This window comes from Peribacillus aracenensis, assembly GCF_025175645.1.
Lineage (GTDB): Bacteria > Bacillota > Bacilli > Bacillales > DSM-1321 > Peribacillus > Peribacillus aracenensis.
The window spans coordinates 115,343-229,938 of the sequence record NZ_JANZMJ010000005.1; the positions used below are offsets into that span (position 1 = coordinate 115,343).

Here is a 114,596-nt window from a genome sequence, read left to right on the forward strand (position 1 = left end):
ACACCGCTTTGAATGCTTGTCAGTCCTTGCTTAAGCTGACTCATCTGTTCTTCTGCGGGCAATTGGCCATCCATTTTTTTCAGGCCGTCATTTAACGCTTGGCTTCCTTCTGCCAGTTTATTGATTCCCTCATTTAAACTTTGCTGACCTGATGCCAATTTTGGAATTCCTGTCGATTGGTCCGTCAGCTGGCTTGCATTTTGTGATAATTGATTCAACCCATCATTCAAATTCGCACTGCCTGTTTGCGCTTGTGCCAATCCCGTATTTAAAGTTTGCGCTCCTGGAACCACTTTGGCGAGCCCAGTGGAAAGTTGGGATGAACCTTGTAAAAGTGCTTCACTATTATTAGTTAATTCCCCTGTGCCTGATGCAAGTTCGTCCGCACCCTTTTGCAACTGGCCGACACCGGAAGTATATTGTGATATCCCCTTATTTAAATCCGACGCGCCACTTTCAAGCTTGTTGGCTCCTTCCATAAACTCGCCGACGCCGATTTGAAGTTTATTCGCTCCATCTTTAAAAGTTAATGTGCTTGAAGCTAATTTATTCAGATTTGCCGTCACTTCTTTGTTTCCATCATGCAGTTCTTTTGCGCCATCATCCAGTTTTGATGCCCCATCTGCTGCATCATTGAATCCCTCTCCGATTTCATCAAGCTGGGAGAAAATCGCTTCTGCATATTCTTTTGTGACACTTTCGGCAATTTCCGTTTTCAAATTATTCGCTGCCTGTTTTCCGACCGTTTCAGAAACGAAACTGCGTCCTGGATTCACGTCATACGTCAAATTCATTTTTTTTGGCTTATCATCCATGACGGTTGCAGCATTTTTCGAAAAGTCCTCCGGAATGGTAACGACCATATAATATGTACCATCATCAAATCCTTTTTTCGCCGCTTTTTCCGTTACGAAATGCCATTCTAAATCATCATTGTCCTTTAAGTTCTCGATTAGCTCATTACCGACTGTTAAGGTTTTACCCTCATATTCCGCCTTCACATCCTTATTCACGACTGCAACAGGCAACTTGCCTGTATTTCCGTATGGATTCCAAGCGGAACTAAGAAATAACCCCCCATAAATAATCGGGACGAACAGTAAAACGATCGCGACACCGACCAGTTTTCGATTTGTTAGGAAAAGCTTCCATTCTTGTTTAAGCATGTTCACTTCTTTTCACCTTTCTTTTCACGCAGTACATCACTCAATGACGTTGAATTCCAATTAAGAGTCGGTATGTCCGTGGTGCCAAAGCTTTCTTTCAGCAAATCTGCCACTGTTTGGCTGGAAAAGAACTCTATCAAAAGTTGATCCGCCCGGGAAAACATCCGACGAAGGACATCCATCCCCTTCTCTGCATACTCTCCATCTTTAAACGCTTTTTCTATAAGTCCCGTATCCGGAAACATCGAAATCGGGCCTTCCATCGCCTCAATAATTTCAAGGTTTTTAATCTTATCTACACTTTTGGCAAGAGTAAGGCCGCCATTATTACCAGGAACGGAAGTGATTATCTGCTTAACGACCAGTTTCCTTATGATTTTTTTCAAATAAGAAGGAGACACCTCCAATCGCCTGCTGATCTCATTAGACGAAAGCGGTACATTTTTATCCTGGGTGGAGAGGATAACAATGATGCATATAGCTTGCTCGACCCCTTTTGTTAATTGCAAATCAGTTCACCTCTTTCAGCATTTATGTGGATGTTCGATATCCATAATGGATATTCGGTATCTATAATTAAAACCCGTTTCATCTAAGAAATCAAGTTAATTTTAGAAAAAATTTCTAAAAAAAGGTGAACCCCTTATGACAGCATGATAAGGGGTTCACCTTTCAAGGCTTTTATAGGTCATTTAGAAATTCATTGACCGCTTCTGGAGTTTTAGCATTTGCACTGTGCAGATGTGCAACCTTTTCCCCATTCTTAAATACTAATAGTGATGGAATTCCCATTACCGTTTGCTCTTCAGAAATCTCGGGGAACTCGTCACGATCGATTGTAAACCACTGTTTATCTTGATGTTCTTGTGTGATTTCATCGATGAACATGTCTAAACGTTTGCAGTCTGGACACCATGTTGTCGTAAAAACCCCGACCGTCAGTCCCTCTTGATTGATTTGTTCACGGTATTCTTGTTCAGTATTGATATTTTTCATGATCTTCTCCTCCGGGCTTTCTTATCATCATACATTAATCCATGAATTAATGTACCCAAGGATTAATATATAATTAATTCCTTTACAGCACAAACGGTTTATCCTGGATCCATCCAACTCTTGCCCGGTTCATGTACCTTTTCTATGCTTTGGGCAAAGCCGCATTTTCCTGGAGTCCCAATCTCTCGTTTATGAAAGAGGAAATCCTTGAAATGAACTCCTTATTTTCATCAATGAAGAGATAATGACAGCTTTTTTCAAAAATGATCAATTCACTGTCAGGAATCTTTTCGGCGATGAGAATGGATGCCTCAACAGGAGTGATCCAATCATGACGGCCGCCTGCCACTAATGTTGGACACGGTATTTGATCCAGCTGGTCCACTAAATCAAATGTTTTCAAAAACTTGGCCCCTTCATTAGCCGCTTCCCAATTAAAATTCGATTTCTTCTTTCTCATCATCTCTTTTTCCGCTTCAGTTCTTACTTTTCCCCTTGATGAGTAAAAATAGAGCGGTTCCATGACTATACTGAATTCAGCCATAAGCTGTTTTTCCATAGCCCCCTCAAATAGAAGTTTTGCCATCCTTTTTTGATCATCCGTCCCGGTTTCCTCTATTTTCACCAGCGCCTCTTCTCCAAAGATGTGGCTTGGTGAAGTTGCGATCAGAAGAAGGGCAGCCACACTGTCCGGATACCGAATGGCGTACTTTTGTGCAACCATCCCCCCGTAAGAATGGCCCAATGCAATAACCTTTCCCAACCCTAAATAGTTCCGGATCGCCTCTAGATCCTCCACGTTATTCTCCAGGTTATATGTCGATTTCGGACCGCGTTCAGAACGGCCGCAACCGCGCTGATCAATGTAAACCAACTGCATCGATGCCGAAAGCGGCGTCAGGAATGGTTTAAATCCAATATGCTCGCCCCCAGGTCCTCCATGAATGACGAAACAGACTGGCTTCTTTCTCCATGAATTCCCTTCAGGCACCAATTCCGCCCCTTCCACATCGAAATATATCCTTGTTCCGTTAACTTTAGCAAACATCATGGCCCTCCTCTTTTACAACATCTTTTTACTATCAAGCAGCTTCCCATTCACCTTTATTATCCTTGGAAAATTTCCTTGTAATAAGACTGATGCCAATCATTACAATCACATTTATGAGGAGAGCGACAAGACCAATGTTCAAATCTTTAATGGCTTGCGGCAATGCCGGGAAAAGTGTCCCAATTGTAGCGCTTGTTATGGTTGTATACCCAACAGTGGCTAAACCGGCAATGATGCCTGCTGACGCACCCTCTTTCGTCACGAAGTTACTTTGCAGGAGACTGGCGATGAAAGATGGGAATAATTGAGTCACCATGCTGTATCCCATCAATAAAAGGGCCACGATCGTATTTCCTCCAGTCAAAGTAAAATACACGGCAATGAGAGCAAGAACAGGTACAAGCAACTTGGCAATCGTCGTGATTTGTTTATCCGAGGCGGAAGGAGAAAAATGCTGATACACGTTTTTGGAGAGCAAAGTCGCTGAACTCATTAAAATCATCGAGCCAGGAACAAGGGCGGTCAATAGGCCTGCTGCCCCGATAACCCCCACAAACCAAGGATCGAAGGTATTGATCGAAAGCTTCAATAACGCAAGATCCATATCCGACCCTTGCAACCCAGGAACTTTAATGATGGCGGCATAGCCGACAAAGATCGCACCGACGGATAATGCTCCGTAAAGCGGAAGGATGAATGCATTTTTACGGAATGTCTTGGCACTTTTAGCTGTATATGCAGAACCGAATGTTTGCGGCCACATATAGAAACCTAACGTCGTCAAGATGATCGTGGATATAAACCATGAAGCACTCATCCCCATATCGGGCAGTGTCAGGAAATCAGGCTTGACGGCATCGACTGCTTCGAACATCGGCTGGATTCCGCCAAAATAATGAAGCGGAATGTAAATCCCTAAAAATAACGCGACCAAGGCGATCATGATGTCTTTGAGAACAGCTGTCCAAACCGATCCATGGATACCCGAAATCATCACATAAGCCGTAACTGAAACAGCTCCGATCCAAACGGCAACCGTCGGGGAAATCGAGCCATATGAAGTAGTCGAAACGATGATGCCCAGACCCTTTAATTGCAGAACCAAAAACGGTACCAGGGCCAAAACACCAACGATTGAAACAAGTACCCCCAATAACGGGCTTTTGTACTTTTTAACATAAAAGTCTGCTTGTGAAATGAGCTTGTGTTTATTTCCGTAGCTCCAAATGGCAGGATAAATCCAATAAGAAAACAGGTAGCCCAATGCTGCGAACGCCGTTCCGTACAATGCCGGACCGCCTATACCATATGCCCATCCGCTGGAGCCCAGGAAAGTGGAGGTAGAATAGATTTCTCCCGCCAGTAAAATCATGATGATGAAAGGGCCGAATCCGCGTCCGCCGACTGTCCATTGTTCAAGGTCCATGTCCTTGCCTTTTCTTGCCCTAATCCCTAAATAGAGTGACAGCAACAGGAAACTGAAAATAATGATGATCGCTATATTCATTTCTCTTCCCTCTCTTTATTCTTGGGATCTAGCATATAAATGATAAAAACGACTAAAGCGGTAAAGATCAGCCACGAAAAGTTCCAGAAAAAGAATAGCGGCATGCCAAGAATGTACGGCTCGATACGATTAGCCCAAAAAGGTCCGCCAAGTATGGCGATTACAGGAATTAAAGAAAGAAAATAAATTGGTTTCATGAGATTCTCCTTGTCTAATGATATGAACTGAATGTGGTGACACGAACATTGATAACTTTGATTCATCACCTGCACAGCAATCGTGATGAAGTGCGGAGCCGCCGCAGTTTCATAGTCCCCCTTTCTGCCGTCGTCAATATGTGATATTACTTTTAATCTAGCAATCCGCATGCCAATGTTGGAATTTTCAGAAATAACAGGAGTGTATGGGGAATATATCAAGGAAATTAGTTGCACAAAACTTATGATTGAGGATAAATCAACGTGCTGTTGATGGGGGTATCCTTTTTAATGAGTAAAAAATTTTTTACAAGTAAAATTTTTTTTCATCCCTTAAAGGGAATTAGAGTCTCTACCATTTTTTATTTATAATCGTTCCAGGTGATTTCAGAAATCGCTTCCTTTCCGCCGACTGTCTGGAGTGGAAATCAACGACCCAGTCATTATCATCGTCGGAATGAGACCATCCTGAGCTCCCTTTTTAGAAAAAAGGGGTTCAATCTAAAGTTTTAAACAAAGTTGATTGGAGCGGGTGTGCGAGACTCCTGCGGGAAATGCGAGTCAATGGGAGACCCCACAGGAGCAAAGCGCCGAGGAGGCTCCCGGACCGCCCGCGGAAAGCGAATGCCTGGAGTGGAAATCAACGACCCAGTCATTATCATCGTCGGAATGAGACCATCCTGCTCCCTTTTTAGACAAAAGGGGTTCAATCTAAAGTTTTAAACAAAGTGGATTGGAGCGGGTGTGCGAGACTCCTGCGGGAAATGCGAGTCAATGGGCACAGGCGCAAAGCGCCGAGGAGGCTCCCGGACCGCCCGCGGAAAGCGAGTGCCTGGAGTGGAAATCAACGACCCAGTCATAATCATCGTCGGAATGAGACCATCCTGAGCCCCCTTTTTAGACAAAAGGGGTTCAATCTAAAGTTTAAACAAGGTTGATTGGAGCGGGTGAGCGAGACTCCTGCGAGAAATGCGAGTCAATGGGAGACCCCACAGGCGCAAAGCGCCGAGGAGGCTCCCGGACCGCCCGTGGAAAGCGAATGCCTGGAGTGGAAATCATGTAGTACCACAAGGCCTCGTTTAAAAATCATGGTTTGCAATTTTTCGACCGTCCGGCCTCATATATAACTTTTAGATAAAAAGGGGTACGAGAAAATGTTAGTTGGATATGCAAGGGTATCGACAGTTGGACAGTCGCTTGAAAACCAAGTTGAACAATTAAAAGAATATGGTTGCGAAAAAATATATATGGAAAAAGAAAGTGGAAAGAAAACAGATCGGCAGGAATTAGAAAATGCAAGAAGAGCTTTAAGAAAAGGTGATAAATTAGTTATTACTAAAATCGACCGCCTAGCTCGTTCTGTTAGGGATCTACATAAAATTGCTATTGAATTGGAAACTGAAGAAATTGGCCTGGTATTTTTAAAGGAGCAAATAGATTTTAGTACCGCAGCTGGGAAGCTCATGTTTACCATGTTAGGGGCGATTGGAGAATTTGAAAGGGATTTAATTGTAAGCCGCACTTCTGAAGGCAGAGAGCGGGCAAAGAAGCAAGGGAAACACCTGGGAAGGAAAGGCCAGGACGAAAAGGAAGTAAAAAAAGCCTTGCAGCTTTATGAGACTAGAGAATCAAACGGAATGAGCGTTTCAGATATTTCAAAATTAACTGGTGTTCCCCGTTCTACGATTTATGCAAAAGCAAAGGAAATAAAAAATAAATAAGAGTCTGGATGTCTACAAATAATAAAGATGATTAAAAACCCGAACTAATTCAAACCCTGGCTTCAACGTCTATTTGGACACTAAAACAAGCTAAAAAATACAAAGCTATACTCGACGGAAAGTCTGCTGAATAAGCAGGCTTTTTTTATTACACCATGGTTATTTTCTAAGCGATTTTATTTTTAATGGGGTCCCACCAACAAAACGCGGAAAACATACGCTAAGAGAAATTTCTGGATAATAAATCCGATTTTTCCTATGCTAAGGAGTAACATCAGGAAAATACGGATTTACAATGGTAGTGGAAATCCAAATATAAAACAGCCTAATTTCTCGCTTTTAGCACCGAGAAAAGGCCGCAGCTTAAAATACTCTTTTTTTATTGTCTACTTGACAGGGTTATGTGCACGTAGTAGCCTCTTTTTTTAAAATACAGTACAATAGTGGAGCAAAACTGAAACAAACCAGGAGGAACATTAATGTCCAACACAACAACAGAACCATGGAGACAACTAGTAGAAGTATTAAGAACTTATGAAAATGAAACATTACAATTCCAAATAGAATCAAAAGATAAATCCCTATACATGCTGCAAACAATCCCAAGTATGTGTCTCGGAGAAAATGAAGAATTCGAAGAAATAAGTCATCTCATCGCTATATCAAGTGACGATATTAAATTTGCTCAAGTAAATATAACACTACAGAAAAAAGATATACTTAACGTTGAAAGTATCTATACTCCAGATGAAGTTGAATGGAGAAAAGATGGTTTCAAAATAGAATACAAAAACGATGTCACATTTACTTTCAATGTATTATTAGACTAAAAAATATTATCTTGAAGAGCACCCTGATTATCACTTCCATGGGCTTTATAAAAACGATAAAGACCATCGAAATACTGCTTGTCCTGGCTGCCTGCCATGATTGCCGTTATCATCATCCCATAACCGTGTGCTTCAGAGACGGTCACTGCATTCTTGGGCTCTGCATATCCTTTATCATTGTAAAAAATATAATATTGATCACTTTCAGCAGCTGGCTGCTTAAGATATTCATTTTTCCAGGCTTTATAAAAATTCGCTACGCCAGCATCCAACTCCTCCTGTGAAACATTGTCAGGCTTTATCGTACCCGCTTGATAGACTGTATGCTGAGGAAATGCTTTTTTGCCGACATGCTCTTTCTGTTTGGTTTGAGGTACCCATGCTATCGAGGCAATGACCCCGAGAACGATCACGCCCAATGCTATCAATAAACTTCTTTTTTTCATGGCTGGCTCCTTGAGTTATCCTGCAGTATTCACTGCTATTGTATGTTCGGCTAGGAACATTTCATCGTATTGTTACATTCTTTTAGACTGCTAAACTTGCTGTATCTATTCTTCCTGTTAGCAGCAGGACTTTCCTTATGTAATGGCAATATATCATAAGTGATTTTGGATAATTATGTTATGATAAAGTTCGAATTCTGAGTGTTTCTATTTAAGTATTTAAAAAAAGGAGTGTATTAATGAAAAGAGTCTGCAATCAGTGCCAAACTGAAATGATAAATGAATGCAAAGTAAATGTTCAAGGCGGAATGAATGGGATAAAGATTAGTCAAAAGAAAGGGATTTTCAGCAGTGTTTCTGCAAACCCTAAAGCATCTGTATGCCCAAATTGCGGTTATGTTGCTTTCTATATTGATGAGTTTAGAGAATTCACTAAGTGAAAATACAAATATATACAGCTAACTGACGTTTGTGAGGATAGTAAGTTAGCAAGTATATATTTATGTAAGGAAAAAATATCAGATTATGCTTTATCATGGCCTTATATAAAGAAAGCTGGTAATAATAGTAACAAGTTTATACTTGAATTGAGTAATAAGATTAAATGGTGGTTTGGAGATACATCTATGGGCCGAATGAAGTGTATGACTAAAATATCATTCCACTTTTTTCAATTCCATAACTCCTTTGCCATCCATTGAAATATCCAGTTGCTGATTTATGACTATCGAAAGCGGAAAGATTTCCGACTCTTTATTCGAAAAAATCCACCGCCGTTTCCTTGGACCTAAAAGTAAAAACGAACCTGCTTCATGTTCCCCCATGAAATTCAATCCATCTTCACATATTTCTTCACCATTCCTTACAGGTACACCATTACTGATCAACTGATTTCCAAAAGCCCTTACTTCGTCTGTCGTAATGTTTATTTCACTGATGCACAGGACGTTTTGAGTTAAAAAATACTTAGCCTCGGATTTGGGTGATACGGAATATCTCGATATGAACTCGACAATGTTGCCTGAAGGGTCTGTAAAATAAAAAGCATGTGCATCAGAATAGCTGAAATAAACTTCATCATAATCATCTTCTCTAGTCAATTCCACTTTTGATTTCGCCCATGCTTTTGCCGAAGTGAATAAATTGGTTGGAATGTTCAGGGCAAAATGATAAAAAGGCTTTTCTTTGTGATGATATCTTTTAATCTCAAGCACACTTTCCCCTGCCTTCATTTCAAAAACATCATCAGTTTGCGATAATAACTCAAATCCTAACACATCAACATAAAAATTCCGCATTTCTTCCCATGCATGACTATACAAAGTGACCTTATTGATAATCAACGTTCAATCCCCCTTTCCACCTAACAAATATTGTAAAGGAATCCTGCATTTGTGCAAACATTCCGTACTTTTCCAAATCATATATTCATATACACGCTTCCCATATTTACTATGCCAACTCAAAAAGGACCACCAAATTCGGTGGTCACTCATGTCAGCTCCATTGAGTCATTTTTTCATCTTAAAAGGTTCACTCTTTAATTTTCAAGCCCAGCATGGCTGCAAATACGATCGCTTGGTCCGGGGAAACTTCGCATCCCTTTAAATCTTCCATGGAAACGGTAAGCCTTTGAAATGTAGAACTGCTAATATCAATTCCTTTGAGCGGTGTCCGGGAAAAGTTCACTTCATTTAATCTACATGTTTCGAACTTCACTTTGATGAATTTACACTCATAAAAATCAGCACTTTCCAATGAGCAATGATCGAACTTCACTTGCTTTAAACTGGAATAACCAAAAGCACTTAAATTCAAGTTGCAATTCTCAAAGCAGACATTCCCTAAACTCGCGTCAGACAGGTTAATGCCTAATAGTTTGGACTCTTTGAATTCCACCCGATGAATCGAGCCGCCCATGAAATCGGCATTCGTCAAATCGCAATGATCGAAAATGACATCCGTCAGCTCGATATTCCTGAATGATACATCGCTGAATGTCACATTTTTAAAAACGACCTGTGATAATACGATATTGTCCATCTTTTCTCTATCGATCGTACAATTGGATATAATACATGAATCCAGATAAGGCTCCTCTTGATAATATATTTCCTGAAAGTTAGTTTGAGTTAAGTCTTGAGGGATCTTTGGCTGTTCAATTTTGATTTTGCCTGACATCTTATCACCTTTTCACTTTATTTCTTCAATCACTGGATAACTTTTTTCCAACTGCCTCACACTTCTTTACCGGAAACGGTATGATTTATATTTTAAAGGTCTGAACCGATATGGGTCCACCGCTGGTAATATACTAACCGTAAGCTATATCTCAGTGAAGTTCAATCTAAGAATTTCGCAAAAATGACTATTATTTTTCGTTATTTTATGTCATCTTCCATCAACATTTTGCAAAAAAAAAGCTGTTTTCGCATACTTTGTTACTATTTACCAAGTAGTGCGGTGTGGTTGATTTCCCCTCCAGATGCTCGCTTTCCGCGGGGCGGGCGGTGAGCCTCCTCGGCGTAAACGCCTGTGGGGTCTCACCTATCCCGCTGCTCCCGCAGGAGTCTCGCACATCCGCTCCAATCAACCTTAAATAGTTTCGTTTTAAAAACAACAATCTTTACGAAAAAAGCCAAAAAAAAAGCTGCCTCATTGGCAGCTTTTTAACTTTAAACTTCAGTATGTAATCCTGTTGGCATCAGGAAATAATATAGCGCTGCACCTATTACGGCTATCATTCCGCCTATCAGAAAAAATGCTGCAAAGATATTTCCTCCAACAGTCGGGGAATTGGATACAAAACCAGTTGAGAGCAGAAAAAGGACACCCAATCCCAACAGGAAAAGAGCCATTTTTTTAATACTTCTTTTAAATAAGATATATCCCGTAAGTATGATTAAGTACGATGCGGCAAGGACCATAAGAAATGGAAATAGCGGTTTGAATTTAGCGGCATACACGAAATGATCTAAATTCGAAATATCCTTTGCCTCCATCGCCTGAACATCATTTACTTGTGTGAAATGCGTGGAATACTTCCATTCCCAAGGCTTATCCATAATTTCGCTGCCTTCATACCAAGTACAGAACGTAAAAACCATGAAGAAAAATGCAGCGATAATCATTTGCAACAAAGTGTTAAAAGTCAATATCATCTCCTCCAGCTGCCATTATACCAATAAATGGTTTGTTTTTAAATATGCCGGTAAAAGCAATAGGTAAACAAACACTTTTTCCTGAATAATATAATCTACCCTCTTTTACTCAAGTCCACTTATTTTAAGATTTCGTCATAAAGCTCTCCGCCACCATTTATTTTGATAATTTTCAGGCGGTTGGTATTTTTGACGAAAACGGTTTTATATTGTTTTTCACCGTTCAGCTCAATAAGGAAGACTCGTTTATCATCGTTATCCGTTTCCTTATTGAAGGTATAGTCTTCGTTGCCGATTTGCTCGATGATTTTGTCATATTCAGGCAAAGAAGACCACTTCTCATGTTTAGGATTTGCTTGAGTTTCTGTTTGCGATGGTTGTTTTTGTTGTTCATTTTCAGTATTGGTTTGATTTTCATCTGATGTTTGTACAGATTTCCCCTTGTTTTCATCCGCTTTGTCATTATTGCAAGCAGTTAGCATGGCTGCGGCGGCAAGCAACGCGATCATAGATTTATACATGTTTACATCATCTCCTATTCCTATATTCCCATTCCATTTAACTAAAAACCAAATTTAACTAATCAATTCAAATCCGAGTGGACAGAAAGGATTTATTTTGCTATTATAGTTACCTAGGGTAACAATTACTAAAGCTAACTATATATTATGTATAAGGGGTGTTTCTGATAGAGACTTACCAAAAATTCTTTCAGCAACTTTTGCTGCTGTACCGTCCGTTTGAAAATAATCTTAATATCCAGCTGAACAAGCATGATTTACACAGGGCGCAATGGTCCATTTTACATTTCTTATTCAATTATGATTCGGCAACGCTAGTAGAGCTTGCCAATTATCAAAGTGTGGAAAAACCCACGATTACGAGGACCATTACCCGTTTGGAAGAGCTGGGATATGTCGAGCATGTGCCCAGCAAAGATAAACGCGAGAAAAGAATGCGGCTTACGGAGCTTGGCTCAAAGATCTACAGTGAAGTCCGCGTAACAATCGACCGATACGAACAAGATATCTTAAAAGGAATCAGTGAAGAGGAACAACTCGCAGCCATACGCATCATGGGCGAAATAAGAAATAACATTATAAAGTAAGGAGATAATAACATGGATCAATCCAGAGCCAGACTGTGGACGAAGGACTTTGTCATCGTTTCGTCCATCAATTTTTTCATAACGTTAATCTTTTATTTATTGATGGTGACACTTGCCATCTATGCCGTAAATGAATTGGATGCTTCTACAAGCCAAGCCGGACTCATATCGGGTATTTTTATTATCGGGACGTTAATCGGACGTTTGTTCATCGGCCGTTTCATTGATTCAATCGGCCGCAAGAAAACATTATTCATCGGTTTGATCTTTTTCACTTTGACAACCCTTCTATATTTTGTGGACCTTGGAATTGGCTTCCTGCTTGTTAACCGCCTGATCCATGGGATGGCGATGGGGATGGCCAGTACTGCGACGGGAACGATCGTCGCGCAGATCATCCCGGCAACTCGAAAGGGAGAAGGCATCGGCTATTACAGCATGAGCGCGACACTTGCGACGGCAATCGGTCCTTTCATCGGTCTGTATATGGCTCAACATACAAGCTTCCAAGTGATTTTCAGTTTCTGCCTGGCTTTAGGGGTGATTTCTTTAATTACTGCATTCTTCCTATATGTCCCGGCATTGAAAGTGGCGGCAAAAGTTACGGAAAGCAAAGGATTCAAGCTTTCCAATTTCATTGAACCTAAGGCACTGCCCATTTCAATCATTACTTTGTTATTGGCATTCTGTTATTCCAGCGTCCTTTCTTTCATCAGCTTCTATGCCATCGAAATCAATCTGGTCAATACAGCAAGCTTCTTCTTTGTCGTTTACGCAGTAGCTGTATTGTTATCGCGTCCTTTCTCAGGACCGTTAATGGACCGGAAAGGATCGAACTTCATTATGTATCCGGCGTTCATGCTTTTCGGGATCGGCTTGCTGCTTTTAAGTATCACAACCAATAGTTTCACTTTACTTGCAGCTGGTTTCCTCATCGGCCTTGGATTCGGTAATATGCAATCAAGCTCGCAGGCGATTGCCGTTAAACTTACACCGCCTCACCGAATGGGGATGGCAACGTCCACCTTCTTTATCATGCTAGATGCAGGACTTGGATTCGGCCCTTATATTCTTGGATTCATCATTCCAGTAACGGGTTATAGCACACTTTATGTCATCCTGGGCGTTGTGGTCATCGCAACCTCCGTCCTTTACTACTTCTTGCACGGCAAGAAGGAACGTGCAGCTAGAGCGAATCTGGCTTCCATTTAAATGATATCAAAAAAAGGGATATCCCATTGGGGATATCCCTTTTTCATTTAAGGCTTTTGATAAATGGCAGGGCCTTATTTTATTTCCAATTCATCAATATAAAGTCCAAAACTTTTGCTGTTCTTTTTATTTATGACTGTTTCACCTTTATATAAAGTCTTTCCAGTCTTTAAATCCGTTATCAGAAGTTTGGCAGGCTTGTTTGATTCGCCTTCTTGATTCATTTCGTTTAACAGGAAGTACACACGCCCGTTTTTAAAGGCAGCGGTATATTGTTCTTCCTCATTAGCAGCTATATCCAGCTCCGTATCATTCGTTAACGTTTGACTGCTAAGGTCAAATGTTTTAATACGATATTTTCCTGATTTCATTTCAACTGCATATAGGTTTTTCCCGTCTGCATATCCTGATCTTGCCATGTCCAGGCTAAGCGGTCCTTTTTTAACCGTTTCTAATTTTTCCGTTTCATAATTATAAGATATCAGCTTGCTTTCTTTTAATTTTTCCTCAAAGGGACCCTCCTCATGATTTACTCCTTTAATTAACGAAATTAATACCATGCTGTTTGGCTGGGAAGGAGAAACATCAATCGGCATTTCAAAATCAACTTGATTAGGGTAAGTAAAGGTCTCAGATAAAAGTGTTTTATCGCTCAAGACTTTTTTATTAGCTAAATCGATCGTATACAGATGAACTTCTTTCGTTTGCTTCTCATTGTTTGAATTCACATCGATCATCGTTAGCACCTGTAGTTTTGAATGGACCAACTGCACATCCCTGACATCAATATTCATGATTCTCTCTTGATGGGGAAGTTCAATTTGGAAAGAAGTTTCTCCTTCGTCTTTCTTCTCCAGTAAACCGATATCAAACTCCGCTTCCATTTTGCCGTTATTCGTAAATTCGCTATTCACCCAAGCGTAAGCCAGAAAATCATCGTCTTCATATAAAGAACTAATGGAATCCTTGCCACGCATAAACGAACGATGTTCTTTAATTAATCTTTCAATTTGATGATCATATCTGTCAGACCATAATGGCCTATCGCTGCCATATGTGGTTCGATTGGATTCAATCGTCAATGGTTCATAAAAATCACCATTTTCAAGTGTTGCTTGTACGATGACCGGATCAAGCTCTTTATCGCTGCCTTCAATCGTCTTGAACGTATACCTTGGAAGGCTGGAAGCAGAGGAAGCTACTTTGACATAATAGGTCCCGATGCTTAAGAGGACAACCAAGCTAATAATGATGCTGCATAAATAACGTTTCACCTTGTTCACTCTCCTTTTTGATTGTTTTTATACGGTAACGCGTTTTTTCAATAACCATGAACCAAGCCAAACTGATAATCCTGTCACGATGACTCCCAATGTGAGCAGAAGACCGAATAATTCATTCGAGTAAAAATGGAAAACTCCACTATCCATTATGAAAACAGGAGCTAAAAACAGCGCGGCAGCAACTCCGCCATACACCAACCCCAATATGATTCCTTTAATGCGGAAACTCCGTTCAAACATGATTGCTGTGAATACGACCGACATGACCATAAGGCCAATCCCATAGGATAGCAGGAATTCTGTGAAGTTGTTCGGAATGATCATTGCCAAAATCGGACTGGCTTTAGTTATGGTAGGAATTGACATTTCATTCAAGAACGCTTCCGGTATTTTTGAATTAAATAGCGCATTTTCCATTGGTAGAATGATGATCTGGAAAGCAACCATTCCTAACACCATCAAGAAGATGGCCGTGGCTTTGGAAAGGTAGATCGATAATCTGGATGCCGGTAACATCAACAGGCGATAAATGAATGTATTTTTTCCAACCCAATCACGGTACCAAATAAGGAAAATGTAAAAAATGAGGGCAACGGCACACAGTGCAATCGGTCCTGCAAAAAAGAGGGTATGGACGATATGGGTAAAATCAATGGCTCCATAATTGGCAACATAAGCGGCTTCCGATAGTTTTTCATTTGATATGATCTCCTTGGCATCATTAAGAAGACTCTTCGTTACGATCAGCACTCCTGCAAATTGCGAAACCAAGGTTATCAACAATAAGCTAAGATAGATTTTACTAAAACGGTTGATTTCAAAGTTCACTAGCTTTATATAACGCATCATGCTTGATACACCTCTCTCATTACATCGACTACCGATTTCCCTTCTTCTTCACGCATTTCTTCTGTATTGAACTCTTTAAGCACCGTACCGTTATCCAATAAAATGACCTTGTCGATCAAATGTTCAATATCACCGATTTCATGGGTCGTGATGATGACGCCCCTATCTTCAATAAGGTGGCTCGCAAAGACATCAGCGATTTGCTCGCGGCTGAATATATCGATTCCCGAAAATGGTTCGTCCATCAGCACATAATCCACGTCAAGGGACAGTCCCAGCATCAAGTTAAGCTTAGCCGTATTGCCTTTGGACAATTCCGAAATGCGGCTTTCCTCTTTCAGCTTGAAGAATTCAAGCAATTGAAGGGCCCTTTCCTGATTCCATGAATGATAGAAATCCTCCATGAAAACCATTGCCTGTTTAACCGTCATTTGCGGAAGCATCGTCGGTGCGTCCGGAATGAAGGTGATTTTTTCATAACTATCCTTAGTCATCTTTTGATCATCGATCAGGATTTCCCCTTTATATGGCGTCAAGCCCATGATCGCTTTGAGTGTAGTCGTTTTACCGACACCATTTATCCCGATCAGGCAAGTGACTTCGCCTTTATTCGCGGTGAAGGACACACCGTCCAATATTTTTTTGCGGCCATAATTTTTGGAAACTCGTTTTACCTCGATCATTTTCCTTCCTCCTCCCTTATTTCTTCCGAATATTTTTCTTTAACGACACGAAGCAACTCATCGACTGGTACATTAATCGGACGAATCGCGTCGACAAACGTATCGACGGCTGCCAAAATCAATTCCTGCCTCACAGCCTGTAAAATTGTTTCATTCGTCGTGATTTGACTGGGAAAATTTCGTTCAGTATGAATCAAACCCTGTTCCTCCATTTCTTTATACGCTTTTTGAGCGGTATTAGGATTTATGTTCAGTGTAGCCGCCAGTTCTCTTCGGGAGGGAATTTCCTGTCCGGCCACGAATTTGCCTATGGCTATTTGTTCTTTAAAATGCCTAACGACTTGCAGATATACCGGTTCCCGGGTATTTACGTTCATTAAAACCACCCCCTATTTATTTAAAAAAAGTCTGATATGCATAAAGTCTTGCGTGTATGTACTAAGTGGTTCATACACCTTATAGATGTACTATACCTGTAATACACTTGAACTGTCAATAATGAATTTCAACAAAATGAAAAGCCCGAATGCGCAGTGCAATCGGGCCTTTTTAAAGGAGATGCTAAAAACTCATTCGAATAGATGATGCAGCAGCCGATCTTTATCTTCAAAAAACTGTTTCATTAGCAAGTAGTGATTGGACTCCTCTAACGTAACCTCATTCATTCCCTCATCTGTAATTTGGAGGATTTTAGCATCCGGGTAGGCCATGATAATCGGGGAATGGGTGGAAATTATGAATTGGGAACCTTGTTGAACAAGCTCATTTATCCTGGCCAGCATCGATATTTGTCTCAATGGCGATAAAGCAGCTTCAGGCTCATCGAGGATATACAATCCATTGCCTTGAAATCGTTCTACAAAAGCTGAAAAAAACGATTCCCCATGAGACTGCTGGTGAAGTGATTTTCCACCGAAGGAATCGATGATTTTCGACCCGAACGATGCCTCCCTATCCAATTCCTCAATATTCGTAGCTAAATTATAAAAGGTTTCCGCCCTAAAGAAAAAATGATCCTTCGGTTTGTACACGCCTTTTTTCAAACGGAGGTACTCGTCCAAATTGGAATGTGAATCATAATTGGAAAAATTGAAATTCAACGTTCCACCTTCCGGATTGAAGCCATACGCAATTGCAATGCCTTCAAGCAAGGTGGACTTCCCCATTCCATTTTCCCCGATAACATAGGTAACACTGGGATGAAAAGCCACTTCTTGAAGGTGCCTGATAACCGGCAGGTCAAGGGGAAAATGGTTATACGAAGATATTCGGTCTCTATTCAGGTAGATACCCCTGATGTACTGTGAATCATAATCTAGTTTCATTTGTAATCACCTTCTGTAGAATATATTGGGAGCGCTGAAATGTCCATCATTCTTACATTCCACTGCAAACCAAGATGCCATTGATCAATGTTAAATTCTAAATGACCGCCCACTTTGGATGCAATTCAATCACTCCCGCTTCCCTTATCAAGGCAGCCAATCCCTTATCCACATACCGTTGATGTGAATATTCATTGTCCCATAATGAGGCGGCCAGGTATCTCCTGGATTGTCCTTTTCCGATTGCACCAGACAGCATGCCCGGTGTCATCCCTTTGTTCCATATGTTCCTTTGCACCTGCTCAAATCCGGCCTTTTTATCATTTTCAACAGAACAGTCAGCCACCCGAAGTAATTTCCCCTTGCAAAAAAACGCTGTCATGTCTGTTGTTCCTATATTGAATATTTTCTCATAGATATCGACAGAAATATTTGTATATGTACCTCCTTGGTCACTCTTCCCGAATATTTCATCATGCTGATTCTGCATGAAACTTTGATAGGATTGAAGATCTTTCCAAATGGACAGAATGCCTGCTTCATAGAGTTCATTTCTATTCCACCCTCCGATTTGTCCCATGAAACCAGAACAATGGCACAATTCCCCCCATCTCTCTTGTGCTTTTGAGAATGAACGCTTGTTTTCCTCATTCACTTGGCATTTAATCCACTTCATTAACATGATGATTCCCCTTCTCATTCAAGGATGCTGCCCAATGTTTCGCCCTTTCATCACTCTTTTTTATGAAATCATTTTTCCCATTTACATACCCTTTGATATCATCTGGGAATTCCGCTGCCAAGCGCTGCTTCAGCCTGCTATACCTTTGTGCTTCCTCAGGGTGTGCCAGCAAATAATCCCGAAAAGCGAGGTGTCTGGCTATTTCTTCATGTCCTTTTTGAAACATGTGAATATGGTGCGACCTTTCATCCCCGCCTTTAAGAAAAAACCTTCGTCCAGCGATTCCATTCTCACCCCTAGCATCATAACCTATCTCTTCCATCTCTTTATCAAAATCAGCGACACATTCCACATCTTTAACCACTGCCAAAATATCTATTACTGGCTTGGCATGGATTGCAGGTATGGCCGTACTGCCAATATGGTATAACTTTATCAACTCAGGCCCGAAAATACCCTGTAATTTTTCGCATTCATCATGAAATAGCTTGGACCACTCTTCCTTAAATGGTACGACTTCGACCTTTCTCATGAAAGCCTCCTTTTAGACGTTCCTGGCAGTTATAATTTATGTCGTTTTCTTCATTTCCTGATTCTATGACACTTAATATAAATGGCTCTTTTGCTTTCGTGTACCCCACTATATCAGCAGGATGCTTTTGAGCTAAGGATAATTTTAATTCCTGATATTGTCTTCGTATGTCAGGATGGCTTCTTAGATAGTCCCTGAATGAAAGTTGATTCTTCCACTGTTCACTTCCGTATTTATAGATATGCAAATGGTGTGTTCCCGCTCTCCATTGACCTTTTCTAAAAAAACGCCTTTCGGGAAACTCTTTATGCAGGACAAATTCATACCCAATCGATTTCAAGGGTTCAATGAACATGTCAGCTTCAGCTAAATGATGGACGCCAACCATGATGTCCAAAATCGGTTTTGCTCCCAATCCTTTGACGGACGTACTTCCAATATGCTCAACACAAAGGGAATCGTTCTTTAATACCTCCATTATCCTCGCTTTTTCCTGTTGAAATTCACTAACCCAATCAGGATTATACTCCTCGATCTTCACTGTTTTTTCCATATAAACACTCAACTTTTCATGAAATGGTATTGTCAGTCATTTTTCATCACGTGACCATTTGACGAAAGGATCTTGCGTGCTCGGCTCATAGTAAGTTCCGACATACACTTTTTCTTTTCCCGTTATTTTATTCGTCCGGATGACTGTATACCTTCCTTTATCATAATTTTTGGTAAGATAATATTTCCGGTATGAAAACCCTTTTTCCGGACCGGTTAACTTTTCTTTAGTTTTATACCCTTGGGGCTTATTCAAGCTCTCTTTCACTACACTTTTTATATTCAGCGGCGTGCCCTCAAGCTTAACATCACTTCGGAAATTGCCGTTCCTGTTCTCGGTTTTCCCTGACGGCACGGATGCGATTTCGATCGTATCTTGGATTTGTTCCGAGAATGTTTTTGTGACACTGTATGAATAAAGGATATTCATGGAACTTATATTATCTTTCATTTTGCCAGCAAATTCAGGCAGGGCAAAATTCAACAAAAAGGTGATCGATATACATACGATTAATAAGGTAAGCGAAATTTTCTTCATATTTCCTCTTTCTCAACTATGTATTCTTGTAATTCAACTTGTTCATTTTCCTTTGGAATAATCACAAATTTAGCGATTAATAGAATGGCAAGAAAACTGAAACAGCAAAAACTAGTATTATCACTTGTAATAAATGAAGCCGTTATAATACGGGATGCCAATAATGAATTCAAAATATAAGAAAACTAATTATTGCTTCAATCACTTTTTTATCCCCCCTTTAAATAGCTCTAACACTAATAGATATAAGCTTTAGGACGGTTAATTACTATCCGTGGCGAAAGTGATACAACCTTTTGAAGTTCATAATCAGTTGGTTTTCTTATTTCCATGAATGAAAGCATCCTTTCTAAGGGCTAGTACATGTTAGTTAAGTAGTTCTATTGCCATTTGAATATTTGTTCTAATACATTTTCTATACTATTTATAAGTATTCTATTGCTTCTATATTCCTTCCCTTATTCAAATTCACAAAAAAGAACCTTAATATTATGAGGAAACCTAACAACGACCGTTAACCCCATCCATTTCAAATGGCGTTTTCTTAAATGTGGCTTTCTTGATTTTTCACGTTCACCACTATCGTTCACATCATATACGGATTACGGATGATAAAGTTTCAAAATAAAGGAAGAAATACCAATCTACTCCCCCATAAATTAATTAAAAAGACCACCAAATGGTGGTCTTTTTAATTAATTCATATTATAAAACCCAACTGCTTCCATTGAATGTCCCCTTGGAAAGCCATTACCGTCAATATCGATGATTCGTTGTGAAGTTTTCACGTTTATCGGTTCCCGTTGTTATAAAGGCTTTTGTAAGGTTCATTACAACCCTTCCTTAAATCCCTAAACTTCATAAAACTTTGTTTTTCTTTCTTTTCATGTAACCGCGAATGATCATTCCGGCAATAATGAGAACCGCCACCACTGCGATTGGCTGGATATAGGGCTTGGCCATCTCATTAATCTGTCCCCAATTGCTTCCTAACTTCATCCCGAGGAATACAAAAAGCACAGACCATGGAAGTACGGCAAGTAGCGTATAATTCGTGAATTTTATTAAAGACATTTTAGAAATCCCTGCTGGTATCGAAATAGCATGTCTGACAACCGGAATGAACCTAGCCGTAAAAATGACGCTTGGACCATAGTTAGTAAACCAAGATTCCGCTAATTCAATATGTTTTTTGTGAATGAATATATACTTTCCATATCGTTCTAAAAATGGTCTTCCCCCATAATATCCGATTAAATAAACAAATATTTGGGCGATGGTTCCTCCAATCGTTCCAGCAATAACCGCCCCAACAAAACTGATGCTACCTTGGGAAACTAAAAAGCCACCATAGGATAATACAATCTCACTTGGAATAATTTCAATCATAAGACCAAGGGTAATTCCAAGGTACCCATATTCCATGAGTGTAAGTAAAATAGTTTGGATAAAGTCGTTCATAATTCAACTTCTCTCTTTCATTTTCGCTTTTTTCAAAACGAATCACAAATGTTGTTATTAATTCCCCTTGTTAATGGGACACTGGCGACAAGGTTAATGGAATGACCCTTAGCTATAAATAACTTTTGACTGATTTGTGAGATAGGATGGCTTATTGACTTGTTTAAGATTAAGAATCAATTTCATAATGCCCACCATTTCCTCAGGGTTTTCCAATTCCATTTCCTTTTGATAAGTTTCGATTGATTTATCCCACTGATCCATTTTTTTATGGTCCTTTAATATATTAAGCATTTGTTTTTCAAATGAGAATTTGCGATTGATTTCAAATACAAGTTTATTGTCTTTTAAATACTGTAGATTAATTTCCTCCTGACCCGGCAGCATCGAATGGACAAAAATCGGAAGTCTTTTTCGAAGTGCTTCACTAATTGTAACACCACCTGGTTTCGTAACGATTACATCCACTTCTTCATAAAGGTCGTTCATTTCCGATCTTGATGAAATATAAGGTAATGGTTTAATATGAGCTAAATCCCATGTTTTGATCTCATCAAATAGTTTTTTGTTGTTGCCACAAAGTACAAAGTAATCAAAATTGGTTGATTTCTTTAACTCACCAGCTAAATTCAATATCCCGCCAAGGCCACTATTTCCTCCTGAGATTAAAACTTTGGGCCGATCGGTGTTTTTTAAACCACCAGCCTTTTTAGTGATTTCCTCATGCACAGGGATACCTGTCACCATCATACTATGTTTCGGTATTTGATTCTTGCTTAATAGTTTTTCTTTCAATTTTTGACTTGGAATAAAGTGAAAATCAATCCCCTTGCTTCCCCAGACATTATTAATAAAGAAATCTGTATATACGTTGATAATTGGGACATTGCATTTCCCTTTTAATTTTAACTGGCTTAATAGTTGGGAAGGAAATCCGTGTGTACACACAATTAAGTCTGGATTTTCCTCATCTATCAATTGTTCCATTTTCTTCAAGAATATAAGTTGACTCCATTTAAATGGACGTTCCTTTTTCGAGTTAACGTAAAAAAGGTTTTTGTAGGCGAGATTATAAGTTTCAGGTGCATAACGGATCCATTTTAAATATCCGGCCGTTATCATTTTTTCTAAAGAATTATTCGTATAACTTAACAAATCCACTTTTTTCAAAATGACTCCGTTTGTATGTTTTTTTAACAAATCCATTAAGGCCTCTGCTACTTGATGATGTCCCGACTGCATGCGGAAGAGAGGTAAAAACAAAACCTTCTTCATATATGTCATCCCCTATAGAAATCATTCTTTTAATCGATGGATACGTACTAAGAAAAAAGCCCATTTGTATGTTCAAGATCTTTTTCCCCTTACAATATATCACTGTTTTTGTAAAAACCTTTCTTTTTAATCAATTTTTAATGATATGTTCATGGTATCATAAGCCCCAGTCCCCAAACTTAATAGCCCGATTAGAAAACCAATTATAGAACACTGGTTAATCCAATCGGGACGGTAATTTATTCTTTTTTTTTCTCTTCATATAATTGATAAAAATATAGATCAATAAAAAGACTAAGAATACGACACCTAAAAGTGGAACATATTCCGGATTTATATGAAAGGCATTCCCTATATAATACCCTGCCACTATAAAAGGGACAGTCCAGAGAACCGTGCCTAACAGGGAAAGGAGAATAAATTTGAACAGTGGAATATGATTGATTCCTGCGAAATACGGACTGATTTGTCTTATTCCAGGTAAATAAAATCCAAACACAATCGTTTTTTTTGTATTATTCATATACTTTTTCTGTACTTTCTCCCAGCGATCATTGGTAATGCCCACGTATTTCCCATATTTTTTTATAAATGGATACCCCACGTATTTCCCACATACATAAGCGATAAGCATCCCTATAAAGGCTCCGAGAAATGCACTGAGCAAGGCTAAACCAAATGAGAGTTTATTTTGCCCAATCAGGACTCCAATTAGAAATAGAAGAGATTCTTCCGGAGCGGGAATCCCCACAATGCCCATGAATAAAAAAAGAAATATGATTAGATAGCCATATAAGTCAATAAAATGCAGGATACTATCTATGTTCATAAAGTCCCCCCGAATCAGTTATAAGTCTTTTAATGTAATAAATTGTGTTCCCTTTTTTATGGTCTCCTCTAGGTAAACTTCCAAAACTTCAATCATATATCGGGGTGCTTCTTTATCCGCCCCTAAGGTTTCCCCACAGTCATGGAGCAGGAGGATCGAATTTTCCGTTGAGGTTGTCCGCAATTGATTAAGCAGGTCATTCCTGCATGTTTCCACTTTCCAATCTCCGAAAATGTCTGACCACATGATCACTTTATATTTCTTGCTGGCTATTTTCGTAAAAATATTAAAATGGCCCCATGGAGGCCTATAAAAAGTGACTTTTTCATGCGTACATTCCATTATCGCCTTTTCCGTCATACTCAACTGTTCCGATAACTGAAAGGGCGAGAGGATCCAGCTTGAAATATGATCAAAATGATGGATTCCAATTGTATGCCCCTCTTCATGCATTCGTTTAATGATATCAGGGTTATTTTTCACTTTACTGCCCACAACAAAAAACGAACCCTTTATCTCGTACTTTTTTAAAAGATCAAGTAATCGTTCCGTATATTCAGGGTTTGGGCCATCATCAAAAGTAAGGGCTATCCCATTATTCCTCTTGTTTTTTTTGGTAATGCCCAGACTGCATACACGAATAATTACAGTAGGGAAAATCGAATAAATTAGAAATAACAATACTATGATACTCAGACTAATTATCCCTATATGTGTCACTCACAGAACACCTCATTCTTGTATTTAGCAGCAAATTACCTTTTGGGTAAGGATAATACCATCTCTGTTCCAATTCCGTCGATACTGGCTACTTTAATTTCCCCATTATGTTGATTCATTATATTTTTGGCTATCGACAAGCCTAGCCCTGTTCCGCCTGTTTCCCGACTCCTAGCCTTATCCACCCGGTAAAAACGTTCGAAGATATTTTCCATTTCATGCTCAGGAATACCAATCCCATAATCTTTTACCCGAATGACCGTAGAGTATAACTGATTCTCTACATACACATCAATTTTGTCTGTACTATATTTGATTGCGTTATCCAAAAGGATAATAATCACCTGCTTTATCTTCAATTCATCTGCTGTAATCGTAATGGTATCTTCTTGATGATGAAAATTTATTTCTCGCCCATAGACCTCTTTGAATTGTTTAAGCACGTTCTCACATAAGGTTATTATATTCACTGATTTAATATCTAAAGTATTTTCCATTTCCGTATCGGCTAATTCCAGCAGCCTTTCCGTCATTTCCTGTATTCGGGTTGCCTCTGAATGAATTACATTTATAACATCCAATGCCTTTTCTTCGCTTTTTATCCGGCGTCGGCGCAAGAGATCTGCATAACTCTTTATTATCGTTAGCGGAGTCTTTATTTCATGTGAAGCATCTGAAATGAATTGCTTCTGTTTATCCAAATTTACATCCAATCTGCTCATCATCCGATTGAAAGTAACAGCCATTTTTTGCAGCTCATCTTTTGTTTCCTCTTGGATGACGATTTTTTTCGGAATTCCGCTTTGTTCAATATCCTCCATCGTATCAATCATATTGGAAATAGGTCTCATGATTACACTCGATAACCACCTGCCGCCTAGCAGCGATAACCCCGCCCCTAATAGGGTACAAAATGTGAGAATGGAAAGTAATACATCCTTCCCTAATTCCAGTCCTAGTAATCTATCTCCAATTTCTAAAGTTCCAACAACTTTACCTTTGGATTGGATAGGAACCCTAACGATTAATATTTGTTCTTCTTTATGCGCTTGTTTAATTGTAGTTCTATACACTTCTTGTTCAGAAGAAAATTCCCCTTTAAATTTCGTAAGCAAATAATGGTCGCTGGACACTTCGCTACTGATTTTAGAATCAGGTTGAATGATCCTTATAAATGAATGATTCGTCAAATATGCGGTTAATTTTTTTTCTAATTCATGGGGCGTATCATCCATTTGTATTTCAGCAATGACATTTTGCGCTTTATGAATTAATATATCTTCTTCCATATTTACAGTAATCTTCATAAAAGAAAAAAATACAACAGCATTGACCGCAATCAACACACAGAGTATCCAAGCCGTAGTAATCAGGTTAATTTTTGTTGTAATTTTCATTACTTATTTCTCCCTTACAGTATAACCAATTCCTCTTACCGTCTGAATAATTGTCGGGTCAGAAAAACCTTCTTCCGTTTTCTTTCTTAAATGGCGGATATACACATCGATTACATTGGTCTCCCCTTCATACTCATAACCCCAAACATTCATCAGGATATTTTCCCGCGTCACGATTTTGTTTTTATTGGATAGTAAATAAATGAGTAAATCAAATTCCTTTGGGGTTAACGCTATGGAAGAATCCCCCCTCTTAACCTCTCTAGTATCGAGATTAATGAATAAATCTTTTATTGATAAGATCGTTTCCTCTTCTCTCGAAGCATTGGCTGTTATTGAATTATGACGTATAGCTGAACGTATTCTTGCCAATAACTCATCGATTTCAAAGGGCTTCGTTATATAGTCATTGGCCCCTTGATCTAGTCCTGCTACCTTATCCATTGTAATATTTCGAGCTGTTAAGAGGATGATGGGCAGTAAAGAGTTCTCATTTCGGATCCTTCTTAAAACTTCTATGCCATTCAGTTCAGGTAACATAACATCTAAAAGTACTAAATCTAATTTTTCTTGTAATGCAGCTTCCAGCCCCGACTTGCCGGTATGGGCAACAAGCACTTCATACCCCTCATATTCGAGTTCTATCTTTAATATCGTCGCTATCTGGACTTCATCTTCTACAACCAGAATACGCTGTTTCATTTAAAACCCTCCTACTTGAGTGGTATATGGCAAGGAGTTCACCACCACATGTATTTATCGTATCTAGCCAGGAATATTACTTGCAGCTTAAACACGAAAAGTTGTCCTCCGCTAAATAATTCAATCCCCTTTATATTTGCTCCAAAGTCCTGTATTTTAATCGTTTCCTTATAATTGAAATGCTCTTTCTACAATTTAGCATTCTTTTGCTTTTTATTTCACTTTTTAATTGATTTTTAATCCTTTTTTCAAGTTGCGTTAAGGTTGACTTGATATAGTGTCTGGGAACAGTAGAAATAGACAATAAGGTTTTATCGTAAACGAAATAAAACAAGAGAAGATAAGAAGGATTCATTAATGAATGATACAAAAGGCTCATCCATCGGGCGTCAGATGTTGAACAAGGTTCCAGAAGTCATCATTTAATTCTGGATAATCAAAATAATGGCAACCACTGGGGCGAGAAGGCTGCAGACTTCCTGAGTGATAATCTGAACTTGGGCTTGGCCAATACGCCCTTAATCATGAGTTTTCTTTTGATCATAACGCTTTTCTTCCAATTCAAAGCGAGTAAGTATGCGCCAAGGATTTACTGGCTCACGGTAGTGATTATTAGCGTTGTAGGCACGCTAATTACCGACAATCTCGGGGTCAATCTAGGGGTCAGTCTGGTGACAACAACTTTCATCTTCACAATCGTGATGCTTGCGACGTTTACGGCTTGGTACGCGAGTGAAAAGACGCTGTCCATTCACACTATCTACACATCCAAACGAGAAGTGTTCTACTGGTTGGCCATCTTGTTCACCTTCGCCTTGGTTACAGCAGCTGGTGACCTCATAGCAGAAGGTCTCGATATCGGCTACTGGAAGTCTGCACTTATGTTCACGGCGTTGATTGGGGTGGTTGCCATCGCCCACTACGGTTTCAAACTAAATACAGTGCTTTCCTTTTGGATCGCCTACATCTTGACCCGTCCACTTGGCGCCTCTCTTGGCGACTACCTCTCACAGCCGCGTGTTAAGGGTGGACTTGGTCTAGGTACGACGGGAACCAGTTTGGTCTTCCTCGTTATAATCTTAATCCTGGTCGTCTATTTGACCAAAACAAGAAGAGATGAAAGCAAAGTTGTGGAGTAGGGCAGGGCAAGTACAATCTTCTAACATTCAGCTGTCCAACAATTAACAGGTTAAAGACCTCCGGGAAAGAATACAACCTTTTCCCGATCTATCTGCTACATTTACTTGATACAACCTTCATTGTTCGGGTTTCATCCAATAGATTGCACCCATTCCGGGTGCACAAAAAAAAGGCCACCAAATTGGTGGTCCTTTCAATTATTTAAGATCTTTAAATCCGTATTTTTCAAAAACCTCCATTGAATCTTTATTTTGGAGATACTCGTAAAATTGTTGGGCTTCTTTAGGATGCGAACTTTCCTTAATCACACCTACCGGATAAATAATCGGATCGTGTAAATCTTCCTTGGCTGTTGTAACGATATCAACTTTTGATGAGCTCATGGCATCCGTTTTATAAACAAGTCCTGCGTCCACATTTCCTGTTTCTACATATGTAAGCACTTGACGAACATCCTTGGCATACACCAGTTTTTCTTCAATCTCTTTCCAGAGGTTCAGTTTTTCTAATGTTTGCTTAGCATATTGTCCTGCTGGTACTGACTCTGGGGTACCGATGGATATTTTAGTAAATTCAGTAAGGTCTTCTATCGATTCAATCCCTTTATCGGAACCTTTTGGCACTACTAGCACTAATTCATTGCCTACTAAATCGATCCCTTTTTTCTCTTCAATATGATTTTCATCTACTAATTTATCAAATTTGTCTTCTGCTGCAGAGAAAAACAGATCCACAGGTGCGCCTTGGGAGATTTGTTGTTGAAGAGCTCCAGAAGCTCCAAAGTTATAGTTAACTTTTACATTTGCATTTTCTTTTTCAAATGCCTTTTTTATATCATTTAAGGCATCTTGTAAACTTACGGCGGCCGAAATCGTCAATTCTGCTTTCTCGTCAGCTTGTTGCGTCTGCTTTCCTATGCCTTTTTCTTCATCACTTGAACACCCTGTGCCTACTATCACAAGCAGCATAAGCGAGAAAATCATAAGATATATTTTTTTCAAAGTCTCTCTCCCTTTCTAACTAATTATAACTAGTTATATCTAATTATAACCAGTATAAGACAGATAAAAGGTTTTAATCAATGCCTTTTTGCTGTGAATTTTCTTTTTAAAGGACTCTAAGATACAATAAAGAACGGAGGGATGCACATGTCAAAAGAGCTTTCCTATACCATCGAGGAAGTGTCACAGCTTTTAAAGGTATCTAAATTGACGATTTATGATCTTGTAAAAAAAGGGGAGCTCCCTGTATTTCGTGTGGGAAGGCAGATGAGAATGGATGCAAAAGACTTGGAGTTGTATATTAATAACCATAAGTCCCATACATCCCCAGGTTCTGTTGCCGAACCCCAAAGGAATGAAGTGAAGAATTCTCTTAACCTTGTCATCAGTGGGCAAGACATGGTGTTAGACATACTAGGGCAACACATTGAGAAGGACTCCAGCTATAAAACATTACGATCTAACACAGGAAGTCTAAGCGGGCTTATATCCATGTACAATGGGGATTCAGACATCGTTAGTTTGCATATGTTTGATGGAGATACTGGGGAATATAATCTTCCTTATATAAAAAAGATTTTGGTAGGTTATCCTTATATTTTACTTAACCTTGTTTCAAGGAAAGCTGGATTATATGTTAAAAAGGGAAATCCTTTAGACCTTACAGGTTGGACTGATTTAAAACAGAAAGACTTGGCCATCATCAATCGAGAAAGAGGATCGGGAGCAAGAATTCTTCTTGATGAGCAGCTAAGGATTCATAAGATTCCGCCTAAAAGCCTTAAGGGTTATGAAAATGAAGAAACCAACCATTTAAGTGTCGCATCAGCTGTTTCATCAGGTATTGCGGATGTAGGTGTGGGAATTGAAAAAGCTGCAAAAGTCGTTGGAATCGACTTTGTTCCATTAATTACAGAACGTTACGACCTTGTTATTTTAAAATCCTCGAAAAACGAACAGCTCATAAACATTGTTAAGCGCATTTTAACATCGAATCCATTTCAAACTGAAATCAACGCTTTAGGTGATTATGATATTTCCCAGACAGGCTCTATCATTTACGAGACATTTTAAACAGGAAGGCTACTGATTCAGCAGCCTTCCTGTTTAGTATGCAGTTTTAATAGGTTAAAGAGCACATTCTTCAATTTCAAATCCCAGGTCTTCGATGATTCCCCAATCAGCTGTGGGTTCTTGACCGGCTGTCGTTAAATAATCGCCGACGAAGATGGAATTGGCTGCATAAAGTGCCATTGGCTGCATGGAACGGAGATTGACCTCCCGACCGCCAGCAAGACGGATTTCTTTACTCGGATTAACGAATCTCATCATCGAAATCAATTTCAGGCATTTAGTGGGGGACAACTCGGAAGTTCCCTCAAGCGGCGTTCCGTCAATTGCATTGAGAAAATTACAAGGAATGGAATCTGCATCAAGGCTTCGTAAGGATAGGGCGATTTCCACCGCTTCCGCCTCAGATTCCCCCATACCGAAAATGGCGCCAGAGCATGGGGACATCCCGGCATCCTTCACAGCTTCAACTGTATCCACCCGGTCTTCATATGTATGTGTCGATGTAATTTTGCTGTAGTTTTCCTGTGATGTATTTAAGTTGTGGTTGTAGCGATGAACGCCTGCCTCCGCCAGTTTGCCGGCATGTTCCTCATTCAGGAAACCTAAACAGCAGCAGATTTTAAGATCCGTCGTTTCGCGGATTTCTTTTACCGCTTCAATGACATGGTCGATTTCCCTGTTGGTCGGTCGCCTGCCGGACGCAACGATGCAATAAGTACCCGCTTTGCGGCGAATTGATTCTTGCGCTCCCTCGACAATCTTTTCTTTAGTCAGCCAAGCATATTTATCGATTGGGGCTTCCGAAACGATCGACTGCGAGCAGTAGCCGCAATCTTCGGGACATAATCCTGACTTAGTATTGATGATCATATTCAATTTAACCTTTTTCCCATAATGGTGCTTACGTATGTGATAGGCTGCATTCAGAATTTCCAAAACCTCTTCGTCTGGAGCTTGTACGATGGATAATGCCTCTTCCTCCGTCACTTTATATCCTTTGATAACGTTCTCCGCTAACATCTTCCAATCCCTAACCAATGTTTCCAAACCTAATCCCTCTTTTCTTTTAATGTCTATATTCCTTCCCATGAATCTTTCACGATTAATTACCTGAATCCTCGGAACGGATTGAATCACTTTGCCCACTCAAGACAAAATAAAACGTTAAATATGTTAACCTTAAAAATTTTAAGTTAACATATGAATTGAATAATAACACACAAACAAAATATGATTCAATGGTCTTTTTTCAATATTTTCCTAGTCTGCCCTTTAAATCATAAGGAAGCTTGCATTTTATATGTTAACTAAATATATAAATTAGTTGACATATAAAATAGGATTCAGGCAAACTAATAGTGGGCATTCTGCCAGCACTTTCTAAAAAGGAGGTTGAAAACTTGAAAGCAAGGACGATTTCTTATGTGGCCCTTTTTACTGCGTTAACTGCCATTGGCGCCTTTATTAAGATACCTATCCCTTACATACCATTCACACTGCAAATTCTGGCAGTCTATTTGGCAGGCGCATTATTGGGGCCCCGGCTTGGGATGCTCAGTCAGTTATGCTACGTCTTGATCGGACTTATCGGGGTTCCCCTGTTTGCTGAAGGCGGGGGATTCGGCTATATATTCAAACCCACTTTCGGCTATTTGCTCGGATATATATTGGGAGCCTATGTAAATGGATGGCTGATCAACCGGTTTTCCCTCTCCACGATTCGTTCCATATTCTTTGCTAATGCCGCCTCTTTGCTGACCGTTTACTTTTTCGGCTGCATCTGGCTATATGGCGCGATGAAGTGGATTGTGGAAACGCCGCTTTCCATCAACCAAACGATACTTTACGGCTTCTTATTACCTGTACCCGGTGATTTACTGCTATGCATTCTATGTGCTGCCATCATTCAACAAGTACGTCCGCGCATTGCAAAATATATAAACGTAAAGGAGCTGAATCATCCATGGGCCAAGCCTACTTTATAACCGGAACTGGCACGGATATTGGAAAGACCATCGTCACGAGTGCGCTCTATCTGTCTCTTCAAACATTGGGAAAAAGCGTCACGATCTTCAAGCCATTTCAAACTGGAATCAATGAGGAAAATAATACATACCCGGATATATCTTGGTTTGAGCAGGAACTCGGTGTAAAGGAATCAGGGTTTTACACACTGGAGCCCGAAACCTCCCCACATTTGGCGATTAAATTAACTGGCAGTCAAATCGATGAGAAGAAAGTCGTGGAAAGGGTTCATGAACTTGAGGAAATGTATGACATCGTATTAGTCGAGGGCGCCGGCGGATTGGCTGTGCCGCTTATTGAACGGACGGAAGGTTTCTATATGACGGCGGACTTCATACGGGATTGCGGCATACCTGTCCTCTTCGTATCCACAAGCGGTTTAGGGGCGATTCATGATGTCGTGACGACCCATTCTTATGCCCAAGTCCATGATATAAACGTGAAAACCATTTTGTATAATCATTACCGGCCAGAAGATCGGATTCATCAAGACAATATCGAAACCATCGAAAAGCTGACTGGGCTGAATGGCCTCGCCTGCATCCCGACAATGGCAGATGTCAGAAAAGACTTGAGGAACTGCATCCTTGATTTACTTGGTGATCAAAATTATACCCAACAACTGAAAGAGGTGTTCAAAGCATGAATAGTCAGGATTTAGAACAATGGGATAAGGAATATGTATGGCATCCGTTCACACAAATGAAAACGTATCGGGAAAGTAAACCGCTGATCATCGATCGCGGCGAAGGCAGCTACCTGATAGATGTGGATGGCAAACGCTACCTCGACGGCTATGCTTCATTATGGGTGAATGTGCACGGGCATAACGAGCCGGAATTGAACGGCGCCCTTATTGAACAAGTGAATAAAGTCGCGCACTCCACACTGCTTGGATCTGCGAATGTACCATCGATCTTACTGGCAAAAAAACTGGCGGAGATCACTCCTGGTTCTTTATCGAAAGTCTTTTACTCCGACACGGGATCTGCCGCTGTGGAAATCGCCCTTAAAGTTGCTTATCAATATTGGCAGAATATCGACCCCGTCAAGCATCAGAATAAAAACAAATTCGTCTCACTTGACGAAGCATACCACGGCGATACTGTCGGAGCTGTGAGTGTGGGCGGAATGGATCTATACCATAGAATCTTTAAGCCCCTCTTATTTCAACGGATTTCCGCCCCTTCACCATACGCCTATCATATGACTGAATATGGGGATCAAGAAGCCGTGAAAAACCATTGCTTGAAGGAACTGGAGAAGTTACTGCAAGAACAATCGGAGGAAATTGCAGGATTGATCATCGAACCGCTGGTGCAGGGGGCTGCTGGCATCATAACCCATCCTCGGGGCTTTTTGAAAGAGGTCGAACAATTATGCAAAAAATACAATATCCTCTTAATTTGCGATGAGGTGGCCGTAGGATTCGGTCGCACCGGTACCATGTTTGCCTGCGAACAGGAAGATGTCGTCCCCGATATCATGTGTATGGGCAAAGGGATCACTGGGGGATATATGCCACTCGCAGCCACCATCATGAACGAGCAAATCTTTCAATCCTTCTTGGGAGAACGGGAAGAACATAAAACCTTCTATCACGGCCACACCTATACAGGAAACCAGCTAGCCTGTGCACTGGCCCTGAAGAATATCGAGCTGATGGAAAGCCGTAATCTCATTAAAGACATCCAGAAAAAATCAAAATACCTATCAAAAAGGCTGCAAGCACTATCCGAACTTCCGATCGTCGGCGATATTCGCCAGCGCGGCTTCATGATTGGAGTGGAAATCGTTAAAGACCGTGAAACAAAAGAAACGTTCACCCTCCAAGAGAATGTCGTTTCCGGAATCATCCATACAGCACGGGAAAATGGCCTGATCATCCGGGAACTTGGTCCCGTCATCACGATGATGCCGATCCTTTCCATGTCAGAAAAGGAACTCGATTTCATGGTCGAAACTGTCTACCGTGCCATCCAGGAAGTCTCCATTCATAAAGGATTGATTCCAGCAGCAAACTGATTCAATAAGAACCGGAAGAGCAGGGCTCATCCGGTTCTTTCTCGATTGGATTTTCAGTTCTTCGCAGGAGGCTTCGTGAAATACGCAGCCATTAAAAGAAAGATCACAGATAATGTCCACAGTGTGATTCCCTTCCATGGGAAATCAACTGTTAAACCAATCATCTGCACGGCTGCACTTAATAAAATGCAAATCATCATTGCCCGGAATTTCATCCTGCACCCCCCTCTCGTTAATTCCATTCTATAAATTTTTTACTTTAATTCAATTTTCTTGGACCAAAACTCTAATGCCTCCATTGGCTCTTCTCTTGTGTGTATATAATACAATTCCACATCACTTGGTTTTACGTTCCTTGGGAGATCGAATGTAAATTCAAATTCACTATTTGTATGTAAATCAAAAATTTGCGGTTCCCACTCGAGATGAGTTTTTTGCCCAAACCAATTTTGTACTTCTTTCTCTAAAAACTTCCCATCCATTTCATTATAGGATTTAACTCTATTTCTTTTAACATTGGAGACATTCTCATTATTAGGGACATAGAACACAAGAAAATCAGCAGGAAATCGATACGCATCTAACCGATCCTTCCAAACTCCCCCCACGATGTATGCTTCATTTTCTTTATGGACAGTTAGTTGTAATGAGTCAGGTGTTGTGTGGTACAACGTATGATAAATGAAGTATCCTATAAATGAAATGACTGCTAGTAAAGGACTAAACAAGAATATCGATACTACCCTTTTTCTCTTCCAAAAATGGATGCCTCCATATGTACAGCCTATAATGATGAATATGATAATAAGAAACATGAAAATCCCCTTAAATATTTTATTAATGAGTACAACTTATTTTCTTAAAATAAAAAATTAAAATAGCGAATCAAACAAAGGGATTTCCGGCGGCATCCCGGCTTCAGGCAAGAAATAAATGAAAATGGTGAAACAAATGATAAGCACGGAAAAGATGATGGCAATAAACGAAATGCCCAAGAGAAATTTCTTACCTGCTAAATATAAGCTGATCACCAGACTTGCAAACCCAATGATCAAATAAACGCTGGCACCAACATATGAATTCAGCTTTGGAAGAATCCCCGTGATGAAAAGCAGAACGAAAGTCATTTGCAGGGATATGCATATTCCAAGTAAACATTTCATTTTTACCTCCTGTCTATAATTTCTCTACTCCTATTTTCAGCTACTTTGGAATGAATCATCATTGTTTTTTTAGCATAAACTATGAAGCTGCTAAAACATCATATCAATTTTTTGGTAAAAATGGTATTCGATGAATCCCGCATGGTCGATAACTATTACTATGCGAAAAAGCAAGATGCACAAAATAATAATAATAAAAAAGATGACCCCGTTTAACTCGGAGGTCATCTTTTTTTTGCTGCTGGCTAAGTGTTAGCGAATGCCTTTCATGTAACCTTGAATCTTTGGTGATAAGACCATAAGGACCAGTCCAAGGACCATTGAAGCGACACCGATCACGCCAAAATAAGCCATTTCGGTTTGGGGCGTGTAGAATCTGACGATTTGTGCGTTCAGTGCTTGTGCTGCTGCACTTGCCAGGAACCACAGGCTCATCGTTTGTGCCGAGAATGCGGCCGGAGCCAATTTTGTAGTTGCTGAAAGTCCAACAGGAGATAAACAAAGTTCTCCAAGCACTACAAGGAAATAACTAAGTACAAGCCATAGCGGATTGACCAATGCGTCGGATCCACCGAAATAAACAGGAAGCAGGATCACCAGGAATGATAAACCGGCGAACAATAATCCGATTGAGAATTTCTGAGGAATGGTCGGCTGACGCTTTCCTAGTTTAATCCATAACCATGCGAATACTGGTGCAAGGGTAATGATGAACAAAGGGTTCAAAGATTGGAACCATGCCGGGTTTATTTCTAGTCCAGCAAAATTCAACTGTGTCCGTTTGTCTGCATAGCTTGCTAATATAGTTGCACCTTGCTCTTGAATCGCCCAGAACATGACAGCTGCTATAAACAAAGGAATATAGGCAATCAAGCGTGAACGTTCAACAGAAGTTGTTTTAGGGCTGCGATACATGAAAATGAAATAAAGGGTCGGAATAACGATCCCTAGGATACCTACAAGATTAATAAAGGTTTTAATCGTTAAGATGCCGTTAGCGGCGGTAATGCCGATGATGGCAGCTAAGATAAGTGTAGCTATCCCCAATTTCGTGAATACGCTTTTCTTTTCATTCTGTGATAATGGGTTCGCAGGAAGAGTCCCAGCAAGGCCCAGATTCTTTTTCTTTGTTGCAACAAAGACGATGAGACCAATTAACATTCCAATTGCCGCAAGTCCAAAACCAAGATGGAAGCTGTAGTTCATTCCGACGGTACCGACAACAAACGGTGAAAGGAATGCACCCATGTTGATACCCATATAGAATATACTGAAACCGGAATCCCGGCGTTCGTCATTTTCTGCGTAAATTTCACCGACAATACTGGAAACATTCGGTTTTAATAACCCAGTACCAAGAACAATGAGTACCATGGAAACAAAGAACATGGAGAGACTGCCTGGTACAGCAAGGACAATATGCCCGAGCATGATCAAGATACCACCGTAAAATACGGCTTTGGAAGTCCCGAAGATCCTATCGGCAAGCCATCCGCCAATTATACCTGACATATATACTAAAGATCCGTAAATGGATACAAGGGCAAGGGCTGTGTGTTCATCAAGACCAAGTCCCCCTTTAGAAACTTCGTAATACATATAGTAAACAAGAATGGCCTTCATACCATAATACGAGAAACGCTCCCAGAACTCAGTAAAGAAAAGGGTGAATAATCCTTTAGGGTTTCCAAAAAAACCTTTTTGAGGTACACTATCCACAATTTTCTGTTTATTTATCGTTGCCATACCTAGCCCTCCTTTTATTATTGTATAATAACTTTTATTTTCTCTATTGTAAACAAATATTTAGTATATTTAAATAATTAATTAAAATATAATATAGAAGAGGTTGCCTCCCTACATACCAAATCCTGTATTTCACAGGAAGAAACACCCCTTATAGTCTAATAGGGAGCTGCCATCAAAGATATATTACCCTAACTTCACCAATGGTATTACGTTTCAGATCACTTTGGTTGCCAAGAACATGCAATGAGAATCGGAAAAATAGACAGAATCATTTAAAAAAAAACCACTTCATCTGTTAAATACACCGTATAATAGATATAACCAAAAATGAGGAGGCACATAATGCTCGGGATCATAACCGTTGTGCTGATTTTTTCCATCCCTATAATCGCCATACTGACAAGCCATTTCGAAAAACAGTCAAAGACGAAACACAAAATGCTGCAAGTTGAATTGGAACTTGAAAAACTGAAGCATGAAAACTTTCTTATGGAGACGGAAAAAATGAGGCTGGAACTGGACCAGATGAAATTCGAACAAAAAAGAGACGAGCCAAGGTTACTGTAAACAAGTAACGTTGGTTCGTCTTTTTTAATGGGTATTTTGCCGTTTTAAAAACCTCCCGCCCATCATATGAATTACAAGTAAGACCGTTTTAATGGATATATTGATCGCCCACAAGGAGGTCTGACAGCACCTTTGTCGGGATGACGAACTCGACGGCCCCCATATATCCCGGCGCAGCTTCATAGCTGTTAAAGGCGATGACTAGCTTGCCATCTTCATTTATATAAAAGTTTTGGTTTTCATCAATGCCTTTAAATGCAGTAAGATCATCATCTTCGACCCAATATATCTTTTCCGGATCTTCAGCCATCTGGCGCTTCATCTGTTCCTTGATGTTCTCACTAATCACCTGAAGATAACGATCATCTTTAAATAAGCTATTTAACGTTAATAGCACTTCGTTTTTCTTGTCGACTGTATCGAATTGACTTTCTGTAGAACTGGAAGCAGCAATCTTATCCGTATAACGCTGTACGGATAAGATCGTTTCATTATCCGTCAATATCACATATCCGCTTTCCACCGACATATTGCCCTTTTCCCCTTCCTTCAGTTTTGACATGGAGTCCGTGAATTCCTTATAAAGCTGCTTGCTTTCCGATAAATATTTCTCATTCAAGCTATCTTCGAGCTGTTTATTCTCCAGACCGGATATGGCGGGTGTCTTGATTACTGCCGAGGAATTATTCGCTTCTTCTTTCCATTCGACGAAGGTAATCACTTTGATGACCTTATCGACTATCGGGATTTCACTCATGGCTTTTGCCGCTGCCGGACTGATGTTTACGGAAGCTGTCACAATCAGAAGCGCTGCAGCCGCTGACATGAGGATATTCCTGCCAATCCTTGGCTTCTTTCTGGGCTTTTCATTCAAGGCCGCTTGAACGACATCATTCAATTCCTTTGGTATCGGTGTTTTAAGATATTCTTCCCGCAGATCTTTTAGTTTTTTTTCCATCTTTTCGTTTCCTCCCGTTCAGTCATGTTGATCCGCAATAATTGCAGCGCTTTATATAATCTCGTTTTAATTGTGCTTACGTTCTCTTCCAGCACTTCCGCTATCTCATCCAGCTTCAGGTCCTCGAAGAAACGGAGAACGACTACCGTTTTGTACTTGACCGAAAGTCCTTCAAGGGCCTTTTGCAAATCCAGGTCAGGATAGTGATCTTCCTCACCAGCGCGTAAGTATTCTATTGTTTCGTCATCGGCGACGGTCAGTTTCTTTTTCTTCCGCAAAACATCCAGTGCCGTTCGGACGATGATCTTATATAACCAGCTATCTATAGAAGCAGCGTCTTTGATTTTGCTGCTTGACGCCAGCGCTTTCCTGATTGATTCCTGCACGATATCAAGCGCATCCTCTTGGTTTTTAACATAATAAAAAGCAAGTCTGTACAAATTTTCTTGCCGTTCGGTTATCCGGGCCGCGATTAATTGATTCATATCTAGATTTTTCATTGCATGAAAGAGCTCCTTACATTTAAATTACGTATCCTGGGTACAAAAGATAGACGTTCGTGCAGCCCAAAAAGTTTGGAAATGAACTTGGAAATATATAAAAATAAAAAAATGAAATTTTTTACAAACTTTTAAGGCTTTTGGAGCGTCTATATAGTAGAATGATTATCGAGGTGGAGTACATCATGAGTAAATTAAATTATAAAAAAGTCTTTATTTTTCTATTTTGTCTAACAGCTACTGTGGGAACGTTGGGGTTAGCCATCAAAAGCCTTGCTTTTGATAAGAAAAGAACCGTTTCGGCCTATACAACTGATAAAAATTACCCAGAAGCCGATATTCAAACGTATGTGAAAGATAATACGAAAGGCGGGTATTCAGCCAGCAGGCCTGTTCTGCATTTAGAAAATATCGACAAGCAGCTAGAAGCCTACATAAAGAAAGAAATTAAGGATTATGAAAAGAAATGGAAAGCATCCGACGGAAAAGCTTCCGAGCTTAACCTCACTTATACGATCCTCCATTTCAGTAAACAGACCATTACGATTTCCTTCGATAAATATGAGCAAGTGGAAGGAAAGAAGCAGTCTGGATCCCAGATCTTCACTTATGATATTCCATCTCAGCAAAAGCTCTCCATAGAAGACATCTTTGCCACGGATACTGATTATTTATCCGTTTTATCCGATATTGTTTTTGAAGAGTTAACGGAGAAGGAAGAAGAAGGCATTTCAAACAGTCTCATTAAAAAGGAAAACAAACTGAAGGCAGCCAACTTCAATTCTTTTTCAGTCTTGAAAGATACGCTTGTATTCTACGTCAAGACTGATGATTCAACTAAGACCCATACAATAGCCATCAAGAAGGAACTTTTTAAAGATAGTTTGCTAGATTCATATCAAAGTCAAGATTTGAATGCGGATCGTGTAAAGGAATGGCAGCCGAAGCATATCGTCGCCAAACTGCCCGTGCAAAATGAATGGATCGACCCTTCAAAAAAGGTCATTGCCTTGACGTTCGATGACGGACCGCATCCGAGTTATACCATGTCCATTCTGAAAGACCTGAACAAGTATGATGGACACGCGACGTTTTTCGTGCTTGGAAGCCGCGTACAGCACTATCCGGAAGTTCTGCAAAAAATGCTGCAGCAAGGAAATGAGATCGGCAACCATTCATGGGATCATCCGCAGCTGACGCGCTTAAGCAAGAACAAAATCAAAAGTCAAATCGAAATGACCCAAGACGCTGTAGAAAAAGCTACAGGTGCTGAGCCAAATCTCGTTCGTCCCCCATATGGAGCGATTAACAATAATGTGCGTGAATACATGGAGGATATGAAAGTCACACTTTGGGATGTCGATCCCGAAGATTGGAAAGAACGGAATGAAAAGAAAATCGTAAACAAAGTGATGGGCAAAGCCAAAGATGGCCGTATCATATTAATGCATGATATCTATCAAACTAGCGCCCAGGCTGCAGGAAAAATCATCAAACAACTGCATGACCAAGGTTATCAACTGGTCACAATTTCGGAATTGGAAAAGGTACAGAAAGACCGTGAACTTTCCGGAATCACCATAAATGAATAATCAAAAGGAAAGAGCCTGTTTCGTGATTCGCAAACAGGCTCTTTCCTTTCAAATAAAATAAGCAGACCTTTGATCATATAGCAAAGGTCTGCTCATTTTATCATTCACCAAGATCTACATTATGATAAACCTGTTGAACATCTTCCAAATCTTCCAATGCATCAATCATTTTTTCGAATTGTGCTTGTGCATCTTCTGGAAGGGTTAGATCATTTTGTGCAAGCATCGTCAGCTCGGCCACTGTAAAATCGCTGATTCCTGCATCCTTGAATGCTTGTTGTACAGCATGGAATTGTTCAGGTTCGGCATAAACGATGACACTTTCTTCTTCTTCAATGATGTCACGTACATCAACATCCGCTTCCATCAACAGTTCAAGAACATCATCAGCCGTTTTACCTTCAATCCCGATGACAGCCGTTGCATCGAACATATAAGCAACAGATCCGCTGACACCCATATTCCCGCCATTTTTCCCAAATGCGGCACGCACATCAGATGCCGTCCGGTTCACGTTGTTTGTCAATGCATCCACGATGACCATTGAACCATTCGGACCGAATCCTTCATAACGAAGTTCGTCATAGTTTTCTTCCGAACCGCCTTTGGCTTTTTCAATCGCACGGTCAATGATCGCTCTTGGAACATTGTATGTTTTCGCACGCTCAAGCACGACCCTTAGTGCCTGGTTGGACTCCGGATCTGGTTCACCTTGTTTTGCCACTACATATATTTCCCGTCCGAACTTGGCATAAATCCGACTAGTATTAGCATCTTTTGACGCTTTTTTTTCTTTAATGTTATTCCACTTACGACCCATTATATTCCACTCTCTTTCATCATTGATATATACGAATAGATTATTAAGAAATGGCCCTATGAGAAAACCCACCAGGGGAATTCCTTTGAAGATAGGCTATACGTTTACTAGATTATATTATACATCAATTGTATAATTTTGAAAAAGTCCTGCACATCCATCACTGGCATTTATCGGTTTCTTGCGCTATTTTATATGAATTACTTTGGAAAACATCAGCAGTGGTATAGTATGAAGTGAACGGAAAGGAGAGATGATCCATGAAGGACAACCAAATCATCATCGGGATACCCGGTAAATGGAAGGACCGGACAGAATTGATTCAAACGGTCGCCTCCCAAAGCGAAGGGTATCTGTTAGCCGGGAATGTTTTTCATAACAGCGATAAAAACATTACTTTTCAGGCTGAAATCCATGATTATGAACCCACTTTGAAAGAGAGCTTTTCCTACGCCAGTAAAGACGCCTTTTCGGAGAATGCATTAGAGGAAATCAATGACCATACCTTTACCGTTTATATAATAGCCGATGTATCCGATACCGGAACTGTAATCAATTTGATCGATGCCGGGGCAGCGATCCTAAGGGCAGACGGAATGGCAGTGAAAATAGAAACGGCTGGAATTGCCCATTCAAAGGAAGATTGGCAGCATCTTCATCATAGCCCCGATGTTCTCTCGGTATATGCCCATTTTGTCACGATCATCGGAGAGGAAGATTATTATTGTTCATTCGGAATGAAAGCTTTTGGTCTTCCGGATGCCGTGACACTTAACACAATGAGTCCGAAAGAGGCGGCTGCCCTGCTAAACACATTTAATTATTACCATTTAGGTGAACGGCCTATCTTTAAGAATGGCGAAACCTTTAGCATTCAACAAGATGCACCCGACTTTATTTTGACGGGCCTTCAGGACTTTAGATATGAAGAAGGCCACCCCTTCTACAACCCGTTTGGATTATGGAATTTAGGGACAAGTAAATAGAGGAGGGATTCTCTCCCCCAGACTGTAGGCAAATTTGCATAAAGCGAGTTTGCCTGCAGTTTTTTATTTAAAAAGCGTTCCTGCCGTTTTCAGAAATTCGCTCCCTTTCCGCCGACTGTCTGCCAAGCCTCCTCGGCTCAAGCGCCTGCGGGGTCTCGGCTAGCCAGTTATCCGGCAGGAGTGTCGCATATTTCTCCAACCCAATAAGGGTTACAGTAAAAAAACATATATAATAGTCTAGTCATGTTTTAAAATCATGGTTCGAGATGATAACGTTCCGGACCGCCCGCGGAAAGCGAGTGCCTGGAGAGGAAATCAACGACCTGGTCTTAATCATCGGCTGGAATGAGACCATCCCGAACCCCCTTTTGCCGAAAAACTGAGTGGAGTCATCCGCTCCTCCATTTTTATTTTTCAACCGAGTTTTTCACGCTTTTCTTCTTCATGTTCCTTCTTCACAAGGGACATTCCGCTCGCTTGGTATTTGAGGATCTTTTGAATGACCGTGCCAAGATGCGCTCCAGCTTCAACCGGGGGAATCCCTCCTTTATGGATGTTGGAAATGACCATCCTCTCTGCTTCAATGGTGCCCAAACGTGGTTTATAGCAAATATAAGCGCTCAATGATTCCGCACTCACTAGACCCGGCCGTTCACCGATCAACAGGACAATGACCTCAGGTCCAAGGATTTCACCGATATCATCCATCACGGCAACCCGGCCCTTTTCAATATAAAAAGGTGTACCAGCATCCAGGCCTGCCACTGCCAAAGATTGTTTGAAAGATAAATAGACATCCTCCACATTTTCTTCGATCGCCTTAGCACTTAAGCCATCGGAAATGATGATTTGAACCGTTGGGGCCTTTATGCATTTGGCTTCTATCACCCGCTTTGCTTCATCCGAAAGCTTCCTTCCATAATCCGGACGCCGTAAATAGACTTCCTTATCATCGGCCTTCGTTTTCACCTTGAATAAATCCAAGCGTTTTAAAAGAATATCACTGACTTCACCATATACAGCATCGACGGCCGCCGCATGGTCAAAACGGAATTTCAGCCAAGAATCCGTTTTCGGTCGGGTCCCTGACCTGCCCACCCCTATCCGCGCAGGGGTTTTCGCCATCAAGGCATCCAATTCTTCCTTATTATTCATTCCCATATCATCCACTCCTAATGGTTAAATATAGTTGGATCACCGGCACGCTTCGTTAATTTTCCATTCTCCATAATTCCCATCTTCTCCAGCCAGGCTTCATATAGTGGGGCAGGCCGCTTATCCATCGTTTGCCTTAAAGTCGCTATATCGTGGTAACTCAAAGACTGGTAGTTTAACATGCAGTCATCCCCCATCGGAGTTGCGATGATGAAATTCACGCCAGCCGCCGTTAAAAGTACACCCAAGTCCTCGATATCATTTTGATCCGCCTTCATATGATTCGTATAGCAAATATCCACACCCATCGGCAGCCCATGCATTTTTCCCATGAAATGATCCTCTAATCCTGCGCGGATGACCTGCTTGCTGTTATATAGATATTCAGGTCCGATGAAACCGACGACCGTATTGACAATGTACGGATCAAAATAGCGGGCAAATCCATAGTTCCTGGCTTCAAGCGTCACCTGATCGATTCCGAAATGCGCTTCAGCCGATAACTCGGAGCCTTGCCCCGTTTCAAAATAAAGATGCTGCGGGCCAGTGCCCGTCCCATAGGCCTTCGCGACCTCATTAGCTTCTTCGAGCATTTGTGCGTTAATTCCAAAAGAGCGATTGGCCGTTTCCGTTCCGGCGATGCTTTGAAAAATCATATCGGCAGGCGCCCCCTGCTGTACTGCCTTGATTTGCGTGGTCACATGCGCAAGCACACAATTTTGGGTCGGGATGCTCCACTTCTGGATGACATCCTGTGTCGCATGAAGCAACCGCTTTACGCTTTCGGCCGAATCATCGACAGGGTTGATTCCAATGAGTGCATCCCCGACTCCATAGGAGAGACCTTCTTTTAAAGAAGCCAGCATGCCATCGACATTGTCGGTCGGGTGGTTAGGCTGAAGGCGCGAAGCAAGCGTTCCTTTGTATCCGATCGTGCTATTATTCTTGGTGAGCACTTCAATTTTATTGGCTGCATGGATAAGGTCGAGGTTCGACATTAATTTGGCCGCCGCAGCAATCATTTCACTATTCAGCCCCCTGCTTAGTCGCTTTAAATCCTCGCCGGTCGTTTCGTCACTCAATATATATTCACGCAGCTCGGCAACGCTCCAATTCTTCACGGTTTGATAGATGGTTCCATTGATGAGACCATCTATGATCCGCGACACCTCATCCTCTTCCGGGGAGAGCAGGGGATGGTTCCTGATGTCCGCCAAAGTCAATTCGCTAAGCACCGCTTTCGCCGCAATCCGTTCTTGGACCGAATCTGCTGCAATTCCCGCAAGCCTATCTCCTGATTTCTCTTCATTCGCTTTGGCCATGACTTCTTTCAACGATTTGAATTGATGGATTTCCCCAAAGTATTGAGTGGATAATTTCATCGTATAATCCTCCTTTTCCTAACTGTGAAAGGTTAGCGTTTTTACGACAACCGGAACGACCCCTGTCCGCAGCAGCCTTCCTATATCTAAATAATCACCATGTTCGACTTCTGTCTGATCAATGCAGATGACCGGCAGATCCGGTTGGTTCGCTAGAATGGTTTGACCAAGTGCCTTCCCATAATCACTATCCATGACAATGATCAGAGGCTGCTGCCGATTCGGTTTTTGCATTAAAGCTTCGGTAAAAGCAACTGCGAGCTGGTGAATGTCGCGAAATGATTGATAGGGTAAATTCGTTAAATAAAAGGCAAAATTCAGGCCCTCCTTTAAAGCGTCGTATATCGTGATCGCATCCTGAACAGCTTGTGCCAATGTCGCGGTTACATCATCAATCCCATCATGAAAATCGATCCGATAGACCGGGATATTGCGAACGGGCAGATGAGAATCATTCACCTCGATGGTCGCACCGCTTATTTCAGTCGTATGTGCGCCAGCTCCAAGAACGGTCGCCCGAACCGTTTCAATGGGCTTTTCCCATTCCCATGCAGCCAATTCTTCATTTTCCTTAATAGAGGCGGCAAGCATCATGCCGATATCCCGGAAGCTTTTGTCCTCCCGTTCTTGATGATAGATGCAATCACTGACACCTCCCGAGAACATCAACACATCAATTCGTCCTGTCCATGATGGCTCCTTCCCCACTAAAAGAAGTTCATCTTCTTTTGTGAATGAACCAGCCAAAAACCTTGAAAGCACCTTCGCCATTTCATTTGTGATGAATGTCCCATCACCATTCACAGGAGAGTGCCCCTTTGATTTCAGCCATTTCCCTATTGAAGGGGCAACCTTCACCTTCGCTGCTCCCTCCCACTCCACCAAACGCCCTCCTATATGCAGTGTGCAAGTTCCGCAAAGCATCCCGGAACGGTATACGGCAATATTCGCCGTTCCCCCGCCAATGTCTATGTTCGCTACAGTCTTTCTTGTCTTTATGGAATGTTGATGAGCACCCGATCCCTTGGCGGCAATGATTCCCTCCAAGTCCGGTCCGGCAGCCGCTACAAGGAATTCCCCCGCCGCTTCAGATAACCGGTAAACCATTTCTTCTGCATTTTGTTTCGTTGCCGTTTCCCCGGTAATGATGACAGCCCCTGTTTGTATGTTATCGAACGTGATCCCGGCTTGATGGTATTCACTTTCCACCATTTTTTGAACAGCAGGTATATCGATTACCGTATCGGATAAAAGCGGGGTCCTGAAAATGGGACTTCGATACAGAATTTTCTTATCGGTAATTTCAATTTTTGGCACCTGTCCGCCACCCGCCACATTCCTAAGCGAAAGCTCGCTGATGACAAGTTTCGTCGTACTGGTGCCAATATCAATTCCTGCACTGATGATTCGTTCCGCCTGTTCATTCATTAAAATCACACCCCAGTTTTACACCACTTGGATTTCATTGCTGTTTTCTTCCTTGTTTTTCGTTTTATATTCATTTACGCCGATAACTCCTGCTTCACGATCCTTTTCTTCCAATTCCAAAGCTTTCGGAACGGACAGCCAGTAAGCAAGACCGATTCCAATCGCTCCGGCAGATAGCTTGCCGACAATGATCGGCAATATCAAGGAGGGCTGAAAATTGGCTGTGAATGATAAATGATCCCCTAATAGGAAGGCCGCACACACAGCGAAGGAAATGTTTATGACCTTATCCTTTGGCGGCATATCTTTAACAAGTTTGAACATCGCCAATATATTGGCTACCGTGGCTAATATCCCTGCACTCCCCGCTTTGCTCAGCCCGATTTTTCCGCCCATCGCTTCAAGCGGCTTGCCTGCGTATTTTTGAATGAGGTAAATCATTGGAAAAGCACCTGCCAGCATTATCCCGATATACCCCGCCGTTTCCAGGGCACGGAACTGGTCTGCCTTATCGGCCATGATCGGATGGAACCCCCAAGCACCAAGTACATTGGAAAACAGTCCGGTGAAAATTTCCACAATCGAAAACACGAGTACAAGTTTGATCGCAGCATCCAATATTTTTCCAAACCACATGAAACCTTTGATCATCAAATCCGGCAGGAAATAAAGACCTAACGCGAGCAAGATCACAAAAATAAGAAGAGGGGAAAGATTCAGGGCAATTTTTAAATAGCTCAACGCGAATTCATATGTAGAATCCGCATTCGTGGAAATCACTTCACGGACTTTCGAATTCGTTGCCACCACCAGCACACTTGAGATAAAAGCGCCAATCGGAATCGTCAGGATTCCTGACATGACACCAAGTGCCATGTATTTATGATCGCGCTTCTCCAGCATCGCAAGCCCCATTGGAATCGAGAATACAATCGTTGCCCCAGACATGAATCCGACAATCATCGCCATGATCCAGCCTTCATAGGATTCCTGCAGCTCGGCCGCCAATTGGTATCCCCCCATATCCGTTGCCAAAATCGTTGTTGCGGCGAGGGCGGGATCTGCACCGATCGCAGCGAAAATCGGACCGCAAACTGTATCGATGAACCATGATAAATAAGGGATCGAGGCCATGATCCCAGCTGCCGGGATAAATATATGGCCAACGGTATGCAACCCTTCCATGAACTGTTTGCCCAAGCCTTGCTCACTGTCTTTAATCGATGCAATGGCACCGACAACGGCACACACCATAATGATATAAATTACGAATTTACCAACCATCTCCATACATATTCCCCCTGAATTCCGATTTGATTTGGCCTATCGTCTTTAAAAAAGGGTATAAAAAAGACGCCTCTTATAGCCCAAACTAGGTTGCTCGGCAGAAATGCCTGCCTATAACCAATTTGGTCCATCAAAGCGCCATTGCTTCATCTATTTACTTGTTTTTGATCATTTGCAATGATTCGACGTGCCACCGTCTCCATGGAAAGCTGCTTATCCATACTTAGCCTTCTCAGCTTATTGTAGGCGATTTCTTCCGATACATTCTTCCTTTTCATGATAATTCCCTTTGCCTTTTCAATGACTTTACGATTTGTGAGCGTTTCATCCAATTGGGCGTTTCGTTCCTGATGCTTCTTCGTATTGGCTGCTTGCTGCAAAGCTATCTCCACTGCCGGAATCAGATTCGCCTCCGTAATTGGCTTTACAAGATATCCGACGATATTCGCGCGCTTCGCCTCGTCGATATATTCACGCTGGCTGAATGCAGTTAAAAGCAGGACCGGAATCTGAAAGGTATTGGATATCACATCGCTAGCCTTAAGCCCATTCATTTTTGGCATTTTGATATCCATCAAAACGAGATCCGGCTGTAGTGCATGTGCCAATTCAATCGCCTTCTCGCCGTTACGGGCATGTCCTACCACATCGAAGCCTGCATCCTTGAGCATGATCGTTATATCAAGAAGAACAATCGATTCATCCTCCACGACCAAAATCCTCTTGACCACATCTCCCACCTACCTCTTGTATGGAAATCTTACAGAAGCCAGGGTACCTTCTTTAATCCGATGAATCGAAAACTCCCCATCCAAATCATTTTCCACCGTCATGCGGATGATATCCAGCCCTAAAGTTGGTTTCACTGCTGGTGAATATCCGATGCCATCATCTTTTACTTGAATTTCCAATTCAGGACCATCCTTTTGAAAGCATACGGTAATCTTCCCTTCCGTCCCTTCCTTGAAAGCATGCTTCACACAATTATGAATGAGCTCATTCACAACCAGCGCGACAGAAATGCCAATGCCGGAATCAATGGAATGCAGCTCACCGCCACTATATTCAATGCTCAGGCTTTGACGGGCATGACCCTCCGCTTGAACGATCATATCGCCAATTTTCCCAATAAGCTCAAGCAGGTCCACATGATCGACCTGACTGCTTGCCAGAATGATTTCATAAACCGACGATATGCTTAACACCCGATTCAAACTGACCAATAAATGGGGCTTGCTTTCTTCAGTGGCTCCCATCCTCATTTGCAGCCGAAGCAAACTGGCGACTGTCTGCAAATTGTTCTTCACCCTATGATGAATTTCACGAATGGCCACTGACTTGCTAATCAGCTCTCTCTCTTTATCCCGCAGTTCTGTCAGGTCCCGGATGATGATGAACGTTTCATCAGAATTCTTGTTGCCCAAATGGAATTTCTTTATTTGGAAAATCTTTTTACCAATGTTCATTTCCTTCATCAAAATGTCCTCTTTTGAAGCAAGAACATCAACAAGGCCAGGAAAGTAATCGAAAATGGATTCACCTAAAGCACAGTCTGTCATACATATATCCGATACTAGATTAATGGCAGCAGGATTCGTATAGACAAGTCGGTTTTGGTTATTAATCAGGAAAATGGACTCCTCGATAAATTCAGGAACCAAGGAATTTTGTTGATCTTGCCTATCAAACTGTTTTGACGTTTCAGGTTCCTCATGAATCACCTTTTCCATGATCAAAACGGCTATGACCCGATTGCATTCCCCCTTGATCGGAACGACACTTTGCTGGACCATTGCTCCCTCTTGAGTCAATGCCCGATTCACGAACATCTCCTTTCCGGTGCGCAATACATAAAATACTGCCGGTTCAAAAGCCTCATAGGCGAATTTCCCGACAACCGGATGATCATAAACCGATTTCACGGAATGTCCGCATGCCTCTGCCACGACAACGGCATGCTTCCCTTCAAGCACCGGACAATCGATAAACACATTCGCTTTATTCAAATTGGCTATCAACGATAAATTCGTTGATAGGTTTTCAAGCATCTGAATATCCTTGTCCAGTAAATGAGTATGCACCTCACATAATTCTCGGACAGTCATTGTCCGTTCCATAGGCAAAACCCCAATAAATGTTTATTCATGGATATTATTATTGATAATTATAGATACCCTCCTTATTTTTGTCAATATTCGAAATATTCTAATGTAATGTATTCTAACATTAGAAGGTGATATTTAAAGGGATATTTTTTATAAAGGGATCCGTTGTTGTAATTTCCGGGTTAAACTTAACGGAAATTTTCGAAGGATACAATGAAGGACTTCGAAGAGTTTCGGGTGGTGAAAGGCTAGTGGTCGTGTAATGGATACATTTATTTAGTCTTTTATCCCCGTTAATGTAGTCAGATCCCATGCATGACTCATGAATTTCCCCTCTTCTGGTTATAGTAAAGAAGAAAATATCGAGGAGGTACATTCCATGAAAAGTTCAAAGGAATTCGTTGAAAGCATTCAAGAGCAGCAGAAAAAGGAAGAAGGCAATTTCCGCCGTCAAGGCAACGGGAATCCCGCTCAGAAATTACCGAATAAAAAACATTAATGCCCATCTTCAAAAGATCCCAGCCTTAACATAAGGGCTGGGATCCTTTTCACTCCGATGTACTTTTCTTCTTCTTCATCTCTTCGATTTCTTTTGAGAATGTGTCTTCTATCTCTTTTTTATTTCCATATAAAAAGAGGTTATCGCCTAATTTGATTTTATACTCATTTAACTCTTTCCTGATTTTCACTTCTCCGCTTTCAATAAATAAGATATTTATATCAGCTCCATGCGTTATGACGTCAAACGCTTTGACATCTATGAATTCGGAGTCTTCATAAATATCGATCTCCATGACCACGTCTTCATCCTCTAAAAATAGGACCTCCTCTATCGGGTGTTCCCATAATTCATAATGATTGTACATTTCACTTTCCATCTTATTCGATAGTCTATTATTCAGGAATGGAGCTTTCACTAGTACGGCCAGAACCATCAGTATCCCTATAATGATGCTTAACTCCATCAAGCGCAGATCATCTGTAAGCAATGTACTGATCGATGAAATGATGACAGCAAGTGAGAAAGCACCAAATAAAATTAAGAACATGCTTATTTTCCTTCGAATGGGATGATCAATGATGGATTTTGACTCGTCAGTGGTAAAACCAGTCCCTGTCAGCATGGAGATAACCTGAAATCTGGCCACTGTGCTTTTTAATCCAGTCAATTTCATCAAGGTAACCGATATTTCAATAACAAGAACAATGATTAAAAAATAAAGCATCATAAAAATTAAATTCATCAAAATAATCACTTCCTCATCTATGGTTTACCCCAATCCCGACAAAAGAATCGCATTCGTTGTTCTTTTCAAGTTTCCATCCATCTATACGCTTACTGATAATAAAAAAACGCAGTAAGATCCATTGAATCCTACTGCGTTTTTCACTAATATTCTAATCAAATGCATAGCCCGTTTTGAATGACCAGTGGGGGAACTTCGCTTCTCATATGGTCTTCAGCAGCAGTTTTTTTAACAGCGGTGTAAATTGCTCTGGCAATTCAGCTACACTTGGAATCATTAGGCGCTCTTTGCCATAAATGTTTTTCATCGTCAATTCTTCACTTTCCTCGATGCCTCCATCCGCTAAAAACAGGCCAATCACTTCTATGCCCTTTTTCCTGGCTTCCGAAACAGCAAGATGTGTATCGACAATGCCATTTTGATCATAATCGCTTGCTGCCGGCTCACCATCGGAAAACACGAGCAAGAACCGGTTTTTTTCACGCCTTTTTTCCAATTCCATTGTAGCGACCCTGATACTGTATCCGTCCCTGTTGTCTTCCTCTGGTTCAAGCTGCATGATTTTAGCTCCTGAGTTTAGATAAAGAGAATCGGAATGGGACTGGATTACATGGAAGTAGTTCGGCTGATATCCTTCTCTCACTTCATTTGCATCTTCCCAAAATCCAACGATCGAGTGGGGGATCTTTAATTTTTTCAGTACTTCATGAAACAGGACGACCCCTCGTTTCGTTTCATCCATTTTGTTATGCATGGAAGCGGAGCAATCGATCAGCAATGTGAATACGGCATCCATTTCATTTGAATCCTGGTTCTTTTTATAAAAGACCCGAGGATTTTCTTCAAAAACAAGCGGCAGCAATTTCTTCGATAAGCGGCCAAAAACCAAATCTTTTCTTGGTGCGTTCTTTTTATTTTCCAGTGTCTTTTCAATTGTACTGGAGAGTTTTCTCTTGAACGGTTCGATATCCGCAACAAATTCACGGTACCGTTTCTCTTCCGTAAGTGTTGGCATTTTGGCTTCCTTGATTACCTGAACGACGTCTTTGTTTTCTTCACCAAATGGATGTTCACCACTTTTGCCCATATTCGTTTGTTTCTTCTCCAGCGTTTCCTGCTGATTGTATTCCTTTTGTTTACTTTCCCCTGATGAACCCTGGATGGAAGCCAGTGCTTGGTCGGCATCTTCCGCTTCCCGTGCACCTCCGCCCATCAGACTTGTTTTCGTTCCCTGCTCCAATTCAAATTGAAGAAAAGTCGAATTACTCTCGCCGTTCTTATTCTCCCGGTGCCATGTCGAGAATTTTTCATCAATGAACTCACTTTTTTCTTCGTCTGCATCTTCTGTATCATCATTCAACAGTTCATCATTTCTAGTCAGTTCATCAAATAAGGTATTTGCCTTATACTTTTCCACATTTGCAATGGGAAAGATGAAATATTCATTCATCGTATCCTCGTATTCCTCATTCACACGGAAAACGATTTGCTCGCAAATCCTCGTGATGTCACTCGTTTTATTGGCCTCAAAGACAGAATGGATGAACGGTTTGAGTTTCTCCAATTCTTCCAGCTGCCTTACATTGGCTCTTGGGAAAATCGGGTCCGGCCTGTCAGATTGAAGCAGTAAATAGATGAGGCAGTATAATTCATCCAGTGCAAAACTTCTTGTGACATTCGTCGTCAATTGGCTTTCGAAATATTGTTTAAGGTAAGCCCCTCTTACCGAAAACCATTTTTTCGTGCCTGGCCTTTCCTTCTTCACCAATTCTTCCAATCGCAAGTCTTCCAGTAAAGCGAACAATTGGGCCGCAAACTTCGGAAGCGAACTTTCCCCGATGATATCCTGGTACTCCTTCATGTTCTGGATTGTTGAATGATGCAGCGTACCTATCGTCCTAAGGAGCACGTCCGTTTTCAGTCCCGCTTCTTTCACTTCCTTATTGCCATTTTCCCAAAAATGGCTGGCTGTTACCTTATTCTCGATCAAATCAATGAAGGAGCCATAATTGTATTCGAATTCCAGCTCAGGAATGCCGGATAAAACAGTCGAGAGATCCTGCAGCTGTAAAAAAAGAGCCGTATCTATTATTGAATCATTGAAACGGATATACTTCATGTGGCATTCTCCTAGTTAGAATAATGTGTCAGCCAAGTTCTTCACAAACTCACGCTCCCGTTCCTCGTCCAACTTATCCACTATGGAACGAAGAATCGCCCGTTTCGGCGGGATCAACACACTCAGATCGCAAGCATCAAGCAAAGCCCTGATCGACGCCGCATCTTCAGCCACCTTCCCTTGATTCACGGCATTTATCAAATCACTCGACAGTTTAACGAACAGTTCAATGCTTTTTGGGTCCTTCAACTTTGTATTGGTTTCTATCAATTGCTTTAACTGCTCCCCTTCGATATAAGGAACTTCAATTACGACAAATCTATTTTTTAGCGCTTCATTCAGCGGCACTGTACCGACATACCCTTCGTTGATTGCAGCAATTACATTAAAGCCATCTTTTGCCGTTATGACTTCATTCGTGAACGGATTCGTTATCGTCCTTCTGTAATCAAGCACACCATTGATAAGCGGCAGTGTTTCCGGCTTTGCCATGTTGATTTCATCTATATATAGGAAATGACCGTGATTCATCGAATTTGTCACAGGTCCAGGAACGAATTCTATCACCTGTTTTTCCTCTTTGTAAGCCAACGTCTTGAAGCCCAATAAGCTTTCGGCATCCAAGTCGACTGAGCAGTTGACACTGAACATCGGCTGGTTGAATAAATTCGATAATGTCTCGGCAAACTTTGTCTTTCCAGCCCCTGTCGGGCCCTTCAAGAGGATATTCTTCCCCATGCTTAAGGCCGTGATGGCATCCACCATCAACTCCATCTCGGGAGGCAGATATCCGCCGCTCCTGATCAATTCCTCGAATTGAACAGGATTTTTTTTGCTTGCTTGTAATATATTTGCGATTTCTATTGGTAATCGATTGATCATTGTGTTCCTACACCCCTTTCTGAACATTTTAAGGCTCTTTCCCATTAAAAACAAACACTAAGAAAAGGAGCTGTCATCAAGACAGCTCCCAGACTGCAGGCAAACTAGAAGAAGAGCTAGTTTGCCTGCAGTTTTTTTAAAAAACATCCAGTTGATTGAAGCGGGTGTTCGAGACTCCTGCTTAGAAAAGCGCGTCCAAGGGAGACCCCACAGGCACAAAGAGCGCCGAGGAGGCTCCCAGACCGCCCGCGGAAAGCGAGTGCCTGGAGGCAACGTTATTCGAAGTTCATTCTGATATTCCTTAATAGGCTTCCTTTGGGTCACCTTTCATAAGGTATACCATATAGCCCAATACACCGCCGATGATGGCAGGAATCACCCATCCCACCCCTACACTATATAGTGGAAGGTATTGATTGAAAAGGTCCGAAACAGCTTCCATTTTAATGCCTGATGCCACTATTCCATCCATTATGCTGATGATCGCCGTTAATAATAAGCTTCCTAAATATACCTCCGATTTCCCTTTAAAAAAGGAATGGAAGAATGTTAGAACAATCAAAACGATCGCTACAGGATAAAGAGCCGTTAACACAGGCACTGTAATGGAAATGAGCTTGGTCAAACCTACATTGGCAACAGCCGCACTAAAAACAGCGAAAATAACGACATATGATTTATACGATACAGCAGGAAGTATTTTATTGAAATACGTAGCACAAGCCGTTATCAAACCGATGCTTGTCGTTAAGCATGCAGCGATTACAATCAATCCTAACAACACGGCACCAGCAGGTCCGAAAAAATGATTCGAGGCTTGAGCCAAAACGTCTCCGCCATTCCCCAGCAGACCGAGTTTTTCCACACTTGTTGCCCCTACATAAGTCAATGACGTATAAACGATCACCAACAAAGTGGCAGCTATAATGCCAGCTTTCACACAAGATCTTAACACTTCTTTTCTTGATGTTATCCCTTTATCTTTGAATGCATTGATGACAATGATTCCAAATGCAAATCCGGCCAGCGTATCCATAGTCAAATACCCTTCTTTGAACCCCTTAAAGAAAGAATTATCTGAATAATCAACCGCTGGTGACTGGATTTCACCCATTGGATTAATGATGGCGACCACAATGAGGATCCCGATGAAAATCAATAATAATGGTGTTAATATTTTCCCGACGATATCCAGCATTTTTGATGGATTGATGGATAATAAACAGGCAATTCCAAAGTATATGATCGTGAATATCAGCAATGGTAAAAAGCCGACATCATTAGAAAGGAAAGGTTTAATCCCTATTTCGTAGGATACACTCCCTGTTCTGGGAAGTGCGAAAAGCGGTCCCAAAGACAAATAAAGAACGACTGTGAAAATGATGCCGAATAATGGGTGTGCCCTGCTTGCAAGCGATTGAACATCATTTTTTCCCGAAAAACCAAATGCCAATATTGTAATGAATGGCAAACCGACCCCAGTAATGATGAACCCTAAACTGGCCGTCCATAAATTAGTCCCGGCGGATTGCCCGAGCATGGCAGGGAAAATTAAGTTTCCTGCACCAAAAAATAAAGCAAAAAGCATTAACCCTGTTACAATGATAAAAGAAAGTGGTGCTTTCTGTGTCATATAGAGCCCTCCATTGTGTTGATTATCTTAACGAAGAAAAGAGTCGTCCATCAATTTCCCATAAAAATAAGTGCCAAGAACTGCGAACGTATTCTACCTATCTGTTAAAATATACCTTCATGAAACTATCAATCATCCATAACTCTCCTTACTATAAAATCAGGCGGAACGTTTGTCAAAGTTATTTCATTCATTATTCGGAAAAATCTTTCTTTTCTAATTTCTTTTTCAAAAAAATGAGCGAGGCAGTTAGGTTCAACAGAAAAGTTTGAGTAAAAAGTACTGCAATTTATTTTGCAGAAAAAATATTTAAATATTCTGATATTTATCAAAAACATCTAAAAACCGAATAAATAGGAGGAGTTAACATGAATACGGAAAAAGAAAAAATGGTGAGCGGGGAACCTTACATGGCCGCTGATCCGGAATTAGTAAGAGATAGGGAAAATGCCAGAAAGTTGACCCGGTTATACAATCAGACAACGGAAAGCGAAGGAGATGAACGAACTGCCCTGCTGAAACAGCTTTTAGGTTCCACTGGTCTAAATGTATATATTGAACCCACTTTCCGTTGTGACTATGGATACAACATTTCTGTCGGAGAAAACTTTTATGCTAATTTCGATTGTGTCATTTTGGACGTTTGTGAAGTGAAAATTGGCAAGGACTGCATGTTGGCTCCCGGAGTGCATATCTATACAGCCACACACCCGCTGGATCCCTTTGAACGCAGTTCTGGAGTGGAATACGGAAAACCTGTTACGATCGGGGATCATGTATGGATTGGCGGAGGGGCCATCATCAATCCTGGCATAACAATAGGGAATCATTCCGTCGTCGCTTCAGGGGCAGTCGTAACAAAGGATGTTCCTGAAGGCGTTGTTGTCGGCGGAAACCCAGCGAAGGTCATCAAGCATATTGAAGGAATTAAATAAGGCAGGGCCCACTCAACCTGAGTGGCCCTGCCTCCTTTTTTCGTTAAATTTCCCTTAATGCTTCCGCGATTGCAGTATCACCAGAGATTAAATCAAATGAACGCTTGTAGGTATTTTCTTCAGTTAAAGAAGCAAAAATAGTTCGAGCCACATCTTCACGGGCAATCGGACCTCGCTCCAATTCTTCGGCGGCTGCCACTTTGCCTGTCCCCGGTTCATTCACCAGACCGCCTGGCTTAATGATGGTATAATTTAAATCGCTTTGTAACAATGCCCTATCCGCGTAGTGCTTGGCCACATAATATGGTTTGATGGCTTCATTCCAGTTTTCGCGATTATTGGCCTGAAAAGCACTCACCATGATGAATCGGTTGATTCCCAAGTTTTCTGCCGCTTCAATCGTTTTTACAGCACCATCCAAATCAATCAACAGCGTTTGATCAGCACCGGTGCTTCCTCCAGATCCTGCAGTAAACACGATGGCATCGCATCCTTTTGCCGCATTCGAAATCTCATCCACCGATCCGGTTAAGCTCACGAGAGCAGATTCAATTCCCTTTTTCTCTAAATGCTTACTTTGTTCTTCTTTACGAACCATTGCCCGTACACTATGTTCCGGGCTATCTTTTAATAAATCTACAAGATATTTACCGATCTGCCCATTTGCCCCAACTACGAATACTTTCATAAAGGTCAGCTCCCATAATGGTTAGTTTGGTTTCCATTCAAATTATTTCATGGACTCAGAACATTATCAAACAATCAGCCCGCCGAGTCATCTTTAACATTGGAAATAGTTTGGCAACCACCCTTATATATTTTATAATAAAAACAATACGTGTTCTTCAGGGACATAACGGGGAGGTGTAAAGATGGCAATCAGAATGTTAATGCCACCTTCTGCAGCATCTCATGCAAAGCCCAGTATTGGAGGCGATACTTTGCATGGGGTTGAATTAAGCTAAACTTAATCGCCCGCCTTATCATTTCTAATATTCGGCTTTGCACCTTATTTCATTTTAAAAAAAGAATAAGGGGCTGGCAGAAATGAAATATGTAAAAGCGACGTCCGTTTTGCCTGAAAAGCTGATCGTTGAAATTCAAAAGTATGTGCAAGGTGAAACCATATATATCCCTAAACCTGAAAAGGCCCATCACAAATGGGGAACCCGTTCGGGATCAAGGGAATTGATCGATGACCGAAATGCCTCTATAAAATATGCATTCAAAGACGGTCATACCATCCAACAATTAGCAGAGGAACATTTTCTCTCCGCAGAAACCATCAAGAAAATCGTTTATTCCAAATAGGATTGCATGGATAGCACTGGTAATGATATCAGTGCTATTTGTATGCCGAGTATGTTTCTTAGTCGTTTTCCCCCTTTTAAAGCAGATGCGATTTCTATAAAGTAAAGAAAAACGATATCATGTGAAAAGTAACGAGCAACAGAAACAGGAGTGAAGAAAATGGAAGCTTTTATCAGGAGCGAGCAGTATAACTTCATAAAATCCCAAACACAGATTCTCATAAATGGACACGCGACGGCCAACGATAAGGATGTTATCACCACCTTGAAAACAGTCGCCAAAGAACGAGTATTAAGCTTATTCAGTGACCTGAGCGAAGAGCAAAAACAACTGCTGGATCCAGTAGATACCATTAAAGATCCCGCACAAGCCGAAGCCTTTCTCTTACAGGTAAAGCCATTTGTGATCCCATTTAAAGTAGTAACCGAAAAAACGATAAAAAAATTATTTCCTAAAGCAAAGAAATTAAAAGTCCCTTTGTTGGAAAACATTGATTTGAGAGAGATTTCCTATTTGGGATGGGATGATGTCGGTTCCGGGAAAAAATTCATCATTGCACCCCATCATAATAAACTCACCGGATTGCACGGAACCATTAAACCTGCCAACAAAAAAGGGATCTGTGCCATATGCAGCCGCTTTGAAGAAGTAGGGATGTTCATGTCTGAAACAAAAGGAACCGTCCAAGGGACATTTATTAGAAAAGGGAATTATATTTGTCTGGACAGTATGAAATGCAACCAGAACGTAACCACTTTGGATAAAATGACCGACCTAATCGAGCGGCTGAAATAATAAGGAAAAGCGATCCTTCAATGGCGAAGGATTGCTTTTTAGTTTTTGCTAAGCACGAAGCGGCCAGTTTAAAAAATCCCCATTTTTGTCCCGCTTATGGAATCCAAGAACAACTTCAATTTCTATTGTTCAAGCGGAAGTTATCATCCTCCTGCAATCGAAGAATACTTTAATGAAACGATACAGACCTATGTGGAAAGTAAAATCTCTTTCCGATCATAGGCACATGTTGAATGGGCAACCATGGAAGAGCCGCTGCATATCATAGAGGATTTTGAGTCGTGAGTTCGTACACTTACTCGTGAGTTTTGGCGCTTTACTCGTGAGTTTTGGCGCTTTACTCGTGAATTCCAACCATTTACTCGTGAGTTTTGGCCTTTTACTCGTGAGTTTCGGCGCTTTACTCGTGAATTCCACATTTCCCACCACACAAAAAAAAGAAGCACCATTATGGCACTTCCTTTTTTAAAAATTAAGGCAATACCGTTGCGCCCATCAAGTAGCGGTCCACTTCTCTCGCTACTTCACGGCCTTCATTGATTGCCCAAACGATGAGGCTTTGCCCTCTCCTTGCATCTCCGGCAGCGAAAACTCCTTCGACATTCGTTTTGTATTCGCCATAGACGGCATCAATTTTTTGATTTACTGTTTCTACGCCAAATTGAGTTAATAGCGGCATTTCGGTTCCTTCAAATCCGATTGCGATGAAAACGAATTGTGCAGGCCATACTTTTTCAGTTCCTGGAACTTCCCTGAAAATGTACATTCCGTCTTCGCCTTTGATTTTTTCCATTGAGATTGTGTGCAGTTCTTTAACGTTGCCATTTTCATCGGCTACGATTTTTTTGGTTTGGATTGAATATTGTCGCGGATCTGCACCGAATTTCGCTTCCGCTTCTTCATACGCATAATCAAGGGAAAATACATTCGGGTAGGCCGGCCACATATTATCGGATGTACGGGCCGTCGGAAGGATTGGATGCTTCCCGAATTGCACGACGCTCTTACATTCCTGGCGAAGGGCAGTTGCGACACAGTCAGCTCCTGTATCCCCGCCGCCGATGACGATGACGTCCTTCCCCTTAGTGTCTATGAACTTGCCGTCTTCAAAATTGGAGTCCAACAGGCTTTTAGTCGAAGTCGTCAAGTAATCCATTGCAAGGTGAATGCCTGATGCCTCGCTTCCTTCAATTACCAGGTCACGCTGCTTTTGGGCGCCTGTGCAAAGGATGACTGCATCATATTGATTTTGCAGTTCTTCGGCTGTTATATCTTTGCCTACTTCTGTATTGGTAATGAAATCGATGCCTTCCTGGGTCAATAATTTAATTCGGCGTGCAACGACATCTTTTTCAAGTTTCATGTTCGGGATGCCGTATGTCAACAGCCCCCCTGCACGGTCTGAGCGCTCATAAACCGTGACCGAATGACCTGCCTGATTCAACTGGTCGGCACTCGCTAATCCAGCCGGTCCTGAACCGATGATGGCAATTTTCTTGCCGGTTCTGCTTTCAGGGATGCGAGGCGTGATCCAGCCATTTTCAAATCCTTTGTCGATGATGGTCCTTTCAATGTTCTTGATGGTAACGGCAGGATCGCTTATCGCTACTGTACAAGACCCTTCACAAGGGGCCGGACAGACGCGCCCGGTGAATTCAGGGAAATTATTCGTTTTCGATAAACGGTCCAATGCTTCTTTCCATCTGCCGCGGTACACCAAATCATTCCACTCCGGGATCAGATTATGAATCGGGCAGCCTGTTGTGACCCGGTTCAATTCCATGCCCATATGGCAGAAAGGGGTGGCGCAGTCCATACACCGCGCTCCCTGTGTACTTAACTTTTCATCAGAGAAAGGAGCTGTATATTCTCTCCAGTCACTTAAACGAGTGAGAGGATTCCGGTCTTTTGGTTTTTCTCGCGGGTAATCCATAAATCCTGTTGCTTTTCCCATCTTTCTCTCCCCTTCCTTACTGCATCACAGCTTGTTTAGTGATTTTTTTATCTTGAACGGCATTTGCTTGGAATGCACTCATGATCGCTTCTTCATCCGTTAGCCCTGCACGCTTCTGCTCATTGATGCTTTTGATCATCCGTTTGTAATCTTTCGGTATGACTTTTACGAATTTCTTGGCAAAATCCGCCCAGTTCTCCAGTACATACGAGGCTTTGGCACTTTCAGTATAATGAACGTGGCTGTAAAGCATTTCTTTTACTTCGTTTGCATCATCCATATCATCAAGCGTCTCGAATTCTATCATTTCACCATTGCATAATGCCTTGAATTCTTCTGCATCATCAGCAAGTACATAAGCGATGCCGCCTGACATGCCCGCCGCAAAGTTTTTGCCGACGTTGCCCAGAATGACCACGCGTCCGCCTGTCATATACTCACAGCCATGATCGCCAATTCCTTCAACGACGACGTTGACTCCACTGTTCCGTACTGCAAATCGCTCTCCCGCACGGCCATTCATGTAGGCCTCGCCGCTTGTTCCACCATATAAGGCGATATTTCCGGCAATTACATTGTCCCCAGCCTCAATCTGATTGCCAGCAGGTGCCGTGACAATGATCTTTCCGCCAGATAAGCCTTTCCCAACATAGTCATTGACATCACCTGTCAAATACATCGACATCCCTTTTGGAATGAACGCTCCGAAGCTCTGGCCCGCCGATCCCGTAAAACGAAGTGTGATCGTATCTTCAGGCAGCCCTTCTTCCCCATAGCGTTTGGATACTTCACTGCCGACAATCGTTCCGACCACACGGTTCACGTTTGTAATCGGGAAGCTGACGTCCACCTGGGTTTGGTCATCCAAAGCAGGCTCCACAACCGGTAAAATCTCACGGATATCCAGGGATTCATCAATTTTATGATTTTGAGGAAGTTGATACGTACGTATCCCCTCCGGTTGGAAAAGAAGTGTCGTCAAGTCCAGATGCTTCGCTTTCCAATGGTTTTGCGCCCGCTCGCTCACTTGTAAAACATCAGTGCGGCCGACCATTTCTTCCAGTGTTCTAAATCCAAGCTCGGCCATCGTTTCCCGCACTTCCTCAGCGATGAAGCGCATGAAATTCACGACATGATCCGGATCTCCTGTGAATTTGCTGCGAAGCTCAGGGTTTTGAGTAGCTACCCCGACTGGACATGTATCCAAATGGCAAGCACGCATCATGACACAGCCGAGGACCACAAGCGGTGCTGTAGCAAAGCCGAATTCTTCCGCTCCAAGGATAGCTGCCATGACCACATCGCGTCCCGTCATTAACTTTCCATCCGTTTCAAGGACTACACGGCTGCGCAGGCCATTCAACATCAATGTTTGGTGTGCTTCGGCAAGGCCCAGCTCCCAAGGAAGACCTGTATGTTTGATACTTGTTTTTGGTGATGCCCCCGTACCGCCATCATACCCGCTGATAACGATGACATCCGCGGCTCCTTTGGCCACACCGGCTGCAATTGTGCCTACGCCTGCTTTTGATACAAGTTTGACGCTGATTCTGGCATCACGGTTCGCATTTTTCAAATCGTGAATCAGCTGTGCCAGATCTTCAATCGAATAGATATCATGATGCGGAGGCGGTGAAATCAGGCCGACACCTGGTGTGGAACCACGGACCTCCGCGACCCAAGGATATACTTTGTTCCCTGGCAGCTGGCCGCCTTCACCCGGCTTTGCACCTTGCGCCATTTTGATTTGAAGTTCATCTGCATTAACAAGGTAATGACTTTTCACTCCAAAACGACCGGATGCAATTTGTTTAATTCCGCTGCGGCGGTCATCGCCGTTTTCATCCAGTTGGTAACGGCTAGGATGCTCCCCGCCTTCACCGCTATTACTTTTTCCGCCTAAACGGTTCATCGCAATCGCTAATGTTTCATGTGCTTCCTGACTCAAAGAACCGAATGACATCGCGCCCGTTTTGAATCGGCTGACGATGGATTCCACGGTTTCCACTTCATCTATGGAAATGCTTTGGCGTTTCTGATCGAACGAGAATAAATTCCGTAAAAACCCGAGTCTCTCTTCATTCGCCATGTTTGAATATTGCTTAAATAAATTATAGTCGCCTTTCCGGCAGGCCCATTGCAGTGTGTGGATCGTTTTAGGATTGAAAGCATGATGTTCCCCTGTTTTTCTCCATTGAAAATCACTTCCGCTTTCAAGAGTTCGGTCAAGTGAATCGGCTGTAGCTTTCCTATGGCGAATCAACGCCTCATCTGCGATCGTTTCCAAATCGATCCCACTAAGCTGCGATGCCGTACCGCTGAAATAGCGTTCGATCACTTCAGCACCGATTCCGACCGCTTCGAAAATTTGTGCGCCGCGATAACTTTGAATCGTTGAAATCCCCATTTTCGACATCACTTTTACGATGCCTTCTGTCAACGAGCGTACATATTTCCTTACGGTTTCTTCGTAGCTGATGGACAAACTGCCTTCCAATACCGCCTGCTTATATGTTTCATAAGCAAGGTATGGGTAAATCGCATCCACTCCATACCCGATCAGGGATGCATAATGATGGACTTCCCTTGCTTCCCCCGATTCAACGATAATGCTCACTTTCGTACGGTTCCCATGACGGATCAGCTCTTGATGTAGGGCACTCGCAGCCAGCAGGGAAGGAATCGCAGCTTTTTCTTTGCTCATATCCTTGTCAGATAATATCAAAAGGCTGACACCATCAGCGATCGCTTGTTCCGCTTCACGGCAGATGCGATCGAGTTCTCTATCTAAATCTTCTGAAAATAAAGTGTGAATGACTTTGCTCCTGAATTCAGGATAGGCATTTTCTTTCAACTGCTGCATTTGACCTGGCGTCAATACAGGTGAATCCAATTGAATGCGGCGGCTGTTCGTTTCATCCGGTTTCAGCAAATCTCCTTCCGCACCCAGAAATGTCATCGTTGACGTGACGATCTGTTCACGAAGTGAATCGATTGGCGGGTTGGTTACCTGTGCAAAAGATTGCTTGAAATAGTTGAATAGCGATTGCGGGCGATCTGATAAGACCGCTAATGGAATGTCATTCCCCATGCTGCCAAGTGGATCTTTGCCTTCGTTAATGACCGGCAGTAAATATTTTTGGACATCTTCATACGTGTATCCGAACGCTTTTTGCCTGAATAACAAATCACTCAATGGCTCCCCTTCGAGCACAGGTTCTTCGTCACGCAATTGAACAAGCTGTTCGTCCAGCCATTGCTGGTATGGTTTTTCCTGAGCCATTTCCGACTTGATCTCTTCATCGGAAACAATACGGCCTTCCTCTAAATCTATTAAAAGCATTCTGCCTGGGCTTAAACGATCTTTATATAATACATTCTCCGGCTCCACATCGATCACACCGACTTCGGATGAGAAAATGATGTAATCATCTTTTGTCACATAATACCTTGCCGGCCTTAAACCATTTCGATCAAGGATGGCACCGATTTGCTTGCCATTCGTAAAGGATATGGCCGTCGGACCATCCCATGGCTCCATGAGCATGCTATGATATTCGTAAAATGCCTTCTTTTCCTTCGTCATATGCGGATTCTCCGTCCACGGTTCAGGAATGAGCATCATCGCCGCATGTGCCGGCTTACGCCCGGCAAGCACGAAGAATTCAAGTGCATTATCAAGAATCGAGGAATCACTGCCGTCTATATCCAGAATAGGCAGGACCTTTTGCAAGTCATCCCCGAATGCTTCCGACACGAACTGCTGCTCACGCGCTTTCATCCAATTCACATTGCCCCTAAGCGTATTGATTTCGCCATTATGGATCAGGTAACGGTTTGGATGTGCCCGTTCCCAACTAGGAAAAGTATTCGTGCTGAAGCGGGAATGCACTAAAGCGAAAGCCGAAACGAAAGACTCCTGTTGAAGGTCAAGATAAAAAGCATCCACCTGCTCTGGCGTCAATAATCCTTTGTATACGATCGTAGCACTTGAAAGGCTGGCAAAATAGAAACGTTTGCCGCGTTCACGGGCCCAGTTTTCAGCTTGTTTTCTGATAATGAACAATTTACGTTCAAAAGCTAAATCATCTGTCAGCCCAACGCTTGCCCCGATGAAAACTTGGCGGATCGTCGGACATGTCTCCTTGCCGACCTCCCCGATTTTCGTTGCATCAACAGGAACCGTTCTCCAGCCTAATAGCGTTTGGCCCTCTTGTTCGATAAATGCATTCAAACGAGTTTCGATTTCATTCCGTTCATCATCATTGTTAGAGAAAAAGAGCATGCCTACACCATAGCGTCCTTTTGCCGGCAAATTCATTTCCGGGCATGCCAGCCTGAAATATTCATCAGGAATCTGTACCATTAATCCTGCGCCATCTCCTGTAAGGGGATCGCTGCCTTGTCCGCCGCGATGATCTAATTGGCACAGCATATCCAGTCCTTGTTTGACGATGTCATGTGTAGCAAGCCCTTTTAAATGAGCGTATAAACCGATCCCACATGCATCATGTTCAAATTCAGGATGGTAGAGCCCTTGTGCTTTTGGTATTTGATTGTATGTCATATTAATCGCTCCCATCGTATTCTTACACCGTTATGTCACTTACATTTATTCTAGGTTTTCAAATCGATATAAACAATATATAATTCTAGTAGAATCTATCTCACTTTGAGATGAATGCCAGGAGGATAAAAAATGGAACTACGGCAATTACGTTATTTTGTTGAAGTCGCCGAGAGAGAACACGTCTCTGAAGCCGCCGAGCACCTGCATATTGCACAATCAGCGATCAGCCGGCAAATCTCCAGACTGGAAGATGAGCTTGGCGTTCTTTTATTCGAGAAAATCGGCCGTAATATCCAGTTAACTCCCATCGGTAAAATTTTCTTGATTCATGCAAAAACGGCGATACAGGCGATAGAATATGCCAAATATCAAATTGATGAGTTTTTGGACCCTGAACACGGAAGCATTAAAATCGGGTTCCCGACCAGCCTTTCCACCCATTTACTTCCTACCGTCATTTCCGCTTTTAAAGATGAGCAGCCGAATATCGGCTTCCATTTAAGACAGGGATCTTATTCCTCGTTAAAGGACGCTGTCAAAAATCGCGAAATCGGATTAGCCTTCCTTGGACCGATTCCGACAAACGATCCAGATATCGAAGGTCATATCCTGTTCACGGAAAACATTTCCGCTTTACTGCCGATAACGCACCCATTGGCCGAAAGGAAAAGTCTGCGTCTAAGTGACTTGCGAAATGATCCCTTCGTCTTGTTTCCAAAAGGATACATCTTTCACACTATCGCTCTCGAAGCATGCAAAGCAGCCGGTTTCACACCGAACATCGCCTCGGAAGGTGAAGACATGGATTCCATAAAAGGGCTCGTATCTGCCGGAATCGGAGTCAGTCTGCTCCCTGATAGTACCTTTTATGAAGTCATTCCAAGACTGACTGTCAAAATCCCGATCGATTCACCTGAAGTCAAACGGACTGTCGGCATCATCACTTCCAAAAACAGGGAGTTGGCACCATCAGAAAAACTTTTTTACCAATTTACCAAAAAGTTCTTCTCTGTTCTCGAGCAATATCAATAAAAACGGCGATCCTCCTGAACTGTGTATGTGAAGGAAGATGGGACAGCCTTTTCCATAAACAAATAACGTAACAAGATTATTCGTTCGGGAGGAATATACAGGAAACACTTGAGCTTCATGAATTGGACGCCGCCCAGTCCAATGCTCTTATGAAATTTAAAAAAGCTTATCCGAAAATAAAAGACCCCATTTTAAAAAAGATATATAGGCAAACGATTGATTCTATTACCCAAAACATCATGGATCTGCTGCAATTTTATCCATTGACGCCTAGGACGGGCCGGGATTACGATGTAACAAGGGATGACGCATCGGCCGCTGCTGCTAGGGAACTGCTGATCTTTGCCAAAACATCCTTCAAAAATTATGCTGGGTGCCATTCCTGAAACAGCCACCCCTTCCCTCCGAAAGGTATTTAGGAAGCATTTAAATGGAGCCATCGATACCCACGCCAAGATATTCCACTGCCTTTATGAAAGAAATCTCTATCCTGCATACGACTTTAACCAATTGCTTCAAAATGACGTCGATGTTGCCAATCAGGCTCTTTCCCAACCATTCTAAATGCAACAAAAAGGCAAGCATACCGATTGCTTGCCTTTTTGCCGTGTCCCAATTTCACTATAATGTTATAATATACAAAAATTGGTTTTAATTAGGAAATAGTATACAAGAGGTGAAAATCATGAAAAAGATCTTTCTATCCATCATCCTATCCCTGACCTCACTTTCGTTAGTCGCCTGTAAGGCTGGTGAGCCAAAATCCGGGAATGACCTTTCAGTTCCTGAGTTGACTGCAAGGGAAAAAGCCATCCTGGAGAATTCTAGTGAACATTCCTTTCTTATCGATTTCAATGTTGATGATACATACAAGGAGATGTCCGTCTGGGTCGAAAAATATGAATTTGGCAAACTTGTCGAACCTGAAATGGGACGCATGACAACTGCCGTCAGTGATAATGGGACAATCATCTTTACGAACTCCAAAACGGTTGCTGATCAAAATCAATCGATGTTCAACATCAGCATTCAAAATGACGCAGGTACGGATACAGTTACTTATCCTGAAACCATTGGTGAAATGGAGTCCAGCGTATGGGGCAGTGCTGACAAACTCAAAATAAACAGCACAAACAAGCTTGTATTGGCGAGTATTTGTTATTCAAACGGAAATGAAGGCATACGTTCACTTTCCACTGATTTTTATGGTGATAGTGATGGCTATATGGACGAGTTGAAGAAATACGATGTCGTCTATCTTCTGAGAAGTGAATTCACTAAATGAGCTGAGAAATGAAGGGGCAAGATAAATCGAACTTGCCCCTTCATTTTTTTCATTCCGCCCTATTTACCGCATCAAGACCTCCCCGCCCAGTCATCTCCCTAGCCTTACAGTAATCCCAATTTGCCTCCCGACGAATTACATATATTCCACATCAAGCTAGAGAAAAGCTCATGCTTTAAGAGCAATTCAAGATCGAAGTGGCGGAGTTGGCGGATCCACAAGCAAAAGAGAGTCCGCCAAGGGCTGACTCCCATAAATTCACAACCTCTTATTATTCTTATCTATATTAGTGAATTTTTTTAAAAGTTTTCATTTTTAAATGAATACCAGCTACTTTATCTTCGGTCATTTAATGTTTGTCGCAATTAATCCAACATCCATAAAAAGGGGGTTGAAGGAAGAGGCATTTGGGTGTAATCTTTAAAAATAAAAAAACGGAAAGAAGTTCTTTAATTGAAGAAAATCATCCTCCTCTTTGCAGCAGTAGTCATCGCGAGCTCTCTCGGACATCAAATAACCGGCGGATATGTGGACCCCCGGAAATCCCGCCCTAGGTATTTACATTTAAAATAAGGAATCCGCTTTTGTGCTGGATTCCTAATATTTTCGGAAGTATTTAATCCCCTTAAATTAATCACTTTCCTCATTATTTCTCTCTAATATCAGATCACCCTCATTCGATATATAACCATCATTTTCTATTTTTTCAATATACACGTTATAGCCATTTTTCAGTTCTATCTCGACTGGTTTTTTTCCATTTTCATCAATTTTCCACTGAATGGTTTGCAAACTTTCGGTTTTCCGTTTCATCCTTTAGATCGACAAACACTCGAATGTTATCGGATGTCCTTGATAGTACATAATTCCCCGCTTGTATTTCTGTACCGAACCGCTCATCATCGAGCGGTATTTCATTCATTTTCTCACAAAAAAAGCCGTTTAACCTGTAAGTTAAACGGCCTTCACTGCTATTTAGATTTTTTAACGGTTACTTTTGTTGCTTTTCCTGTATTGCCCGCTTTGTCTTTTGCTGAGACGTATAATGCGGACCCTGCTTTTTTCTTGCTGATTTTGATGGAGAAGTTCCCCTTACTATCAGCTTTTGCCGTTCCGATGTTTTTATTGCTGTACTTCACGGTTACGCTTGAACCGATTTCCGCTTTACCAGTTACTTTTGTTGCTTTGTCGTTTACTTCATTCACTTTCGGTGCACCTGGAGCGGTTTTATCTTTAACCGTTACTTTTGTTGCTTTTCCTGTATTGCCCGCTTTGTCTTTTGCTGAGACGTATAATGCGGACCCTGCTTTTTTCTTGCTGATTTTGATGGAGAAGTTCCCCTTACTATCAGCTTTTGCCGTTCCGATGTTTTTATTGCTGTACTTTACGGTTACGCTTGAACCGATTTCCGCTTTGCCAGTTACTTTTGTTGATTTATCGCTTACTTCATTCACTTTCGGTGCATCCGGAGCTGTTTTATCGAGAACAGTCACGGTTGCCGCCTTGCTTTCACGTTTCGCTAAGTCTGTAGCTGTGACTGAAAGTTTAGTGCCAGCCTTTTGCTTGCTGATTTTCACTTTGAAATTCCCTTTGCTGTCCGTGTTACCTGAACCAATCACTTTTTTTGCGCTATTTTTGATCGAGATTTTCATGTCCGCTTGTGATTGACCCGTTACATACGTATCTTTGTCACTTACAGCTTTAACTGTTGGTTTGTTAGGGGTTGCACCCTTATTCACGAATACTTTGATTGAAGATACTGCTAGTTTGGAAGAATCAGAGATATTCACCGTTAGCTGCTGCGCAGCTTTTTGGACCGGAATCGTAACGGTGAACGTTCCGTTAGCTGCCGCCGTTCCTTTACCGAGTGTTTTGTTTCCGCTTTTCACTTCGATTACTGAACCTTTTTTAGCTGAACCAGTCAGTTTTGTTTGCGTATCCATCACAAGATTGACTTTAGCTTGTAAATCCACGGCACTAAGAGCACTGTACGCATTCAGCCTTCCATAACCAGATACTAAATCTTTTCCGACAGGCAGCTCTTCTTCCGGCATCATGATTTCTCCATCTTCTGGTTGATAGTCCTCATAAGGGTCTACATTATCTTCTTCTTCAAAAGCGACATATTCCGATGTCTCATGAAGGATTTCCCTTACTTCATTCACTTTCAACCCAGGGTTTCCGGATAATAAAAGAGCTGTAGCTGCCGCAACATGGGGAGTTGCCATTGATGTACCATCCATGTAGGTAACATTCCCATTAGGCACAAGGCTCGGGATGCCTGTACCTGGAGCGACCATGTCCAATTTCGATCCATAATTGGAATAATCGGATACTAAATCAAGGGCATTGGTTGCACCGACGGATATGGCGTATTTAGATGATGCAGGATAAGAAAGGCCCTCCATCCCATCATTTCCGCTTGCTACGACAACCATTACATTCTTGGCAGCGGCATGTTTCAAGGCATATTCAATTGTCCTGCTATATTCTCCGCCCAAGCTAAGGTTTATGACCTTTGCACCATGATCCACGGCATATTTAATGCCTAGTGCAATTTTCTCATTGTCTCCATATCCTGAAGAGTCCAAGACCTTCACAGGCATGATTTTAGCTACTGGATTGATTCCTTGCATGGAATATCCATTATCCGCTTTGGCAGCGATGATTCCGGATACATGTGTACCATGGCCATTGTCATCGATCGCTTTTTCTTTCTTATCGATGAAGTTCCTGCCTGACTCCATTTTGACGACACCCTGTAGATCTGCAAGTGAATCATCGACTCCTGTGTCGATGACCGCTACCAATGTATCTTTTAAATTACGTTTCTTAATAAGGTTCTGCAGTTTTTCGTTATCGATGTCCGCTCCCTTTATGCCTTCTTCCCCACCGGCGTTAGCTAAAGACCATTGATACGGTGATTGAATGTCGGCAGAAAATGCTTTATACGTTTTTACCGGTTCGATATATTCCACTTCTGGAAGTTTCTCGATTTTCGATAGAGATGCTGTGCTCATTTTAGCTTGGTTCTTTAACTCTACTACATACATATCATCATACAGAACCTCTTGTTGTTTAGGTGCCACCGATAATGTTCCATATCCTTCTCCGCTTATCTTGGATTGGACAGCGTTTAATGACTTCCCTGGTTTAAGTTTGACAATATATTTGTTCTTTATATTCTTCGAAGCCGGAAGTTCGATTCCCGCTTTGCTTGCGATATCGACAATTCTCTCTCCTGCAAGCTTATCAAGGTTGATCTTCTTAGCTATGCTGTTCATTTCTTTTTTCAATCCAGCAGGTGCTACGTCTGCCGACTTATTGAATAAAGCTTTAATTGAGTCTTGCTGTTTGTTGCTAATGACTGCCGTACTGCTTGCTCCATTCTCATTAAGATCCTCAATAAGGGGCTTAATCTCGACTAAGTGTTTATAAACGGCTTCCCTTGCCGTTTTATTCCCGGCAAGATGAAAAGCCAGGAATGGCGAAGCTTTATAGTATAAAGAGGAAAGGGTGCGTCCCTCAGGCGACTTCGTGAGAACCTCATCTCTAAACACGCGGAGTGTTTTCAACATGGATTCTCCCGTTTTCTTATCGTTTACACTCACTTCAACCGGGCATGATTCGAGATCTTCCCCTTCGTCCCCGGCAGATGGCGGCAATGTTACTGAATGCGCATTGATGGAGTATTCAGCTACATTTTCCGCATCCGGGATCGGATTTCCCTCATCATCCGTATCGCCGAAATATTCAACTTTAACATAATATGTGCCTTCCCAAGCATATGGGAAATCGACTACGGCTTCTTCATCAGGATAAGAAGAGACCATATAATTACTCTCATCTTTTTCTGCTTTTTCTTTATCTTGATATACGGAAATATTCAAGATTTTGTCCGAATTGACTTCGAATTCAATGTGGGAGAACTTTTGTATTTCTTCTGTTGTGGGACTGATTTGATACCATTGAACATCCGGTTTTTCAAACTTTCCGTCCAGAGTGTCCCCATTTTTAATCGTTTTTACATTTTCAACGGGTGTTGCTGGTGCAGCTTGAGAATTTAGCGGAATAATCAAGCTGAAAATCAGTGAAAAAATTAGTACACACGCCGTAATTCGACTCACATTCTTAAATTTCACGGTTTTCCCTCCAATAATTGGTTAAAAAATAACAGTACTATACCAAACTATCACACTGTAAAATTTTATCAACCAATTTTTTTCCTTTTTTATGTCAAATGCTTGATTTATTTGTCCATTAAGCCGAAAAATGATTCACATGTACCAATTAAGCAAGATATTTGAGTTCCGATGGTCATCTCATGACGATAGTCGTTGCCAATATTCGATAGATTCAAATCGGTGAAAATCCTAACATGACCTATTTCCTATGGCGGTCAATGACTGCGAAAAAAAAGCTGCCCCGCAGTAAAAGTATGCGGGACAGCTTCCAATCATTATTATTTAGTTGGCGACGATATTGACTAATTTGCCTGGTACGGCAATCACTTTACGAATGGTTTTTCCATCGATTTGTTCTTTGATGGAATCATCACCCATCGCGATTTCTTCCAGTTTTTCTTTCGTAGTGTCAGTCGGCACCATTAATTTCGCTTTGACTTTTCCGTTGATTTGGATGACGATTTCGACTTCGTTATCCACTAACTTCGCTTCGTCGAAAGCCGGCCATGTTCCGTACGTGATGCTTTCGGAATGACCCAATTTAGACCAAATTTCCTCGGCGATGTGCGGTGCAACTGGTGCAAGCAGCTTTACGAAGCCTTCGATATATACTTTAGGAAGCGAATCCGCTTTATAAGCATCATTAATGAATACCATCAATTGTGAAATCGCCGTATTGAATTTCAATTCCTCATAGTTCTCGGTCACTTTTTTAACCGTTTGATGATAGACTTTTTCGAGCTTGCCCGTGTCATCGGTTTCTGTCATCTTATCTGTGATCGTACCGTCATCGTTGACCAATAAACGCCAGATACGGTCAAGGAATCTGCGAGAACCGTCCAATCCGTTTGTGGACCAGGCAATCGAAGCATCCAATGGTCCCATGAACATTTCGTACATGCGAAGTGTATCGGCACCATGGCTTTCAACGATATCATCCGGGTTCACGACATTCCCTTTGGATTTACTCATTTTTTCATTATTCTCGCCAAGGATCATTCCTTGGTTGAATAGGTTTTGGAATGGTTCCTTCGTTGGCACGACACCGATATCATACAAGAATTTATGCCAGAAACGAGCGTAAAGCAAGTGAAGCACCGCATGCTCGGCGCCGCCGATATAAATGTCGACCGGCATCCATTCTTTTAATTTTTCAGGATCTGCAAGTGCTTCCTTGTTGTCAGGATCGATATAACGTAGGAAGTACCAGCTGCTGCCTGCCCACTGTGGCATCGTGTTTGTCTCACGGCGCCCTTTTCGTCCGTTTTCATCCGTAACATTCACCCATTCCGATATGTTCGCAAGTGGTGATTCGCCTGTACCTGAAGGCTTGATGTCCGTAGCTTTTGGTAAAATCAACGGAAGATCTTCTTCCTTCACTGGAGACATCGTGCCGTCTTCCCAATGGATGATTGGAATCGGTTCACCCCAGTAACGCTGACGGCTGAATAACCAATCGCGAAGGCGGTATGTTATTTTCTTCGTTCCGATTTCTTTCTCTTCCAGCCATTTGATCATGGTCGAAATGGCTTCTTCTTTATTCAATCCATCAAGGAATTCCGAATTCACATGAAGACCATCGCCTGTATATGCTTCACTTGTCACGTCTCCGCCAGCTACGACTTCCTTGATCGGCAAGTCGAACTTGACTGCAAATTCATAATCACGCTCATCATGGGCAGGAACGGCCATGATTGCTCCTGTTCCATAGCTGATCAACACGTAATCGGCAATCCAGATCGGCATTTTTTCGCCGTTTACCGGGTTAATGGCATAAGCCCCCGTGAACACGCCTGATTTGTCCTTTGCCAAGTCTGTTCTTTCCAAGTCGCTTTTATGTTTCACTTCATCTAAATAGGCCTCAACTGCCGCCCTTTGATCAGCCGACGTAATTTTATCGACAAACTGATGTTCAGGTGCCAATACGGCATATGTTGCCCCGAATAACGTATCCGGACGAGTCGTGAACACCGTGAATGTTTCATCAAAGCCATCGATATTGAATGTAACCTCCGCTCCCTCGGAACGGCCAATCCAGTTACGCTGCATATCCTTGATGTTTTCCGGCCAATCCACATCATTCAGATCATCGATTAAGCGGTCTGCATACGCCGTGATACGAAGCATCCACTGTTTCATCGGACGGCGCTCGACCGGATGGCCCCCACGCTCACTTTTCCCATCGATGACTTCTTCGTTAGCCAATACCGTACCAAGTGCCGGACACCAGTTAACGGCCACTTCATCAATATATGCAAGGCCCTTTTCATATAATTTCAAGAAGATCCATTGCGTCCATTTGTAATAGTCGGGATCTGTCGTGTTTATTTCGCGATCCCAGTCATAAGAAAAACCAAGGGCTTTGATTTGGCGGCGGAACGTGTTGATGTTGTGTTCCGTGAATTCAGCCGGATCATTTCCCGTATCGATTGCATATTGCTCTGCAGGAAGTCCAAAAGCGTCCCAGCCGATCGGGTGCAATACATTATACCCCTGCGCCCGTTTCATCCGTGCCAGGATATCGCTTGCCGTATAACCTTCCGGGTGCCCTACATGAAGACCGGCCCCTGAAGGATACGGGAACATATCCAGCGCATAGAATTTGCGTTTGCCGCTTTCTTCACCCGTTTTGAATGTCTTATTGCCTTCCCAATACTTTTGCCATTTCGTTTCTATGCTTCTATGATCAAAACTCATATGATTTCCTCCTAATTTCCGTATAAAAAAACAATAAAAAACCCCTCATCCCAAAATAGGGACGAGAGGATTATGTATATCTTCCCGCGGTACCACCCACATTGGCGATAGCTAAAATCCGCCCAGCTTAAAACATCCGTAACATGGATTAAAACGCCAGGCATTACTTTTCACCTTCACACCCGGGACTCCAAGGCGAGTTCACGACCATCCCAGATTGACTTGCACCACCCGTCAACTCTCTTTACTGGTTTAAACCGCTACTATTCCTCATCACAGTCTTTATGAGAATATTGCATTTTATTTTATTCTAGTCAATTTCATCGACAATTGCAATAGCCGTACATAAACATTATCGACAGGTTTTTCATTATATATGCGAATTAAAGAAAAATTGTGCAAAAAAGGGAGCTATTCATTCATAGCTCCCTTGTTTCCATTTAATGTCGCAGTAAGATCATTTCATTCCTCAATTGATTCAACTGCTGCTTCATCCGCGATAGCATTTCCCGTTGCTGGTCATTCGAACTGGCATACAATCGCTCCATATCCGTCAAAGCCTCTTCGATATACTTTTGCGAATTTTGAAATTGTTCATCATCATAATGCTCCTGCCGTGAGGCCTCGTTAAATTCATACTCTGCAAAATGGAGAGCCCCTTCACATTGCTCTAAAAAATGATCGACGGATTGTCTGGTTGCCATTTCAAACCCTCTCCTTCGCGTCTCATTTGGATGATTCGGAATCATCTTGTTTAGTTTGAGCAAATAACGGTTGGATTATCATTTTTTTTGAGCATTCAACCTTTATCCCAAAACTTCTCACCTTGATGGGAAATGAACCGCTCAATCCATTCAGCAAAGCCCATATGGAGTTTCTCTCCTTCTTCAAAATCATCGATATGGCCTTTTACCATTAAATACTCCTTATCGCCTTTAGCGACTGCTTCCCCATCGATGACGATATTATCTTGATAAATGCAGGCCACTTTCTAGCATCCCTCGTATGAATTTTCATATGTGTAATTAATAATATCATCCAGACTGTATAAATCATTTTCCCCACCCGATTCCACATTATCGAACAGACGGCATCCATTGGTTATTCTTAAAAACTCCTTATAATCCTCGGGCAGAAGCAGTCCGGTTTTCTTTTCAAAGGAATGAATTTGTTCATCCGAAGCAGGTGAATTGAAGGTGCAAGTCGCTTTGTATATAAACCCATCTTCATTTACTTCGATCACCTGATTATTTTCGGCTAATTTCTTTTTCATTTGATTAATCGCTTCTTCAACTTGACCGGTCATGTCCATCAGCTCCCGATTGGATATAGTCATTCAAAGATATACTGGAAATAGCAGCAAAATGTTTAGCCTTCAAGTATACAGTATACGCTTATTTTTCGAAAAAAGACCTAGCTGCGAGAATGTTGTATAATATATGTTGCTCTTTATTTTATTTAGGAGGTTGCTGATTTGAATCAAGCAAACCCGTTTATATATGCAACGGATAACAAACGATATCATACATGGAATTACCACCTGAGGGAACATTTTGGACATAAGGTCTTTAAAGTTGCCCTGGATGGGGGTTTTGACTGTCCGAACCGTGATGGCACCGTCGCACATGGCGGCTGTACCTTCTGCAGTGCCTCAGGCTCTGGTGACTTTGCGGGCAACAGGATTGAACCCCTCGACGTCCAGTTCAAGAAGATCAGCGAACGGATGCATCATAAATGGAAAAATGGAAAATATATGGCCTATTTCCAAGCGTTCACGAATACGCATGCACCCGTGGCAGAGCTTCGCGAGAAATACGAAAGTGTATGGACCCAGGAAGGTGTCGTCGGACTCTCGATCGCGACACGCCCGGACTGCCTTCCAGATGATGTAGTCGAGTATTTAGCGGAATTGAACGAACGCACCTACCTTTGGGTGGAGCTTGGTCTCCAGACCGTTCATGAAAAGACCGCAACGATGATCAACCGTGCCCACGACTTCGATTGCTACAAAGAAGGCGTCGATAAACTGCGCAAACACGGCATCCGCGTATGCTCCCATATCATCAATGGCCTACCTCAGGAAGATTACGGCATGATGATGGAAACAGCCCGTGAAGTCGCCAAACTCGATGTGCAGGGGATAAAGATCCATTTACTTCATCTATTAAAAGGGACACCGATGGTCAAACAATATGAAAAAGGCCTGCTCGAATTTCTTGACCGTGACGATTATGTCAGTCTGGTATGTGACCAGCTCGAAATAATCCCTCCAGAAATGATCGTCCATCGCATTACGGGTGACGGTCCGATCGATTTGATGATCGGTCCAATGTGGAGCGTCAATAAATGGGATGTCTTGAATGCCATTGACGCCGAATTGAAACGCCGCAACAGCTGGCAGGGAAAAAATCATCACACGGAGGTACAATCATGAAGCTTGATCGAATTTTGCCATTCGCCAGGATTCTGCTGGAAAAAGCGGTCCGCCCCGGGGATATAACCATGGATGGCACGATGGGCAACGGTTTTGATACGGCCTTTCTTGCAGGGCTTACAGGTGTAAATGGACATGTCTATAGTTTTGATATTCAGAAAGAAGCGATCCAAACCACAACGGCGAAACTGGACGCCGAGAATTTACAAGAGCGCTGCACCCTCATTCACGATGGGCATGAACATGTAAGCAAATACATCAAGAATGAACATTCCGGAAAGATCACAGGTGCCATTTTCAACCTAGGCTACCTTCCTGGCGGAGACAAATCAATCATTACCCAAGCCGATACGACAATATCAGCCATTGAACAGCTGTTCGAACTGATGGCGCCTGAAGGCATCATCATCCTCGTCATTTACCATGGTCATCCGGGGGGATCGGAAGAACGGGATGCATTGATGGATTACGTAGAGAACTTCCCTCAACAGAAAGCCCATATCCTGAAATACGGGTTCATCAACCAAGCAAACAATCCACCATTCATTGTCGCGATTGAAAAAAGATGATGACTTTTGACACCGTTCGCCACGAACGGTGTTTTTTCAATCCCAACTCGCAGCAGCAGAATTACCAATCATAACTTTTTGAATTTTTCGTCTATAATGATTATAATGATAGAAAATAGATAAGAGGGTGCAGAAAATGGAACATTTGCCTACTTCATTACTGACGGATATATTGACTGAAAAAATCAAAAGGGATTCAAATGAGCAATACGGGGATTTTGTCAGCTCGCTTAACTCGTTGACAGAAAAACAAAAAACCATGGACGACCTCAAACAATTCGATCATCATTTTGATAAGTTCCTGCCACAGCTCGATTTAATGATTTCCACCCAAAACCATGAATCGATCATGAATATGAAAGCGACTCTTTTGGACCTATTCGCCAATGACTTGACCTTCAAATCCATTTATCTTCTATCGACCGCATTATCCAATAAAAAAGAACTTACACATTTAAACCAATTTATGTATCCGGTTACTTTCTGGGCACCGGTCATCAAATCGAATGAAATGCTTAAAAACGCAGGCTGAACCAAATAAAAAAAGCTGCCGAGATTACATTCGGCAGCTTTTTCATTTATCGTGAAAGTATGTACTGATCAAACGACATACCCTAATATCTTTAAACGGTTTTCAACAAAACTCAGCGCATATTGAAATACATCATCTCTCTCTGGTTCATTGAAGATTTCATGATAAAGCTTCGGCCATTCCTTATATTGCTTTTCACTGGCCAAGTTATAATTAAACCACTCACGAACCGCCTTCTTATTCACGATTCGGTCATCTCCGCCCTGCATGACCAAAAGCGGCACATCCTGAAATTCAGGAATCTCTTCAAAAGCATCCTTCATGGCCTGTGCGAGCTCGCGATACCAGCGGATCGAAACCTTCGTGATATATAATGTATCGTTTCTATCGGATTCACGGATTTCCGCACTTCTCGTCGCCATTTCAGGTGTCAATCCGGAATCTACCCTGAACATAGGCGTCACGATGTTCAAACCATGCGAGATGGTTGTAAGGAACTTCCGCGGCTTCGTCACGAGGCCCAAGCATGGAGAAGAAAGAATCACCCCTGCAATGTCCCATTCCTCTTCCTGAAGAAGGCGTATCGAAATCAAACCGCCCATGCTGTGTCCAAGCAAAAAGACCGGCAACGAATATTCGTAAGCCTCTTCTATCCAGCTTTTCACTTCGTCCAAATACTCATCAAAGGAATCGATATGTCCCCGGTAGGCGCGAGTTGTCATACCCTGCCCAGGAAGGTCGCCCATGACGACATGGTATCCAGCTGAAAGCCACATTTGTGTTACCCACTTATAACGTCCGTGATGTTCCATTGCCCCATGAATGATGACAATGACTCCTTTTGCGTCTCCTTCTGTCTCCCATTTCCACATTCGAAATCCCCCTTTCGCTTTTCACTTGTTGTGTACGATTCATGATAGTCAAAATAATATATATAAATTATAACCATATTCGTGATTTTCGACAAAAAAGAAATCTAACAAGTTGTACATTGCTATTATAAATAGCCAAGTGTATTTACATACGGTATATTAAAATAATACATAAAAACATTCACTTCGGAAAGGAAATGATTGAAATTGATTATTTATCCGTATAAAGGCAAAGAACCTGAAATCGCTGAAAGCGCTTATATCGCTGAGAATGCTGTCGTGACAGGTGATGTCAAAATCGGCGACGAAACATCCATTTGGTTCAATTCCGTCATTCGCGGTGATGTATCCCCAACCATCATCGGGAAAAAAGTCAGTATACAGGATAACAGCATCCTGCACCAAAGCCCAAATAATCCATTGATCATCGAGGATGAAGTGACCATTGGCCATCAGGTCATTTTACATAGCTGTAAAATCCGCAAAGGAGCTTTGATCGGCATGGGATCGATCGTGCTAGATGAAGCCGAAATCGGCGAAGGGGCCTTCATCGGTGCCGGCAGTCTCGTTCCCCAAGGTAAAGTCATTCCACCGAACATGCTGGCATTCGGACGTCCAGCTAAAGTCATTCGCGAAATCAACGAAGAAGACCGCCAGGATATGGAACGCATCGTACGTGAATACGCCGAAAAAGGACAATACTATAAAACGGCTGAACGAATAAAGTAACGCACGACCAATTGACTGAAAGTTACGAGTATTATACTGTAACTCACCAGTAAACGTTACAAACTTACGAGTAAACTGCTCTAACTCACGAGTAATTGCTCTGACTCACGAGTAAACTGCTCTAACTCACGAGTAATTGCTACTAACTCACGAGTAAAACGCTCTAACTCATGAGTAATTGCTACTAACATGAGTAAATTGCTCTAATTCACGAGTAAACTGCTCTAATTCACGAGTATACTGCTCTAACTCACGAGTATACTGCTCTAACTCACGAGTAAACTGCACTAACTCACGAGTAAAACGCTCTAACTCACGAGTATACTGCTCTAATTCACGAGTAAATTGCTCTAACTTACGAGTAAATGCCCTAACTCACGAGTAAAACGCTCTAACTCACGAGTAATTGCTACTAATTCACGAGTAAATTGCTCTAACTTACGAGTAATTGCTACTAACTCACGAGTAAACTGCTCTAACTTACGAGTAGTTGACCCAAACAAACTTGTAAACGCCCCTGACTCACGCGTATTGCACGTAAGTTGAATTTTTTTGGGATTTCTTGAATTATTCCCGCTGACGGCAAAATTAATCCATAAAAAAGGTGCCCCGCTAATTGCGGGACACCCTTTTTTATATGGATTACGCTTGTGCTTTTAATGTTTCTGCTTTGTCCGTGCGTTCCCATGGAAGATCGACATCTGTACGGCCAAAGTGTCCGTAGGCAGCTGTTTGTTTGTAGATCGGGCGACGAAGGTCAAGCATTTTGATGATACCTGCTGGACGAAGGTCGAAGTTAGCGCGAACTAGGTCAACAAGGACTTCTTCGCTAACTGTACCAGTTCCGAACGTATCAATTGAGATAGATACTGGCTCTGCAACACCAATTGCGTAGGCCAATTGAACTTCCGCTTTGTCGGCAAGGCCGGCTGCCACGATGTTTTTCGCAACATAACGAGCAGCGTATGCAGCAGAACGGTCAACTTTAGTAGCATCCTTACCAGAGAATGCACCGCCGCCGTGGCGAGCGTATCCGCCGTAAGTATCAACGATGATTTTACGTCCAGTAAGACCAGCATCCCCTTGAGGTCCGCCAATTACGAAACGGCCAGTCGGGTTGATGAAGTACTTAGTATCGGCATCGATCAATTCAGCTGGAACGACTGCTTCGATCACATGTTCTTTTAGATCGGCTTGAATTTGTTCAAGCGTAATTTCTGCATCATGCTGTGTAGAGATAACGATCGTATCTACACGTACAGGAACGTTATTTTCATCATATTCCACAGTTACCTGTGTTTTACCATCAGGGCGCAGGTAAGCAAGAGTTTCATCTTTACGGACTTGAGCCAAGCGGAATGAAAGTTTATGCGCCAATGAAATCGGAAGCGGCATAAGCTCTTCTGTTTCATTACAAGCAAATCCGAACATAAGACCTTGGTCCCCTGCACCGATTGCATCGATTTCTTCCTCTGACATGTTTCCTTCACGAGCTTCCAATGCTTTATCGACACCAGCTGCGATATCGGCAGACTGCTCATCAATGGAACTCAACACGGCACAAGTTTCAGCATCGAAACCGTATTTCGCACGTGTGTAGCCAATTCCTTTAATCGTATCACGAACGATACGCGGAATATCTACGTAAGCGGAGGTTGTAATTTCACCGGCAACAAGTACAAGACCTGTAGTTACGCTAGTTTCACACGCAACACGTGCATTTGCATCCTTAGCTAGGATAGCATCTAAAATGGAATCTGAAATCTGATCACAAATTTTGTCCGGATGGCCCTCTGTAACAGATTCAGAAGTAAATAGACGTTTCTTTGACATCATATTTCCTCCTTGGAAGTTAGTATGTTGCAGGCAAAAGCCTGAATTTTACGGAACTCGTTTCCCTCATTAGTTTCAACTATAGACACAGAATTACTTATTAAAAAACACAAAAACCTTCCCTGGCAAATGAGGAAAGGTTTAACATTCTGTCTTCTATCCTTTCACTCTTATCGTTCAAGGGTTTTTACCTTGCTCAGGTTAGCACCATCACCACTATTCCTTGAAGACCTTCGCTTTATTTTCGGCGATCGATCTTGGAGTCAAGTTCATTATGGCAGGTTGCTGGGTTTCAAAGGGCCTGTCCCTCCACCAACTCGGGATAAGAGAATCCGTACAATTTAAGATATTATCGTATCTGGCTGGAACTTGTCAATGCTTTTCTAAAAAGATGATATCCATCCAGAATGGCGTTCATTTGAAAAAACATGTTGTTGCAACGTCCTAGAAGGGCTTACAATGCAAAATACGAATAGAAATGTTGTAAATTGCCATTAATAATAAAGGAATGAGCATCCGAAAAGGAACGACATCCTGACTTTCCCTTTAGCCATATATTGCTTACTTACTTCCTATTAAAATAAAATTATCTTCATGAAAGTTTATGCGGTAATCCTGAATCGGTTCCTGCCGGATGAAAATGATTAACGCAACCAACTGAAAATAATCACAAATTAAAAGAAATAGTATAGACTAATTAAATGAATGTGTTATACTAATTGTAATCTAAAAACTTAAACAAAGGAAGGTACCTCATATATGAATTCTGTAGACGTTTCTAATGAGTTACACCAATTATTAACAGGAAACAATGTGCAAACTCAACTTTCAGTTCCTCAATTGGTCGAAAAAGTATTAAGCAGAAATGAAGGCGTTCTAACATCAACCGGTGCGGTAAAAGCTGAAACTGGCAAATATACAGGTCGTTCACCTAAAGATAAATATATCGTTGAAGAAGCATCAGTTAAAGATAAAATCGATTGGGGTCCAGTGAACCAGCCAATTTCCGAAGATGTATTCAATAAACTATATAATAAAGTAGTTGACTACCTAAAAGCAAAAGAAGAGATTTTTGTTTTTAAAGGTTTCGCTGGTGCAGATGAATCATCACGTCTTCCGATCCGTGTTGTTAATGAATATGCTTGGCATAACCTTTTCGCCCATACTTTGTTCATCCGTCCAAACGAAGAGGAATTGAGAGGTCACGAAGCTGAATTCACAATCCTTTCTGCACCTAACTTCAAAGCAGACCCGGAAGTTGACGGAACTACATCCGAAACTTTCATCATCGTTTCATTTGAACGCCGTACCATCCTGATCGGCGGAACGGAATATGCAGGAGAAATGAAAAAATCGATCTTCTCGATCATGAACTACTTACTTCCAGAGGCTGGAATCCTTCCAATGCATTGCTCTGCTAACGTAGGACGTGAAGGGGACGTCGCTTTATTCTTCGGTCTGTCCGGTACAGGCAAAACGACTTTGTCTGCAGACACGAGCCGTAAACTGATTGGCGATGACGAGCACGGCTGGTCTTCTAACGGCGTATTCAACATCGAAGGCGGCTGCTATGCGAAAACGATCAACCTTTCACGTGAAAAAGAACCACAAATTTTCGATGCGATCCGTTTCGGTGCCGTACTGGAAAATGTTGTTGTTGATCCGGATACACGTGAAGCGAACTATGATGACAGTTCATTGACTGAAAACACTCGTGCTGCTTACCAAATGCAAGCGATCGATAACATCGTGAACCCAAGTATTGCAGGACATCCAAATACAATCATTTTCTTGACAGCTGATGCTTCAGGCGTTCTGCCTCCAATCAGCAAGCTTTCCAAAGAACAGGCAATGTTCCACTTCCTAAGCGGATACACTAGTAAATTGGCTGGTACTGAAAGAGGCGTAACTTCACCGGAAGCTACATTCTCCACTTGCTTCGGTTCACCATTCTTACCGCTTCCAGCTACACGCTATGCCGAGATGCTTGGTGATAAAATCGACGAGCACAATGCAAAGGTATACCTTGTCAACACTGGATGGACTGGCGGTGCATATGGAACTGGAAGCCGTATGAAACTTGCTTACACCCGTGCAATGGTACAAGCTGCACTTGAAGGTGAATTAGCGAACATCGAAACGATCAAAGATGATATCTTCGGTTTGGATATCCCGCTTCATGTTCCTGGTGTTCCTGATGAAGTGCTTCAACCAATCAAGACTTGGGCAGATCCTGCAGCTTATAAAGAAGCAGCAACAGACCTTGCCGCTCAATTCCGTGCAAACTTCAAGAAATTCAAAAGCGTTCCAAGTGAGATCGAAGAACTTGGCGGACCGACAGCTTAATAAATTTTACACAAAAGGATCAAGCTCTTGCTTGGTCCTTTCAGTTTGTCGACAAGAAAGTATCTCTTCCCGAACCGAACCAAGACTATGTTTTTCTTTATTAAGCAAAATAGGGCGAAAAATGGCGTCTACGGTCGTATATAGTGCTGGACAGGGCGAAAAACGGCGCTTGCTTGCTGTCGAATAACTGGCTTCCCAAGCCCCCGCCGGATGCCCGCTGCGAGAGGCTTGGCAGACACAGACAGTCTCGGCGGAAAGGATTGTTTCTACAATCTGTCTGAAAGGACCAAGCTCTTGCATGGTCCTTTTCTTCATTGGAAAAAGGGCACTGTCATAGACAGCGCCGCCTTTATCCTTATTCCATTAACGATGTTTGTCCAAGTTTTTAGATGATCGCTTTATTCCTGGCTTTTTTCATGGACATCGTTTTGTATTCATATATATTGCCCAGGTTGGCCACCGGGACATCTGTTTTAGTTGCATCAATGCAATTGCGTGTATCCAAAATCAATTTATTGCTCATGAGATTCGCTAGCTTATCATAGTCCATCTGTTTAAATTCATCATGGTCAGTCAAGACAAGTATCAAGTCGGCATCATTTACAGCGTCTTCGACAGATACGACTGGCATCTTTCCGGATTGGACATGCGGGTCATGCAAGGCTACATCCATGTTGTCCATCCCCATCAGGATATTGACGACATCAATGGCGGGACTTTCTCGAATATCATCTACATTTCCTTTGTATGCAAGACCGAAAACGGCGACTTTTGGATTCCGGATCCCCTCTAGCATCATCCTTACGGAATTAACGATGTAATAAGGCATCGATACATTGGTATCACGGGCCAATTTAATGATTCTCGCATACTCTGGTGCCTTTGCAACGATGAAATATGGATCGACCGCTAAACAATGGCCGCCAACGCCTGGCCCAGGTTGGTGTATATTCACACGAGGGTGTTTGTTCGCCATCGATATGACATCCAAAACATTGATGTCAAGCTCGAAACAGATTTTCGTCAGCTCATTCGCAAGGGCGATATTGACATCCCTGAAGGTGTTTTCCATCAGTTTGGACATTTCAGCCGTTTTCGCATCCGTCTGAATGATCTCCCCTTGAACGAAGGTTTTATAAACAAGGCTTCCTTTATATGAGCATGTTTCCGTGATGCCTCCGACGATACGGTTATTATGAACCAACTCTTCAAGAATCCTTCCAGGTAAAACACGTTCCGGACAATGAACGAGGAAAATGTCTTTTCCGATGGTAAGGCCCGTCCTCTCGATCATCGGTTTAATATGATCATCCATGCTTCTCGGCGCTATCGTCGATTCGATAATGATGACATTCCCTTTTTTGATAAAAGGAAGAATGTTGGAGGTTGCATCCATGACATGAGTTAAATCACAAGATTGATGTATGTCCTTTTTATTTGGTGTAGGCACCGCGATAATGAAAACATCCGCATGTTCCGGGCTTAACGCAGCTCTGAACTTATTGGAAATAAGCACTTCTTGCAATACCTCTCCCAAACCTGGTTCTTCGATATGGAGCCTGCCGCTATTCAAATTGGAAATAATCTCAGGATGGATATCCACGCCGACAACATCGACACCGTGTTTCGCAAACATTAAAGAAGTTGGAAGTCCTATATAACCAAGTCCGATTGTACAAAGTTTCATATAAACCACTCCTATCTATTTTTCTGCTACACTCACATTCGTTAGGCTGTGTGATAGATTTCGATAAAGATTTCCTTCTCTTGTTTCCAATTGTACTTTTGTCGCGCATTCAGGCAGTTATTGCTCATTTCCGCCCTTTTTTCAGGATGTTTCAATAAGTAATTGACGCCTTCGGCAATTGATTTTGGATCATGTGAATCGACACACACACCGATTTTTTCTGTATCGACAACCTTTTGAATTTCAGGAAAGCTGCAGGCAACCACAGGCACACCGCTCATCATATATTCAAACAATTTATTTGAGGATGCGGAGTAGTGATTAAAGCAGACATTATTCAATATCTGAAAACCTAAATACGCATTTTTTGTATAATGGAGCAGCTCGTCGACCGGAACCTTCGGCAGGAACTTCACACGATGCTCCAGATTCATGTCGCTTACTTTTTTCATTAATTCGTCCTTGATTCTTCCATCCCCGATAAAAACTACCGTCCCGCCTTCGATCATCGGTACAGCATCAACCAATTGCTCCAATCCTCTTCCCATTTGCACGCCGCCTTGGTATAACAATATCGGTTCATTCTCTGGCAAATCGAGCAGCTCATGCAAATTCACGGCCGTACTTTCCTCAGGATTGGTTGGTATCGGGTAGTTATGGACCACCTTGGGATACAGACCATATAAGTCTTCGTTATACTTAGCTCTCGTATGGTTTTCGGCAATCATTTCATCGACGAACATTAATAGGAATTTCTCCATCAGCCCGTAAATTCGGCTATTATATCCCGTTCTGCTCGTTTGCACCTCATGCGAGTCATAAATCAGTTTTTTTCTTCTCAACCATTTACTGCTGATCGCTCCCTGCATGAGCGTATTCAAGTCATTCGAATGGTAGAAATCATATTTCCTTTTCCGGCCATGATAGATCATTTGACCAAAAATATAGCTCCTTGTTAATAGGGTGGGCAGCTTCGTTTTAGTGATGATCATGGTGCACATCGCAAGGAGTGCAAGGGAACCGAACAGTATTCCCGATCCCAGCCAGCCGTTGATCAAGTTCAAGTTCCACAACGTATTCCAGACCAATAAGGCCAATAGAACGATTTCAAACTTCTTTTTCTTCAATTTGCCTACGATCCTGAGAACCCTATGAAGCGCCTCCCAGCGGTTATTCACCCTAGTGACGGAGAAACCATTTTGGTGTTTCTCCTTTTTGGGCAATCCCTCGATTTTCCAGTTATGAATGGCAATTAAATCGACTTCATAACCAGCTTCAGTAAGTGCTGTGCACTCTCTTAGAACCCTCGCATCGTTTGTAAAGTGATTCCACACGAACATACATACTTTCTTCGCCATGTTGTCCTCCACTTCCGGAATTTTCAGCCTGACGCTTCCATCACATTGATGAGACCTTTAATATTTTTAGACCATTGAAAATGTTGTTTAGCATACCGATGACCGTTTTCGCCCAGTTCTTCACGAAGTGCTGGATCTGAGGCCATGGTCAAGATATGTTGACAGATTTCATCAACATTCCTGCTCTCTGCCACCAACCCGCATTTTGCCTCTTTGAGCATCTTCTTGGCCCTGCCGTCCACATCACCGACAATCGGTTTTCCGACACACATATAATCGATGATTTTACCAGGCAAAACTTTATTGAAGACTTCTTTTTCAACCAAGCTCACATAGGCAATATGGGATGTTGAAACTTCATGAAGGGTCACTCTTCGATTCATCGCATTAATCATCTTAATATTTGTCAGCCCTCTAGAGCTTATCTCCTTCTCCACTTCGGATATCCGATATCCATATCCAATCATCGAGAACTCGATTTGTTTATATACCCTTAGCTTTTCAGCCACGGCTATCAGTTTTTTCAAGTCCTGAGCCAGTCCGATATTCCCCGCATAAACGACCTTGATTACGTTTTCCGATACGGGTGTAAGCAAATTCTTTAACGTCAGCTCATCCGCAGTAAGCGAATTAGGGATGAATTGGATGGCCTCTTCCTGGACTCCCTTTGCAACGATATAATCCCTGAAACCAGGACTATTGATGATAATAAAATCCGAGTGCTGATATAGCTTCCTTTCCAGGAAGAAAGCGATTTTCAAAACCCACTTATTAGTGAATACCCCGACTCCTATCAACGATTCCGGCCATAAATCCCTGACATCGGTAATGAGTTTCGCCTTCATCTTCTTCTTGGCGATCAACGCCGCAAATGTCGGGAAGATCGGCGGGGTCGTGGCGAACACATAATCATATTTTTTTTCGAGACGGATGATTGTATAAATGAAAAGCCACATCGCTTCAAGATAATGAAGCAACCGCTTCCCCATATTGCTTGTATACCTCTTCACTTTGTCAGGTTTAATCCTGATGACATCTTCTTCAATGCTTTCTTCATCCCAAAACTTTGTATCTTGATATAAACTTTGATTAGGATAACTCGGCTTCAATGTGATGACCGTTACCTCAAATCCGTTTCTTTTCAAATGGAGATATATATTTTTCATTCTATTTCCCGCACTTCCGATTTCCGGATAAAAGTTTTGTACGATCATCAGGACGCTTTTCATATTCGCCTATCACCTCAATTCTGCTGAGCTATGCTTCCTGCTTTATATTGTAAATGCCAGATATTAACTGAAGGTTAAAGAATTATAAAGTCCTCATTAATATCGTAAAAATTCTGTTAATTATTGTTTCATTTTTAAATTTCCCATGAACTTCCCGTTATAATGGGGAAGACATTCAGAAGAGGAGGAAATGAGCATGCCTAAACAACGTATTAAGGTCATGACCGTATTTGGTACAAGACCAGAGGCTATCAAAATGGCACCAGTCGTTTTGGAACTGAAAAAGCATCCAGAGGAAATAGAAACCATCGTGGTGGTCACCGCCCAGCATAGGGAAATGCTCGACCAAGTCTTGCAATGTTTTCAAATAAAGCCAGATCACGATTTGGATATGATGAAGGATAGACAAACATTAGAAGAGATTACGACCCGAGGGCTTGAAAAATTAAGTTCGCTCATGAAAGATATAAAACCAGATATCGTCCTCGTACATGGGGATACAACGACAACTTTCATCGCAAGCTTGGCAGCTTTCTATAATAAGATACAGATTGGACACGTTGAAGCTGGTCTCCGGACTGGTAATAAGTATTCTCCATATCCTGAAGAAATGAATAGGCAGCTGACAGGCGTCTTGGCTGATTTGCACTTTGCGCCAACTAATCAGGCGGCAGAGAATCTGATTTTGGAAAATAAAAAGAGTGATTGTATCCATATTACTGGAAATACGGCTATCGATGCTTTGAAAACAACTGTACGGAAAGACTATGAACATCCGATTCTATCTGGCTTGAATGGAGATCGCATGTTATTGATGACAGCGCATAGACGAGAAAATATCGGAAAACCAATGGAAGAAATATTCCGTTCCGTCAAACGGCTGCTTGTAGATCATACAGATATCCAAGTCGTTTTCCCGCTTCATAAAAATCCAGTAGTCCGTGAAATTGCTTACCGGATTTTTGGTGAAACGGAAAGACTTCATTTAATAGAGCCGCTTGAGGTGCTTGATTTTCATAATTTTGCGGCGCACGCCCATCTAATATTGACAGATTCCGGAGGCGTGCAGGAAGAAGCGCCCTCACTTGGTGTTCCTGTCCTTGTGCTGCGCGATACGACGGAACGTCCGGAAGGAATCGACGCTGGCACCCTTTTATTGGCAGGAATTGAGGAAGAACGAATTTATCAATTAGCCTCAGACCTACTTACAAATGAAGAAACCTATAAAAAAATGGCGACAGCTTCCAACCCATATGGAGATGGATTCGCTTCACAGCGGATTGTCGAAATCCTGTTAAAGCATTGCGGAATGAAATCCCCCCTTCCTTTATGAAAAAGCAGAAGAAAATAATGAGAAAAGCCTGTCACATAAGCGGCAGGCTTTTTCTATTCAGCCAGATTAACAAAGAGTATAAAACTAATCCTAATTTGAATTTGAAAATGTTAGATACCTATGTGATAGTTTGGGTAGATCAATAACTTTACATCGCTTGGAGGTGTTTAGATGTTTGGGGAAGATCCCAAGTGTGTTAGATGTGGTAAAGAAATTAAGGGAAACGAAGTCGTTCTTGTGAAAATGCGTTATCCGAAGCGTAAAGGGATGACTGAAATAAAGGCATATTTAAAAAATGAAGGAAGCTTCATCTGCGAAGTTTGTTTTGATAAAGAGGATAACATCTCCCTGCCGAATTGATAATCATGATACGCAACAGTAGGATTAGCAGAAAAATCAAGCAAGGTCAAGGATCAGTTTGGCGTTCAACGGGACTTGAATTTCACAAAATGAATGTAAAAATGGCCGAGAATACAATTTGTATCTCCGACCATCTTTTATCTCATCCAAACACATGAAAATAATTCAAGACATTTTTCCCAATCAATAAAATCGTGACGCAAATGAATAATATCCGTACATATGAAGCACCTTTCTTAATTGCGAAGTTCGTTCCGACCAATGCTCCTGCAACCATTGCCAGACCCATCGGAATTCCATAGGCAAAATTGACGGTCCCCATGGATAAGAAAATGATAAGTGCAGCAATATTGCTTCCAAAATTCAATATTCTTGCATTCCCGGCAGCCTGGACAAAATCAAACCCGATGATCAAGAATGAAAATAATAAAAAGGAACCTGTGCCTGGTCCAAGAAAACCATCATAAAAACCAATCGCAAGTATTATGACTATCAAAAGAATCATTTTCTTCCTTTTCAGCCCTTTATACTTTGCATCTTTACCCCAATCCTTTTTTACCAACGTGTAAATCGCGACAATGACCAGCAAAATCAAAATGAGGGGCTTCAGTATCTCTGCGGAAACGAAATGTACAACATATGCTCCTAACGCCGCTCCAATCACAGTAATCGGAAACAGCTTGATGACGAATTTGAAATCCACTTTTCCAGCCCGAATGAACGAAATCGTACTCGTTAAAGACCCCATTGTACCCGCCAGCTTGTTAGTGGCAAGTGCCGCTGAAGGCGAAATCCCCGTGAACAATAATGCCGGAATGGAAATCAATCCGCCCCCGCCCACAACGGAATCGATGAATGCGGCAATAAAACCCGCAAGTACTAAAAATAGCAAAGTATAGAGATTGATATCCTCCATGTATTCCCCTTCTTTAAAAAGCACTATCTATAATGCCTTACTCATTTTCCATCCAGATAATCGAATAACTTTTCCTCTGAAATGACCGTGAATCCATGCCGCCTAAGCAAAGCCGCGGTCACTCCATTCCCGGCCTTCTTCTCCCCCTTGAATTCCCCATTATAAATCGCGGCACTTCCACAGGATGGACTATTTTCTTTTAAAACGACTAAAGTCGCCCCTAACTCCTGGGCTTTCAATAACGTAAGATTCGCTCCCTTTATGTACAATTCCGTTACATCCCTGCCCGACTTTTCGATGATCTTCGCTTTTCCATCAAGGACATCCCCACCTTCACCGCCAACTATCTCCGCAGGATCCCTCGGTGTCGAAAAACCGCCAAGCAACTCAGGACAAACCGCTATAGCCTTTTTCTCCTTCACCAATTCCATAATCCTATCATCCAAGCTGTGTGTACCATTGTATCTAACCTCAAGACCCGCTAAACAAGAACTCACCAAAATCATCAAATCACCCAACCTCATGCGCTTTACACCATTTTACCATTTTTTTAATGACAATCATTTCGAAGATTGAATCCACCAGGGATAAGATGTCGATTGAAATATTGGCGTGTAAGCCGAATGATGTACGTTTACGGTCGATTTCGTTGGGGCACGGGTCGAATTTGGCAACAAATCAAAAAAAGCGCTTGCTGCGAGACGATTCCCGGCAAGCGCTTGTCTATTTAGTTAGTAGAGTTCAGTGATAGTAGTTGGTACGTAATGATGGTCTTTTCACTTGTCCATTCAATTTTTTGGATAACGGCTGTTCCGCTTGAGTCAGATTGAATCGTCTTGCGGACATCGATTGGAATATCGATAGGGTATAACCTGTAACCATCTTTCGAAAGCCGAAAAATGTTTTCTTCTTCACGGGTTTCGTTCCCTTTTGTAACGATCATGGTATTTAGCTCCATAGGCATGCCCATGTGTATCTCCTCCTCTTGCCAATATATATTTCATTCTATCATTTTTCGGTTTTACTTTTCATCCAAGATGTTAAATCTTCGACTACTTTTCTGTTCTCGATGGGTGGGAAGTAATGCGTGAATTGAGGGAAATACCAGCTTTCGACCTCTTTGTCGTGCATTTTCAACCTTTTTTCCAACCGGTACGCGTGTTCAATGGCGACATTGTCATCTTTTTCACCATGAATGATCAGAACGGGTATATTCAAATCTTCAATTGCAAACAATGGCGTACGGTATTCATATTGATCCGGGCATTTTTTAGGTGTACCGCCGATGACCCGCTTCATCATCCGACGCATATCGACACGCTCGACATATGTTAAAAACATATCCGATACACCACCCCAGGTGACGATCGATGCTGCATTCCTGCAGTATATCCCAGTCCAAAGCGCCATGATGCCGCCACGGGAAAATCCGAGGATATGAATGTGATCCTTGTTCACCCGAGGGTGCTGTTCAAGAAGATTGAATCCTGCTATCGCATCGAATCTATCTTCGCCTCCAAAATCCTCATCTCCCTCCCCGCCTTGATTTCCACGGTAGAAAGGGGCAAAAACGATGAAGCCTTCAACAGCATACTGCACGATCCTAGCTGGCCTCACCTTGCCGACATTTTTTATCCCGCCGCGTAAATATAGGAAAGCGTCATGTATTTCACCATCAACCGGTTCAGCTAGCAGCCCCTTTACTTTCAGGCCTTGTGATATGTATGTGACTGAATAAAGATGGATTCGTGGATGCGGTGATGGAAACCGCCGTTTTGAAATAATCGTTCCGTTCTCCAATTTCCACTCTCCTTTCTCTCTATTCTTATTGTAAAACATCCGCTTGTTTTTATCCCCTGAGAGGCATTCACATTTTTTTCATCCGTTCATACGATAAGGTAGGCAAAATACCTATATCAAGGAGGAAGGAATTTTGAAAAAATGGTGTAAAGCAGGTGTCGTATTTTTACTTCTGTGCATGCTGGTGATCCCGCTTGGAGCATGTGGCAACAAGGAACAGGAAACAACGAAAGTCAGGGTTGCCGAAGTAACCCGCTCCCTTTTCTATACACCGCAATATGTAGCGATTGAAAAAGGTTTTTTTAAAGATGAGGGTCTCAGCATTGATTTGAAAACGACGGCAGGCGGAGACAAGACGATGACCGCGCTTCTGACCGATGGGGCGGATATTGCTCTCGTCGGCTCTGAAACATCGATTTACGTTCAGGCACAAGGTTCTAAAGAACCTGTCATCAACTTCGCTCAATTAACACAGACGGATGGAACGTTTCTTGTTTCACGTGAAAAAATTGACAATTTCAATTGGGATATGCTGAAAAACTCTACATTCCTAGGCCAGCGAAAAGGCGGGATGCCCCAAATGGCCGGCGAGTTCGTATTGAAAAAACATAACATAGACCCGAAAAAAGATTTGAACCTCATACAGAATATTGATTTTGCGAATGTCGCAACTGCGTTCGCTTCCGGAACCGGCGATTTTGTTCAACTGTTCGAACCAACAGCCAGTGTGTTTGAAAAGGAAGGAAAAGGCTATATCGTCGCTTCTTTCGGCTCCGAATCCGGGCATCTTCCCTATACGGTTTATATGGCTAAGGAAAGTTATTTGAAAGAAGACAAAGAGACGGTCAAGAAATTCACGAAAGCATTGAAGAAAGCACAGGATTGGGTTCAGGAAAATGACGCTGCCGAAATCGCCAAAGTCATTCAGCCGTATTTTGAAGATACCAATCTCGAGACGATGGAAACAGTTATTAACCGCTACAAAGAACAAGGTTCATTTGCCACCGATCCCATTCTTGATGAAGAAGAATGGATCAATCTGCAAAACATCATGGATGAAGCAGGCGAGCTGCCTTCACGTATAAGCCATGATGAGCTGGTCAATACCGATTTTGCTGAAGAAGTCACAAAATAGCATAACTTAAGGTAAGGAGGATGTCCGATGAGCTTTTTAAAGATCCAAGACATTCACCATACTTATTTTTCAAATCAGACGGCAGCGACCGCACTCGCGGACATTTCCCTCGACATTGAAAAAGGTGAATTCGTCTCTTTTCTAGGTCCGAGCGGCTGCGGAAAGACTACCCTGCTTTCCATCATCGCTGGACTATTTTCGCCTACTTCGGGAAAGATCCTGCTCGAAAACAAACCGCTGAAGGCCAACAGTGACCTTTCAATCGGCTATATGCTGCAGCAGGATTATCTATTTCCATGGAAGACGATAGAAGAAAATGTTTTATTAGGATTGAAACTGATTAAAAAGGATGCAGGTCTTGAGAGAATAAAGACGCTGAAACTATTAAGTGACGTTGGGTTGGGAGGCACCGGAAAATCATATCCACGCGAACTCTCAGGCGGAATGAGGCAAAGGGCCGCACTGGCACGGACACTGGCGGTCGACCCAAAAATCCTTCTGCTTGATGAACCCTTCTCGGCCCTTGATTACCAAACGAAGTTGAAGCTGGAAGACCTAGTTTTTGAAACCCTGAAATCCTTCGGAAAGACAGCCGTGCTAGTCACCCATGATATCGGTGAAGCCATCGCAATGAGTGACCGCATTTATCTGTTTTCCGCGAACCCGGGAAGCGTGCACAAAACATTCGAGGTACCCGATGAACTGCGTGAACTGACGCCTTTCCATGCACGCAACCACACACATTATCCAATGCTATTCCAAACGATCTGGAAGGAGCTTGAGAGCCTTGAATATTGAACAGCTTCATAACCAATATAAAACCAAATTAAAAAAGGAAAACAGGCTCATACGCTTTTATCAGATCCTGATTTTCATCGTTTTTTTCAGCAGTTGGGAACTTTTTTCCCGGATGGAATGGATTGATCCGCTCATCTTCAGCTCCCCAACCAAAGTATGGCATCTTTTCATACAAAAATTGGGTGATGGAACACTTCTATCCCATTCCGGAGTGACGCTATTCGAGACCGTTCTCGGCTTTATCATAGGGACACTGCTTGGAACGATCCTCGCATCCCTGCTTTGGTGGTCGCCAAGATTATCCAAAACACTTGACCCCTATCTCGTCATTTTAAATGCCATGCCGAAAGTTGCACTCGGCCCCATCATCATCGTTGCATTCGGCCCTGGCTTTCCATCCATCATCTCGATGGGGGCGATCATCTCCATCATCATCACCACCATCGTCGTCTACACTGCATTTCGCGAAGTCGACCCGAACTACCTGAAGGTACTCCAAACTTTTGGCGCCACAAGAACACAAGCTTTTCGGGAAGCCATCTTACCCGCCTCCTTCCCAACGATCATCTCGACATTGAAAGTGAATGTCGGCCTCTCCTGGGTCGGCGTCATCGTGGGGGAATTCCTAGTTTCGGCCAAAGGACTCGGCTACCTCATCATTTATGGCTTTCAAGTCTTCAACTTCACCCTCGTAATGCTTGCCTTGATGATCATTGCCGTCTTTGCCACAATCATGTATCAACTAGTAGAACTTCTCGAGCGAAAATTAATCAAAGACTAACCAAACTGCCGATAACCCTCGGCAGTTTTTCATTCATGCTTAGAATGAATTGAGTCTGTGGCGATTTACTCGTGAATTTCGGCGATTTACTCGTGAGTTTCACCCATTTACTCGTGAATTCAGGCCTTTTACTCGTGAGTTCAACAGATTACTCGTTTCTCAGCAAAATGGCATCATCCAGTCTTGATAAGCTCATTGGTACAATCTCGTCTTTCATGATGAAGCTGAACTCCTCACCGAGTACCTCCGGCAATGCTTCCAAAAAGATCGGGCCTTCCGTTTCCAGGTAATCCTGTTTCTTCTCTACTTCACTTAATGCAGCGTAGTATATTGATTTAACGAATGGCTTTACTGGATCATGTACTTTATATTGTCCCAAAAATTGCAGCTGGCCCACCAAGCCTCCTGTTTCTTCATACACTTCCCTTATGGCCGTTTCTTCAATCGATTCCCCTGCTTCCCGCTTTCCTCCGGGGAACTCCAATCCCCGCTCTTTGTGTTTGGTCAATACCCACCTGCCTTTATATCTGCTGAGCACTAAAACATGCCAAGACTCTCCAAAGACAGGATCCTCGGAGTATTCCACCTTATATCCGTTCTTATCAAGAAAACGCTTCATTTTTCCCCTTCTCTCCGTTAAAGAAATAATGCTATGTCCTTCTTTCATTATATGGGTAAAAGCTAGAATCTGCATCACATCAAAAAAACGATGGACCCTCAATATTCGAGGCCATCGTCAGTTGGTTTTGCCTGTAAAATCCCCATGCTTTCTATATGCCGTTTTCCTTCATCGGTACCTAGAGCATAAATCATCTCGTAAATTTTTTGGAGAGTGATATCCTGTTTATCATTTTCACGGTCAAAATGGTATTGAAGGTATGGAACATGTGCGCGGTAAAAATTTTCTTCACCTATTGAATAATTATGATCAAATAATTCACGTAACTTGATGATTTCATTATCGGTCGCCTCGATTTCGAAATTCCATGGAGAACTTTCCCTATCTTGTGTTATCTGCCCATTCGGAAGCCAAATGTAATATTTTTTCCTGTTTTCAGACACATTCATCCACCCTTTCCATATATCCTACGCTTATTTTTCACGTATTTCTCTACTTCATACAATGGAAAATTTTGTTTACAGAAGACCAAAGATGTTAAATAATAGATTAAAGTATCTTTCAAAGGGTAAAACATATAATAAGCCCAAGCATCCCTTAAGATTTTTATATGCACCCAGAGTTTTTTTTGATAACCTACATATAAAGAGATAACGGATTCTAATAAATGTGAGGTGAGAGTTTTGAAGTTAATTGAAGAATTATACAATATGTACCGCGATAAGATGACTGGTGATGAAGAAGATATTGATATGCTTACTTTTGCGGTTCTGGAACAGCTTGACCGTAAGGAAATTTTCGAATTGCTTCAAGAGATGGATGATCAAGAACTGACCAATTTAATGGGCCTTTACATTATTGAAACGTTAAAAGGTAAGTTCGCTCAAAATAGTTTGAACGACACGAAACCTACACATTTTCCGCCTAGGAATATTCACTAATACATACTTTGTCCGGTGTCCCTCTTTTGATGGATGCCTTTTTTATTGTTTTAACCTAAAAAAAAGGCCCTGCCGAAGCAGGGCTTTTCCTAAATCTTAATGTCCTAAATACGCACGCAGCATCCAAGCATGTTTGTTTAGGCTTTTCTTCATGCCTGTCAGCATATCAGCCGTAACCGGATCTTCTTCTTCGGCAACTTCGATGATTTCCAGGAACTCTTCGGAAAGCTTCTCAAAATCACTGATGACGCTTTGAACCATATCTTCTGTATTTTCATTACCTGTCGCTTCTTCGATCGTCGTCAATTCCATGTACTCTTTAAGCGTAGCGACCGGTTTTTCACCAATGGCCAATAACCTTTCAGCCAATTCATCATAGTTGGATGTCACTTCTTTATATAACTCTTCCAATTTTTGGTGAAGTTCAAAGAAGTGCGGTCCATTCACGAACCAGTGGTAATTATGAATTTTCGTATAAAGAACACTGAAGTTTGCAATTTCCTTATTCACTAAAGTTCCCAATTTTTTCTGAACCATGAATATCTACCTCCGTAATTTGGTTATACCTTTATAATTCCCTCTATTCGAAAATTGAAACATTATCTGCTACGGTTCTTATGCTAAAATGAATCTAAATTGTGAACGTTAGGAGCTGTGAAGTATGATTACGGTTTTAGTCATCTCCATCATTGTGATTCTGATTGTATTGGCCTTATCGGTCCTAACAATCGGAAAAGGGTACAGCTACAAGCATACAGTGGATCCCATCGATCCTTTGCCTAAGGAAGAGGGGGAAAAAGGAGAACCCGAAAAATGAAAAAAGTTCCTGTCACAATAGGACAGGAACTTTTTTATTAACCGAAAACTTTATGAAGATCTTCTTTATCTTGTGCAAGCCAGAAATTCATTAATTTCTTGGCCCCTTCAAGATCATGCAATTTTGCTTGGCCGCATTGTTTTTCGTTTGCAGCTGGAATTTCAGTAATTGTAACAGCATCCTTGAATGTATCTTCAAGAACATCGATGATTTCCGTCACTGTCGGCTCACCGCTGACAACAAGGTAATATCCTGTTTGACATCCCATTGGCGAAATATCGATAATATCAAAGTGATCGTAGCGCTCGGAATGTTTACGGATATTGAATGCAAGCAAGTGTTCCAGGGTATGGATCGTATCCGGCTTCATCGCTTGTTTATTCGGCTGGCAAAAACGGATATCAAATTTATTAACAACACCGTCTGTTCCTACCTTATGGACACCGCAATGTCTAACATATGGGGCTTTAACAGCATTATGATCTAATTCAAAGCTTTCAACTGAAGGCATTTAATTCACTCCTTAATTGTATGTCATCTCTATTTTACCTTGAATAACAATATATTTCATCCATTAAAAATAATTCTTATTATATCTATCGGATTACCCCTATGCTTATTCCTTTTTTACCCTTATTGGAAACCTAGAAAATATGCTATAATGAAGGGTAGTGAATTTACTCGAAAAGAGATGAAAGCCTTGTGTTGAAAAAAATATTAATGGGAATCATCCGTTTTTACCAAGTTGCCATTTCTCCATTAAAACCGCCTACTTGCCGTTTTTATCCAACTTGTTCCCATTATGGTTTGGAAGCGATCAATCGTTTCGGACCTATAAAAGGAAGCTGGTTAGCACTCACCCGGATTCTTAAATGTCATCCGTTTCATCCAGGGGGCATTGACCTTGTTCCCGAGAAAAAAGAAAAAAGTAAGGGCCAATAGAAAAAAACCTTGCTTTCTTTTGCAATCTTTTGTATCATACAGAAGTCAAATCGTAATCATTTCGTTTTTACCACATAACATTCAAATCGTAATCAATACGAATTATAAAGGAGCATTTCATATGAAAATCCGAGCATTGCTCTCACTTTTCCTTGTTACTGCAGTATTTCTGTCAGCCTGCGGCAACTCAAAGGAAGAATCGAGAAAAGATGAAACCAAGGATGCCTTAGATATATATACGACGGTTTACCCTTTACAGTACTTCACGGAGGCCATTGGCGGGAAGTACGTAAATGTCGAGACGGTTTATCCTCCCGGAACGGATGAACATTCATTCGAACCCTCTCAAAAAGATATTGTAAAAATGGCTGAGTCAGACCTATTTTTCTATATTGGCTATAATCTAGAAGGCTTTGTAACCAAGGCTGAACCAATTCTAAGCAAAGAAGGCGTCAGAACGATTGCGGTGGGTGAGACGGTTCATCTTGATGAAGATGAGCATGCACACGAAGAGGAACATTCACATGAAGAAGACGGTCATGACCATGGGGGCGTTAATCCGCATTTGTGGTTAGATCCCATCTATTCCATTGACATGGCTAAAACCATCAAGGACGAGTTAACGAAAAAAATGCCGGAACAGGAAGAATATTTCAACAATCATTTCAACAAGCTTTCCGAAAAGCTTGAGGCACTTGATAAAAATTTTGCGACGACGATCGAGTCGGGCCGTACCAATAAGATCATCGTTTCCCATTCTGCATATGGTTATTGGGAGGAGCGCTATGGATTGGAACAAATTGGCGTCACAGGACTAACGTCTTCAAACGAACCTTCTCAAAAGGAATTGGGAAAAATCGTGACCATGGCTGAAAAGGAAGACTTGAACTACGTCATCTATGAGCAGAATATCAGTTCTAAACTAACCGAGATCATCCAAAAGGAAATGGGAGCGAAATCACTTGAGCTCCATAACCTTTCCGTGTTGACGGATAAAGATATCGAAGCCGGTGAAGATTACTTCAGTTTAATGGAAAAAAATATCAAGACACTTCAAACTGCATTGCAATAGGAAAAAGAGCCGGCCCATTGGGTCCGCTCTTTTTTTGTCCCCTGCTATTTAATGAGTGTTTTCGTTATTCGTTTAAATGCTTATCACGGATCTTTTCCATCTTCATCATCAATTCTGTTCCGATCGTTGATTCGAATTCCGGATAGATGACGGTCATCTCATCCATCCATTCCTTCTTTTCTTCATCTGACAGTGTATAGATGTCGATATTCGATTTTTGCTGGATTTCCTTAAGCTGTTCCTGATTCAATTCATTTGATTTGATCCATAGCCATTTCGTTGTATCATCCATCGCCCGTTGGATTTGCTGCTGAATGTCCAACGGGAGTTTGTTCCAAAACGGCTTATTTATCATGACGACATAGCCTAAATAGCCATGATCACTGATCGTTAAATATTTTTGCACCTCATATAATTTCTTGGAATAGATATTCGAAATCGTATTTTCCTGGCTGTCCGTTTCATTGATTTCAAGGCTTTTAAACGTTTCATTAAACTCCAGCACAGAAGTTGTCGCCCCAAAATGCTTGAATTGGCTTTCCAGGACTGCACTTGGCATGATTCTAAAATTCTTTCCGGCAAAATCCCTTGGATGCCGTATCGGTTTACTGCTTGTAATCTGTTTATAGTTATTCGACCAAAATGCGAGTCCCTCTATATCGATGGTATTCAGCTGCTTAAGCAGCTCTTCCCCCACTTCCCCATTCAATGCTTCCTGCAAAGCAGCGTCCGTCGGAAAGACGTATGGAAGGTCCAATAGCATCCATTTCTTTGATATGCTCGTAATTTTAGATGTAGTTGGAGCAATCATCTGCACTTTGTTTTCTTGTAATGCCTTGATTTCTTCATGGTCACTATATAATGACTGATTAGGGTAAACTTCAATTTTGACACGATGATCTGTATATTCATCGACAAGTTGGGCAAACCTGTTCGCAGCTTGCCCTTTAGGTGTATTTTCGGCAACGACATGACTGAACTTAATCACGATTTGATCCTTCATCCCGACCTGCTCCTCATCCTTCGGCAAATTGAAACCGAAGCTTGTAAAGAACGATTGAAACGATATATACACTGCTATCAACAGCCCCAGGCCAATTAATAATAAGTACCCCCATAATGCACGCATACCGACAACTCCTCACCGCTCACTTCACATTATCACTATTCTATCACAGCTTTTTACTGTCGTAATACAATGCGCGAAAAATGGCGAAAAGTGATAGAAATTCTGTTACTATAAAGTATAGAAGTAATGGAGGAAAAACAATGGATAAATCCTTTCATATGCCCATTCAAATTAAAATCACCCTGCTATCATTCGTAATCGTCGCTTTTTCGATACTAATAGGCGGGATTTTTATATTCGGAAACATCGTTTCAGTCAAGGAAGATGAAATCGGCAAACGATCCATGATCACTGCCCATACCATTGCCGAACTCCCAGAAGTACAAAAATTGGTCCGTAAGCCCGAAGGATGGACGCAGCTCAATCCGATTATTGAAAACTTAAGGAAAATCCATCAAGCAGATTATATAGTTGTGCTCAACAATCAGCATATACGTTATTCCCATCCGGTGTTCAGCCAATTGGGGACCCCTTCGGAAAGCAGTGATGAAAGCGCTGCTTTCGCTGAGCATGAGTATCTTTCAAAGGCGGCTGGCGAACTTGGCATTTCCGTCCGCGCCTTTGTCCCGATCCTTGATAAAGATAGAGAGCAAATCGGCGTCGTCCTGGTTGGGAATATCTTGCCTACGATACCGGAGTTAATCAAGGATCTGAAAGGCGAAATCGCGATTATCCTGGTCCTTACACTTCTATTCGGGGTATGCGGCTCATGGCTCATGGCAAGAAGGATAAAAAAAGAGACCTTCCAACTTGAACCACATGAAATTTCACGGATGTTGGTTGAAAGGACAGCCGCATTCAACGCGATGCATGAAGGGGTCATCGCCATAGATAATAATGAAACGATCACGATTTTCAATGAAAAGGCTAAGCAAATATTCAATATCAACGGTGAAGTCATCGGCAAGAATATCAATGATATTATACACGATACCCGTCTCCCGGAAGTGCTTGATCGGACATCTCCCATCTTCAATCAGGAAATCTCCGTTCAAAACAGGAATATTGTAAGCAACCGGGTACCGATAAAGATTGCGGATAAAACGATCGGTGCCGTAGCCATTTTCCAGGATCGCACCGATGTGACGAAGCTAGCTGAAGAGTTGACTAGTGTCAAAGCATTCGTTGAAGCCCTGCGTGTTCAAAACCATGAACATATGAACAAACTTCATACGATAGCAGGATTGATCCAGCTCGGTAATCTTGACGAAGCACTGCATTACATTTTTCAGATCACGGAAGAACAAGAGGAATTGACCAGGTTTTTAACGAAGCACATTCACGATGATAATTTAGTGGGGCTGATATTAAGTAAGATCTCATTGGGACGGGAACTCGGAATCGAGCTCATCATGGACAAGCACACGAAATTGGACCGATTCCCCGCTGATTTGGATCATCACGATTTTGTTTTGATAATCGGAAACCTGATCGAAAACTCATATGCAGCGCTAAAGCATTGTTCTGAGGAAACAAAACAAGTTTATTTATCCATCTACCAGGATGAACGTCATTGTCAAATCGTGCTTGAGGATAATGGTCCCGGCATTCCCGAGGACATTCATAAAGATATATTCGAGTATGGTTTTACAACAAAAGGTGCGGAAGGATCAGGAATTGGTCTTTATCTAATAGACCAAATTGTAAAAAAAGCGAACGGCGAGATGAAATTCACAACACGCCCTAACGAAGGAACAAGCTTTTTTCTTTCTTTTCCCATGCACGATATAGAGGAGAACCAAAATGACTAACCAAATTCGTGTACTTTTAATTGAAGACGACCCAATGGTCCAAGAGGTCAACAAACAGTTCATTGAGCGCCTGCCTGCTTTTAAAGTCGTTGATACAGCTTCAAACGGGCTTGAAGGTCTGGAAAAAATCAGGCAGTCTAAACCCGACCTTGTCATTTTGGACATCTTCATGCCTTCTTTAAACGGGGTTGATACACTTTATCAAATCAGAAAAGAGCAAATTGATGTGGATGTCATCATCATTTCAGCGGCAAATGATCAGAAAACGATCAGAAAAATGATGCAGAACGGGGCTTTTGACTATTTAATCAAGCCATTTAAATTCGATAGGCTAAAACATACGCTGGAACAATACTTCGCTTTTCGGATGGAGGTTGAACCTGACCATCAAATTTCTCAAACCCAGCTCGACCGAATTCTCTTTCAAAATAAAACACATTCTGAAGCGAGTCCGAAATATGATGTTCCCAAAGGATTGAATGGCGCGACTCTTGAGCAAGTGACGAAGTTCATAAAGACCCAGCCTGGGTCGCTATCTGCAGAAGAAGTGGCTGATGGGATTGGTATCGCCAGAGTTACAGCAAGGCGCTATCTCGAATACTTGCATGGCGAAGAAGTCCTTCAGCTTGACGTACAGTATGGCAGCATAGGCCGCCCTGTCAATAGGTACCGGCTTAGTAAGCCTTAAAACGCATGGGGACCGGCTCGGAACGGTTCCCTTTTTACTTCAATTCTTTACGCACCTGTCTTCCGGTCATAGAGGCCCCACTTTCTCTTCAAAAGAAACAGCTCGCATTCCTTCAAAGCCGTCACTTCTTTTATGACATAGTCAGGCATGCCTCTTCTCAGTAGAATTTCCGCAATTAGGTACGGTTTTTTCATACACGCTCCCCTCCCTTTCCCTTGTTTGCCATTCTTTTGATTTCATTATACAAAATAATCCAATAAAGAAAAAATAGACAAAACCCCATTTTCCGAAAAAAATATAGTTTATCAGGGCCTAGGTTAACCAGTCATACCCTTTAAAAAATCATGGATCGGGGGATGCCAATCGAAACTTCAAACTTATATTTTATTTATCCTATTAAATCATTTACCAAAAGGGTGGGATTCCTGTCAAAAAAATACTAAAAGGGTGAGTTACACAAAACGTGGGAGGAAAAAAGGAAGATTATCAATATTTTAATCAAAAGAGGCCGTAATGCACCTCTTTTGATGTTTTCATTTGTACAGTTTACTATATGTAGTCAATTCCTTTAATCGTTTTTCATTGATGGCAAAACCGATTCCAGCTTTATCGGGAACTTGGATCATGCCATTTTCGACAATGACTTCGGGATCGATTATATCCTCTTCCCAATAACGGGATGAAGATGATATATCCCCGGGAATCGTGAATCCTTTTAATGTGGCAAGTGCGATATTATGTGCACGTGAAATGCCAAATTCAATCATACCGCCGCACCAAACGGGGACACCATTACCCAGGCATAGATCATGGATTCTTACAGCTTCCATCCAGCCGCCGACTTTAGCCATCTTAATGTTGATCACCCCACAGCTTTGGAGCGACAGTGCACTTTTGGCATCATGAAATGAATTTATGCTTTCATCAAGGCAAATGGGTGTCTGCAGTTGTTTCTGCAAAAAAGAATGTTCCACAATGTCGTCATGTCCAAGCGGCTGCTCAATCATCATCAGCTTAAACGAATCAAGCTTCTGAAGATGCGGGATGTCACCCAGACTGTACGCTGAATTGGCATCTGCCATTAGCGGGATATCGGGATAGGCCCGACGTATTTCCCCTAAAAACTCCAGATCACTTTGAGGATTGATTTTTATTTTATAACGCTGATACCCAGATCCGGAAAAATCCTCGATCTGGCGCATCGCATCTTCTATGTCATTGGATGCAACGACTACACCAGCGGCCACTTCGCTTCGTTCGCCGCCAAACAGCCGTCCGAGGTAGATTCCTTTCTGCTTCGCATATAAATCAAGGATTGCCTGCTCTAAAGCCGACTTCGCCATCGCATTCCGTCTGATTCCGCTCCATAAGTTCGGCAGCTCATCAGGGTGCCTGATCTGACTGGCCAATGTCAGCGGAATTAAGAAATCATCCAGCATATGAAAGCATGTCTTGATCGTTTCCTCGGTATACCAAGGACTTGTAAAAGGAACAGCTTCCCCGTATCCAATCAATCCGTCTTCATCCATGGCTTCGACAATTATCACTTCCCGATCGCTTACCGTTTCAAGATGCGTCTTGAATGACCGCTTTAAAGGGGCCTTAATGAGCTTAAGGGAAATGGAGGATAACTTCATTGCCATTCCCCCATTTCCTTCTTCAGTTCCCGTCTCAAAAGCTTGCTTGCTCCATTCCGGGGAAGCTCCTTGCAAAAAATCACATTCTGGGGAATTTTATATGATGCCAAATATCCCCTGCAATATTCCAGCAGTTCGCTCTCATCAAGTTCTGCGCCTTGATGCAAGACGACAAAGGCAAGTGGGACCTGTCCCCATTTTTCATCGTCAGTCCCCGTTACTCCCGCTTCGAAAACATCTGGGTGCTTACTTAGGACATTTTCGATCTCGGCCGGGTAGACATTTTCACCGCCGGAAATGATTAAATCCGAGCGTCGGTCAAGCACATATAAAAAGCCTTCCTCATCGAGATAACCAAGGTCCCCAGTATAAAGCCATCCATCGGTAATGGCCTGCTGTGTAGCATCCAGCCGATTAAAATAGCCTTTCGTCACATTCGGACCTGAAACCACGATTTCGCCCACTGCACCCGGTTCACACATCGTTCCGTCTTTCTCTATCCGTAACTGCGAAGGAAACAAAGGCTTTCCCGCCGAGCCGATTTTTGTCATGCTATACTCCGGTGCCAGTGTTACAATCTGTGAAGACGTTTCGGTCATCCCATATGTTTGATAGACGGGAATCCCTTTCTCCTTACATACCTCAAGTAAATGGACGGGTGCAGGGCCGCCGCCCAACAGGAAACAGCGAAACGTTGCCGGATAGCTTGCTCCCTTCAAATCCTGCAGCATCCTATTCAGCATTGTCGTCACGACCGAAATGATCGTCACGCCATTTTCCTGGATACTCCGGTTTGCCTCCCGTTCATCGAAACGTTCTGCCAAAACGACCTTCATGCCATATATCACATTTTTCATCAGGATGGATAAACCGCTAATATGAAAGATGGGAACAGCACAATACCACGAATCTTCCTCATGCAATCCAAGGTTCAGAACCGACCCGACGGCACTCCACCAATGGTTGCCGAATGATTGGATCACTCCTTTTGGATTTCCTGTCGTACCTGATGTGTACATGATGGTCGCGGTATCCTCAAGGTAAAACTCTTGAAGTATCTCCGCAGTGCCATCCGGCAATTCTTCCATTAAATGAAGGTTCAATTCTGGGAGAATCCCACCAATATCAGAGAGTTTGCCGGAGAAGGAGCCTTCTGATACCAAATGGGCAGATCCACTATCCCCAATCTGCCAGGACAGCTCTTTTGCCGTTAGCTTATTATTCAGCATCACAATCTTCACACCGAGATAAAGTAGTGCATGGATAACGACGACACCATCAATATGGTTACGGAGCAAAACCGCACATGAATCGCCAGCGCCCAGACCAACGCTTGCCAGCTTACCAGCCATTTTCTCCGATAATGTATGCAGTTCAAGAAAGCTATACGTATGACCTTCAAACTCAATTGCCGGGCGATCCGGTGAAAGATGCGCCCGATTTTTCAGCCAGTTCGGCAACTTTTCTTCTGCCATTGCTGCTTACCCTCTTCCATTTTGATATAGAAAACAGCCCGGCGATTTTCCGCCAAGCTGTCAGTCTCATCGATTCACACGTTTCATTAAGGGAAACGAGGGAATTGCCCAAAGTCCGGAGTGCGTTTTTCTTTGAATGCATCGCGGCCTTCTTTTGCTTCTTCTGTTGTATAGTATAAAAGTGTAGCGTCACCAGCCAATTGTTGAAGACCTGCAAGGCCATCCGTATCAGCGTTCATTGCCGCTTTCAAGAAACGAAGTGCAGTCGGGCTCTTCTCAAGCATTTCTTCACACCATTTAACCGTTTCCGTTTCCAATTCGTCCAAAGGTACAACCGTGTTGACCAATCCCATGTCCAATGCTTCCTGTGCATTGTATTGACGGCATAGGTACCAGATTTCGCGTGCCTTTTTATGACCCACGATACGTGCAAGGTAGCCAGAACCATAACCAGCATCAAAGCTTCCCACATTCGGTCCAGTTTGTCCGAAAATTGCATTGTCAGCAGCAATCGTCAAGTCACATACCACGTTCAAGACATTTCCTCCACCAATTGCATATCCTGCAACCATGGCTACGACCGGTTTTGGAATTACACGGATCAAACGTTGCAAATCAAGAACATTTAGACGCGGAATGTTATCTTCACCTACATATCCGCCATTTCCGCGTACTTTTTGATCTCCGCCTGAACAGAATGCTTTGCCGCCTACACCTGTTAAAATAATGACACCAATGCTTGAATCATCACGCGCCCTTGCGAATGCATCAATCATTTCAGCAGTCGTTTTTGGCGTGAATGCATTATGTACATGTGGTCGGTTGATGGACACTTTAGCAATCCCGTTATATTTTTCATACAGAATTTCATCATACTCACGTATTGTTTCCCATTGTATCGTCATCTTAATTCCTCCTTTTATTTCGCTTTAAAAACTCACTTATTATTTTACCAAACTTTTCTCCAACTTCCACATGAATCGCATGTCCCGCATCATTTATTATTTTCCACTCGGCCCGCTTCAGCTTTCCCATCATGGAGTCCGCAATGTCACAAAACTTACGGTCGAGTTCACCGGTTACAAGAAGCACTGGGAAATCAAGAGTTTGCAGTTGTTCCCAGTATGAAGCCTGACTGCCTGTCCCCATACCAAGAAGGCTATTGGAAAGACCGGCAGGGTCATTCGCCAACCGCTGCTCCCGAATGGCTGACCTCGTTTTGGCCGACAAACGTTTTTGACTTTCAAATAGCGGGATGTTTTCCCATTGATCCACAAATGCTTCCATTCCATTTACAAGAACCCGTTCGGCAAGCTTCCTATCATTTTCCCTTCGGACTTCCCGTTCCCCTTCTGTTAAAAGGCCTGGTGAAGCGCTCTCCAATATCAGTGTATCAACATACTCAGGATACAAACAGGCAAATCCCAATCCGAGCCTTCCGCCCATCGAGTATCCAAGGATATGGGCTTTCGGGAAATGTAACACATCCAAAATATGCTTGATATCCTCAGCCACACGCTCCATCTCATACCTCCGATGATCGGCTGGTGACGCGGACATGCCATGACCGATGATGTCGACCATTATCATGGTATACCTGTCACTCAGTAGCGGAATGAGGAATTTCCATGTATCCCGATTTCCCGTAAATCCATGTAAAAGTACAAGAGGATCTCCATTTCCCGTTATTTCAACAGCATAATTGACATCCTTGCTGACAATATTCATGATATTTCCCTATCTAACACCATTTTTATTTCCTGGGAAACAAAGCTCCACAAATTTCGATGCTTTTGTAAATTGGACTCTCTTTCTGTCGGTACTTCGATGATTTTCAGACCTTGAATTTCGAATGACTCCGTAAATACCTTCTCAAACTCACCCCAACTTTGCACCTTGTTGTATTTACCGCCATAAAGTTGGGAAGTATGGGAAAAATCAAGCCCATGAGGCGTGCCGAATAGCGTTTCGAAATGTTCCCTCTCATTCGCCTGAGGCAAGAAGGAGAATATGCCGCCGCCATCATTATTAACAAGCAATATCGTGATATTTTGTTTTTGAAGCTTTGCTGCAAGCAAGCCATTCATATCATGGAAAAAGCTTAAATCCCCGATCGCCAGCACTGTATTTTTCGATACCGTACTTACGCCAAGAGCGGTCGAAACGACACCATCGATCCCATTCGCACCTCGATTTGCCATTGTCTTGATTCCTTTTCCATTATTCAAAAAGAAGGTATCTAAATCACGTATGGGCATGCTATTCCCGACAAACAGCGTCGATTTCAATGGCATCATATCAGCAAGCAGGGCGAACAGCTTGCCTTCACTTAACTCCGATTCATCCCTGACGGAGGCCAGGGCATCCTTCGTCGTACCGTTGACGGTCTGCCATAAGCGAAGCCATTCATCATCAGGGGAAGAAATAATTTTATCAGCCATTTTCAAACAAAAATCTTTCTCTTCGCTGTAAATCATATTCGTTGCCAATCCGGCTGGTTCACGCCAGCCTGCTCCGCCATCGACGACCAAAGTGATTGCCTGTTTTTGTTTTTTCATGAATAACAATAAGGGTTTAGAAACAGGCATTGCCCCGAAACGCAAGATCACTTCCGGCCTGAAAGCCGCTTTTGCCGTTTCATCGCGCAAAAACGTATCGTACGCATCAATTATGACGGCTTTGTCGTGACTACCACTCCTTAACTGCGAAAGGGGATCAGCCAGTATAGGAAAAGCAAGTTTTTCCGCTAATGCGACGATGGCTTCCTTCATCTCGGGATGCGGTAATTCGCCACATACGATGATACCTTGCTTAGCTTGTGACAATGTAGTTGCAACAGCTTCTATTTGTGATGCGGACAGTGACCGTTCTCCACTGTCAATCACCACTGCAGGCGTTATTTTATTTTGCCTGTACTCCTTTGCTTTCTCCAGATCCGGAATCAATGGTTCACGAAGCGGGAAATTCAAATGTACAGGCCCTGCAGGTTCAGCCGCCGCTGTAGCCACCGCCCTTGCGCCGACCGTTCTGGCATACCGCATCATCCCATCCGTGCTTTCAGGAAGTGCCATTTCGACAAACCATTTTACATGTCTCCCGTAAAGATGTAGTTGATCGATCGCCTGCGGGGCTCCGACATCACGCAATTCATGCGGGCGGTCAGCAGTAAGCACAATAAGCGGCACTCTTGAATAGAAAGCCTCAATGACGGCTGGGTAGTAGTTTGCTGCGGCTGTACCGGACGTACAAAGAAGTCCGACAGGTTCTTTTAAGGCCTTAGCCAAACCAAGGGCAAAAAAAGCAGCCGAACGCTCATCCACATTAATATGAATTTTGATATCAGGATGTTCCACTAGTAACAAAGCTATAGGCGTGGATCGTGAACCTGGGCTCACCACCACATGCTTCACCTCATTTTGTGCCAGCTCATCGACGAATGAAGCAGCATACGCTGTCAATGCATCTCGGTCATTCATTAAGATTTCCTCCTAAAGCACTTAACATCGGATTGAATTTAATCCCTGTTTCCCGGAATTCACTTTCGGGAGTCGAATCTTCGACTACCCCGCATCCGGCAAAGAGGGATGCCTCATTGTTCTGTATAAGGGCAGAACGAATCCCTACAGCGAATTCCCCGTTTCCATACGTATCCACCCAACCTAAAGGACCCGCATAAAAGCCACGTTCAAGACCTTCCATTTCCCGGATCCGGACAACGGCCTTTTCTTTTGGAAGTCCGCCCATGGCAGGTGTAGGATGGAGTTTCTCGACGAATTCAAAAATCGTGACGCCCTCCTTGGATATACCGCGGACCGGTGTGTACAAATGCTGGATATGACGGTTTTTCATAAGTGTCGGTTCTGCAGGAACCATCACCTTTTCGCATACAGAATCAAAAGCATTGGATATCATCGACACGACATATTGATGCTCTTGTAAATTCTTTTGGTCATGAAGCAATTCTTCACCAAGACAAACATCTTCCTGCTCATCTTTCCCTCGCCCCATCGATCCGGCAAGACAGGTTGAAAAAACTTCATTTCCCTTTTTCTTGATTAAACGTTCAGGGGTGGCACCTACAAAACAGTCACCGCCAGCCTCCAAACTGAAAATATAGCTTAAAGGCTGCTCAGCAATCAATTGTTCAAGCACTTTCCCTGAATCGATGGAACGTTCAAAAGCAAGTCGAAGCTCCCTTGCCAAAACGATCTTGTCGAGATCTGTCGTCTTGATTTCCTGAACAGCCTCTTCGACCGTCCGCTTCCATTCCTCAGGTTCGACTTCCCTCTGCATAACCAGGGAATTCACACCCGATCCATTTCCATCCAAGCTTTCGAAAAGGAAAGCTTCCCGTTCATTTATCATATCTATGAAGAGTTTTTCTGAATCATCAGGCGAACATAGTAAGTTTGTCGTTAAGTAAGCTTGTTTCCCCACTATTGACAGCATGAAGGCAGGTATATAAAACAGGTTGTCCCCGAACTGATTCCACAGGAGCGTACTGTCCGTTTCATAATCAAAAGAAAAGCCCCCAAACAGTAACGGACCTGTCGCTTCTACATCGGTCACTCCTGTTTTGACAGCAGTATTCTGCAGTTTGATCCAGCTCTTTTCGACTTCTCTATAACGTTCGGCATTCGATGCCGCTTTGAGTTTCTTAACATTGCCTAAACCGGTGATGGTTATATCCTTTGCAGGATCCTCCCAGAAAAAGCGTTCACCCGCGTACCGTTCTCTTCCAGCTTGATAAAATGAAAGGGGGTTGCTGCAATTAACTTTCTTAATATGACTGAATAGAACTTGATCATTCAAGTCCTTCGCCTTTTGTATAGCTGAAGCCAGTCCCTGAAACTGTTCAGTTTCCTCTGAGATAGCCAAAAAAATCCCCCCAAATGTACATTTTAAAAGCTTTTTAACCTATTTAAAGATACACCTCCCTTGAACCTCATGTCAATAAAACGCCCCTTTACCGAACGATTCTTTCCTGCTTTTTTCCTTATTATATGAATCTTAGCGAATGTAGAGAAATATCCTTGATTCTGGAAATGCACCATTTATGAATTCCAAATATACCCTTGCCCAATTTTCCTGCATTTATTAGGATAACCTTTTGTGCAACATTTCAATATTTGTTATAATTTCGAGAGAACCAATAATGATTTTGAGGAGAGAAATAATGCAAACAGAATACGACGGACTTCCCCTTAAACGGACCTGGAAGATTTGGTGGGAGTTAATTCGTCCACATACACTAACCGCAGCTTTTGTTCCAGTCTTGCTTGGAACTGTCATTGCACTTTTGGAAGATGGAGTGAATTGGTTATTATTCGCTGCCATGATGATTGCAAGCATCCTGATACAAGCTGCAACCAATTTATTCAATGAATACTATGATTTCAAGAGGGGCTTGGATACGGAGGAATCCGTAGGCATCGGCGGCGGGATCGTCCGTCATGGGATGACCCCCAAACTAATCATGAACTTGGCCCTTGGCATGTATGCCATCGCCTTGATAATTGGAATCTATATCTGTGCCGCATCATCTTGGTGGCTTGCTGCAGTAGGACTGGTTTGCATGCTTGTCGGCTATCTTTATACAGGCGGCCCCCTGCCCATTTCATATACACCATTCGGGGAACTTTTTTCTGGTTTGTTCATGGGCTTTTTGATAATCCTGATCGCCTTTTTCATTCAAACCGGTGATGTTTCTTCAACAGCCATCTTAATTGCCATTCCAAGTGGAATATTGGTCGGGTTGATCAACTTATCGAATAACCTGCGTGACCATGACGGAGATAAGGCACATGGCCGCAAAACGATGCCGGTAGTCATGGGCCGGAAAAACGCCCTGACATTCATGGCAATCATGTTCGCATTCTCTTATCTATGGCTAGTTGGGCTAGTCCTTACCGGAAGCGTAACGGTGTGGATCCTCCTTGCCTTCCTAAGCATCCCGAAAGCCCTGGCCGCAATCAAAGGCTTCGTAGGTAAAACGCAGCCGATCACGATGGTGCCAGCAATGAAAGCCACGGCCCAAACGAACACCTTCTTTGGCTTACTCATGGCCATTGGATTATTCATCAGCTATCTTATATAATCTCCTGGGACTGAGCTCATTCGCTCAGTCCTTTTTTCTATCATCCGTTCCTTATTGTTTTCCTATACTCCGATTCGGGTAATAGATAATACAACCATCTTACCAATATAAATGAGATTTAGACTTTAGAAGGAGTGAATCCGATATGGCAACGAAACAACAAACGCAAAAATTCAAAAAAGAACTGCTTCAAGAAAAAAATGAGCTAATTAATAGAATTCAAAATGATGAACAATCCGTTCTGGATAAAAGCCAGACCGAATCCGTAGGGGAATTATCATCCTATGATAATCATCCTGCTGATCTTGGTACCGAATTATTCGAGATGGAGCGGAATCAAGCACTCGATGAACATGCACAATCCGAAATGGAGAAAATCGATGAAGCTTTGAAAGCCATGGAGGAAGGCTCGTATGGCCATTGTAAAACCTGCAATAGGGAAATCCCCATCGAGAGGCTTGAAGCGATCCCAAGCACCCTCTACTGTGTCGAGCATGCTCCAGAACGGTCGATTTCACAAGACCGGCCTGCGGAAGAGGATATACTAATCCCATCCATGGGTGATCATTTTGAAAATCGTCATGGAATCGAAATGGTGGATAAAGAAGATAGCTTTGGTGAAGTTGCCAAATTCGGTACATCCGAAACACCATCCGATTACACAGGCGATCATGACAATTATAATGATCTTTATAAAACTGAGGATGAAACGAATGGGTTTCCTGAAGACTATGAAGGATATGCCGCAAATGATATCGAAGGAAAAAATAGAGTGAACATACCGAACAAAAAGCAAAAGGTATATGAAGATACACTGGAGGAAGAAAACATAGAATCCAATCTTGGAGACATTCCCTATAAACAAAAAGATAGTTATATCAATGAAAAGAAATGAAAAAAAGAAGCATACATTCATGTATGCTTCCCTTTTTGTTATGACCCGTACGGGATTCGAACCCGTGTTACCGCCGTGAAAGGGCGGTGTCTTAACCGCTTGACCAACGGGCCAACTGGCGGAGAAGGAGGGATTTGAACCCTCGCGCCGCTCGCGCGACCTACACCCTTAGCAGGGGCGCCTCTTCAGCCTCTTGAGTACTTCCCCATGGCTCCGCAGGTAGGACTCGAACCTACGACCGTTCGGTTAACAGCCGAATGCTCTACCACTGAGCTACTGCGGAACAATGAATATGGTGGGCCTAAATGGACTCGAACCATCGACCTCACGCTTATCAGGCGTGCGCTCTAACCAGCTGAGCTATAGGCCCATATTTGGAGCGGGTGAAGGGAATCGAACCCTCATCATCAGCTTGGAAGGCTGAGGTTTTACCACTAAACTACACCCGCGAAATGGGGCGACTGATGGGAATCGAACCCACGAATGCCTGAACCACAATCAGGTGCGTTAACCACTTCGCCACAATCGCCGTAATTTTTTAGAATATGGTGGCTCAGGACGGAATCGAACCGCCGACACAAGGATTTTCAGTCCTTTGCTCTACCGACTGAGCTACTGAGCCACATATGTATTGAATTTTAAAAATGGCGGTCCCGACGGGAATCGAACCCGCGATCTCCTGCGTGACAGGCAGGCATGTTAACCGCTACACCACGGGACCTAATAATTGCGGGGACAGGATTTGAACCTGCGACCTTCGGGTTATGAGCCCGACGAGCTACCGGACTGCTCCACCCCGCGACGGTAATAATGAAACGATTTGCATCAAGTTTTCGTGTATAGCGTTTCGTCCGCATCCTTTATGTAAGGGTGTTTCAAAACAACTTGCTGCTTTTTGAAAAATGGAGGAGGTAGAGGGATTCGAACCCCCGCGGGATTTGACTCCCCTGTCGGTTTTCAAGACCGATCCCTTCAGCCGAACTTGGGTATACCTCCATGGCTTTTAAAAAGTGAATATGGTGGACCTTGTAGGACTCGAACCTACGACCGGACGGTTATGAGCCGTCTGCTCTAACCAGCTGAGCTAAAGGTCCTTATATTTATTGGTAGCGGCGGAGGGGATCGAACCCCCGACCTCACGGGTATGAACCGTACGCTCTAGCCAGCTGAGCTACACCGCCAATATAATATAAGTTTCTGATTGAAAAATGGTGGAGCCTAGCGGGATCGAACCGCTGACCTCCTGCGTGCAAGGCAGGCGCTCTCCCAGCTGAGCTAAGGCCCCATTCATTAAAAATCACGTGGTCGGGAAGACAGGATTCGAACCTGCGACCCCTTGGTCCCAAACCAAGTGCTCTACCAAGCTGAGCTACTTCCCGCAATAAAAACATGGTGCGCCCGGCGGGAGTCGAACCTACAACCTTCTGATTCGTAGTCAGATGCTCTATCCAATTGAGCTACGGGCGCATATTATGATGGTGCCGAGGACCGGAATCGAACCGGTACGGTAGTCACCTACCGCAGGATTTTAAGTCCTGTGCGTCTGCCAGTTCCGCCACCCCGGCACATACGAAAAGTGGAGCGGAAGACGGGATTCGAACCCGCGACCCCAACCTTGGCAAGGTTGTATTCTACCACTGAACTACTTCCGCATGAAAGATGCGGGTGAAGGGACTTGAACCCCCACGCCTTGCGGCGCCAGATCCTAAGTCTGGTGCGTCTGCCAATTCCGCCACACCCGCATATAAAATGGTGAGCCATGAAGGATTCGAACCTTCGACCCTCTGATTAAAAGTCAGATGCTCTACCAACTGAGCTAATGGCTCGTGCTTGTACTATTTTAAAATGGTGCCGGCAAGAGGACTTGAACCCCCAACCTACTGATTACAAGTCAGTTGCTCTACCAGTTGAGCTACACCGGCAGGTGTAAAATGGTGGAGGATGACGGGATCGAACCGCCGACCCTCTGCTTGTAAGGCAGATGCTCTCCCAGCTGA

At 42.3% G+C, this 114,596-nt stretch carries 112 protein-coding genes, 21 tRNA genes, 2 pseudogenes, 1 riboswitch and 1 other annotated feature (2 of these 137 running past the window's edge); of the genes and pseudogenes, 38 read left to right on the forward strand and 97 right to left on the reverse strand.

Annotated elements, in window-relative coordinates; all coding sequences use genetic code 11:
- From N0M92_RS07480 to N0M92_RS07505, 6 genes are all read right to left on the reverse strand, one after another.
- On the reverse strand, positions 1-1,166 hold the 5' end (the start) of the coding sequence (locus N0M92_RS07480) for a YhgE/Pip domain-containing protein (RefSeq protein ID WP_260285270.1). 1,684 nt of this gene lie to the left of the window's left edge; the window shows 1,166 of its 2,850 coding nt (coding positions 1-1,166); the start codon lies at positions 1,164-1,166; its stop codon lies off the left edge, out of view.
- 2 nt (positions 1,167-1,168) lie between these two features.
- Complete coding sequence (locus N0M92_RS07485; protein ID WP_076370178.1) at positions 1,169-1,675, reverse strand: RrF2 family transcriptional regulator; 507 nt, start codon at positions 1,673-1,675, stop codon at positions 1,169-1,171.
- A 172-nt stretch (positions 1,676-1,847) separates the two neighbouring features.
- Positions 1,848-2,162 (reverse strand): thioredoxin family protein, encoded by a 315-nt coding sequence (locus tag N0M92_RS07490; RefSeq protein ID WP_192206743.1) that lies wholly within the window; start codon positions 2,160-2,162, stop codon positions 1,848-1,850.
- 142 nt (positions 2,163-2,304) lie between these two features.
- Positions 2,305-3,210, reverse strand: a complete 906-nt coding sequence (locus N0M92_RS07495) for an alpha/beta fold hydrolase (protein WP_260285171.1) — start codon at positions 3,208-3,210, stop codon at positions 2,305-2,307.
- 34 nt (positions 3,211-3,244) lie between these two features.
- The gene (locus N0M92_RS07500; protein WP_260285172.1) at positions 3,245-4,720 is read right to left on the reverse strand and encodes a sodium:solute symporter family protein; all 1,476 of its coding nucleotides are present in this window, start codon (positions 4,718-4,720) and stop codon (positions 3,245-3,247) included.
- Positions 4,717-4,917 (reverse strand): DUF3311 domain-containing protein, encoded by a 201-nt coding sequence (locus N0M92_RS07505; RefSeq protein WP_260285173.1) that lies wholly within the window; start codon positions 4,915-4,917, stop codon positions 4,717-4,719. Before N0M92_RS07505 ends, N0M92_RS07500 begins: the two co-directional genes overlap by 4 nt.
- A gap of 1,154 nt (positions 4,918-6,071) precedes the next feature.
- On the opposite strand from N0M92_RS07505, the gene N0M92_RS07510 reads away from it, so the two are divergent.
- Positions 6,072-6,638, forward strand: coding sequence for a recombinase family protein (locus N0M92_RS07510; RefSeq protein WP_260285174.1), 567 nt, complete (start codon positions 6,072-6,074; stop codon positions 6,636-6,638).
- 479 nt (positions 6,639-7,117) lie between these two features.
- A complete protein-coding gene (locus N0M92_RS07515) occupies positions 7,118-7,468 on the forward strand; it encodes a hypothetical protein (protein ID WP_260285175.1) in 351 nt (116 codons plus the stop codon).
- Here N0M92_RS07515 and N0M92_RS07520 read toward each other — a convergent pair.
- A complete protein-coding gene (locus tag N0M92_RS07520; RefSeq protein WP_260285176.1) occupies positions 7,465-7,914 on the reverse strand; it encodes a hypothetical protein in 450 nt (149 codons plus the stop codon). The genes N0M92_RS07515 and N0M92_RS07520 overlap by 4 nt on opposite strands.
- Before the next feature lie 239 nt (positions 7,915-8,153).
- Between N0M92_RS07520 and N0M92_RS07525 the strand changes: the two genes are divergently transcribed.
- Positions 8,154-8,354 (forward strand): nucleic acid-binding protein, encoded by a 201-nt coding sequence (locus tag N0M92_RS07525; protein ID WP_260285177.1) that lies wholly within the window; start codon positions 8,154-8,156, stop codon positions 8,352-8,354.
- 216 nt (positions 8,355-8,570) lie between these two features.
- On the opposite strand, the gene N0M92_RS07530 is transcribed toward N0M92_RS07525, so the two are convergent.
- From N0M92_RS07530 to N0M92_RS07545, 4 genes are all read right to left on the reverse strand, one after another.
- Positions 8,571-9,257 (reverse strand): VOC family protein, encoded by a 687-nt coding sequence (locus N0M92_RS07530; protein ID WP_260285178.1) that lies wholly within the window; start codon positions 9,255-9,257, stop codon positions 8,571-8,573.
- A gap of 190 nt (positions 9,258-9,447) precedes the next feature.
- Positions 9,448-10,095, reverse strand: a complete 648-nt coding sequence (locus N0M92_RS07535; RefSeq protein WP_260285179.1) for a pentapeptide repeat-containing protein — start codon at positions 10,093-10,095, stop codon at positions 9,448-9,450.
- A 494-nt stretch (positions 10,096-10,589) separates the two neighbouring features.
- Entirely contained in the window at positions 10,590-11,069 is a 480-nt protein-coding gene (locus N0M92_RS07540) for a YjdJ family protein (RefSeq protein ID WP_260285180.1), read from the reverse strand.
- A 125-nt stretch (positions 11,070-11,194) separates the two neighbouring features.
- Entirely contained in the window at positions 11,195-11,596 is a 402-nt protein-coding gene (locus tag N0M92_RS07545; protein WP_260285181.1) for a hypothetical protein, read from the reverse strand.
- Between the two features lie 167 nt (positions 11,597-11,763).
- On the opposite strand from N0M92_RS07545, the gene N0M92_RS07550 reads away from it, so the two are divergent.
- Both N0M92_RS07550 and N0M92_RS07555 read left to right on the forward strand, forming a co-directional pair.
- On the forward strand, positions 11,764-12,183 hold the full coding sequence (locus N0M92_RS07550) for a MarR family winged helix-turn-helix transcriptional regulator (RefSeq protein ID WP_260285271.1): 420 nt from the start codon (positions 11,764-11,766) through the stop codon (positions 12,181-12,183).
- Between the two features lie 12 nt (positions 12,184-12,195).
- Positions 12,196-13,395 (forward strand): MFS transporter, encoded by a 1,200-nt coding sequence (locus N0M92_RS07555; RefSeq protein WP_260285182.1) that lies wholly within the window; start codon positions 12,196-12,198, stop codon positions 13,393-13,395.
- 74 nt (positions 13,396-13,469) lie between these two features.
- On the opposite strand, the gene N0M92_RS07560 is transcribed toward N0M92_RS07555, so the two are convergent.
- The 15 genes from N0M92_RS07560 to N0M92_RS07630 all read right to left on the reverse strand — a co-directional run bounded on the left by N0M92_RS07560 (position 13,470) and on the right by N0M92_RS07630 (position 26,223).
- The gene (locus N0M92_RS07560; RefSeq protein WP_260285184.1) at positions 13,470-14,669 is read right to left on the reverse strand and encodes a hypothetical protein; all 1,200 of its coding nucleotides are present in this window, start codon (positions 14,667-14,669) and stop codon (positions 13,470-13,472) included.
- A 27-nt stretch (positions 14,670-14,696) separates the two neighbouring features.
- A complete protein-coding gene (locus N0M92_RS07565) occupies positions 14,697-15,527 on the reverse strand; it encodes a hypothetical protein (protein ID WP_260285185.1) in 831 nt (276 codons plus the stop codon).
- Positions 15,524-16,210 carry an ABC transporter ATP-binding protein gene (locus tag N0M92_RS07570; protein ID WP_260285186.1) on the reverse strand — a complete coding sequence of 229 codons (687 nt, stop codon included), beginning with the start codon at positions 16,208-16,210 and terminating at the stop codon, positions 15,524-15,526. The genes N0M92_RS07565 and N0M92_RS07570 overlap by 4 nt, the downstream gene beginning before the upstream one ends.
- On the reverse strand, positions 16,207-16,587 hold the full coding sequence (locus N0M92_RS07575) for a GntR family transcriptional regulator (RefSeq protein ID WP_192206758.1): 381 nt from the start codon (positions 16,585-16,587) through the stop codon (positions 16,207-16,209). The genes N0M92_RS07570 and N0M92_RS07575 overlap by 4 nt, the downstream gene beginning before the upstream one ends.
- 192 nt (positions 16,588-16,779) lie before the next feature.
- Positions 16,780-17,535, reverse strand: a complete 756-nt coding sequence (locus N0M92_RS07580) for an AAA family ATPase (RefSeq protein ID WP_260285187.1) — start codon at positions 17,533-17,535, stop codon at positions 16,780-16,782.
- A gap of 97 nt (positions 17,536-17,632) precedes the next feature.
- On the reverse strand, positions 17,633-18,217 hold the full coding sequence (locus tag N0M92_RS07585) for a YdbC family protein (RefSeq protein WP_260285188.1): 585 nt from the start codon (positions 18,215-18,217) through the stop codon (positions 17,633-17,635).
- Entirely contained in the window at positions 18,198-18,749 is a 552-nt protein-coding gene (locus N0M92_RS07590; RefSeq protein WP_260285189.1) for a GrpB family protein, read from the reverse strand. The genes N0M92_RS07585 and N0M92_RS07590 overlap by 20 nt, the downstream gene beginning before the upstream one ends.
- Positions 18,721-19,302, reverse strand: a complete 582-nt coding sequence (locus tag N0M92_RS07595) for a GrpB family protein (RefSeq protein ID WP_260285191.1) — start codon at positions 19,300-19,302, stop codon at positions 18,721-18,723. The genes N0M92_RS07590 and N0M92_RS07595 overlap by 29 nt, the downstream gene beginning before the upstream one ends.
- A 36-nt stretch (positions 19,303-19,338) precedes the next feature.
- Positions 19,339-19,839, reverse strand: coding sequence for a hypothetical protein (locus tag N0M92_RS07600; RefSeq protein ID WP_260285192.1), 501 nt, complete (start codon positions 19,837-19,839; stop codon positions 19,339-19,341).
- Positions 19,840-20,697: 858 nt separating this feature from the next.
- Complete coding sequence (locus N0M92_RS07605; RefSeq protein ID WP_260285193.1) at positions 20,698-21,300, reverse strand: DedA family protein; 603 nt, start codon at positions 21,298-21,300, stop codon at positions 20,698-20,700.
- 108 nt (positions 21,301-21,408) lie between these two features.
- Positions 21,409-22,575, reverse strand: a complete 1,167-nt coding sequence (locus N0M92_RS07610) for an MGDG synthase family glycosyltransferase (RefSeq protein ID WP_260285194.1) — start codon at positions 22,573-22,575, stop codon at positions 21,409-21,411.
- Positions 22,576-22,792: 217 nt separating this feature from the next.
- Positions 22,793-23,404, reverse strand: coding sequence for a DedA family protein (locus N0M92_RS07615; protein WP_260285195.1), 612 nt, complete (start codon positions 23,402-23,404; stop codon positions 22,793-22,795).
- Between the two features lie 18 nt (positions 23,405-23,422).
- Complete coding sequence (locus N0M92_RS07620; RefSeq protein ID WP_260285196.1) at positions 23,423-24,124, reverse strand: polysaccharide deacetylase family protein; 702 nt, start codon at positions 24,122-24,124, stop codon at positions 23,423-23,425.
- 35 nt (positions 24,125-24,159) lie between these two features.
- Positions 24,160-25,521, reverse strand: a complete 1,362-nt coding sequence (locus N0M92_RS07625; RefSeq protein WP_260285197.1) for a sensor histidine kinase — start codon at positions 25,519-25,521, stop codon at positions 24,160-24,162.
- Positions 25,522-25,524: 3 nt separating this feature from the next.
- On the reverse strand, positions 25,525-26,223 hold the full coding sequence (locus tag N0M92_RS07630) for a response regulator transcription factor (RefSeq protein WP_260285198.1): 699 nt from the start codon (positions 26,221-26,223) through the stop codon (positions 25,525-25,527).
- A gap of 432 nt (positions 26,224-26,655) precedes the next feature.
- Between N0M92_RS07630 and N0M92_RS07635 the strand changes: the two are divergent.
- Positions 26,656-27,362, forward strand: a pseudogene (locus N0M92_RS07635) (COG4705 family protein).
- 198 nt (positions 27,363-27,560) lie between these two features.
- Here the strand turns inward: N0M92_RS07635 and modA are convergent.
- The gene (modA, locus tag N0M92_RS07640; RefSeq protein ID WP_260285199.1) at positions 27,561-28,364 is read right to left on the reverse strand and encodes a molybdate ABC transporter substrate-binding protein; all 804 of its coding nucleotides are present in this window, start codon (positions 28,362-28,364) and stop codon (positions 27,561-27,563) included.
- Between the two features lie 147 nt (positions 28,365-28,511).
- On the opposite strand from modA, the gene N0M92_RS07645 reads away from it, so the two are divergent.
- Positions 28,512-29,438: a helix-turn-helix transcriptional regulator gene (locus N0M92_RS07645; protein WP_260285200.1), complete on the forward strand. Its 927-nt coding sequence runs from the start codon at positions 28,512-28,514 to the stop codon at positions 29,436-29,438.
- Between the two features lie 54 nt (positions 29,439-29,492).
- On the opposite strand, the gene bioB is transcribed toward N0M92_RS07645, so the two are convergent.
- Entirely contained in the window at positions 29,493-30,458 is a 966-nt protein-coding gene (bioB, locus tag N0M92_RS07650) for a biotin synthase BioB (RefSeq protein WP_260285272.1), read from the reverse strand.
- 380 nt (positions 30,459-30,838) lie between these two features.
- Between bioB and N0M92_RS07655 the strand changes: the two genes are divergently transcribed.
- From N0M92_RS07655 to bioA, 3 genes are read left to right on the forward strand one after another with little or no spacing between them, the layout of a single operon-like run.
- Entirely contained in the window at positions 30,839-31,423 is a 585-nt protein-coding gene (locus N0M92_RS07655; protein WP_260285201.1) for a biotin transporter BioY, read from the forward strand.
- Positions 31,402-32,109 carry a dethiobiotin synthase gene (gene bioD, locus N0M92_RS07660; RefSeq protein WP_260285202.1) on the forward strand — a complete coding sequence of 236 codons (708 nt, stop codon included), beginning with the start codon at positions 31,402-31,404 and terminating at the stop codon, positions 32,107-32,109. Before N0M92_RS07655 ends, bioD begins: the two co-directional genes overlap by 22 nt.
- Positions 32,106-33,488, forward strand: coding sequence for an adenosylmethionine--8-amino-7-oxononanoate transaminase (gene bioA / locus N0M92_RS07665; protein WP_260285203.1), 1,383 nt, complete (start codon positions 32,106-32,108; stop codon positions 33,486-33,488). Before bioD ends, bioA begins: the two co-directional genes overlap by 4 nt.
- 53 nt (positions 33,489-33,541) lie before the next feature.
- Here bioA and N0M92_RS07670 read toward each other — a convergent pair whose 3' ends face one another.
- The 4 genes from N0M92_RS07670 to N0M92_RS07685 form a co-directional block, all read right to left on the reverse strand.
- Entirely contained in the window at positions 33,542-33,703 is a 162-nt protein-coding gene (locus N0M92_RS07670; RefSeq protein WP_260285204.1) for a hypothetical protein, read from the reverse strand.
- Positions 33,704-33,742: 39 nt separating this feature from the next.
- Positions 33,743-34,303: a hypothetical protein gene (locus N0M92_RS07675; RefSeq protein WP_260285205.1), complete on the reverse strand. Its 561-nt coding sequence runs from the start codon at positions 34,301-34,303 to the stop codon at positions 33,743-33,745.
- Positions 34,304-34,360: 57 nt separating this feature from the next.
- Positions 34,361-34,651, reverse strand: coding sequence for a hypothetical protein (locus N0M92_RS07680; protein ID WP_260285206.1), 291 nt, complete (start codon positions 34,649-34,651; stop codon positions 34,361-34,363).
- A 252-nt stretch (positions 34,652-34,903) separates the two neighbouring features.
- A complete protein-coding gene (locus N0M92_RS07685) occupies positions 34,904-36,397 on the reverse strand; it encodes a peptide MFS transporter (protein ID WP_260285207.1) in 1,494 nt (497 codons plus the stop codon).
- A gap of 345 nt (positions 36,398-36,742) precedes the next feature.
- On the opposite strand from N0M92_RS07685, the gene N0M92_RS07690 reads away from it, so the two are divergent.
- Entirely contained in the window at positions 36,743-36,967 is a 225-nt protein-coding gene (locus N0M92_RS07690) for a hypothetical protein (RefSeq protein ID WP_192206781.1), read from the forward strand.
- 88 nt (positions 36,968-37,055) lie between these two features.
- On the opposite strand, the gene N0M92_RS07695 is transcribed toward N0M92_RS07690, so the two are convergent.
- Complete coding sequence (locus N0M92_RS07695; protein WP_260285208.1) at positions 37,056-37,925, reverse strand: RsiV family protein; 870 nt, start codon at positions 37,923-37,925, stop codon at positions 37,056-37,058.
- Complete coding sequence (locus N0M92_RS07700; protein ID WP_192206783.1) at positions 37,910-38,425, reverse strand: sigma-70 family RNA polymerase sigma factor; 516 nt, start codon at positions 38,423-38,425, stop codon at positions 37,910-37,912. The genes N0M92_RS07695 and N0M92_RS07700 overlap by 16 nt, the downstream gene beginning before the upstream one ends.
- 185 nt (positions 38,426-38,610) lie before the next feature.
- Here N0M92_RS07700 and N0M92_RS07705 point away from each other — a divergent pair, with 185 nt between their 5' ends.
- Positions 38,611-40,017, forward strand: coding sequence for a polysaccharide deacetylase family protein (locus N0M92_RS07705; protein ID WP_260285209.1), 1,407 nt, complete (start codon positions 38,611-38,613; stop codon positions 40,015-40,017).
- A gap of 100 nt (positions 40,018-40,117) precedes the next feature.
- On the opposite strand, the gene N0M92_RS07710 is transcribed toward N0M92_RS07705, so the two are convergent.
- Entirely contained in the window at positions 40,118-40,837 is a 720-nt protein-coding gene (locus N0M92_RS07710; RefSeq protein WP_053536610.1) for a YebC/PmpR family DNA-binding transcriptional regulator, read from the reverse strand.
- A gap of 260 nt (positions 40,838-41,097) precedes the next feature.
- Here N0M92_RS07710 and N0M92_RS07715 point away from each other — a divergent pair, with 260 nt between their 5' ends.
- Positions 41,098-41,823: a DUF4261 domain-containing protein gene (locus tag N0M92_RS07715; RefSeq protein WP_260285210.1), complete on the forward strand. Its 726-nt coding sequence runs from the start codon at positions 41,098-41,100 to the stop codon at positions 41,821-41,823.
- A gap of 414 nt (positions 41,824-42,237) precedes the next feature.
- On the opposite strand, the pseudogene eutC reads toward N0M92_RS07715, so the two are convergent.
- From eutC to N0M92_RS07745, 6 genes and pseudogenes are all read right to left on the reverse strand, one after another.
- A pseudogene (eutC, locus tag N0M92_RS07720) lies at positions 42,238-42,963 on the reverse strand (ethanolamine ammonia-lyase subunit EutC); the annotation flags it as partial.
- Positions 42,964-42,995: 32 nt separating this feature from the next.
- A complete protein-coding gene (locus N0M92_RS07725; RefSeq protein ID WP_260285211.1) occupies positions 42,996-44,360 on the reverse strand; it encodes an ethanolamine ammonia-lyase subunit EutB in 1,365 nt (454 codons plus the stop codon).
- A gap of 18 nt (positions 44,361-44,378) precedes the next feature.
- On the reverse strand, positions 44,379-45,788 hold the full coding sequence (locus N0M92_RS07730) for an ethanolamine ammonia-lyase reactivating factor EutA (protein ID WP_260285212.1): 1,410 nt from the start codon (positions 45,786-45,788) through the stop codon (positions 44,379-44,381).
- 18 nt (positions 45,789-45,806) lie between these two features.
- A complete protein-coding gene (gene eutH, locus N0M92_RS07735; protein WP_260285214.1) occupies positions 45,807-47,078 on the reverse strand; it encodes an ethanolamine utilization protein EutH in 1,272 nt (423 codons plus the stop codon).
- A 143-nt stretch (positions 47,079-47,221) separates the two neighbouring features.
- Entirely contained in the window at positions 47,222-47,806 is a 585-nt protein-coding gene (locus N0M92_RS07740) for an ANTAR domain-containing response regulator (RefSeq protein WP_260285215.1), read from the reverse strand.
- Between the two features lie 9 nt (positions 47,807-47,815).
- Positions 47,816-49,192: a sensor histidine kinase gene (locus N0M92_RS07745; RefSeq protein ID WP_260285216.1), complete on the reverse strand. Its 1,377-nt coding sequence runs from the start codon at positions 49,190-49,192 to the stop codon at positions 47,816-47,818.
- 367 nt (positions 49,193-49,559) lie between these two features.
- Here N0M92_RS07745 and N0M92_RS07750 point away from each other — a divergent pair, with 367 nt between their 5' ends.
- Positions 49,560-49,679 (forward strand): DUF4023 family protein, encoded by a 120-nt coding sequence (locus tag N0M92_RS07750; RefSeq protein ID WP_061465287.1) that lies wholly within the window; start codon positions 49,560-49,562, stop codon positions 49,677-49,679.
- A gap of 49 nt (positions 49,680-49,728) precedes the next feature.
- Here N0M92_RS07750 and N0M92_RS07755 read toward each other — a convergent pair whose 3' ends face one another.
- From N0M92_RS07755 to brnQ, 4 genes are all read right to left on the reverse strand, one after another.
- Entirely contained in the window at positions 49,729-50,424 is a 696-nt protein-coding gene (locus tag N0M92_RS07755) for a hypothetical protein (protein ID WP_260285273.1), read from the reverse strand.
- Between the two features lie 205 nt (positions 50,425-50,629).
- A complete protein-coding gene (locus N0M92_RS07760; protein ID WP_260285217.1) occupies positions 50,630-52,546 on the reverse strand; it encodes a vWA domain-containing protein in 1,917 nt (638 codons plus the stop codon).
- A gap of 15 nt (positions 52,547-52,561) precedes the next feature.
- On the reverse strand, positions 52,562-53,428 hold the full coding sequence (locus N0M92_RS07765; RefSeq protein WP_192206794.1) for an ATP-binding protein: 867 nt from the start codon (positions 53,426-53,428) through the stop codon (positions 52,562-52,564).
- Between the two features lie 301 nt (positions 53,429-53,729).
- Positions 53,730-55,061: a branched-chain amino acid transport system II carrier protein gene (gene brnQ / locus N0M92_RS07770; protein WP_260285218.1), complete on the reverse strand. Its 1,332-nt coding sequence runs from the start codon at positions 55,059-55,061 to the stop codon at positions 53,730-53,732.
- 368 nt (positions 55,062-55,429) lie between these two features.
- Here brnQ and N0M92_RS07775 point away from each other — a divergent pair, with 368 nt between their 5' ends.
- Positions 55,430-55,996, forward strand: a complete 567-nt coding sequence (locus N0M92_RS07775) for a sugar O-acetyltransferase (RefSeq protein ID WP_260285219.1) — start codon at positions 55,430-55,432, stop codon at positions 55,994-55,996.
- Positions 55,997-56,039: 43 nt separating this feature from the next.
- Here N0M92_RS07775 and N0M92_RS07780 read toward each other — a convergent pair whose 3' ends face one another.
- Complete coding sequence (locus N0M92_RS07780) at positions 56,040-56,684, reverse strand: SDR family oxidoreductase (protein ID WP_260285220.1); 645 nt, start codon at positions 56,682-56,684, stop codon at positions 56,040-56,042.
- 359 nt (positions 56,685-57,043) lie between these two features.
- Here N0M92_RS07780 and N0M92_RS07785 point away from each other — a divergent pair, with 359 nt between their 5' ends.
- Both N0M92_RS07785 and N0M92_RS07790 read left to right on the forward strand, forming a co-directional pair.
- A complete protein-coding gene (locus N0M92_RS07785; protein WP_260285221.1) occupies positions 57,044-57,307 on the forward strand; it encodes a CD3324 family protein in 264 nt (87 codons plus the stop codon).
- Between the two features lie 159 nt (positions 57,308-57,466).
- Positions 57,467-58,102 (forward strand): FusB/FusC family EF-G-binding protein, encoded by a 636-nt coding sequence (locus N0M92_RS07790; protein WP_260285222.1) that lies wholly within the window; start codon positions 57,467-57,469, stop codon positions 58,100-58,102.
- A gap of 472 nt (positions 58,103-58,574) precedes the next feature.
- Here the strand turns inward: N0M92_RS07790 and gltD are convergent, their stop codons facing one another.
- Both gltD and gltB read right to left on the reverse strand, forming a co-directional pair.
- On the reverse strand, positions 58,575-60,056 hold the full coding sequence (gltD, locus tag N0M92_RS07795) for a glutamate synthase small subunit (RefSeq protein ID WP_260285223.1): 1,482 nt from the start codon (positions 60,054-60,056) through the stop codon (positions 58,575-58,577).
- A gap of 16 nt (positions 60,057-60,072) precedes the next feature.
- A complete protein-coding gene (gltB, locus tag N0M92_RS07800; RefSeq protein WP_260285225.1) occupies positions 60,073-64,623 on the reverse strand; it encodes a glutamate synthase large subunit in 4,551 nt (1,516 codons plus the stop codon).
- 132 nt (positions 64,624-64,755) lie between these two features.
- On the opposite strand from gltB, the gene N0M92_RS07805 reads away from it, so the two are divergent.
- The 3 genes from N0M92_RS07805 to N0M92_RS07815 all read left to right on the forward strand — a co-directional run bounded on the left by N0M92_RS07805 (position 64,756) and on the right by N0M92_RS07815 (position 66,943).
- Complete coding sequence (locus tag N0M92_RS07805; protein ID WP_260285226.1) at positions 64,756-65,658, forward strand: LysR family transcriptional regulator; 903 nt, start codon at positions 64,756-64,758, stop codon at positions 65,656-65,658.
- Between the two features lie 366 nt (positions 65,659-66,024).
- On the forward strand, positions 66,025-66,222 hold the full coding sequence (locus N0M92_RS29440; protein WP_397443825.1) for a spore coat protein: 198 nt from the start codon (positions 66,025-66,027) through the stop codon (positions 66,220-66,222).
- A gap of 121 nt (positions 66,223-66,343) precedes the next feature.
- Positions 66,344-66,943: a hypothetical protein gene (locus tag N0M92_RS07815; protein WP_260285227.1), complete on the forward strand. Its 600-nt coding sequence runs from the start codon at positions 66,344-66,346 to the stop codon at positions 66,941-66,943.
- Between the two features lie 766 nt (positions 66,944-67,709).
- Here N0M92_RS07815 and N0M92_RS07820 read toward each other — a convergent pair.
- The 6 genes from N0M92_RS07820 to N0M92_RS07845 all read right to left on the reverse strand — a co-directional run bounded on the left by N0M92_RS07820 (position 67,710) and on the right by N0M92_RS07845 (position 75,130).
- Positions 67,710-67,865, reverse strand: a complete 156-nt coding sequence (locus tag N0M92_RS07820; RefSeq protein ID WP_260285228.1) for a hypothetical protein — start codon at positions 67,863-67,865, stop codon at positions 67,710-67,712.
- Between the two features lie 49 nt (positions 67,866-67,914).
- Positions 67,915-71,085 carry a S8 family peptidase gene (locus N0M92_RS07825; protein ID WP_260285229.1) on the reverse strand — a complete coding sequence of 1,057 codons (3,171 nt, stop codon included), beginning with the start codon at positions 71,083-71,085 and terminating at the stop codon, positions 67,915-67,917.
- A 324-nt stretch (positions 71,086-71,409) separates the two neighbouring features.
- Positions 71,410-73,824, reverse strand: coding sequence for a leucine--tRNA ligase (gene leuS / locus N0M92_RS07830; RefSeq protein ID WP_260285230.1), 2,415 nt, complete (start codon positions 73,822-73,824; stop codon positions 71,410-71,412).
- A 54-nt stretch (positions 73,825-73,878) separates the two neighbouring features.
- Positions 73,879-74,110 (reverse strand) — a binding site (T-box leader).
- A gap of 154 nt (positions 74,111-74,264) precedes the next feature.
- On the reverse strand, positions 74,265-74,528 hold the full coding sequence (locus N0M92_RS07835; RefSeq protein ID WP_192206805.1) for a DUF2524 family protein: 264 nt from the start codon (positions 74,526-74,528) through the stop codon (positions 74,265-74,267).
- A gap of 95 nt (positions 74,529-74,623) precedes the next feature.
- The gene (locus N0M92_RS07840) at positions 74,624-74,812 is read right to left on the reverse strand and encodes a hypothetical protein (protein ID WP_260285231.1); all 189 of its coding nucleotides are present in this window, start codon (positions 74,810-74,812) and stop codon (positions 74,624-74,626) included.
- A 3-nt stretch (positions 74,813-74,815) separates the two neighbouring features.
- The gene (locus N0M92_RS07845; protein ID WP_260285232.1) at positions 74,816-75,130 is read right to left on the reverse strand and encodes an SMI1/KNR4 family protein; all 315 of its coding nucleotides are present in this window, start codon (positions 75,128-75,130) and stop codon (positions 74,816-74,818) included.
- 168 nt (positions 75,131-75,298) lie between these two features.
- On the opposite strand from N0M92_RS07845, the gene N0M92_RS07850 reads away from it, so the two are divergent.
- From N0M92_RS07850 to N0M92_RS07860, 3 genes are all read left to right on the forward strand, one after another.
- On the forward strand, positions 75,299-76,258 hold the full coding sequence (locus N0M92_RS07850; RefSeq protein WP_260285233.1) for a TIGR01212 family radical SAM protein: 960 nt from the start codon (positions 75,299-75,301) through the stop codon (positions 76,256-76,258).
- Entirely contained in the window at positions 76,255-76,827 is a 573-nt protein-coding gene (locus tag N0M92_RS07855) for a class I SAM-dependent methyltransferase (protein WP_260285234.1), read from the forward strand. The genes N0M92_RS07850 and N0M92_RS07855 overlap by 4 nt, the downstream gene beginning before the upstream one ends.
- 136 nt (positions 76,828-76,963) lie before the next feature.
- Positions 76,964-77,359, forward strand: coding sequence for a hypothetical protein (locus N0M92_RS07860; protein WP_260285235.1), 396 nt, complete (start codon positions 76,964-76,966; stop codon positions 77,357-77,359).
- A 68-nt stretch (positions 77,360-77,427) separates the two neighbouring features.
- On the opposite strand, the gene N0M92_RS07865 is transcribed toward N0M92_RS07860, so the two are convergent.
- Entirely contained in the window at positions 77,428-78,231 is an 804-nt protein-coding gene (locus tag N0M92_RS07865) for an alpha/beta hydrolase (RefSeq protein WP_260285236.1), read from the reverse strand.
- A gap of 210 nt (positions 78,232-78,441) precedes the next feature.
- Here N0M92_RS07865 and N0M92_RS07870 point away from each other — a divergent pair, with 210 nt between their 5' ends.
- Positions 78,442-78,960, forward strand: a complete 519-nt coding sequence (locus N0M92_RS07870) for a gamma carbonic anhydrase (protein WP_053537396.1) — start codon at positions 78,442-78,444, stop codon at positions 78,958-78,960.
- Between the two features lie 350 nt (positions 78,961-79,310).
- On the opposite strand, the gene N0M92_RS07875 is transcribed toward N0M92_RS07870, so the two are convergent.
- Positions 79,311-79,463, reverse strand: a complete 153-nt coding sequence (locus N0M92_RS07875) for a hypothetical protein (RefSeq protein ID WP_260285237.1) — start codon at positions 79,461-79,463, stop codon at positions 79,311-79,313.
- A gap of 139 nt (positions 79,464-79,602) precedes the next feature.
- A complete protein-coding gene (metK, locus tag N0M92_RS07880) occupies positions 79,603-80,796 on the reverse strand; it encodes a methionine adenosyltransferase (protein WP_260285238.1) in 1,194 nt (397 codons plus the stop codon).
- A 164-nt stretch (positions 80,797-80,960) separates the two neighbouring features.
- Positions 80,961-81,122: riboswitch (SAM riboswitch) on the reverse strand.
- Between the two features lie 430 nt (positions 81,123-81,552).
- On the opposite strand from metK, the gene pckA reads away from it, so the two are divergent.
- Positions 81,553-83,139: a phosphoenolpyruvate carboxykinase (ATP) gene (gene pckA / locus N0M92_RS07885; protein ID WP_192206811.1), complete on the forward strand. Its 1,587-nt coding sequence runs from the start codon at positions 81,553-81,555 to the stop codon at positions 83,137-83,139.
- 385 nt (positions 83,140-83,524) lie between these two features.
- Here the strand turns inward: pckA and N0M92_RS07890 are convergent, their stop codons facing one another.
- The 3 genes from N0M92_RS07890 to N0M92_RS07900 are packed head-to-tail and all read right to left on the reverse strand — an operon-like array spanning position 83,525 to position 87,413.
- Complete coding sequence (locus N0M92_RS07890) at positions 83,525-84,826, reverse strand: nucleotide sugar dehydrogenase (protein ID WP_260285239.1); 1,302 nt, start codon at positions 84,824-84,826, stop codon at positions 83,525-83,527.
- Positions 84,827-84,867: 41 nt separating this feature from the next.
- Positions 84,868-86,184, reverse strand: coding sequence for a glycosyltransferase (locus tag N0M92_RS07895; RefSeq protein ID WP_260285240.1), 1,317 nt, complete (start codon positions 86,182-86,184; stop codon positions 84,868-84,870).
- A 23-nt stretch (positions 86,185-86,207) separates the two neighbouring features.
- Positions 86,208-87,413, reverse strand: coding sequence for a glycosyltransferase family 4 protein (locus N0M92_RS07900; RefSeq protein WP_311202527.1), 1,206 nt, complete (start codon positions 87,411-87,413; stop codon positions 86,208-86,210).
- 196 nt (positions 87,414-87,609) lie between these two features.
- On the opposite strand from N0M92_RS07900, the gene wecB reads away from it, so the two are divergent.
- Together wecB and N0M92_RS07910 are read left to right on the forward strand one after the other, a co-directional pair.
- Positions 87,610-88,746, forward strand: coding sequence for a non-hydrolyzing UDP-N-acetylglucosamine 2-epimerase (gene wecB / locus N0M92_RS07905; RefSeq protein WP_260285241.1), 1,137 nt, complete (start codon positions 87,610-87,612; stop codon positions 88,744-88,746).
- Positions 88,747-88,917: 171 nt separating this feature from the next.
- On the forward strand, positions 88,918-89,106 hold the full coding sequence (locus tag N0M92_RS07910) for a Fe3+ hydroxamate ABC transporter substrate-binding protein (RefSeq protein ID WP_260285243.1): 189 nt from the start codon (positions 88,918-88,920) through the stop codon (positions 89,104-89,106).
- Positions 89,107-89,248: 142 nt separating this feature from the next.
- On the opposite strand, the gene N0M92_RS07915 is transcribed toward N0M92_RS07910, so the two are convergent.
- The 4 genes from N0M92_RS07915 to N0M92_RS07930 form a co-directional block, all read right to left on the reverse strand.
- On the reverse strand, positions 89,249-90,022 hold the full coding sequence (locus N0M92_RS07915; RefSeq protein WP_260285244.1) for a sulfite exporter TauE/SafE family protein: 774 nt from the start codon (positions 90,020-90,022) through the stop codon (positions 89,249-89,251).
- A 41-nt stretch (positions 90,023-90,063) separates the two neighbouring features.
- Complete coding sequence (locus N0M92_RS07920; protein ID WP_260285275.1) at positions 90,064-90,528, reverse strand: DUF523 domain-containing protein; 465 nt, start codon at positions 90,526-90,528, stop codon at positions 90,064-90,066.
- A 221-nt stretch (positions 90,529-90,749) separates the two neighbouring features.
- Positions 90,750-90,992 (reverse strand): DUF2584 domain-containing protein, encoded by a 243-nt coding sequence (locus N0M92_RS07925; RefSeq protein WP_076370015.1) that lies wholly within the window; start codon positions 90,990-90,992, stop codon positions 90,750-90,752.
- Positions 90,993-91,030: 38 nt separating this feature from the next.
- A complete protein-coding gene (locus N0M92_RS07930; RefSeq protein ID WP_260285245.1) occupies positions 91,031-91,822 on the reverse strand; it encodes an alpha/beta hydrolase family protein in 792 nt (263 codons plus the stop codon).
- A gap of 133 nt (positions 91,823-91,955) precedes the next feature.
- Between N0M92_RS07930 and N0M92_RS07935 the strand changes: the two genes are divergently transcribed.
- From N0M92_RS07935 to N0M92_RS07945, 3 genes are read left to right on the forward strand one after another with little or no spacing between them, the layout of a single operon-like run.
- Positions 91,956-92,957, forward strand: a complete 1,002-nt coding sequence (locus N0M92_RS07935; protein WP_397443823.1) for an ABC transporter substrate-binding protein — start codon at positions 91,956-91,958, stop codon at positions 92,955-92,957.
- A 27-nt stretch (positions 92,958-92,984) separates the two neighbouring features.
- On the forward strand, positions 92,985-93,755 hold the full coding sequence (locus tag N0M92_RS07940) for an ABC transporter ATP-binding protein (RefSeq protein ID WP_260285246.1): 771 nt from the start codon (positions 92,985-92,987) through the stop codon (positions 93,753-93,755).
- The gene (locus N0M92_RS07945) at positions 93,745-94,536 is read left to right on the forward strand and encodes an ABC transporter permease (protein ID WP_250211718.1); all 792 of its coding nucleotides are present in this window, start codon (positions 93,745-93,747) and stop codon (positions 94,534-94,536) included. The genes N0M92_RS07940 and N0M92_RS07945 overlap by 11 nt, the downstream gene beginning before the upstream one ends.
- Positions 94,537-94,684: 148 nt before the next feature.
- On the opposite strand, the gene ytkD is transcribed toward N0M92_RS07945, so the two are convergent.
- Positions 94,685-95,155 carry an RNA deprotection pyrophosphohydrolase gene (gene ytkD, locus N0M92_RS07950; protein WP_260285247.1) on the reverse strand — a complete coding sequence of 157 codons (471 nt, stop codon included), beginning with the start codon at positions 95,153-95,155 and terminating at the stop codon, positions 94,685-94,687.
- A gap of 98 nt (positions 95,156-95,253) precedes the next feature.
- Entirely contained in the window at positions 95,254-95,604 is a 351-nt protein-coding gene (locus N0M92_RS07955; RefSeq protein ID WP_260285248.1) for a hydrolase, read from the reverse strand.
- A gap of 225 nt (positions 95,605-95,829) precedes the next feature.
- On the opposite strand from N0M92_RS07955, the gene N0M92_RS07960 reads away from it, so the two are divergent.
- A complete protein-coding gene (locus N0M92_RS07960) occupies positions 95,830-96,096 on the forward strand; it encodes a DUF6154 family protein (protein WP_370662567.1) in 267 nt (88 codons plus the stop codon).
- A gap of 96 nt (positions 96,097-96,192) precedes the next feature.
- Here N0M92_RS07960 and N0M92_RS07965 read toward each other — a convergent pair whose 3' ends face one another.
- A complete protein-coding gene (locus N0M92_RS07965; RefSeq protein WP_192206821.1) occupies positions 96,193-96,633 on the reverse strand; it encodes a Dps family protein in 441 nt (146 codons plus the stop codon).
- Between the two features lie 124 nt (positions 96,634-96,757).
- Here N0M92_RS07965 and ytzI point away from each other — a divergent pair, with 124 nt between their 5' ends.
- Positions 96,758-96,913, forward strand: coding sequence for a YtzI protein (gene ytzI / locus N0M92_RS07970; RefSeq protein ID WP_192206822.1), 156 nt, complete (start codon positions 96,758-96,760; stop codon positions 96,911-96,913).
- 37 nt (positions 96,914-96,950) lie between these two features.
- Here ytzI and N0M92_RS07975 read toward each other — a convergent pair whose 3' ends face one another.
- Positions 96,951-97,424: an S-ribosylhomocysteine lyase gene (locus N0M92_RS07975; protein WP_137019600.1), complete on the reverse strand. Its 474-nt coding sequence runs from the start codon at positions 97,422-97,424 to the stop codon at positions 96,951-96,953.
- A 209-nt stretch (positions 97,425-97,633) separates the two neighbouring features.
- Between N0M92_RS07975 and yidD the strand changes: the two genes are divergently transcribed.
- Positions 97,634-97,855, forward strand: coding sequence for a membrane protein insertion efficiency factor YidD (yidD, locus tag N0M92_RS07980; RefSeq protein WP_397443826.1), 222 nt, complete (start codon positions 97,634-97,636; stop codon positions 97,853-97,855).
- 121 nt (positions 97,856-97,976) lie between these two features.
- Entirely contained in the window at positions 97,977-98,927 is a 951-nt protein-coding gene (locus N0M92_RS07985) for a metal ABC transporter solute-binding protein, Zn/Mn family (protein WP_260285251.1), read from the forward strand.
- A 64-nt stretch (positions 98,928-98,991) separates the two neighbouring features.
- On the opposite strand, the gene N0M92_RS07990 is transcribed toward N0M92_RS07985, so the two are convergent.
- Positions 98,992-100,056, reverse strand: coding sequence for a DctP family TRAP transporter solute-binding subunit (locus N0M92_RS07990; RefSeq protein ID WP_260285252.1), 1,065 nt, complete (start codon positions 100,054-100,056; stop codon positions 98,992-98,994).
- A 140-nt stretch (positions 100,057-100,196) separates the two neighbouring features.
- Here N0M92_RS07990 and N0M92_RS07995 point away from each other — a divergent pair, with 140 nt between their 5' ends.
- Complete coding sequence (locus N0M92_RS07995; RefSeq protein ID WP_260285253.1) at positions 100,197-101,807, forward strand: ATP-binding protein; 1,611 nt, start codon at positions 100,197-100,199, stop codon at positions 101,805-101,807.
- Positions 101,800-102,495, forward strand: a complete 696-nt coding sequence (locus N0M92_RS08000; RefSeq protein ID WP_260285254.1) for a response regulator — start codon at positions 101,800-101,802, stop codon at positions 102,493-102,495. Before N0M92_RS07995 ends, N0M92_RS08000 begins: the two co-directional genes overlap by 8 nt.
- A gap of 47 nt (positions 102,496-102,542) precedes the next feature.
- Here the strand turns inward: N0M92_RS08000 and N0M92_RS08005 are convergent, their stop codons facing one another.
- From N0M92_RS08005 to N0M92_RS08035, 7 genes are all read right to left on the reverse strand, one after another.
- Positions 102,543-102,689 carry a hypothetical protein gene (locus tag N0M92_RS08005; RefSeq protein WP_153246142.1) on the reverse strand — a complete coding sequence of 49 codons (147 nt, stop codon included), beginning with the start codon at positions 102,687-102,689 and terminating at the stop codon, positions 102,543-102,545.
- A gap of 339 nt (positions 102,690-103,028) precedes the next feature.
- Entirely contained in the window at positions 103,029-104,132 is a 1,104-nt protein-coding gene (menC, locus tag N0M92_RS08010) for an o-succinylbenzoate synthase (RefSeq protein ID WP_260285255.1), read from the reverse strand.
- The gene (locus N0M92_RS08015) at positions 104,129-105,607 is read right to left on the reverse strand and encodes an o-succinylbenzoate--CoA ligase (protein WP_260285256.1); all 1,479 of its coding nucleotides are present in this window, start codon (positions 105,605-105,607) and stop codon (positions 104,129-104,131) included. The genes menC and N0M92_RS08015 overlap by 4 nt, the downstream gene beginning before the upstream one ends.
- Positions 105,608-105,693: 86 nt before the next feature.
- Positions 105,694-106,512 carry a 1,4-dihydroxy-2-naphthoyl-CoA synthase gene (gene menB / locus N0M92_RS08020; RefSeq protein WP_076369982.1) on the reverse strand — a complete coding sequence of 273 codons (819 nt, stop codon included), beginning with the start codon at positions 106,510-106,512 and terminating at the stop codon, positions 105,694-105,696.
- Between the two features lies 1 nt (position 106,513).
- Entirely contained in the window at positions 106,514-107,335 is an 822-nt protein-coding gene (menH, locus tag N0M92_RS08025; protein ID WP_260285257.1) for a 2-succinyl-6-hydroxy-2,4-cyclohexadiene-1-carboxylate synthase, read from the reverse strand.
- Positions 107,332-109,083, reverse strand: coding sequence for a 2-succinyl-5-enolpyruvyl-6-hydroxy-3-cyclohexene-1-carboxylic-acid synthase (menD, locus tag N0M92_RS08030; protein WP_260285258.1), 1,752 nt, complete (start codon positions 109,081-109,083; stop codon positions 107,332-107,334). Before menD ends, menH begins: the two co-directional genes overlap by 4 nt.
- Entirely contained in the window at positions 109,076-110,485 is a 1,410-nt protein-coding gene (locus N0M92_RS08035) for an isochorismate synthase (protein ID WP_260285259.1), read from the reverse strand. The genes menD and N0M92_RS08035 overlap by 8 nt, the downstream gene beginning before the upstream one ends.
- A 298-nt stretch (positions 110,486-110,783) precedes the next feature.
- Here N0M92_RS08035 and N0M92_RS08040 point away from each other — a divergent pair, with 298 nt between their 5' ends.
- Entirely contained in the window at positions 110,784-111,704 is a 921-nt protein-coding gene (locus N0M92_RS08040; RefSeq protein WP_192206833.1) for a 1,4-dihydroxy-2-naphthoate polyprenyltransferase, read from the forward strand.
- Between the two features lie 145 nt (positions 111,705-111,849).
- The gene (locus tag N0M92_RS08045) at positions 111,850-112,599 is read left to right on the forward strand and encodes a TraR/DksA C4-type zinc finger protein (protein ID WP_260285260.1); all 750 of its coding nucleotides are present in this window, start codon (positions 111,850-111,852) and stop codon (positions 112,597-112,599) included.
- A gap of 41 nt (positions 112,600-112,640) precedes the next feature.
- Here N0M92_RS08045 and N0M92_RS08050 read toward each other — a convergent pair.
- The 21 genes from N0M92_RS08050 to N0M92_RS08150 all read right to left on the reverse strand — a co-directional run.
- Positions 112,641-112,712 (reverse strand) — tRNA-Glu (locus N0M92_RS08050).
- Positions 112,713-112,715: 3 nt separating this feature from the next.
- Positions 112,716-112,806, reverse strand: a tRNA-Ser gene (locus N0M92_RS08055).
- 1 nt (position 112,807) lies between these two features.
- Positions 112,808-112,882, reverse strand: a tRNA-Asn gene (locus N0M92_RS08060).
- A gap of 10 nt (positions 112,883-112,892) precedes the next feature.
- A tRNA-Ile gene (locus N0M92_RS08065) sits at positions 112,893-112,969 on the reverse strand.
- Between the two features lie 5 nt (positions 112,970-112,974).
- Positions 112,975-113,048 (reverse strand) — tRNA-Gly (locus tag N0M92_RS08070).
- 4 nt (positions 113,049-113,052) lie between these two features.
- Positions 113,053-113,128, reverse strand: a tRNA-His gene (locus N0M92_RS08075).
- Between the two features lie 17 nt (positions 113,129-113,145).
- Positions 113,146-113,221, reverse strand: a tRNA-Phe gene (locus N0M92_RS08080).
- A gap of 23 nt (positions 113,222-113,244) precedes the next feature.
- Positions 113,245-113,320, reverse strand: a tRNA-Asp gene (locus tag N0M92_RS08085).
- A gap of 6 nt (positions 113,321-113,326) precedes the next feature.
- Positions 113,327-113,400: transfer RNA gene (locus N0M92_RS08090), tRNA-Met, on the reverse strand.
- Between the two features lie 102 nt (positions 113,401-113,502).
- Positions 113,503-113,595 (reverse strand) — tRNA-Ser (locus tag N0M92_RS08095).
- A 21-nt stretch (positions 113,596-113,616) separates the two neighbouring features.
- Positions 113,617-113,693, reverse strand: a tRNA-Ile gene (locus N0M92_RS08100).
- A 10-nt stretch (positions 113,694-113,703) separates the two neighbouring features.
- Positions 113,704-113,780 (reverse strand) — tRNA-Met (locus N0M92_RS08105).
- Positions 113,781-113,808: 28 nt separating this feature from the next.
- Positions 113,809-113,884, reverse strand: a tRNA-Ala gene (locus tag N0M92_RS08110).
- A 17-nt stretch (positions 113,885-113,901) separates the two neighbouring features.
- Positions 113,902-113,978 (reverse strand) — tRNA-Pro (locus tag N0M92_RS08115).
- 11 nt (positions 113,979-113,989) lie between these two features.
- Positions 113,990-114,066 (reverse strand) — tRNA-Arg (locus N0M92_RS08120).
- Between the two features lie 9 nt (positions 114,067-114,075).
- Positions 114,076-114,164: transfer RNA gene (locus N0M92_RS08125), tRNA-Leu, on the reverse strand.
- Between the two features lie 12 nt (positions 114,165-114,176).
- Positions 114,177-114,251, reverse strand: a tRNA-Gly gene (locus N0M92_RS08130).
- 8 nt (positions 114,252-114,259) lie between these two features.
- A tRNA-Leu gene (locus N0M92_RS08135) sits at positions 114,260-114,341 on the reverse strand.
- Between the two features lie 8 nt (positions 114,342-114,349).
- Positions 114,350-114,425: transfer RNA gene (locus N0M92_RS08140), tRNA-Lys, on the reverse strand.
- Between the two features lie 20 nt (positions 114,426-114,445).
- Positions 114,446-114,521: transfer RNA gene (locus tag N0M92_RS08145), tRNA-Thr, on the reverse strand.
- A 10-nt stretch (positions 114,522-114,531) separates the two neighbouring features.
- A tRNA-Val gene (locus N0M92_RS08150) sits at positions 114,532-114,596 on the reverse strand (it continues 11 nt past the right edge of the window).

What these genes read in the sequence shown, in the direction of transcription:
- menC (WP_260285255.1), bottom strand. Translation starts at nt 104,132, where the DNA reads ATGAAGTTATCCTCCATTTCCCTTAAGCTCATTAAGGCCCCTTTAAAG.
- gltB (WP_260285225.1), bottom strand. Translation starts at nt 64,623, where the DNA reads ATGACATACAATCAAATACCAAAAGCACAAGGGCTCTACCATCCTGAA.
- N0M92_RS07995 (WP_260285253.1), top strand. Translation starts at nt 100,197, where the DNA reads ATGGATAAATCCTTTCATATGCCCATTCAAATTAAAATCACCCTGCTA.
- menB (WP_076369982.1), bottom strand. Translation starts at nt 106,512, where the DNA reads ATGACGATACAATGGGAAACAATACGTGAGTATGATGAAATTCTGTAT.
- N0M92_RS08040 (WP_192206833.1), top strand. Translation starts at nt 110,784, where the DNA reads ATGCAAACAGAATACGACGGACTTCCCCTTAAACGGACCTGGAAGATT.
- bioD (WP_260285202.1), top strand. Translation starts at nt 31,402, where the DNA reads ATGGGCCAAGCCTACTTTATAACCGGAACTGGCACGGATATTGGAAAG.
- leuS (WP_260285230.1), bottom strand. Translation starts at nt 73,824, where the DNA reads ATGAGTTTTGATCATAGAAGCATAGAAACGAAATGGCAAAAGTATTGG.
- N0M92_RS07490 (WP_192206743.1), bottom strand. Translation starts at nt 2,162, where the DNA reads ATGAAAAATATCAATACTGAACAAGAATACCGTGAACAAATCAATCAA.
- N0M92_RS07780 (WP_260285220.1), bottom strand. Translation starts at nt 56,684, where the DNA reads ATGAAAGTATTCGTAGTTGGGGCAAATGGGCAGATCGGTAAATATCTT.
- N0M92_RS07910 (WP_260285243.1), top strand. Translation starts at nt 88,918, where the DNA reads ATGTTTGGGGAAGATCCCAAGTGTGTTAGATGTGGTAAAGAAATTAAG.
- N0M92_RS07520 (WP_260285176.1), bottom strand. Translation starts at nt 7,914, where the DNA reads ATGAAAAAAAGAAGTTTATTGATAGCATTGGGCGTGATCGTTCTCGGG.
- N0M92_RS07990 (WP_260285252.1), bottom strand. Translation starts at nt 100,056, where the DNA reads ATGCGTGCATTATGGGGGTACTTATTATTAATTGGCCTGGGGCTGTTG.
- N0M92_RS07955 (WP_260285248.1), bottom strand. Translation starts at nt 95,604, where the DNA reads ATGAATGTGTCTGAAAACAGGAAAAAATATTACATTTGGCTTCCGAAT.
- N0M92_RS07760 (WP_260285217.1), bottom strand. Translation starts at nt 52,546, where the DNA reads ATGAAGTATATCCGTTTCAATGATTCAATAATAGATACGGCTCTTTTT.
- N0M92_RS07535 (WP_260285179.1), bottom strand. Translation starts at nt 10,095, where the DNA reads ATGTCAGGCAAAATCAAAATTGAACAGCCAAAGATCCCTCAAGACTTA.
- N0M92_RS07985 (WP_260285251.1), top strand. Translation starts at nt 97,977, where the DNA reads ATGAAAATCCGAGCATTGCTCTCACTTTTCCTTGTTACTGCAGTATTT.
- N0M92_RS07505 (WP_260285173.1), bottom strand. Translation starts at nt 4,917, where the DNA reads ATGAAACCAATTTATTTTCTTTCTTTAATTCCTGTAATCGCCATACTT.
- N0M92_RS07900 (WP_311202527.1), bottom strand. Translation starts at nt 87,413, where the DNA reads ATGAAAAGCGTCCTGATGATCGTACAAAACTTTTATCCGGAAATCGGA.
- N0M92_RS07765 (WP_192206794.1), bottom strand. Translation starts at nt 53,428, where the DNA reads ATGATCAATCGATTACCAATAGAAATCGCAAATATATTACAAGCAAGC.
- N0M92_RS07890 (WP_260285239.1), bottom strand. Translation starts at nt 84,826, where the DNA reads ATGAAACTTTGTACAATCGGACTTGGTTATATAGGACTTCCAACTTCT.
- N0M92_RS07965 (WP_192206821.1), bottom strand. Translation starts at nt 96,633, where the DNA reads ATGGTTCAGAAAAAATTGGGAACTTTAGTGAATAAGGAAATTGCAAAC.
- N0M92_RS07730 (WP_260285212.1), bottom strand. Translation starts at nt 45,788, where the DNA reads ATGAATGAACAGGCGGAACGAATCATCAGTGCAGGAATTGATATTGGC.
- N0M92_RS07555 (WP_260285182.1), top strand. Translation starts at nt 12,196, where the DNA reads ATGGATCAATCCAGAGCCAGACTGTGGACGAAGGACTTTGTCATCGTT.
- N0M92_RS07855 (WP_260285234.1), top strand. Translation starts at nt 76,255, where the DNA reads ATGAAGCTTGATCGAATTTTGCCATTCGCCAGGATTCTGCTGGAAAAA.
- menH (WP_260285257.1), bottom strand. Translation starts at nt 107,335, where the DNA reads ATGAATATTGTCAGCAAGGATGTCAATTATGCTGTTGAAATAACGGGA.
- pckA (WP_192206811.1), top strand. Translation starts at nt 81,553, where the DNA reads ATGAATTCTGTAGACGTTTCTAATGAGTTACACCAATTATTAACAGGA.
- N0M92_RS07590 (WP_260285189.1), bottom strand. Translation starts at nt 18,749, where the DNA reads ATGAGAAAGGTCGAAGTCGTACCATTTAAGGAAGAGTGGTCCAAGCTA.
- N0M92_RS07915 (WP_260285244.1), bottom strand. Translation starts at nt 90,022, where the DNA reads ATGGAGGATATCAATCTCTATACTTTGCTATTTTTAGTACTTGCGGGT.
- N0M92_RS07710 (WP_053536610.1), bottom strand. Translation starts at nt 40,837, where the DNA reads ATGGGTCGTAAGTGGAATAACATTAAAGAAAAAAAAGCGTCAAAAGAT.
- N0M92_RS07495 (WP_260285171.1), bottom strand. Translation starts at nt 3,210, where the DNA reads ATGTTTGCTAAAGTTAACGGAACAAGGATATATTTCGATGTGGAAGGG.
- N0M92_RS07975 (WP_137019600.1), bottom strand. Translation starts at nt 97,424, where the DNA reads ATGCCTTCAGTTGAAAGCTTTGAATTAGATCATAATGCTGTTAAAGCC.
- N0M92_RS07865 (WP_260285236.1), bottom strand. Translation starts at nt 78,231, where the DNA reads ATGTGGAAATGGGAGACAGAAGGAGACGCAAAAGGAGTCATTGTCATC.
- N0M92_RS29440 (WP_397443825.1), top strand. Translation starts at nt 66,025, where the DNA reads ATGCTGGGTGCCATTCCTGAAACAGCCACCCCTTCCCTCCGAAAGGTA.
- N0M92_RS07775 (WP_260285219.1), top strand. Translation starts at nt 55,430, where the DNA reads ATGAATACGGAAAAAGAAAAAATGGTGAGCGGGGAACCTTACATGGCC.
- N0M92_RS07615 (WP_260285195.1), bottom strand. Translation starts at nt 23,404, where the DNA reads ATGAACATAGATAGTATCCTGCATTTTATTGACTTATATGGCTATCTA.
- N0M92_RS07835 (WP_192206805.1), bottom strand. Translation starts at nt 74,528, where the DNA reads ATGGCAACCAGACAATCCGTCGATCATTTTTTAGAGCAATGTGAAGGG.
- N0M92_RS07725 (WP_260285211.1), bottom strand. Translation starts at nt 44,360, where the DNA reads ATGAAATTATCCACTCAATACTTTGGGGAAATCCATCAATTCAAATCG.
- N0M92_RS07920 (WP_260285275.1), bottom strand. Translation starts at nt 90,528, where the DNA reads ATGATTTTGGTGAGTTCTTGTTTAGCGGGTCTTGAGGTTAGATACAAT.
- N0M92_RS07545 (WP_260285181.1), bottom strand. Translation starts at nt 11,596, where the DNA reads ATGTATAAATCTATGATCGCGTTGCTTGCCGCCGCAGCCATGCTAACT.
- N0M92_RS07625 (WP_260285197.1), bottom strand. Translation starts at nt 25,521, where the DNA reads ATGAAAATTACAACAAAAATTAACCTGATTACTACGGCTTGGATACTC.
- N0M92_RS07575 (WP_192206758.1), bottom strand. Translation starts at nt 16,587, where the DNA reads ATGAACGTAAATACCCGGGAACCGGTATATCTGCAAGTCGTTAGGCAT.
- N0M92_RS07745 (WP_260285216.1), bottom strand. Translation starts at nt 49,192, where the DNA reads ATGGAACGGACAATGACTGTCCGAGAATTATGTGAGGTGCATACTCAT.
- ytkD (WP_260285247.1), bottom strand. Translation starts at nt 95,155, where the DNA reads ATGAAGCGTTTTCTTGATAAGAACGGATATAAGGTGGAATACTCCGAG.
- N0M92_RS07565 (WP_260285185.1), bottom strand. Translation starts at nt 15,527, where the DNA reads ATGATGCGTTATATAAAGCTAGTGAACTTTGAAATCAACCGTTTTAGT.
- N0M92_RS08045 (WP_260285260.1), top strand. Translation starts at nt 111,850, where the DNA reads ATGGCAACGAAACAACAAACGCAAAAATTCAAAAAAGAACTGCTTCAA.
- menD (WP_260285258.1), bottom strand. Translation starts at nt 109,083, where the DNA reads ATGAATGACCGAGATGCATTGACAGCGTATGCTGCTTCATTCGTCGAT.
- gltD (WP_260285223.1), bottom strand. Translation starts at nt 60,056, where the DNA reads ATGGGAAAAGCAACAGGATTTATGGATTACCCGCGAGAAAAACCAAAA.
- N0M92_RS08005 (WP_153246142.1), bottom strand. Translation starts at nt 102,689, where the DNA reads ATGAAAAAACCGTACCTAATTGCGGAAATTCTACTGAGAAGAGGCATG.
- N0M92_RS07820 (WP_260285228.1), bottom strand. Translation starts at nt 67,865, where the DNA reads ATGAATGAAATACCGCTCGATGATGAGCGGTTCGGTACAGAAATACAA.
- N0M92_RS07510 (WP_260285174.1), top strand. Translation starts at nt 6,072, where the DNA reads ATGTTAGTTGGATATGCAAGGGTATCGACAGTTGGACAGTCGCTTGAA.
- bioB (WP_260285272.1), bottom strand. Translation starts at nt 30,458, where the DNA reads ATGTTAGCGGAGAACGTTATCAAAGGATATAAAGTGACGGAGGAAGAG.
- N0M92_RS07715 (WP_260285210.1), top strand. Translation starts at nt 41,098, where the DNA reads ATGAAGGACAACCAAATCATCATCGGGATACCCGGTAAATGGAAGGAC.
- N0M92_RS07790 (WP_260285222.1), top strand. Translation starts at nt 57,467, where the DNA reads ATGGAAGCTTTTATCAGGAGCGAGCAGTATAACTTCATAAAATCCCAA.
- N0M92_RS07645 (WP_260285200.1), top strand. Translation starts at nt 28,512, where the DNA reads ATGTCAAAAGAGCTTTCCTATACCATCGAGGAAGTGTCACAGCTTTTA.
- N0M92_RS07600 (WP_260285192.1), bottom strand. Translation starts at nt 19,839, where the DNA reads ATGAAGAAAATTTCGCTTACCTTATTAATCGTATGTATATCGATCACC.
- N0M92_RS07515 (WP_260285175.1), top strand. Translation starts at nt 7,118, where the DNA reads ATGTCCAACACAACAACAGAACCATGGAGACAACTAGTAGAAGTATTA.
- bioA (WP_260285203.1), top strand. Translation starts at nt 32,106, where the DNA reads ATGAATAGTCAGGATTTAGAACAATGGGATAAGGAATATGTATGGCAT.
- N0M92_RS07585 (WP_260285188.1), bottom strand. Translation starts at nt 18,217, where the DNA reads ATGTTAATGAAGTGGATTAAATGCCAAGTGAATGAGGAAAACAAGCGT.
- N0M92_RS07680 (WP_260285206.1), bottom strand. Translation starts at nt 34,651, where the DNA reads ATGAAATGTTTACTTGGAATATGCATATCCCTGCAAATGACTTTCGTT.
- N0M92_RS07605 (WP_260285193.1), bottom strand. Translation starts at nt 21,300, where the DNA reads ATGAACGACTTTATCCAAACTATTTTACTTACACTCATGGAATATGGG.
- metK (WP_260285238.1), bottom strand. Translation starts at nt 80,796, where the DNA reads ATGATGTCAAAGAAACGTCTATTTACTTCTGAATCTGTTACAGAGGGC.
- N0M92_RS07785 (WP_260285221.1), top strand. Translation starts at nt 57,044, where the DNA reads ATGAAATATGTAAAAGCGACGTCCGTTTTGCCTGAAAAGCTGATCGTT.
- wecB (WP_260285241.1), top strand. Translation starts at nt 87,610, where the DNA reads ATGCCTAAACAACGTATTAAGGTCATGACCGTATTTGGTACAAGACCA.
- N0M92_RS07695 (WP_260285208.1), bottom strand. Translation starts at nt 37,925, where the DNA reads ATGGAAAAAAAACTAAAAGATCTGCGGGAAGAATATCTTAAAACACCG.
- N0M92_RS07685 (WP_260285207.1), bottom strand. Translation starts at nt 36,397, where the DNA reads ATGGCAACGATAAATAAACAGAAAATTGTGGATAGTGTACCTCAAAAA.
- eutH (WP_260285214.1), bottom strand. Translation starts at nt 47,078, where the DNA reads ATGGAGATGGTTGGTAAATTCGTAATTTATATCATTATGGTGTGTGCC.
- N0M92_RS07815 (WP_260285227.1), top strand. Translation starts at nt 66,344, where the DNA reads ATGAAAAAGATCTTTCTATCCATCATCCTATCCCTGACCTCACTTTCG.
- N0M92_RS07755 (WP_260285273.1), bottom strand. Translation starts at nt 50,424, where the DNA reads ATGAATTTAATTTTTATGATGCTTTATTTTTTAATCATTGTTCTTGTT.
- N0M92_RS07595 (WP_260285191.1), bottom strand. Translation starts at nt 19,302, where the DNA reads ATGGAAAAAACAGTGAAGATCGAGGAGTATAATCCTGATTGGGTTAGT.
- N0M92_RS07670 (WP_260285204.1), bottom strand. Translation starts at nt 33,703, where the DNA reads ATGAAATTCCGGGCAATGATGATTTGCATTTTATTAAGTGCAGCCGTG.
- N0M92_RS07750 (WP_061465287.1), top strand. Translation starts at nt 49,560, where the DNA reads ATGAAAAGTTCAAAGGAATTCGTTGAAAGCATTCAAGAGCAGCAGAAA.
- N0M92_RS07630 (WP_260285198.1), bottom strand. Translation starts at nt 26,223, where the DNA reads ATGAAACAGCGTATTCTGGTTGTAGAAGATGAAGTCCAGATAGCGACG.
- brnQ (WP_260285218.1), bottom strand. Translation starts at nt 55,061, where the DNA reads ATGACACAGAAAGCACCACTTTCTTTTATCATTGTAACAGGGTTAATG.
- N0M92_RS07580 (WP_260285187.1), bottom strand. Translation starts at nt 17,535, where the DNA reads ATGAAACTAGATTATGATTCACAGTACATCAGGGGTATCTACCTGAAT.
- N0M92_RS07700 (WP_192206783.1), bottom strand. Translation starts at nt 38,425, where the DNA reads ATGAAAAATCTAGATATGAATCAATTAATCGCGGCCCGGATAACCGAA.
- N0M92_RS07675 (WP_260285205.1), bottom strand. Translation starts at nt 34,303, where the DNA reads ATGTTTCTTATTATCATATTCATCATTATAGGCTGTACATATGGAGGC.
- N0M92_RS08000 (WP_260285254.1), top strand. Translation starts at nt 101,800, where the DNA reads ATGACTAACCAAATTCGTGTACTTTTAATTGAAGACGACCCAATGGTC.
- N0M92_RS07610 (WP_260285194.1), bottom strand. Translation starts at nt 22,575, where the DNA reads ATGAAGAAGGTTTTGTTTTTACCTCTCTTCCGCATGCAGTCGGGACAT.
- N0M92_RS07690 (WP_192206781.1), top strand. Translation starts at nt 36,743, where the DNA reads ATGCTCGGGATCATAACCGTTGTGCTGATTTTTTCCATCCCTATAATC.
- N0M92_RS08015 (WP_260285256.1), bottom strand. Translation starts at nt 105,607, where the DNA reads ATGGCAGAAGAAAAGTTGCCGAACTGGCTGAAAAATCGGGCGCATCTT.
- N0M92_RS07895 (WP_260285240.1), bottom strand. Translation starts at nt 86,184, where the DNA reads ATGGCGAAGAAAGTATGTATGTTCGTGTGGAATCACTTTACAAACGAT.
- N0M92_RS07500 (WP_260285172.1), bottom strand. Translation starts at nt 4,720, where the DNA reads ATGAATATAGCGATCATCATTATTTTCAGTTTCCTGTTGCTGTCACTC.
- N0M92_RS07570 (WP_260285186.1), bottom strand. Translation starts at nt 16,210, where the DNA reads ATGATCGAGGTAAAACGAGTTTCCAAAAATTATGGCCGCAAAAAAATA.
- yidD (WP_397443826.1), top strand. Translation starts at nt 97,634, where the DNA reads ATGGGAATCATCCGTTTTTACCAAGTTGCCATTTCTCCATTAAAACCG.
- N0M92_RS07705 (WP_260285209.1), top strand. Translation starts at nt 38,611, where the DNA reads ATGAGTAAATTAAATTATAAAAAAGTCTTTATTTTTCTATTTTGTCTA.
- N0M92_RS07805 (WP_260285226.1), top strand. Translation starts at nt 64,756, where the DNA reads ATGGAACTACGGCAATTACGTTATTTTGTTGAAGTCGCCGAGAGAGAA.
- N0M92_RS07860 (WP_260285235.1), top strand. Translation starts at nt 76,964, where the DNA reads ATGGAACATTTGCCTACTTCATTACTGACGGATATATTGACTGAAAAA.
- N0M92_RS07925 (WP_076370015.1), bottom strand. Translation starts at nt 90,992, where the DNA reads ATGGGCATGCCTATGGAGCTAAATACCATGATCGTTACAAAAGGGAAC.
- ytzI (WP_192206822.1), top strand. Translation starts at nt 96,758, where the DNA reads ATGATTACGGTTTTAGTCATCTCCATCATTGTGATTCTGATTGTATTG.
- N0M92_RS07845 (WP_260285232.1), bottom strand. Translation starts at nt 75,130, where the DNA reads ATGACCGGTCAAGTTGAAGAAGCGATTAATCAAATGAAAAAGAAATTA.
- N0M92_RS07525 (WP_260285177.1), top strand. Translation starts at nt 8,154, where the DNA reads ATGAAAAGAGTCTGCAATCAGTGCCAAACTGAAATGATAAATGAATGC.
- N0M92_RS07940 (WP_260285246.1), top strand. Translation starts at nt 92,985, where the DNA reads ATGAGCTTTTTAAAGATCCAAGACATTCACCATACTTATTTTTCAAAT.